The organism is Pseudoalteromonas shioyasakiensis (assembly GCF_019134595.1).
GTDB lineage: Bacteria > Pseudomonadota > Gammaproteobacteria > Enterobacterales > Alteromonadaceae > Pseudoalteromonas > Pseudoalteromonas shioyasakiensis_A.
Genome location: NZ_CP077770.1, coordinates 1,598,771 through 1,714,113, shown reverse-complemented (window position 1 = coordinate 1,714,113; position 115,343 = coordinate 1,598,771). Strand labels below are relative to the sequence as shown.

General features: G+C 40.6%; 93 protein-coding genes and 1 riboswitch (2 of these 94 running past the window's edge). Of the genes, 38 read left to right on the top strand and 55 right to left on the bottom strand.

Annotation, left to right across the window (positions count from 1 at the left end):
- Both KQP93_RS07930 and fghA read left to right on the top strand, forming a co-directional pair.
- On the top strand, positions 1-898 hold the 3' portion of the coding sequence (locus tag KQP93_RS07930) for an S-(hydroxymethyl)glutathione dehydrogenase/class III alcohol dehydrogenase (RefSeq protein WP_054561612.1). Its footprint begins 224 nt before the window's first position; only the last 898 of its 1,122 coding nucleotides appear in the window; its start codon lies off the left edge, out of view; it ends in the stop codon at positions 896-898.
- A 55-nt stretch (positions 899-953) separates the two neighbouring features.
- A complete protein-coding gene (gene fghA / locus KQP93_RS07925) occupies positions 954-1,790 on the top strand; it encodes an S-formylglutathione hydrolase (protein ID WP_217876583.1) in 837 nt (278 codons plus the stop codon).
- 14 nt (positions 1,791-1,804) lie between these two features.
- Here fghA and KQP93_RS07920 read toward each other — a convergent pair whose 3' ends face one another.
- The 3 genes from KQP93_RS07920 to KQP93_RS07910 all read right to left on the bottom strand — a co-directional run bounded on the left by KQP93_RS07920 (position 1,805) and on the right by KQP93_RS07910 (position 3,968).
- Entirely contained in the window at positions 1,805-2,050 is a 246-nt protein-coding gene (locus tag KQP93_RS07920; RefSeq protein WP_217876582.1) for a hypothetical protein, read from the bottom strand.
- A gap of 52 nt (positions 2,051-2,102) precedes the next feature.
- A complete protein-coding gene (locus KQP93_RS07915; protein WP_217876581.1) occupies positions 2,103-2,447 on the bottom strand; it encodes a hypothetical protein in 345 nt (114 codons plus the stop codon).
- A 75-nt stretch (positions 2,448-2,522) separates the two neighbouring features.
- Positions 2,523-3,968, bottom strand: a complete 1,446-nt coding sequence (locus KQP93_RS07910) for a BCCT family transporter (RefSeq protein ID WP_217876580.1) — start codon at positions 3,966-3,968, stop codon at positions 2,523-2,525.
- Positions 3,969-4,243: 275 nt separating this feature from the next.
- Here KQP93_RS07910 and KQP93_RS07905 point away from each other — a divergent pair, with 275 nt between their 5' ends.
- The gene (locus KQP93_RS07905; protein WP_209326732.1) at positions 4,244-4,660 is read left to right on the top strand and encodes an MgtC/SapB family protein; all 417 of its coding nucleotides are present in this window, start codon (positions 4,244-4,246) and stop codon (positions 4,658-4,660) included.
- A gap of 4 nt (positions 4,661-4,664) precedes the next feature.
- Here the strand turns inward: KQP93_RS07905 and KQP93_RS07900 are convergent, their stop codons facing one another.
- The gene (locus KQP93_RS07900) at positions 4,665-5,741 is read right to left on the bottom strand and encodes an energy transducer TonB (protein WP_217876579.1); all 1,077 of its coding nucleotides are present in this window, start codon (positions 5,739-5,741) and stop codon (positions 4,665-4,667) included.
- Between the two features lie 101 nt (positions 5,742-5,842).
- Positions 5,843-7,741, bottom strand: a complete 1,899-nt coding sequence (locus KQP93_RS07895; protein WP_217876578.1) for a beta-ketoacyl synthase — start codon at positions 7,739-7,741, stop codon at positions 5,843-5,845.
- A gap of 127 nt (positions 7,742-7,868) precedes the next feature.
- Between KQP93_RS07895 and KQP93_RS07890 the strand changes: the two genes are divergently transcribed.
- Together KQP93_RS07890 and KQP93_RS07885 are read left to right on the top strand one after the other, a co-directional pair.
- Positions 7,869-8,879: a GlxA family transcriptional regulator gene (locus KQP93_RS07890; RefSeq protein WP_217876577.1), complete on the top strand. Its 1,011-nt coding sequence runs from the start codon at positions 7,869-7,871 to the stop codon at positions 8,877-8,879.
- Between the two features lie 119 nt (positions 8,880-8,998).
- Positions 8,999-10,198 carry a GAF domain-containing sensor histidine kinase gene (locus tag KQP93_RS07885; protein WP_217876576.1) on the top strand — a complete coding sequence of 400 codons (1,200 nt, stop codon included), beginning with the start codon at positions 8,999-9,001 and terminating at the stop codon, positions 10,196-10,198.
- Position 10,199: 1 nt separating this feature from the next.
- Here the strand turns inward: KQP93_RS07885 and KQP93_RS07880 are convergent, their stop codons facing one another.
- The 9 genes from KQP93_RS07880 to KQP93_RS07840 all read right to left on the bottom strand — a co-directional run bounded on the left by KQP93_RS07880 (position 10,200) and on the right by KQP93_RS07840 (position 18,910).
- Positions 10,200-10,649: a GNAT family N-acetyltransferase gene (locus KQP93_RS07880; protein WP_217876575.1), complete on the bottom strand. Its 450-nt coding sequence runs from the start codon at positions 10,647-10,649 to the stop codon at positions 10,200-10,202.
- Positions 10,650-10,675: 26 nt separating this feature from the next.
- Positions 10,676-11,170 carry an MgtC/SapB family protein gene (locus KQP93_RS07875; RefSeq protein ID WP_054551426.1) on the bottom strand — a complete coding sequence of 165 codons (495 nt, stop codon included), beginning with the start codon at positions 11,168-11,170 and terminating at the stop codon, positions 10,676-10,678.
- Between the two features lie 30 nt (positions 11,171-11,200).
- A complete protein-coding gene (locus KQP93_RS07870) occupies positions 11,201-12,304 on the bottom strand; it encodes a GNAT family N-acetyltransferase/peptidase C39 family protein (RefSeq protein WP_217876574.1) in 1,104 nt (367 codons plus the stop codon).
- Positions 12,304-13,698 (bottom strand): RimK family protein, encoded by a 1,395-nt coding sequence (locus KQP93_RS07865; protein WP_217876573.1) that lies wholly within the window; start codon positions 13,696-13,698, stop codon positions 12,304-12,306. Before KQP93_RS07865 ends, KQP93_RS07870 begins: the two co-directional genes overlap by 1 nt.
- 239 nt (positions 13,699-13,937) lie before the next feature.
- A complete protein-coding gene (locus tag KQP93_RS07860) occupies positions 13,938-14,414 on the bottom strand; it encodes a GreA/GreB family elongation factor (RefSeq protein ID WP_217876572.1) in 477 nt (158 codons plus the stop codon).
- 76 nt (positions 14,415-14,490) lie between these two features.
- Entirely contained in the window at positions 14,491-15,411 is a 921-nt protein-coding gene (secF, locus tag KQP93_RS07855; RefSeq protein ID WP_217876571.1) for a protein translocase subunit SecF, read from the bottom strand.
- Positions 15,408-17,219, bottom strand: coding sequence for a protein translocase subunit SecD (secD, locus tag KQP93_RS07850; protein WP_217876570.1), 1,812 nt, complete (start codon positions 17,217-17,219; stop codon positions 15,408-15,410). Before secD ends, secF begins: the two co-directional genes overlap by 4 nt.
- Before the next feature lie 74 nt (positions 17,220-17,293).
- On the bottom strand, positions 17,294-17,665 hold the full coding sequence (locus tag KQP93_RS07845) for a hypothetical protein (RefSeq protein WP_217876569.1): 372 nt from the start codon (positions 17,663-17,665) through the stop codon (positions 17,294-17,296).
- Between the two features lie 198 nt (positions 17,666-17,863).
- Positions 17,864-18,910 carry an NAD(P)-dependent alcohol dehydrogenase gene (locus KQP93_RS07840; protein ID WP_217876568.1) on the bottom strand — a complete coding sequence of 349 codons (1,047 nt, stop codon included), beginning with the start codon at positions 18,908-18,910 and terminating at the stop codon, positions 17,864-17,866.
- Positions 18,911-19,120: 210 nt separating this feature from the next.
- Between KQP93_RS07840 and KQP93_RS07835 the strand changes: the two genes are divergently transcribed.
- The 3 genes from KQP93_RS07835 (at position 19,121) to KQP93_RS07825 (ending at position 22,979) form a co-directional block, all read left to right on the top strand.
- On the top strand, positions 19,121-20,863 hold the full coding sequence (locus tag KQP93_RS07835; protein ID WP_217876760.1) for an ABCB family ABC transporter ATP-binding protein/permease: 1,743 nt from the start codon (positions 19,121-19,123) through the stop codon (positions 20,861-20,863).
- 74 nt (positions 20,864-20,937) lie between these two features.
- Positions 20,938-21,651 (top strand): YebC/PmpR family DNA-binding transcriptional regulator, encoded by a 714-nt coding sequence (locus KQP93_RS07830; RefSeq protein ID WP_217876567.1) that lies wholly within the window; start codon positions 20,938-20,940, stop codon positions 21,649-21,651.
- Between the two features lie 53 nt (positions 21,652-21,704).
- Positions 21,705-22,979: a protein kinase gene (locus KQP93_RS07825; RefSeq protein WP_217876566.1), complete on the top strand. Its 1,275-nt coding sequence runs from the start codon at positions 21,705-21,707 to the stop codon at positions 22,977-22,979.
- Positions 22,980-23,014: 35 nt separating this feature from the next.
- Here KQP93_RS07825 and KQP93_RS07820 read toward each other — a convergent pair whose 3' ends face one another.
- The 7 genes from KQP93_RS07820 to glk form a co-directional block, all read right to left on the bottom strand.
- Positions 23,015-24,151, bottom strand: a complete 1,137-nt coding sequence (locus tag KQP93_RS07820; protein WP_254907727.1) for a sterol desaturase family protein — start codon at positions 24,149-24,151, stop codon at positions 23,015-23,017.
- A gap of 168 nt (positions 24,152-24,319) precedes the next feature.
- A complete protein-coding gene (locus KQP93_RS07815; RefSeq protein WP_217876565.1) occupies positions 24,320-24,763 on the bottom strand; it encodes a hypothetical protein in 444 nt (147 codons plus the stop codon).
- Positions 24,764-24,888: 125 nt separating this feature from the next.
- A complete protein-coding gene (gene gap / locus KQP93_RS07810) occupies positions 24,889-25,893 on the bottom strand; it encodes a type I glyceraldehyde-3-phosphate dehydrogenase (RefSeq protein WP_054551438.1) in 1,005 nt (334 codons plus the stop codon).
- Between the two features lie 18 nt (positions 25,894-25,911).
- Positions 25,912-26,532: a bifunctional 4-hydroxy-2-oxoglutarate aldolase/2-dehydro-3-deoxy-phosphogluconate aldolase gene (locus tag KQP93_RS07805; RefSeq protein WP_217876564.1), complete on the bottom strand. Its 621-nt coding sequence runs from the start codon at positions 26,530-26,532 to the stop codon at positions 25,912-25,914.
- Positions 26,533-26,566: 34 nt separating this feature from the next.
- A complete protein-coding gene (edd, locus tag KQP93_RS07800; protein ID WP_217876563.1) occupies positions 26,567-28,417 on the bottom strand; it encodes a phosphogluconate dehydratase in 1,851 nt (616 codons plus the stop codon).
- A 593-nt stretch (positions 28,418-29,010) separates the two neighbouring features.
- Complete coding sequence (locus KQP93_RS07795) at positions 29,011-30,024, bottom strand: LacI family DNA-binding transcriptional regulator (RefSeq protein ID WP_054561637.1); 1,014 nt, start codon at positions 30,022-30,024, stop codon at positions 29,011-29,013.
- 22 nt (positions 30,025-30,046) lie between these two features.
- Positions 30,047-31,045, bottom strand: a complete 999-nt coding sequence (gene glk / locus KQP93_RS07790; protein ID WP_217876562.1) for a glucokinase — start codon at positions 31,043-31,045, stop codon at positions 30,047-30,049.
- Positions 31,046-31,460: 415 nt separating this feature from the next.
- Between glk and KQP93_RS07785 the strand changes: the two genes are divergently transcribed.
- Both KQP93_RS07785 and KQP93_RS07780 read left to right on the top strand, forming a co-directional pair.
- On the top strand, positions 31,461-32,480 hold the full coding sequence (locus tag KQP93_RS07785) for a LacI family DNA-binding transcriptional regulator (protein WP_055198756.1): 1,020 nt from the start codon (positions 31,461-31,463) through the stop codon (positions 32,478-32,480).
- Positions 32,481-32,673: 193 nt separating this feature from the next.
- Positions 32,674-34,860 carry an OsmC domain/YcaO domain-containing protein gene (locus KQP93_RS07780; protein ID WP_217876561.1) on the top strand — a complete coding sequence of 729 codons (2,187 nt, stop codon included), beginning with the start codon at positions 32,674-32,676 and terminating at the stop codon, positions 34,858-34,860.
- A 65-nt stretch (positions 34,861-34,925) separates the two neighbouring features.
- On the opposite strand, the gene KQP93_RS07775 is transcribed toward KQP93_RS07780, so the two are convergent.
- The gene (locus KQP93_RS07775) at positions 34,926-35,846 is read right to left on the bottom strand and encodes a hypothetical protein (protein WP_217876560.1); all 921 of its coding nucleotides are present in this window, start codon (positions 35,844-35,846) and stop codon (positions 34,926-34,928) included.
- A gap of 100 nt (positions 35,847-35,946) precedes the next feature.
- A complete protein-coding gene (locus KQP93_RS07770; protein WP_254907740.1) occupies positions 35,947-36,021 on the bottom strand; it encodes a DUF1287 domain-containing protein in 75 nt (24 codons plus the stop codon).
- A gap of 252 nt (positions 36,022-36,273) precedes the next feature.
- Here KQP93_RS07770 and KQP93_RS07765 point away from each other — a divergent pair, with 252 nt between their 5' ends.
- The gene (locus tag KQP93_RS07765; protein WP_217876559.1) at positions 36,274-36,993 is read left to right on the top strand and encodes a hypothetical protein; all 720 of its coding nucleotides are present in this window, start codon (positions 36,274-36,276) and stop codon (positions 36,991-36,993) included.
- A gap of 7 nt (positions 36,994-37,000) precedes the next feature.
- Here KQP93_RS07765 and KQP93_RS07760 read toward each other — a convergent pair whose 3' ends face one another.
- The 9 genes from KQP93_RS07760 to KQP93_RS07720 all read right to left on the bottom strand — a co-directional run bounded on the left by KQP93_RS07760 (position 37,001) and on the right by KQP93_RS07720 (position 51,678).
- Complete coding sequence (locus KQP93_RS07760) at positions 37,001-37,438, bottom strand: hypothetical protein (protein WP_440590126.1); 438 nt, start codon at positions 37,436-37,438, stop codon at positions 37,001-37,003.
- Positions 37,439-37,533: 95 nt separating this feature from the next.
- Positions 37,534-38,427, bottom strand: a complete 894-nt coding sequence (locus KQP93_RS07755) for a sialate O-acetylesterase (protein WP_217876558.1) — start codon at positions 38,425-38,427, stop codon at positions 37,534-37,536.
- A 149-nt stretch (positions 38,428-38,576) separates the two neighbouring features.
- A complete protein-coding gene (locus KQP93_RS07750) occupies positions 38,577-39,515 on the bottom strand; it encodes an alpha/beta hydrolase (protein ID WP_217876557.1) in 939 nt (312 codons plus the stop codon).
- Between the two features lie 60 nt (positions 39,516-39,575).
- Positions 39,576-41,975, bottom strand: coding sequence for a glucan 1,4-alpha-glucosidase (locus KQP93_RS07745; RefSeq protein WP_217876556.1), 2,400 nt, complete (start codon positions 41,973-41,975; stop codon positions 39,576-39,578).
- Positions 41,976-41,987: 12 nt separating this feature from the next.
- Positions 41,988-43,472, bottom strand: coding sequence for an MFS transporter (locus tag KQP93_RS07740; RefSeq protein ID WP_217876555.1), 1,485 nt, complete (start codon positions 43,470-43,472; stop codon positions 41,988-41,990).
- A complete protein-coding gene (locus KQP93_RS07735) occupies positions 43,465-45,339 on the bottom strand; it encodes an alpha-amylase family glycosyl hydrolase (protein ID WP_440590125.1) in 1,875 nt (624 codons plus the stop codon). The genes KQP93_RS07740 and KQP93_RS07735 overlap by 8 nt, the downstream gene beginning before the upstream one ends.
- A gap of 94 nt (positions 45,340-45,433) precedes the next feature.
- Positions 45,434-47,284, bottom strand: a complete 1,851-nt coding sequence (locus tag KQP93_RS07730; protein WP_217876553.1) for a glycoside hydrolase family 13 protein — start codon at positions 47,282-47,284, stop codon at positions 45,434-45,436.
- A 2-nt stretch (positions 47,285-47,286) separates the two neighbouring features.
- Positions 47,287-48,783: a tryptophan halogenase family protein gene (locus KQP93_RS07725; RefSeq protein ID WP_217876552.1), complete on the bottom strand. Its 1,497-nt coding sequence runs from the start codon at positions 48,781-48,783 to the stop codon at positions 47,287-47,289.
- A 105-nt stretch (positions 48,784-48,888) separates the two neighbouring features.
- Positions 48,889-51,678, bottom strand: coding sequence for a TonB-dependent receptor (locus KQP93_RS07720; protein WP_217876551.1), 2,790 nt, complete (start codon positions 51,676-51,678; stop codon positions 48,889-48,891).
- A 683-nt stretch (positions 51,679-52,361) separates the two neighbouring features.
- On the opposite strand from KQP93_RS07720, the gene KQP93_RS07715 reads away from it, so the two are divergent.
- Positions 52,362-53,987, top strand: coding sequence for an alpha-glucosidase family protein (locus KQP93_RS07715; RefSeq protein WP_217876550.1), 1,626 nt, complete (start codon positions 52,362-52,364; stop codon positions 53,985-53,987).
- A 61-nt stretch (positions 53,988-54,048) separates the two neighbouring features.
- Here the strand turns inward: KQP93_RS07715 and KQP93_RS07710 are convergent, their stop codons facing one another.
- Entirely contained in the window at positions 54,049-54,597 is a 549-nt protein-coding gene (locus tag KQP93_RS07710) for a TIGR00645 family protein (RefSeq protein WP_055198746.1), read from the bottom strand.
- Positions 54,598-54,836: 239 nt separating this feature from the next.
- Between KQP93_RS07710 and KQP93_RS07705 the strand changes: the two genes are divergently transcribed.
- Positions 54,837-55,079: a hypothetical protein gene (locus tag KQP93_RS07705; protein WP_054551458.1), complete on the top strand. Its 243-nt coding sequence runs from the start codon at positions 54,837-54,839 to the stop codon at positions 55,077-55,079.
- Positions 55,080-55,146: 67 nt separating this feature from the next.
- On the opposite strand, the gene KQP93_RS07700 is transcribed toward KQP93_RS07705, so the two are convergent.
- From KQP93_RS07700 to KQP93_RS07685, 4 genes are all read right to left on the bottom strand, one after another.
- Complete coding sequence (locus KQP93_RS07700; RefSeq protein ID WP_217876549.1) at positions 55,147-55,332, bottom strand: YrhK family protein; 186 nt, start codon at positions 55,330-55,332, stop codon at positions 55,147-55,149.
- A gap of 9 nt (positions 55,333-55,341) precedes the next feature.
- Positions 55,342-55,797, bottom strand: coding sequence for a carboxymuconolactone decarboxylase family protein (locus KQP93_RS07695; RefSeq protein WP_217876548.1), 456 nt, complete (start codon positions 55,795-55,797; stop codon positions 55,342-55,344).
- Between the two features lie 145 nt (positions 55,798-55,942).
- Positions 55,943-58,603 carry a type I DNA topoisomerase gene (gene topA / locus KQP93_RS07690; RefSeq protein WP_217876547.1) on the bottom strand — a complete coding sequence of 887 codons (2,661 nt, stop codon included), beginning with the start codon at positions 58,601-58,603 and terminating at the stop codon, positions 55,943-55,945.
- Between the two features lie 308 nt (positions 58,604-58,911).
- Complete coding sequence (locus KQP93_RS07685; RefSeq protein ID WP_217876546.1) at positions 58,912-62,340, bottom strand: hypothetical protein; 3,429 nt, start codon at positions 62,338-62,340, stop codon at positions 58,912-58,914.
- 192 nt (positions 62,341-62,532) lie between these two features.
- Here KQP93_RS07685 and KQP93_RS07680 point away from each other — a divergent pair, with 192 nt between their 5' ends.
- Complete coding sequence (locus KQP93_RS07680; protein ID WP_217876545.1) at positions 62,533-63,864, top strand: dicarboxylate/amino acid:cation symporter; 1,332 nt, start codon at positions 62,533-62,535, stop codon at positions 63,862-63,864.
- A gap of 63 nt (positions 63,865-63,927) precedes the next feature.
- On the opposite strand, the gene sohB is transcribed toward KQP93_RS07680, so the two are convergent.
- A complete protein-coding gene (sohB, locus tag KQP93_RS07675) occupies positions 63,928-64,944 on the bottom strand; it encodes a protease SohB (RefSeq protein WP_217876544.1) in 1,017 nt (338 codons plus the stop codon).
- Positions 64,945-65,059: 115 nt separating this feature from the next.
- On the bottom strand, positions 65,060-67,492 hold the full coding sequence (locus KQP93_RS07670) for a VolA/Pla-1 family phospholipase (protein ID WP_217876543.1): 2,433 nt from the start codon (positions 67,490-67,492) through the stop codon (positions 65,060-65,062).
- A 228-nt stretch (positions 67,493-67,720) separates the two neighbouring features.
- Between KQP93_RS07670 and KQP93_RS07665 the strand changes: the two genes are divergently transcribed.
- Complete coding sequence (locus tag KQP93_RS07665) at positions 67,721-68,464, top strand: YciK family oxidoreductase (RefSeq protein WP_217876757.1); 744 nt, start codon at positions 67,721-67,723, stop codon at positions 68,462-68,464.
- 58 nt (positions 68,465-68,522) lie between these two features.
- Here KQP93_RS07665 and pssA read toward each other — a convergent pair whose 3' ends face one another.
- Positions 68,523-69,848 (bottom strand): CDP-diacylglycerol--serine O-phosphatidyltransferase, encoded by a 1,326-nt coding sequence (pssA, locus tag KQP93_RS07660; protein WP_217876542.1) that lies wholly within the window; start codon positions 69,846-69,848, stop codon positions 68,523-68,525.
- 288 nt (positions 69,849-70,136) lie between these two features.
- Between pssA and trxB the strand changes: the two genes are divergently transcribed.
- The 4 genes from trxB (at position 70,137) to infA (ending at position 72,915) form a co-directional block, all read left to right on the top strand.
- Positions 70,137-71,087, top strand: coding sequence for a thioredoxin-disulfide reductase (gene trxB, locus KQP93_RS07655; protein ID WP_054551466.1), 951 nt, complete (start codon positions 70,137-70,139; stop codon positions 71,085-71,087).
- Positions 71,088-71,192: 105 nt separating this feature from the next.
- Positions 71,193-71,909 (top strand): leucyl/phenylalanyl-tRNA--protein transferase, encoded by a 717-nt coding sequence (aat, locus tag KQP93_RS07650; RefSeq protein WP_217876541.1) that lies wholly within the window; start codon positions 71,193-71,195, stop codon positions 71,907-71,909.
- Positions 71,902-72,606 carry an arginyltransferase gene (locus tag KQP93_RS07645; RefSeq protein ID WP_217876540.1) on the top strand — a complete coding sequence of 235 codons (705 nt, stop codon included), beginning with the start codon at positions 71,902-71,904 and terminating at the stop codon, positions 72,604-72,606. The genes aat and KQP93_RS07645 overlap by 8 nt, the downstream gene beginning before the upstream one ends.
- A 90-nt stretch (positions 72,607-72,696) precedes the next feature.
- The gene (gene infA, locus KQP93_RS07640; RefSeq protein ID WP_002962494.1) at positions 72,697-72,915 is read left to right on the top strand and encodes a translation initiation factor IF-1; all 219 of its coding nucleotides are present in this window, start codon (positions 72,697-72,699) and stop codon (positions 72,913-72,915) included.
- A gap of 172 nt (positions 72,916-73,087) precedes the next feature.
- On the opposite strand, the gene clpA is transcribed toward infA, so the two are convergent.
- A complete protein-coding gene (clpA, locus tag KQP93_RS07635) occupies positions 73,088-75,352 on the bottom strand; it encodes an ATP-dependent Clp protease ATP-binding subunit ClpA (protein ID WP_217876539.1) in 2,265 nt (754 codons plus the stop codon).
- A 71-nt stretch (positions 75,353-75,423) separates the two neighbouring features.
- Complete coding sequence (gene clpS, locus KQP93_RS07630; protein WP_161804337.1) at positions 75,424-75,732, bottom strand: ATP-dependent Clp protease adapter ClpS; 309 nt, start codon at positions 75,730-75,732, stop codon at positions 75,424-75,426.
- Between the two features lie 209 nt (positions 75,733-75,941).
- Here clpS and cspD point away from each other — a divergent pair, with 209 nt between their 5' ends.
- A complete protein-coding gene (cspD, locus tag KQP93_RS07625; RefSeq protein ID WP_036968098.1) occupies positions 75,942-76,157 on the top strand; it encodes a cold shock domain-containing protein CspD in 216 nt (71 codons plus the stop codon).
- Between the two features lie 432 nt (positions 76,158-76,589).
- A complete protein-coding gene (locus tag KQP93_RS07620) occupies positions 76,590-78,812 on the top strand; it encodes an NADP-dependent isocitrate dehydrogenase (RefSeq protein WP_217876538.1) in 2,223 nt (740 codons plus the stop codon).
- A gap of 261 nt (positions 78,813-79,073) precedes the next feature.
- Here KQP93_RS07620 and KQP93_RS07615 read toward each other — a convergent pair whose 3' ends face one another.
- From KQP93_RS07615 to KQP93_RS07605, 3 genes are all read right to left on the bottom strand, one after another.
- Positions 79,074-81,362: a hybrid sensor histidine kinase/response regulator gene (locus KQP93_RS07615; protein ID WP_217876537.1), complete on the bottom strand. Its 2,289-nt coding sequence runs from the start codon at positions 81,360-81,362 to the stop codon at positions 79,074-79,076.
- A 9-nt stretch (positions 81,363-81,371) separates the two neighbouring features.
- Entirely contained in the window at positions 81,372-82,640 is a 1,269-nt protein-coding gene (locus tag KQP93_RS07610) for an ABC transporter substrate-binding protein (protein WP_217876536.1), read from the bottom strand.
- A gap of 122 nt (positions 82,641-82,762) precedes the next feature.
- Positions 82,763-84,781: a hybrid sensor histidine kinase/response regulator gene (locus tag KQP93_RS07605; protein ID WP_217876535.1), complete on the bottom strand. Its 2,019-nt coding sequence runs from the start codon at positions 84,779-84,781 to the stop codon at positions 82,763-82,765.
- A gap of 216 nt (positions 84,782-84,997) precedes the next feature.
- Here KQP93_RS07605 and KQP93_RS07600 point away from each other — a divergent pair, with 216 nt between their 5' ends.
- The 3 genes from KQP93_RS07600 (at position 84,998) to KQP93_RS07590 (ending at position 88,503) form a co-directional block, all read left to right on the top strand.
- Positions 84,998-86,287 carry a diguanylate cyclase domain-containing protein gene (locus KQP93_RS07600; RefSeq protein WP_217876534.1) on the top strand — a complete coding sequence of 430 codons (1,290 nt, stop codon included), beginning with the start codon at positions 84,998-85,000 and terminating at the stop codon, positions 86,285-86,287.
- Between the two features lie 98 nt (positions 86,288-86,385).
- On the top strand, positions 86,386-87,279 hold the full coding sequence (locus KQP93_RS07595; RefSeq protein ID WP_217876533.1) for a TIGR01777 family oxidoreductase: 894 nt from the start codon (positions 86,386-86,388) through the stop codon (positions 87,277-87,279).
- 81 nt (positions 87,280-87,360) lie between these two features.
- Positions 87,361-88,503, top strand: a complete 1,143-nt coding sequence (locus KQP93_RS07590) for a GGDEF domain-containing protein (protein ID WP_217876532.1) — start codon at positions 87,361-87,363, stop codon at positions 88,501-88,503.
- Between the two features lie 17 nt (positions 88,504-88,520).
- On the opposite strand, the gene KQP93_RS07585 is transcribed toward KQP93_RS07590, so the two are convergent.
- A complete protein-coding gene (locus KQP93_RS07585) occupies positions 88,521-89,471 on the bottom strand; it encodes a LysR family transcriptional regulator (protein ID WP_217876531.1) in 951 nt (316 codons plus the stop codon).
- 109 nt (positions 89,472-89,580) lie between these two features.
- On the opposite strand from KQP93_RS07585, the gene KQP93_RS07580 reads away from it, so the two are divergent.
- Together KQP93_RS07580 and KQP93_RS07575 are read left to right on the top strand one after the other, a co-directional pair.
- The gene (locus KQP93_RS07580; protein ID WP_217876530.1) at positions 89,581-90,522 is read left to right on the top strand and encodes a sodium-dependent bicarbonate transport family permease; all 942 of its coding nucleotides are present in this window, start codon (positions 89,581-89,583) and stop codon (positions 90,520-90,522) included.
- An 83-nt stretch (positions 90,523-90,605) separates the two neighbouring features.
- Positions 90,606-91,025, top strand: a complete 420-nt coding sequence (locus KQP93_RS07575; protein WP_217876529.1) for a hypothetical protein — start codon at positions 90,606-90,608, stop codon at positions 91,023-91,025.
- Between the two features lie 12 nt (positions 91,026-91,037).
- Here the strand turns inward: KQP93_RS07575 and KQP93_RS07570 are convergent, their stop codons facing one another.
- The 3 genes from KQP93_RS07570 to KQP93_RS07560 form a co-directional block, all read right to left on the bottom strand.
- The gene (locus KQP93_RS07570) at positions 91,038-91,418 is read right to left on the bottom strand and encodes a hypothetical protein (protein ID WP_217876528.1); all 381 of its coding nucleotides are present in this window, start codon (positions 91,416-91,418) and stop codon (positions 91,038-91,040) included.
- Between the two features lie 112 nt (positions 91,419-91,530).
- Positions 91,531-92,118 (bottom strand): hypothetical protein, encoded by a 588-nt coding sequence (locus KQP93_RS07565; protein WP_217876527.1) that lies wholly within the window; start codon positions 92,116-92,118, stop codon positions 91,531-91,533.
- A gap of 88 nt (positions 92,119-92,206) precedes the next feature.
- Positions 92,207-92,383: a hypothetical protein gene (locus tag KQP93_RS07560; protein ID WP_217876526.1), complete on the bottom strand. Its 177-nt coding sequence runs from the start codon at positions 92,381-92,383 to the stop codon at positions 92,207-92,209.
- A 265-nt stretch (positions 92,384-92,648) separates the two neighbouring features.
- On the opposite strand from KQP93_RS07560, the gene sbcB reads away from it, so the two are divergent.
- Positions 92,649-94,094, top strand: coding sequence for an exodeoxyribonuclease I (sbcB, locus tag KQP93_RS07555; RefSeq protein WP_217876525.1), 1,446 nt, complete (start codon positions 92,649-92,651; stop codon positions 94,092-94,094).
- Positions 94,095-94,133: 39 nt separating this feature from the next.
- Here the strand turns inward: sbcB and KQP93_RS07550 are convergent, their stop codons facing one another.
- Positions 94,134-95,015 (bottom strand): NAD(P)-dependent oxidoreductase, encoded by an 882-nt coding sequence (locus KQP93_RS07550; RefSeq protein ID WP_217876524.1) that lies wholly within the window; start codon positions 95,013-95,015, stop codon positions 94,134-94,136.
- 114 nt (positions 95,016-95,129) lie between these two features.
- Between KQP93_RS07550 and KQP93_RS07545 the strand changes: the two genes are divergently transcribed.
- Positions 95,130-95,645: a glutathione peroxidase gene (locus KQP93_RS07545; RefSeq protein ID WP_217876523.1), complete on the top strand. Its 516-nt coding sequence runs from the start codon at positions 95,130-95,132 to the stop codon at positions 95,643-95,645.
- On the top strand, positions 95,611-96,594 hold the full coding sequence (locus tag KQP93_RS07540; protein ID WP_130167186.1) for a 2-hydroxyacid dehydrogenase: 984 nt from the start codon (positions 95,611-95,613) through the stop codon (positions 96,592-96,594). The genes KQP93_RS07545 and KQP93_RS07540 overlap by 35 nt, the downstream gene beginning before the upstream one ends.
- A gap of 113 nt (positions 96,595-96,707) precedes the next feature.
- Here the strand turns inward: KQP93_RS07540 and KQP93_RS07535 are convergent, their stop codons facing one another.
- Positions 96,708-98,033, bottom strand: coding sequence for a sodium-dependent transporter (locus tag KQP93_RS07535; RefSeq protein WP_217876522.1), 1,326 nt, complete (start codon positions 98,031-98,033; stop codon positions 96,708-96,710).
- 148 nt (positions 98,034-98,181) lie between these two features.
- Between KQP93_RS07535 and KQP93_RS07530 the strand changes: the two genes are divergently transcribed.
- A complete protein-coding gene (locus KQP93_RS07530) occupies positions 98,182-98,919 on the top strand; it encodes a 4'-phosphopantetheinyl transferase family protein (protein WP_217876521.1) in 738 nt (245 codons plus the stop codon).
- Here the strand turns inward: KQP93_RS07530 and lysC are convergent.
- Both lysC and nhaD read right to left on the bottom strand, forming a co-directional pair.
- A complete protein-coding gene (gene lysC / locus KQP93_RS07525) occupies positions 98,896-100,275 on the bottom strand; it encodes a lysine-sensitive aspartokinase 3 (RefSeq protein WP_217876520.1) in 1,380 nt (459 codons plus the stop codon). The genes KQP93_RS07530 and lysC overlap by 24 nt on opposite strands.
- An 81-nt stretch (positions 100,276-100,356) precedes the next feature.
- Positions 100,357-100,529, bottom strand: a riboswitch (Lysine riboswitch).
- An 88-nt stretch (positions 100,530-100,617) separates the two neighbouring features.
- Complete coding sequence (nhaD, locus tag KQP93_RS07520) at positions 100,618-101,868, bottom strand: sodium:proton antiporter NhaD (RefSeq protein WP_054551492.1); 1,251 nt, start codon at positions 101,866-101,868, stop codon at positions 100,618-100,620.
- 148 nt (positions 101,869-102,016) lie between these two features.
- Between nhaD and KQP93_RS07515 the strand changes: the two genes are divergently transcribed.
- The 5 genes from KQP93_RS07515 (at position 102,017) to KQP93_RS07495 (ending at position 109,345) form a co-directional block, all read left to right on the top strand.
- The gene (locus KQP93_RS07515; protein ID WP_217876519.1) at positions 102,017-103,291 is read left to right on the top strand and encodes a hypothetical protein; all 1,275 of its coding nucleotides are present in this window, start codon (positions 102,017-102,019) and stop codon (positions 103,289-103,291) included.
- Between the two features lie 2 nt (positions 103,292-103,293).
- Entirely contained in the window at positions 103,294-103,839 is a 546-nt protein-coding gene (locus tag KQP93_RS07510; protein WP_058585203.1) for a condensin complex protein MksE, read from the top strand.
- Positions 103,839-106,625 (top strand): ATPase, encoded by a 2,787-nt coding sequence (locus KQP93_RS07505; RefSeq protein WP_217876518.1) that lies wholly within the window; start codon positions 103,839-103,841, stop codon positions 106,623-106,625. Before KQP93_RS07510 ends, KQP93_RS07505 begins: the two co-directional genes overlap by 1 nt.
- Positions 106,626-106,788: 163 nt before the next feature.
- Positions 106,789-107,343 carry a DUF4136 domain-containing protein gene (locus KQP93_RS07500; protein WP_209326448.1) on the top strand — a complete coding sequence of 185 codons (555 nt, stop codon included), beginning with the start codon at positions 106,789-106,791 and terminating at the stop codon, positions 107,341-107,343.
- A gap of 163 nt (positions 107,344-107,506) precedes the next feature.
- A complete protein-coding gene (locus KQP93_RS07495; RefSeq protein WP_217876517.1) occupies positions 107,507-109,345 on the top strand; it encodes a TonB-dependent receptor plug domain-containing protein in 1,839 nt (612 codons plus the stop codon).
- Between the two features lie 55 nt (positions 109,346-109,400).
- Here the strand turns inward: KQP93_RS07495 and KQP93_RS07490 are convergent, their stop codons facing one another.
- Both KQP93_RS07490 and KQP93_RS07485 read right to left on the bottom strand, forming a co-directional pair.
- On the bottom strand, positions 109,401-110,075 hold the full coding sequence (locus KQP93_RS07490; protein ID WP_217876516.1) for an ankyrin repeat domain-containing protein: 675 nt from the start codon (positions 110,073-110,075) through the stop codon (positions 109,401-109,403).
- A 70-nt stretch (positions 110,076-110,145) separates the two neighbouring features.
- Positions 110,146-110,394: a YkgJ family cysteine cluster protein gene (locus KQP93_RS07485; RefSeq protein ID WP_054562006.1), complete on the bottom strand. Its 249-nt coding sequence runs from the start codon at positions 110,392-110,394 to the stop codon at positions 110,146-110,148.
- 158 nt (positions 110,395-110,552) lie between these two features.
- Between KQP93_RS07485 and KQP93_RS07480 the strand changes: the two genes are divergently transcribed.
- The 3 genes from KQP93_RS07480 to KQP93_RS07470 all read left to right on the top strand — a co-directional run.
- Positions 110,553-111,725, top strand: a complete 1,173-nt coding sequence (locus KQP93_RS07480; RefSeq protein ID WP_217876515.1) for an efflux RND transporter periplasmic adaptor subunit — start codon at positions 110,553-110,555, stop codon at positions 111,723-111,725.
- Between the two features lie 3 nt (positions 111,726-111,728).
- Positions 111,729-114,881, top strand: coding sequence for an efflux RND transporter permease subunit (locus tag KQP93_RS07475; protein ID WP_217876514.1), 3,153 nt, complete (start codon positions 111,729-111,731; stop codon positions 114,879-114,881).
- Positions 114,882-115,037: 156 nt separating this feature from the next.
- On the top strand, positions 115,038-115,343 hold the beginning of the coding sequence (locus tag KQP93_RS07470; RefSeq protein WP_217876513.1) for a L,D-transpeptidase family protein. 1,311 nt of this gene lie beyond the right edge of the window; 306 of the gene's 1,617 nt are visible here — the first part of the coding sequence; its start codon is at positions 115,038-115,040; its stop codon lies beyond the right edge, outside the window.

The following is a 115,343-nucleotide window of genomic DNA, read 5'->3' as shown; positions in this document are numbered from 1 at the left end:
AGGTGAAGGTGTAACACATGTTGAAGTAGGCGATCATGTTATTCCTCTTTACACTGCTGAATGTGGCGAGTGTAAGATGTGTAAATCGGGCAAAACAAACTTATGCTCTGCGGTACGTGAAACGCAAGGTAAAGGTTTAATGCCTGATGGCACAACGCGCTTCTATAAAGATGGTCAACCAATTTATCACTATATGGGTTGCTCTACCTTCTCTGAGTACACTGTATTACCAGAGATTTCTCTTGCTAAAGTAAGCAAAGAAGCGCCTCTTGAAGAAATTTGTTTACTTGGTTGTGGTGTAACAACCGGCATGGGTGCTGTTACTAAAACAGCAAAAGTTCAAAAAGGCGATACAGTGGCTATTTTTGGCTTAGGTGGTATCGGTTTATCGGCGATTATCGGTGCAAAAATGGCGGGCGCTGGCCGTATCATTGGTGTTGATATCAACACTAGTAAGTTTGATCTTGCTACTAAACTAGGTGCAACTGATTTAATCAATCCAAATGACTTCGACAAACCAATCCAAGAAGTTATCGTTGAAATGACTGACGGTGGTGTTGATTTCTCATTTGAATGTATCGGTAACGTTAATGTAATGCGCTCTGCTCTTGAGTGTTGTCACAAAGGTTGGGGTGAATCAGTAATTATTGGTGTTGCAGGTGCAGGCCAAGAGATCTCTACTCGTCCATTCCAATTAGTAACAGGTCGTGTATGGCGCGGTAGTGCATTTGGTGGCGTTAAAGGTCGCTCTGAATTACCAGAGATTGTTGAGCGCTATATGAATGGTGAGTTTGCGTTAAACGATTTCATCACACACACCATGAAACTTGAAGATATCAATGAAGCTTTCGACTTAATGCACGAAGGTAAGAGCATCCGTTCAGTTATTCATTATTAATCTTTTAATTTGGCGCTAGGTTGATACCTAGCGCCTATGTTTCAAGGATTTGGTTATGCTAGAAAACATAAGCTCAACAAAAGTCAGCGGTGGCTGGCATAAACAATATACCCACCAAGCTAGCAGCACACATTGTGCTATGCGCTTTGCGATTTTTTTACCGCCAGGTGCCAGCGAAACGAACAAAGTGCCAGTGATGTATTGGTTGTCAGGTTTAACCTGTACTGATGAAAACTTTATGCAAAAAGCCGGGGCATTTAAAAAAGCGGCTGAACTGGGTATTGCGATTGTCGCTCCAGATACTAGCCCGCGCGGTGAAAATGTTCCTGACGATGAAAACTACGACTTTGGTCAAGGTGCTGGCTTTTATGTCAATGCGACTCAAGCACCTTACAATGTGCACTACAATATGTACGACTATGTTGTTACTGAGTTACCTGCACTTATCGAAGCACACTTCCCTGTGACGACTAAAAAAGCCATTGCTGGTCATTCTATGGGTGGTCACGGCGCATTGATGATTGCACTTAAAAACCCTAAACAATACGTCAGTGCCAGTGCTTTTAGCCCGATTGTGAACCCGATTAATTGCCCTTGGGGTGAAAAAGCATTTAGTAATTACCTAGGTAGTGATAAAGCAAGTTGGCTTGAATACGACAGCTGTGAATTAATGAAAAAAGCCGTCTCTGAAGATTATTTACCAATGCGTATTGATCAAGGTGAGGCCGATAACTTCTTAACTGAGCAACTCAAAACTGAGAACTTATTTGCTGTCGTAAACGAGAAAGATTACCCAGCCGAAATTAACATGCACGCGGGTTATGATCATAGTTACTTCTTTATCAGCAGCTTTATTGACGAACACCTAATGTTTCATCAAAAGTATCTGTAATTAATATCACATTTTTAGTGTGAGGGCTTAACTTCCTCACACTCTTTAATACTGCTGGTGATTTGCCTGCAAACTAATTGCGGTTCTTCCTCTTTTGGTTTGAGTAAACCAATTACAGCGCTATCAATTTCAAAGCCTAACTTTGCAAATGAAAAGCCTTCAGAGTCCGTTACTGTGCTGTTAGTTTGATTTGCATTTGTAGTTGCAAGGTTTGTTGGTTGTGAGTTTTTTGCATAGCCATCTACTATTGACCCCGCCACTGTACACCCCACCAATTGGTAGCTAACTAAGCAAATAACAAGTTTTGAAAAGTTAATCTTCATTGTTAAAACTATCCATTAATGTGGGTCTTTTTTTCGGCTCAGCTTGAACTTCAACACATTCTTTTATTGCGCGACTTATTTGACGACATTTAAGCTCAACGTCTTTGTCTTTGCTACCATTCTCTAGGCCTTCAATAATCGCTTTGTCGATTTCGTAACCTAGCATCGTCATGGTCATACCATAGTTAACTCGGTCATTATCTTTTTTATCTGCATAGGCGCTTGCAGGCTGTGCTTGGCTAGCTCGCCCGCCAATTCCATCTGCAACTAGGCCAATTGCAGTACAACCACTGAGTAAACTAACAGAAAGTATAAGATACAGAGATTTAAGCATCGGTCCTCCAATACACTTAAGCTTATTTTCTAAGCATAATAACAAACGCGTACTTTAACTGTAAAAAACTGTAGATTAATCACAAATATCGCGAATAAATTCTTTTAAAAACCCAGCTAACTGTAAGAGGAATATTAACAAGAAAGGTAAAGCACCTAAAATTGCAACGCTACGATTTAATGGCTCATCTTGTAGCAGTAATAATGCAAAGCTACATATGAATAATGCTAAACACCATGCGTAAAGAGTTACGCGGTTATTTTGCCCAGAGCCAACCAGCTCTCTTATGACTAAAATTGCAGAGTCAGCGGATGTAGCAACAAATATCAACAGTAGTAATAAGCTGGTCCAAATAAACACCGTTCCTTGCCAGTCTAGTTGATTAAAAAATACAAATAAGCCTTGGCTGTAATCATGTTTTATTGCGACTAAAATGCCTGCTTGATTAAGTCTATCCCATTCAATTGCAGCCCCCGAAAAGGTCGCAAACCAAATAATAGTCACTAAAGTTGGAATACACACAACCGCCAAAATAAATTGCCAAACTTTACGCCCCTGGCTAATTTTAGCTAGGAACACACCAACAAATGGCCCCCACGCTAACCACCAAAAGTAATAGTTATATGTCCAATGAGTAGCCCAGTCCGGCGTTTTTAACTGGCTATCAAATTGCCAAGTGCCGGTCGCAAGTAACTGTAAATAGTAGCCGGTCCCATCTAATGCAATTTTAATAATGGGCGCAATCGGCACAACAGTTAATAACCAGGTTAGTAAAGTAAAGGCCAAGACCACATTGAATATACTCAGTGACTGTACCCCGCGTCGTAATCCAAATTTAACCGACAGCGAATAAATAACTGCTAACAAACAAACGATTAATGACCCCACTAATACAGTAGAAGTAACCCCCAACTCTATTTCTACGCCTTTACTGATCAATAAAGTCGAGTTTGCTATGGTGCCGACCACACCAAAAAAAATAGCGATTACCGCAATTAACTTCACAATAAACGACACAGTAAATTTTGCAGACTTATCAAAGCGGTGACCAAGCGCCGTTAAAACAGGGGCACAAATGTCTCCTGACTTACCACTGTATTGCGTTAACCCCCCAAGCACTAGGGCAAATACGGCATAAAGCGACCAAGCATGGGCGCCCCAGTTAACCAAGGTTAAAGCGAGACTACTAGCTAGTCTATCTGGGTATAAGCTTTGTTTAAGTGGTGGGTCGAGAGAATGTAATGCAGGCTCAGCTACGCCCCAAAAAACCAAGCCTGAGCCCATTCCCGCTGCAAACAACATGGCAAACCAGCCAAAATTTGAATACTCGACAACAGCGTGCTCGCCACCCACTTTTCGGCTACCGAGTGGGCTAATAGCTAAAATAATGATGGCAAACAATAAAAAGTTCACCAATAAGAAAAAACTGCTACCTGTCCATCTTAACAGCATTTGTACAAACGGCTGAACTTGCTCAGTGATAACATCAGGCAAAATCACAGCAATCAGTGCACCAAACATACACAGTGCTAGCGCGGTCTTTTCTAGGGAGGAGATGGAATGTTTCAATGTGAGGCCTATTTAGTCAGCGTGTTTAGCATACTGTTAGCATCGCTGAAATTCAAACAGCCAAAAGGCTGAAAAAATGACATAGCACTGCGTAAAAATCGCAAATTATAGCAAGGCATACATTTAAAAACCCGGCTACATGTCCCTAGTTTCCTCATTTTATTTAATTTGTTGATCGGGTATTGAAATTGCAACGCTATCATAATCTAGATAGCAAGGAGCAAAGCATGGACTTTAATTTTGATTGGCATGAAATTCTCGATAATTTAATTCACTTAGGTATTGCCTATTTACTTGCCCTTCCTATGGCTTTTGATCGAGAAAAAACCAGTAATGGTGCAGGTCTTCGAACATTTCCATTAGTCGCCGTTGCATCATGTGGTTATGCATTAGTGGGCATGTCTGTATTAACAAGTTCAGAGGCAGAATCAAAAGTACTCGAAGGGATTATCACGGGTATTGGCTTTATTGGCGGTGGTGCCATTTTGAAGAACAAAAATTCTACTTATGGAACAGCCACAGCAGCCAGTATTTGGAACATGGGACTTATTGGCATTGCTGTGGCATTTAGTCGCTACGAAATCGCCTTTTTAATGGCATTGATTAATTTCGTAACGTTAAGATATGTAAAGCGTTTAAAGTAAACAATTAGCTGGCGTTATATTTTGAGTTAACAATCGCATAGCCAGTTTGTTTTACTTTTATCTCAGCTGATTTTGCAGATTTAACTAATAAACCGCAGCGCCTGCTTTGCTCATCAATGACATAATTAACCGATTCACTCGCTTCAAGGTCAATGACTTGATCTGCACAGCGGATCTGTAATTTAGACACATCGCTCGCGCCTTCAATTTTGATAGAACCGCGAGATAAAGATAAATATGACAGCTTATCTTTTGAAACAGTAATTTGTGAATTAATCTGCGGTGTGCGCGCCAATAGGTCATCAATTTGCTTGATGGTGGCAAGTTTGTTTTCTTCTGAAAACTCTTTTCCTTCGATATTATCTAACGCATAAATAGCATTGTAAGCAAGATTAAAATCGCCCTTAAAGCTGTACCATTGTAGAGCGCTTTTAGCGACTAAATATTGTATATCTGTTGGCAACTTAGTTCGCAGTAAATAGGCTACAGATAACTGCTCATCAAAGCCAAACCATTGTTGTTGATGGTAATAATATTGACTTTTCAACCATGCAAATAATGCCTGCTCAGAAGTGTTTTTAGTATGATCTTTGTATAACTCAGCCAATGCTTGCTCAGCTTTTTTGAATTCTTTCGCTTGCAGCATTTTATCGATTTCATCGTATTCATTAATAAAACCACGGCTCGCTTTATCATTCGAGTAACCATTAAAATACTTACCTACTTCAAATGAAAACAGGTAACCCCCTTCTACGGTTTTGCCTTCTTTTGTGGCGGGTGCAAACTCCAAGTTGGTTAAGTATTTCTCTGCATTTTCTTCACTACCGCGAGTATCAGATGCCATGATCACTTCAATATCTTTTGCCTTACCTTGTGTATCAACCACATAAGACATTAATGCCCACCCCTCTAAACGAGAGCCATTGTAACTTCCCGGGTAACGTTTGTTTGAATTTTTAACAATATAAGCCGATGTAACAGCCTGTACATCAACTCCTAAGTCGTTGACGTCTCGTGCTAAAGCCTGTGTTGGTAATGCGATAAGTGAACAAAGTGCTGCGAGTTTTGTGAATTTAATCATGGTAATGGCTCCAATTCCCTTTGATAGGAACATTTATAGCACTAAAAAAGGCGCTTTAAAAGCGCCTTGCTGTCAAGAATGTGCTTAAACATGCCTTGATCTTAAAACATATCCTGATAAGGGTTTGGTTTTGATAATAAAACTTTTTTATCAAAACCTGGGATTGTCATTGAATCTTCACTAATTTCAATGCCATTTTCATCAATTAGGCCATCACCAAAACGATAAATTAGCTCATATTGACCTAAATCAGCGTGTTGTTGATAGTCAGCTTGCGCTTTGGCTACCTGAGTATGACGGTCTTGATATTGCGCCATAACCTCATCACCATGACGCTTTGCTAGCATCTTTAATGTAATTGCCGGTGATAACACAGTCGCCGTTGCGTTATTACCACCAAAGCCTTTTGAGTTAATGAAGGCAATATCCATTGCATCACATTGATAGTGTTGAGTGCGAATGTCTAAATGCTCGCTATAAACATCATCTGCCACTTTATCGATAGTCGTAATACCCGGCATAATATTGTGACTAAACACACCTAATGCCATGGCTAATTGATCACCACTGGCAGGAGCGATGGTATGACCAACATACGCTTTAGGCGCAGCAACCTTCCAATTATCAATGGCAAATGTTTCTGCCACTTTATGATAGATCAGCGATTCTGTAACGCGGTTTTGCGGTGTACTTGAGCCGTGAGCTAAAATGAAACTACGCTTTTGTACCGCTTCTTGACCAACAATACTGCTGGCTAGCGCAACAGATTTGGCCATCGTGATGTAGTTACCTGGGCCCGGGGCTGTAATTGATTTTTTAATACCATCGGCATTAACGAACACATCTGCAACGCTGCCTAACACATCAGCACCTAACTCTAATGCCAATGCATCATCCATTAATATAGCAACTTGTGCGCCTTCACCAATTGTAAAACCACAGTTTTCACCAAATGGACGGCTTGTACGGCGATGATCAACCACATCTGTATTATCAAGACGTTTTAGGCCTTCTTCATTAGCAAGTGCGCTCATATTACCAAAACCTTCAACGATTTCGGGTGTAATTGCACATTCAACAGATGCCACAATAGCTACACGCGTACGACCCGCTTGAATATCGTTTACTGCAGCGCGTAGGTTATATAAAAACGTTGCACATGCACCTGATGTAGTAAAGGTTGTACCCACATTGCCTGTTACATAAGCATTGATAAAGTCAGTAGACATAGTGTTTAAGCCAAGTGCAAGCTGTTTTGTACTCACACGGTCGCCCTGCTGACGCGCACGAATAAGTCCACCAAATCCTTCATCATCAACTTGACCCGCCACAGAAGCTGAGTAAGTGCCAATTTGATCAGGCTCAACACTATTCATCACCTGCTGCCATGGCAGACCTGTCGAGCGAATCGCATCAGTTGCTGCAAAGATAGTCGCTTGCAGGCCTCTTGGTTGATAACGGCTGTTATACATAGCCGAAGGTTCAAAACCTGTTGGTAATTGACCGGCCGCTTTAATTGGATTATCGCGCGTACTGTCATGTTTAATAGCAAGATCAGCACTAATTGTAACTTTCACTTTTTTATCAGTTAATTCTTCAACCTGCCAAGCACTTGGTACTGGGGTTGGTAAATCACGGCGGCGCGTTTCAAAAACAATCTGCTGTTCATCAGACGCTGTTAACGTCATTTTTTGTTGCCATGGAGTCGCATCCACATCGAAGTGATTTTTTTCAATTTTACGAATAAGTGTGCCAGCTAAAATTTGTTCACCGAACTTAGCTTCGATGTCTGATTCGGCAATGGTATTGCCTTGGGCATCTATAAGTACACCTTCAGTAAGAGTGACTAAGTTCATTAATGTCGCTAAGCCTAAAAATGTCTCCTGACGGGCTTTAGCGTCCAAGCTGTCTAACACGATACGACGATAACCTTGATGAAAAGAAGTGCGGCCAGCGGCATTAATACCACCCATACCAACAATAACGGGTAATGCTGTCATAAAAAACCTTGAGAAAACGTGTTATGAGAATTAAGCCAAGTTTAAATGGATTAATTAACACACTTTATGCTTAAATAGCCAAATAACATGCATAACAGGCCAAAAACAACTGGTCGGAGCAATTTGAGTGACGAGACTTCAACAAATAAAAGCCATTGAAATTAGTATTTTGGTTTATCCCCATCTATTAATAACCAGTTTAACCTTGCCTATTGAAATGCTCAGAGCTGGCGAGGCCTTTGCAAAAAGTCATCGTCAGCAAAACGAATTTAAACCTCTAAACATCAATTTAGTGGCAAGTAGCCTAAAGGCAATCCCCAATCGTACCGGGCTGGCAATTATGCCCGACTGCGAAACCGTTACAGCGCCTGTTAGTGACTTGATTATTGTGCCTGGGATTTGGCGAAACCCGCGGCCAGTAGTGAGCAAACAGCAAAGTTTGGTGAACTGGCTCGGTGAATCTTGGCATCAAGGCAGTCATATCATTGGGGTAGGTACCGGCAATTGCTTAGTTGCAGAAGCGGGGTTATTGGATGGCCACCCTGCTACCACTCACTGGCATTACGCAGAACAATTTAAACGTGACTACCCTAAAGTGCAGCTTAAGCCTGATTTTTTCATCACACAATCTGAGCGCATGTATACAGTTGCGAGTTTAAATGCCCTTGCCGATGTTATTGTGCATATTATTAGTCAATATTACGGGCGAGAAGCGGCACAACATGTAGAGCGTAATTTTTCCCATGAAATTCGCAAACCTTATGAAGACCAACGCTACCTTGAAGGTGCCGTTGATAAACACCCAGATGAACTCATTGCACAAATTCAATTTTGGCTAAAAAACAATTTAACCTCCGAACTGACCCTGCAAGAAATTGCAGCGCAATTTAGTTTAAGCTACCGCACCTTTACACGCCGTTTTCGTCAAGCAACCAGCCAAACGCCCGTTGAGTATTGGCAACAACTGCGTGTACAAACTGCAAAAGAGTTATTAGCGTCTTCAAATTTATCTATTCAAGAAGTTGCCCTAGAAGTGGGTTATAACGATCAAGGCCACTTAACACGCGTATTCAAGAAAGTGCTTTCACAAACACCCAGTGAATATCGCACAGTCGTTAGACGAAAACTATTTGGCTAAAGCTAAAATGCCGGAAATGTTCTAAGCCAAGGTCAGATTAATCATATTTAAGTTGCTGAATTAAAAATTATTACTAAGCTTTTAGTTAGTAGTATTTAGTATTTTTTTGAGTCTAAAAAATGTATCAGCTTGATTATGATGAATTAGTGCAAAGTTGGAATAAAACGCTCGAAGTTTTAGCTCTTTTTGCTGATGTGCCCGTGGCCTTAGTAATGAAAGTAGAGAACAATATTATTAGTGTGTTTTCAAAAAACGATAACCAAGATAATCCTTATGAAATAGGTGACAGTGAAGGTTTAGAAGATTCAGGCCTTTATTGTGAGCATGTCGTAAAAACTCAAAAATTACTGAATATACCCAATGCACTCATTGATGAGGACTGGAAAGAAAACCCAGATATCAAGCTTAATATGATTTCTTATTTAGGTTTACCAATATGTGCTGGAGACACCACCCCATTTGGCACAATTTGTATCCTTGATAGCAAACCCCATGAATATAACGAGCCTGTGATAAAGCTACTCGAAACCATTAAGCAAAGCTTCGAAACCCAACTCAAATTATTGCATCAGCAAAAACAAGCGTTCGAACAACAACAATTTGCTGAACTGGCCACTTTAATTAGAGGGATTGCCCACGAACTCAACACACCTCTTGGTAACTGTATTACAGCAGTTGATGTCACCCAGCTTACTGTCAAAGAAACTCAAACTAGATTACTAAAAAAACGACTTAGCCAACAAGCACTGCAAAATACTTTAGAGACATTGATAAATACCAATGAACTACTAGACAGAAACTTAACTTCATGTGCTTATAAGGTACGTATTTTACAAGATTTGCTGTATACCAAATCACAATCAAGTAAAACAATCATGACGTTAGAGCAACTTTCTGAGTCATTGTATAAGCACTTAGAAGAGCAAATAAAACATCGCGGTATCAAATTAGATATTAATTATCAAAACCCTCATAGCCAATTTGAAGTTGATATAGAATTACTCAAGCAAGTGCTGTTTATTTTAGTGCAAAACTCAATTGAGCATGCATTCAACAATATTGCAGACCCTCTAATAGAGATTGATATTTTTGATTTTGATGGGGTGTTAAAAATTCACTACACCGATAACGGCACCGGTATCAGCAGCACTGAACTAAGCTCAATTTTCACCCCCTTTTACAAAGGTAAAAACAACCAATCAGGTATAGGGCTTGGCCTCAGCATAGCGAAGAAAATAGTTAGCCAACAACTGCAAGGCGATATTTGTGTACAAGAAAGTGATCTAGGCGCGCACTTTTTAATTAGCTTACCTAGGTAAGCTAATTCCATGGCATTTCTTTAGCAAATAAAATCTTACTAGTCTGTGGGCAGCCTCTGTCTTCATAACCCACTATTGCATAGTCATTTTTGATAAGCAGACTCAGCATTGCAGGAAAACGGTTCATCGACTTAACTTTTATAGCTCGGTAGCTGTGGGCTTTAACCCATGCTTCTTGCGCGTTTAATAAAGCCTGTGCAATGCCCTGCCCTCTACATTCTGGCGCAACCGCGCCAAGCCAACTATAGAAAGTGCTTGAATCTAACTCATAACCCAGTTTGTAGGCCACAGGCTTATTATCGATATAAGCCACTAAAGCTAGGTGCTCAATATCTGCACACCGTGCTTGTAATTTACTAAGGGTATTTCGGCCATCAAACTCAGGAATTTGACTATCAACAAGTAACAAATCGTCTAAACTAGCTGACTTTATTGTGTAAGGAGGCTCCATGAATCACTCTAATCGGATATCTATCTTCACTTTTCTTTTCGATAATACAACTTTGAGTAGCGTTTTACACGGGCATGTACACCGCGCCCTAAGCTCTTAAATTTAGCTTCAAGTACATCTACACCATATAAAATACCTACCACCAGCACCGATAGTTTTATTGCAGCTAGTAAGTTGTCAGTGGCAATGACAACACCAATTGAAGCTAACACCCAAATTGTCGCAGCGGATGTTACGCCAACAACCGCGCCATCTTTTGCAAGCATCACCCCGGCACCTAAAAAGCCGATACCAGTAATGATCTGGCCAACTACACGAGAATGATCAATATCTTCACCATGCAACATAAACGCTGTTGATAGAAACAAATAAGTACCCAACACAATAAGCGCTGAAGTACGAATACCCACAGGTTTACCGCGTAATTGACGCTCCATACCAATAATCGCGCCGCAAAATGCGGCGCTACCTATTGCTGACCAAGAATAAGGGGCAATATCAAATAAACTACTCAGTGTCACTGCACTTCCAAATCAAACTAACAATTAAAATTATAAATAAAAGGCCATCGCAGTACTGAGACGCGATGAACCAAAACTAGCCATTTTGCTAAAATCGGCTTTGGCTATAGGCACGTGCTGACAATCAATCGCCAATTGTTTTTCATTTTCACAAAACGGGTCATGCACGTACAAGCAATGCTCATCAATATGCGTTACACACACCCAATGGGGTGACTTTTTACCATCAAACCGATAAGTGCTGATCAATAACACCACCGCTTTATCCTCAGCAAGCCAATCTTCAATAGTCTTCAAGCTTAACTCTTGATAGCGTACTGGCAGTTTTGCAGCTATTGCTTCAGCCACAAATTGATTGTGTACGGTATGCAAAATGGCTTTTTTCTTTTCGCTTCTTACCCCGTCAATAAACAAAGTATCGCGGGTATTTAAAACAACATCGGCTTTAAAGCCACGTTTCATTGCTGCAAGTGCTAACCCTAGAGGGTGACAACCGCCATGCCCTGAAGTCATGAAAATAGTCGTGGCTTCACGCCATATATCCAACTCTTTCAGTTGGCTCATTGCGGTATCATTCAATGATGACATTGCCATTAATAATGCCGCTGGGCCACAGGTAAACTCGGTTGTTTGCTGGTACCAAGGCGTGTGTTTATCGGCATTAAATTCGATATTACGACGAATGTTTTTTTGCATTCGATGGGCATCACTATGATCATCATAATAATCACTGTAATGACCAAACACCTGGTAACCCAGTTTTTCATATAAACGAATTGCTGATTGGTTGTTTACCGCAACTTCTAAACGCATGTATAAACGGCCCCGTTTAGCCGTTTCATTTTCAAGCGCAAGTAGTAACTTTGAAGCAATACCTTTACCTTGCTGAGATTGCAAAACCGCCAGTGAATATAACCGAGCAAGGCGCGTCCCTTTGTGGCACCACACTAAACCATAACCAACCAGTTGATTATCTACCTCAGCCACCATCAATAAGCCGTGGCTTGCGCTGATCCAGCGTTTTAAACTACGGCTACTTAATCTATCTTGGCTAAAGCTTTGCTCTTCAATGGCGACAAGAGCCGTCAAATCCGTTGCATTGGCAAAGCGTATTTGACAAAAAGATGCGTTCATTAACCGCGGCCTCGTGCTTCTAGGCGTTGTTTAAACTCATCCATAATGATCATATAAAGCTCATCACCTAAATAGGCATCTTCGACTTTATGGTCGATACTCGGGTTGTCATTCACTTCTAACACGTATGCTTTACCTTGATGCTCTTTAACATCAACACCATACAAACCTTTACCCACCGTTTTACAGGCTTTTAACGCCGCATCAAGTACCACTTTAGGTAGCTCAAACGTTGGCAAGGTTTCAAAACCACCTGAGAAAAAGCGTTTTGCATCATGGTTGTAAATTTGCCAGTGATTACGCGCCATTAAATAACGACACGCATATATTGCACGGCCATTTAACACCCCGACACGCCAGTCGTATTCGGTGTACATGTACTCTTGTGCAAGCACAAGTGCACTGAACTCAAACAGCTCTGTTAACTTAGCAACTAACTCATCACGATTAGCAACTTTAAATACACCTTTTGAGAAAGAGCCTTCCGGCATTTTTAATACCAGCGGATAGCTGAAGTTTGCTTCTAAACTTTCAATTGTCTCTTCACTTGTATCAGCCACAACGTGAGTTTTTAAACTTGGCACTTTTTGATAATTAAAGGCATCGTGCAAATACACTTTATTACAGCAGCGCAGTATCGACTCTGCATCATCTATGACCACTAACCCTAAGCTTTGCGCTTTACTCGCTAAACGATAGGTTGGATGGTCGATGGCTGTGGTTTGACGAATAAACAACGCATCAAATTGTGCAATATTGGTAATTTCATCAAATGTCAGTGCTTGAGCATAAATACCGTGCTTAGCGGCTGCTTTAATAAATTTAGCAATGGCATCTTTATCACTTGGCGGCACTTTTTCTTGGTGATCAACTAAAATAGCCATATCCCAACGGTAACGACGTTTTTTATCGTGAATGCGCCACACTGACTCGGTAAAGCTACTGAGTTGTTTTACAAACTCTGTAAAGCCAGTGTCATCTAATGATGCAATTGTGCCTTGCTTTACAACACCTTGCTCATCACACACCAAAATAGGCGCTGGATATTGCGAGAATAATGCTTTGGTTGCCTTACTTTGCTGCTCTTTATCTGTGTGACCAAAAAATACAGTGCCACCAGCAAGCGCTTTATGACGCGTGCTGTGCTCATCGCTACGTAGCGCATTAATTGTTTTTACACTAGGTAATACCTGATGCTTTCTTGCTTCAGCAAGCAAAGAACAATAATAGCCTTTACTTAAATACTGCCCAGTATCACACAAGTTTAAAATGCGTGTTTTTGGCTCATTATGTTTTGGGTAATCACGTAAGTAGGTATCAAAGGTAATGACATTTTCGAAATTTTGAGCAATACGTTGCTCATTGTTATCAACCACAATCAAGGTTTTAAACACGACTTTTCCTAAATTAAGCCATAAATAAAATGAAAAACACCCAACCAATTAAGTGAACGCATGAGGCTAAACTTCACTTAACTAGATGGGTGCTTGAAATACCAATACGCAATAATTGGGAATTAAGCGTATTGGTACAAGCCTTAAGCTTGATGTGATTTATAGAGGTTTTTTTGCTTTGTGACCAACGAGATATTTTTTACTTGAAGATGAAATTTACTGATTAAAAATACCATTAATTAAATTAACTGATCTATGGTGTACAACTGTTTATTGCCAGCAATAGAGAGTTCAACTTCATCATCAAGGCTCTTTCCAATCAATTGCTTACCTAACGGCGCTTCTCGGGTCACAACATAAATAGGCTGCTCTTTTACGGTGACCACTAAGCCACCTGCACTTGGGCCAATAAAAAACCACTTTGCGTTATCTTGCTCATCGATAAGACACACTAATGCACCTTCACGAACCTTTTTAAATTCGCTTTCTTTAAACACTGTATCGAATGACTGAATATCACGGTAGCATTCATTAACTCGTTCAGCTTGCCCTTGCGCTAAGTATGCGGCCTCTAAACCCAAGGTATCGTATTGAGTTTCAGCAACACTTTCTTCGTGGGTTGCAGCGTCATGAGCCGCTTTTGCAGCTGCTTTGGCGTTTTGCAGTTGTGCCTCTAGCGCAAAGCGTAAATGTTCAATTACGTGTGTTTTATTCATATCAAAGCAGTTAAAACAGAAAAGCCGCTATTCTATGGAAAAATAGCGGCTGATGAAAGTAAGTTATAAAACTGACTTACGGCATATCCATATAGGCTTTGGTTTTATCATCCAGTGTTTGGGTGTAATTTTCTGAACTTAACCCCAATAACTGCGGCAAGGTAGCGGCGATACAAACCGATGAGAAGGTTCCCACCACAATGCCTGCAAATAACGCAATAGCAAAGCCCGTTAATGCAGCGCCAGCAAGCAACCAAATACAGGCAATGGTCGCAAGTGTTGTGCCTGAGGTGATCAACGTACGCGTTAAGGTAGAACCAATTGCATCGTTAATCACAACATGGGTGTTAATGCGTTGGTTGTCTGGCTGAATACGTAAAAGCTCTCTGACTCTGTCGCCAACAATAATTGAGTCATTTAATGAATAACCAATAATCGCCAGTAAACTCGCCAGCACGGTTAAATTAAACTCAAGCCCTAGCAAGGAAAACAAGCCAAGCACTAAAGTTAAATCATGTAACAGTGCAACCACTGAACCTACCGCGAGTCGCCATTCAAAGCGCACGGCAAGATAAACCATAATTGCAATTAGCGCCGCAAATAAAGCTAAACAACCTTGTTCAAAAAGCTCATCACCCACTTGTGAGCCCAAAAATGAGCTAGATAATACGGTGTAGTCTACACCTTGCTCATTCAGCTCGGCTTGCCAAGTACTGGCTTTGCTAGCCTCTGGTGCTTCTCTTAAAACAAAGTGATATTCACCCGCTTTAGTGATGGTTAATTTGCTCGCAACCTCGGGGCTTAACTTTGTTTTTAAATCAGCAATTGTGGTGACTGACGTTGTGTTAATTTCAGTGATGTAGCCACCTGTAAAATCAAGGCCAAAGTTTAGCCCTTTTACAGATAAAACACTTAAGCTCGCGATGACTAAAACACAACTTAGCAATAACCCTAAAACACGCGCTTTACTCGCCGCAGTTAATGTTGACCAACTCATGCTTTAGCCCCCGTTAAATTAGTTAGTTTAATGTAGAGTGTTTGGCTAAGCGCTTTCGAAATATAAACGCCAGTAAAAACGCTGGTTAATAGCCCAAGTGCTAACGTGATTGCAAAGCCTTTCACCGGCCCATAACCAATGGCGTATAAAATAACTGCCGTGATCATCGTAGTTACATTGGCATCAAAAATGGTTGTAAATGCTTGGTTATACCCTTGCTCAATCGCTTGATATGTAGGTCGACCTTTACGTTTCTCTTCTTTTATTCGTTCAAAGATAATCACATTGGTATCAACTGCCATACCTATCGTCAGAACAAGCCCTGCAATCCCCGGTAAGGTCAGCACAACACCCGGCAATAACGACATTAAACCGACTAAAGCCGTTAAATTAAGGAGTAAAGCCATATTGGCAATCAGGCCTAAACGACGATACCAAAGCGCCATAAACGCAAGGGTAATACCAATACCCAGCATTAACGCAGCTAAGCCGTGTTCAATGTTTTCACTGCCTAAACTTGGGCCTATGGTTTGCTCTTGAACGATTGTCACTGGCGCTGTGAGTGAACCTGCACGTAGTAAAAGCGCTAAATCGTAGGCTGCTTGCGGGCTTTTCATATTCGTAATGCTAAAAGGAGAACTTAAATGCTGGGCAATGTTTGCCACATTGATCACTTCGCTTTTTTTCACAACTTCGCCATTTGCATCTCGTGAGTATTCAGAATACACAGTGGCCATTGGCTTACCTATGTTGTGCTTAGAAAAAGCAGACATAGCATCGCCACCTTGCGAATCTAAACTTAGCTGAACTAAAGGCTTGCCCCATTCATCTTTGCCAACACTGGCATTATTAATGTGATCACCTGAAAAAATCGCCATCGGATTTAAATTAACAACGCCACCGCCTTGTAAATTAAACGCTTTACCACCTACTTCGACAACCTGATAAAAATCGAGGGTCGCTGTTGCACCAATAATGCGTTTAGCCTCTGCTGGGTCTTGCACACCGGGTAACTCAATGCGAATGCGCTGCTTACCTTGTCTTTGCGTTACCGCTTCTGTGATACCAAGCTCTTCAATACGACCACGCAGCGTTGTTAAGCTTTGCGCCATAACTTGTTTATTGAATTCGCTTTGGCTTTGCTCATTAAAATGCAGTAAAACGGTGGTTAGGTTATTCGTTGTTGATTTAGTTTGTATCAAGCCTTTGAATTGACCTTGTAACGTTGAAACGAGCCCTGTGAGTTGCTCCTCACCGCTTGGTAAAATTTGTAGCTCAACCCCTTCTTTTACAACACTTGCCCGAATCCCACGGATTTTGTCTTTACGAAGCGTCAATTTAGTTTGTTGATACACACTGTTGAAGTGCTCTTGCATTGCTTTATCTAGGTCAACATCAAGCACAAATAACACGCCACCATTTAAGTCGAGTCCTAACTTAATTGGTGAAAGACCAAGCTGCTGAAGCCACTGTGGGCTTGTCGCATGCTCAACAATTTTAGCCTCTAGCTGTGGGTATTGCGTTTTTATAAAACTCAGCGCATTGGCACTTTGGGTCGGCTCAGCTAATAAAATAGCCAGTTGTGCTTGGCTATCATTGGCTTCAGTGATTTCAAAACCATGTAGATTAAGTGACGTTGTCACACTTTGCAGCGTCACAGTTTGATCTTGCAAGCTAATATGCAACCAAGATTTGTTGGGGTAAAGGTTAGGTAGAGCACTAACCGCTAGTAAAATACACGCCGCTATCATCGCGACATAACTCATTTTTATACGACGCCATAGCGCCGGCTTTGATTTATGTGACATACATGACTTCCTTCCGGCATTGTCCGCCGGTAAAAATTTAATTCCAAAAAATAAAAAGTAACGAAGGAAGTCGTTTAGCTATGGTAGGTCGTATTGGCTTTGTACAAGAGGTTGGCGTCTTTCCAGCCACTAATGCGGGATTTACGTTGGGTTGCTAAGGCAAACCATGGGATCACACGCACAGCACCTGGCGGCGCTAAAAAGTGCTCTTTTCTCCAGTCTTCAGCAAAGAATTCAATCAATAGCTCGTAATCAGGATCAACCTGACTATGGTAAAGAAATAATGATGAATTACTCGCAGTTAAACGCGGCACGAGGGAATCAAACCCCGATTTTTCTACCGGCTTAGGATGTTCAACTGTGTGAGTTTGAGAAATAACTGGTGTTTTAGTCAGTTCGACTTGGAACAATTTCGTCGCAGAAAAGTGTGAGTGAGTGTCAGGCATAGCCATGCTCTGTGCACTAAAGAACACAGTAAATAGCAAGATAATGACTGAGAAAAACCGTAACAAGAACAGACCAATAAATTAAGTGGATAACATGGCTATAGTGAGGGTAAAAAAATAAAACACAAGGTATTAGTTAAATAAAAGTGACTAAAACAAAAGCGGGCCTAATTAGGCCCGCTTAGTCATTTAACTTTGTTAAACTTCTAATGATGTCATGTCGATAACAAAGCGTGAGGCCATATCACCTTGCTTTAACTTATCGAATGCGTCATTAATTTGGTCCATTTTGATCATTTCAACTTCTGGCAAAATATTATGTAACGCACAGAAATCGAGGATTTCTTGAGTTTGCGCAATACCACCAATCAATGAGCCAGCAACTCGGCGACGTCCCATTAATAATGGCACTGAGTTAGTCTCTTCTAGCTCACCTACTTGACCAACCAATACTTGCGTACCATCAATATCTAAAAGCGGAATATACGGCGTAAAGTCGTGTTTTACCGGAATAGTGTTAATGATCACATCAAATTGATTTGCATGCGCTTGCATGGCAGCTTCATCACTCGATACCAATAGATCTTTTGCGCCATAAGATAAAACCTGCTGTTTTTTCTTATCACTACGGCTAATTGCCGTAACATGTGCACCCATTGCAGCTGCGATTTTAATTGCCATATGACCTAAACCACCTAGCCCAATCACACCAACACGGCTACCTGGGCCGACATTCCATGTACGTAATGGCGAATACGTTGTGATACCCGCACATAAAATTGGTGCACACTTAGCAAGGTCTAAGCCTTCTGGCACATTAAGTACAAACTCTTCACGCACCACAATGTGTTTTGAATAACCACCTTGAGTGAGTTCACCACTGATACGGTCTTGTCCTGAGTAGGTCCCTACCATACCTTCGCGACAAAATTGTTCTTCACCGTTATGACACTGGTCACAGCTTAAACAACTATCAACCATACACCCTACAGCAACATTATCGCCCACTTTATATTTAGTAACTCCGCTGCCTACTTCAAGAACACGACCAACAATTTCATGACCAGGTACAACAGGGTACTGAGTCCAGCCCCAGTCGTTTTCTGCTGTGTGTAAGTCAGAATGACACACGCCACAATAAAGAATTTCAATTGATACATCTTCATCACGAAGTGCACGGCGTTCAAAATGATACGGCTCTAATGGTTTTTCAGAATCATGTGCTGCATAACCGACGGTTTTCATGCTTACTCCTTAGTTTTCTTCGTGTTTTACTCATGCATTTAACAAATTTGCTAATGCGCTGGTGTATAATGCATTCAGTATAGAGGTAAATTTACAAATTACACTTGCCTAAAACACGAAAGCTTTTGCCTATTTTTATCAAATTGATTTTAAGAGACCCTCATGCGTGGAATGAGCCGCAAAGAACAGGTGACGAGATCGCCTGATGCAATGAACCTATCACAAAGCATCAAAACACTCTGGCCCTATTTAATGAGCTTTAAAGGTCGGGTTATTTTAGCTGTCTTAGCGCTTATTGCTGCAAAAGGCGCCACATTGCTGATGCCTTGGGCACTAAAAGAAATAATTGACGCGGTTGATGCGAGTATCAACCCGCTATTAAGTGTCCCTATTGCCTTGCTGATCGCCTATGGTTTGCTGCGCTTTGCCAGTGTGTTTTTTGGTGAAGTACGCGATGCATTATTTGGCCGTGTAACAGAGCACGCAATGCGCCATATTGGCTTAAAAGTATTTAAACACTTGCATAGTTTAGAGCTTGCCTTTCACCTTGATAGGCAAACAGGTGGTATAAGTCGCGATATAGAGCGTGGCACAAGTGGCCTTAGCTTTTTAATGCGCTTTTTGATGTTTAATATCGTACCAACGCTATTTGAAATAATCACAGTAGCGATTATTTTTGCAACCTTGTTTTCACCTTGGTTTGCATTAGTCACATTAATTGCAGTCGCTACTTACATTACTTTTACTGTGATAGTAACTCAGTGGCGTAACCGATTTATTCGTGAAGCAAATGCTGCCGATAACAACTCAAACACCCGTGCTATCGACAGTTTACTAAATTACGAAACCGTTAAGTATTTCAACAATGAACACTATGAAGCGAGCACCTACGACAGCTTTTTAGCTAAATGGGAGCAAGCAAGGCTAAAAAATCGTTTATCGTTACTGGCGCTTAATTCAGGGCAAGCACTTATTATCGCCGCGGCTATTACAGCGCTAATGTGGCTAGGTGCCAGCTCAGTGGTCAATAAAGAGCTGACAATAGGTGAGCTTGTGATGATCAATGCTTATATGATCCAGTTATTTTTACCACTTAACTTTTTAGGTTTTGTTTATCGTGAGATACGCCGTGCGCTGACTGACCTTGAAAATATGCTGGGGCTGCTAAATCGAAAAGCCGCCATTAGCGATGACATAGATGCAAAACCATTAAAAGCAACCAAAGCAGCTATTCGATTTGAAAATGTGTCGTTTAGTTACGACAAACAAAGGCCAATTTTAAATAACTTAAGCTTTGAGGTTACTTCTGGCAGCAAAGTGGCGATTGTGGGTGCCAGTGGCGCAGGTAAAAGTACTCTAAGCCGCCTGCTCTACCGTTTTTATGATGTTGATGCAGGTAAAATTTATATCGATGAGCAAGCAATCAACACAGTGACACTTGAAAGTTTGCGCCAAGCAATTGCCATCGTACCGCAGGATACCGTGCTATTTAATACCAGCATTCGCGAAAACATCGCTTACGGAAATCCAACGGCAAGCGAAGATGAAATTGATAAAGCCATAAGCCTTGCCCATTTAGATGGATTTATTGCCAGCCTAGATAAAGGCGATAAAACCCTTGTTGGTGAGCGCGGTTTAAAGGTGTCGGGTGGTGAAAAACAACGCATTGCAATTGCCAGAGCCATTTTAAAAGGTTCACCGATTTTATTATTTGATGAGGCAACGTCGGCGCTAGATTCGCATTCAGAGCAAGCCATTCTCAGCGCGATGCGTGAAGTCGCACAAAGACATACCAGCTTAGTTATTGCTCATCGTTTATCAACAATTACTGACGCAGACAAAATTATTGTGATGAAACAAGGACAGGTTGTTGAACAAGGTCAGCACCATCAACTGCTTTTAGCGAATGGTGAATACGCCCGAATGTGGCAGTTACAGCAAAGCGATGAATAAACACTGTTAACTAGTAGGTTAAATGATTAGAATAACCGCTTTATTTTTATCTATAACAAAAAGGCAACACGCAGATGGGCAGAGCTTATCAAAACAAAAAAGACTCAATGGCAAAAACTGCGGGTGCAAAAACCAAAGTTTATTCAAAGTACGGAAAAGAAATTTATATCTGCGCTAAGAATGGTGGTGTTGATCCCGATGGCAACTTAGCGCTGCGTCGCTTAATCGATCGTGCTAAAAAAGACCAAGTACCTACGCATGTAATCGAGCGTGCAATCGATAAAGCCAAAGGCGGTGGCGGCGAAGATTACGTAGCAACTCGCTACGAAGGTTATGGCCCGGGTAACTGTATGATCATTGTTGACTGTTTAACCGACAACAACAAACGTACATTCGCTGACGTACGTGTTTGTTTTACTAAGGCAAATGCAAAAATTGGTGCGCAGAACTCAGTATCACACTTATTTGATCACCTCGCTATTTTTGTATTTGATGGTGATGATGACGAGGCTGTTTTAGAAGCACTAATGATGGCTGATGTTGATGTAACCGATGTAGAAGTTGAAGACGGTAAAGTGACTGTATTCGCTCCACACACTGAATACAACAACACGCGTACAGCACTTGAAGAAATGGGAATTAATGATTTCCACGAAGATCTCATTGCCTTTGTGCCGCAAGTAGAAGCACCGATTGAAGGTGAAGACGTTGAAGTCATGGAACGCTTTTTAGCCATGCTAGAAGACTGTGATGACGTACAAAACGTTTACCACAACGCACAGTTTTAATTAAAAAGGCCAACCAAGTTGGCCTTTTACCTTTTAGCCCAAAGGAATCAACATTGAATACCCTCGAAGAGTTAAAAGCCGGTTCTCTACAAGGTTGTACACGGCTTCAGCTTGTTGCAGAACTAACCGAATTCCCAAAAGAGATTTATACCCTAGCCGATACGTTAGAAATCCTCGATTTATCTAATAATCAGCTAAGTGAATTACCTGACGATTTTTACAAATTAAAAAAGCTCAAACGGCTGTTTTTATCATTTAATCAGTTTAAACATATTCCAGACGTGCTAAGACAATGCCCAAACTTAATCATGGTGGCATTTAAAGGTAATCAAATTACTGAATTTAAAGCGCACTGCTTATCAACGAAGATTGAATGGCTGATCTTAACTGATAATCAAATTCCAGCTTTACCTGATACATTTGGTGAGTACAGCAAACTTAAAAAGATCGCACTGGCAGGTAATCAGTTAACACATTTGCCAGCTTCAATGGCTAATTGTAAAGAGCTTGAGCTAATACGTTTAAGTGCCAATAAACTTACAAAAGTTGAAGATTGGCTTTTAGCTTTACCGAAACTTGCTTGGCTTGCCTTCTCTGGTAACGATTTAAATCGCTCAACTAGCTTACATTGTGAGCAGTTTAGCAAAATCGCACTGAATGAAATCGATATTAAAAAGCAGATTGGCCAAGGTGCGTCTGGGGTTATTCATTTGGCCAATTGGCATCAACGTCCTGTTGCCCTTAAGTTATTTAAAGGCGAGATCACCAGTGATGGCTATCCACTTGATGAGCTAAATTGTTGTTTAAAAGCAAGTGAGCATCCAAATCTCATAAAAGCATTAGGCTATGTCGAAGAAAAATCACAACTTGGTTTAGTGATGGAGCTTATCAGTAAAGAGTTCACAAATCTTGGTTTGCCGCCCTCCCTTGCAACTTGTACCCGAGACACATTCGAAGACAACTGCCAGTACGCGCCAGAAATGGTGCTAAAAATCGTCAAGCAAATGGCAAGTACCCTCGCCCATTTGCATCAAAAACAAGTAAGCCATGGTGACATTTATGCCCATAACAGCATGATCAATTCACAGGGCGAGTTATTATTTGGTGACTTTGGTGCTGCAACTGACTTATCAATGCTGCCGCCTAATCAACAGCGGCTATTAGAAGGCATTGAAGTACGTGCCCTTGGTTATTTTATCGATGATTTACTGACTGTAGTCACTGAACAAAACGACATTACCAAGATGCTTGCTGACATAGCTCAAGAGTGCTTAGTACTCAACTCTGACAAACGCCCTCGCCTTTCTGAGCTAGTTTCGCGATTATGATTTAGGGTCATTATTAATAAAGCCTCAGTGAGGCTTTATTTTTGCTTTTTAAACGGAAACACCTGCTGCTTTAACATACCTTCTGGCATGTAATCGCCAACCACACCATATTTATCAGGCCACTCTGCTTGGCCTTTGACAGCTGTGCCAAATAGATAATCTAAAAAAGAAAAATGCGCAGCATAGTTACGGTCAATGGCCGCTTTATCAGATGAATGATGCCAATGATGAAACTGAGGCGTAACCAGCAAATACTTCAGCCAACCAAACTTCACCCGAACATTAGCGTGGTTAAATACTGCCTGAAAGCCAACAATAATGACATAAAGGCTAATAACATCCGATGGAAAGCCGAGCACAAAAATAGGCGTGAGCACTAAGCTGCGCGTCACGAGTATTTCTAAAATATGCTGACGAGAGCCTGCAAGCCAATCCATCTCTTTTGCACTGTGATGCACGGCATGAAAACGCCAAAGCAGTGGCACTTCGTGATAAGCCCTATGCACAAAGTACTGCATTAAATCGGCCACTAAAATGATTAAAAATAGCTGCAGTAAAAATGGCAGTTGAATAATAAAGCTTTGCAATGTATCAGACACAGCCCAGCCAAATGCATGATGCACAAACTGATTGGTTGCCAGCAACACAAAACCAATAATTAAGTGATTAACAAAGAAATGATTTAAATCACCCTGCCACTCAGAGCGGAGGACTTTTTGCTCTTTACGGTGCGGCAGTAGCTTCTCAATTAGAATAAAAATCAGTGTGGAGCCAAGTAAGTCAAGAATGAACCAATCCAGCCCCAAGTACGGCGTATTATCTTTAAAGTCGCCCACTTCAACATTCGGACCGCCAAATGCAATTGCCACAACTATAAATACCCAAGCCGTTGCACCCAGCCGTTTATTAGTATTACGAACAAAATTCAAAAGCCCTAAACTGCCCGAAATAATTAATGCCACAAACATTAGCTGACGTAAAAACTCAACACTGTAGTTTTGCCTGAGCTCTGGGGTCGTTAAGTACTCTGGAAAATGAAAAGCTAATACCCCTAAACAGGATAACACCGCTAAGAAACAAGCAATATAACCGCTAATATTGCCTTCACCCACTTGAAACTGCTCAGCTCTAAATAGCCGATGATAAAGACGTGTCATGATATAAAAATCCATTTATCAATTTTTTGCAGCATAGCACAGAAGAATTTAGGAACAAATATACGCTAAACCATCACTATTATGTGTACATAGCAAATTATTAGAGAATAACTGCCTAATAATATTGAACATCCATATCCCTATGAAGCGATTTAGGCTTATAAAAGAATAAGCCTTTAACTATTACTGAAATGCTTTATCAAACTTATCTTGATCAAGGTATTTATCGAATGCACCTAAAGCATTACCAACACTTGGCTCAGCCATTAATTCTTGCATTGCAACTTCACCGACAATACCGAATGCATTTTCCATTGCCCCCTGACCGCCGACTTCAATCGCCGCCTTTGCTTGCTTTGGACAGTCTTCTGTTAATAAACGCGTAACTAATGCACCAACATAGCGATTAGTTTCATCCATATCTTGCTCTGTAACGTTCGCGAAAGGTTTAATTATACTGTGCGTCGACATTCCTAGATAAATCCACTTAGCGAGGTTCTTTCGTTCTTTGCCATTTAGTGAATCAGTTAAACATACTGCAAGTTGCTGTGCTTCTTCTGATGCTGAAACATAACTAGGCAGTAGCGACATTATAAAGAGTGAGGTAGTTAATAATATTTTTTTCATTATCTTTCCTTGAAAACAATTACGCACAATAAAGTAATGTGAATCCAAATTAATTTCCAGCAAAAACCAAAAAAGCCACGATAAACGTGGCTTTGTTGGATAAAGCTTAAACTTTTACTGTTCTATTATAAGAACTGACCTAGCGCTTTAACTTGGTCTAACATGCGGTTTGAGAAACCCCACTCGTTATCGTACCAAGCCATTACTTTAACAAGCTTACCATCTACTTTAGTTTGTGTAGAATCGAAGATTGAAGACGCTGGGTTGTGATTAAAGTCGATAGAAACAAGCGGTAGTTCGTTGTATTCAAGAATACCTTGCATTGCACCTTCTGATGCAGCTTTAACTACTTCGTTGATTTCTGCTGCAGTCGTTTCACGCTTAGCAACGAACGTTAAGTCTACTAAAGAAACGTTGATTGTTGGTACACGTACTGCCATGCCGTCAAGTTTACCCGCAAGTTCAGGTAGTACTAAACCAACCGCTTTTGCTGCACCTGTCTTCGTTGGGATCATAGACTGAGTTGCGCTACGTGCACGGTATAAGTCTGGGTGATAAACGTCAGATAAGTTTTGATCGTTTGTGTAAGCATGAATTGTCGTCATGCTACCTTGCTCGATACCTACTGTGTCGTTGATTGCTTTTGCAATTGGCGCTAAACAGTTTGTTGTACATGATGCGTTTGAAATGATGTTGCTGTCAGCGTTTAATACTTCGCTGTTAACACCGTGAACAACTGTTGCATCCATGTCAGTACCAGGCGCAGAAACAATAACTTTTTTAGCACCCGCTTCAATGTGTTTAGCCGCTGCGTCACGTGACGTGAATAAACCCGTACATTCTAAAACGATATCTACGTTTAGAGCTTTCCAAGGAAGGTTTGCTGGATCACGCTCTTGTGTAAGGGTAATTTCATCATTACCAATTAGCATGGTGTTTTCAGCAAGTGTTACTTTTTGAGAAAATTGACCGTGTACTGAGTCAAATTGAGTTAAATGCGCGTTAACATTTGCTGGTGCTAAATCGTTGATTGCAACGATTTTGATTTCGTTGTTTTGAGCTGACTCATAAAGGGCACGTAATACGTTACGACCGATACGTCCATAGCCATTAATTGCAACATTAATCATTCTAATATCTCCCGTTAATTATTTTACTTCACTTGCTTGGCGAGCAAGCGCTTCAATGGCTTGCCAGTCTTTGTTTTCAATAAGTTGTTTATCTAGCATCCAAGTACCACCTACACAGATTACGTTTTTAAGTGCCAGGTAATTAGGTGCTGTTTCAAGGCTAATACCGCCTGTAGGACAAAAAGTTACTTGTGGTAAAGGGCCACCAATTGATTTCAGCATTGCAGTGCCACCTGCCGCTTCTGCAGGAAAGAACTTTAAGAACTTAAAGCCATGGCTTGCTAATTTCATTACTTCACTTGGTGTTGCTGCACCTGGTAAAAATGGAATATCAGAGTCTTTAGCTAGTGCTAATAATTCGTCGTTTACACCTGGGCTCACCATAAAGTCAGCACCGGCTTCAACAGATGCATTAAATGTCGCTTTATCAACCACGGTACCTGTGCCAACGTATGCTTCTGGAACGGCTTCTTTCATTAGCTTTACAGCTTCAGCCGCAATTGGCGTACGTAAAGTAATTTCTAGTGCTTTTAAGCCACCGTTATAAAGCGCACGTGCAAGGGGTGCTGCATCTTCAAGTTTTTCGATAACAACAACCGGTACCACAGGTGCCGATGATAAAATTTTCTCAATGCTCATTGTTTGTTCCTCATAGCCCAGTAACGGCGTATTATTATTCTAAACCAAAGGCACTTGCGCCAAGGTCTGCACTACTTACTATATTTCTGAAACCTGCGAATAACTCTCGACCTGTACCATATGTTTGGCTTGGTTGGCTAAGTTGTAATTCACGTTTTGCTAATTCTTCATCGCTTACGTGTACTTTCAATACACCTGCTGGTGCATCAAGCGTCACTAAATCACCTTCGTGAATTTTTGCGATTACACCACCTTCAACCGCTTCTGGTGCTAAGTGGATAGCAGCAGGAACTTTACCTGATGCACCCGACATACGGCCGTCTGTCACAATCGCCACTTTGTAGCCTTGATCTTGCAGTGTTGCCATTACTGGCGTTAATTTGTGAAGCTCAGGCATGCCTTTCGCTTTTGGACCTTGCTCTTTAATTACAGCAATAAAGTCTGTGTTTAATTCACCACGGCTATACGCTTCTTGTAACTCACCTTGTGAGCTAAATACTTTAGCTGGTGCAGAAACAACTTGGTGTGATTCAGCCACTGCAGATACTTTAATAACAGCTTTGCCAAGGTTACCTGTAAGAAGCTGTAAACCACCCTGCTTGCTAAACGGGTTATCAATCGGACGTAACACTTCTTCATCATGTGATTTTTCAGGACACTCTACCCATTTAACTTTGCTTGGGCCTGTGCTGTTTGTCATGATCACTGATGAATCTTTATCGAGCATTGGCTCTGTTGTATATGCTTCAAGGCCATCACCTACAATTGTTTTCACGTCGTTATGTAAGTAACCTTTGCTAAGTAGTTGCTTCATTAAGAAGCCCATACCGCCGGCTGCTTGAAAGTGGTTCACATCTGCTGAGCCGTTCGGGTAAATACGAGTAAGAAGTGGCACAACTTCTGATAAGTCAGCCATGTCTTTCCAAGTAAGGATTACACCCGCAGCTTTTGCGATTGCTACTAGGTGGATTGCGTGGTTCGTTGAGCCGCCTGTTGATAACAAGCCAACTAAACCATTAATAATTGTTTTTTCACTCACTACGTCTGCAAGGCAGTTAGCATCTTTTGTTTCGATTAACTGCTTTAACATGGTTTCGACAGCATGACCTGTTAAACCATCGCGTAGTTCTGTGTAAGGATTAATGAAAGAGCTACCTGGTAAATGTAGACCCATGATTTCCATTAACATTTGATTCGAGTTTGCAGTACCGTAAAAAGTACAGGTACCGGCACTATGATACGATGCGCTTTCTGCTTCTAATAGCTCTTCGCGACTCACTAAGCCTTGTGCAAATTTTTGACGAACACGGGCTTTTTCTTTATTCGGGATACCCGATTGCATTGGACCAGCTGGTAAGAAATACGTTGGTAAATGACCAAATGATAAGGCACCAATTAGAAGTCCAGGGACAATCTTGTCACATACACCTAAACAGAAAACACCGTCGAACACGTCATGCGATAAAGAAACCGCAGTAGACATTGCAATCACATCACGCGAGAACAATGACAGCTCCATACCATCTCGGCCTTGTGTAACACCGTCACACATAGCAGGTACGCCACCAGCAACCTGTGCTGTAGCATCAAACTTAGTGGCAAGGCTTTTGATGATTTCTGGATAGTCTTTATAAGGAACATGCGCAGAAAGCATGTCGTTATATGAATTGATAATCGCTAGATTTGGTTGCTCGTCTGCTTTTAAACGAGCTTTGTCATCGCTGCTACAAGCAGCCATAACGTGTGCAATATTACCACAGCCTAAACCTGCACGAACTCTTGTTTGTTTTTTTGCGTGCGCGATTCGCTCTAAATAAGCTTGGCGGGTCTCTTTACTGCGTTCGATAACGCGTTCGGTGACTTCTTGGATACGAGGATGCAACATATAAATTCGACTCATCTCTATAGTTAGAGGATAAAGGCTCAGTAACAATTAAAGACTCCACGAAAATAATTGTACTGAGCAACTTTGATTTACCCGTTCAAAGGTACGATGACAGGCTGTCTCTCACAACCAACCTGACACCGGTGTCACTGTATTAACTCATGACTGTGACACCGGTGTCAACCTTATCTGTTAAATTTAGTTTAATTTTTTTAAATGACCAAATAATGAACAATTAAATTTTAGCTGAATATGAGTAGAATTCATGTGAAGTACCACTACCAAAGGGCTATAGACAAGACAAGCTTTGGGGTTTGTTTTAATTAATACCAACCCGCAATAATACTTAATCATTTTGAGGGATTAAACCTGTCGCTAACTGCGTTAAAAATTTCTCATTTAGAACAACTAAATAACGAAATTTTTGCCTTGTTATCAACGAGGTTTTATTGCCTCAAAATAGACTACTTAATTAAGCGGATTGGTATAAAAACAGCTACTTATAGCGTTTTTATGAAATTTTAAGCCTGAAATAAAAAAGCCCGAGAACGCGTCACTCATTCTCGGGCTACTGTGAAAAAACAAGATGAAATTTATTTTATTGCTGCTGTCGACTCACGAGTAATGAGTTTTGCTTCAAGGGTTACTTGATAAGGCGACTCTTGTGGATCGCCAATATGAGTGATCAATTGTTTGACTGCTTGCTGCGTCATCTCTTCAACCGGTTGTGCAATGGTCGTTAACCCTGGCCAAATATGGCGTGCAATTGGTGCGTTATCAAACCCAGCAATAGAAATATCATCTGGCACTCTTAACTGCATTTGCGTAGCAAGCTTTAATACCGCCGCTGCCATGTAATCATTTGAAGCAAATACCGCTGTTGGGCGAGGGTTTAAATCTAAAATTGTACGGGCACTATCAACACCAGAGTGATAACTGAAGTTACCTTCTTCAACTAAACGTTCATCAAACTCAATACCATTTGACGCAAGCGCTCTTCGATAACCTTTAAAACGCTGCTCTGTCGCACTGTGATCAGGGTGACCTTTAATGAAGGCAATTTCTTTATGACCCAGCTTAATAAGATGCTCTGTTATTTCAAAAGCCCCCTGCTCGTCGTTACTTCTTACCGAAATAGAGTCGTCTTCAAGTACCGCAGATGCGACGCGAGCATACGGGATCTTTTTCGACTTTAAAAAGCTTACAAGTTCAGGAAAATCAGAAAATGGTGGGGTCAGTACAATGCCGTCTAGACGAGAGGTTTGAATTAATTGCTCAATATTACTAATTAATTCTTCGCCGCGTAATTCACATGGGTGAATCAATAAATTGTAGTTAAGCTCATGACACGCCGCTAAAGCACCTGTTTGCACACGGGTAATATAGCTTTTACTCGGATTGTCGTACAAGCAACCAATAATAAAACTACGGTTTTGTGCCAAACCACGAGCGATTGGGTTTGGTGTGTAATCAAGCTCTTTAAATACTTTAAGTACTTTTTCGCGCGTTGCATCACTCACGTTTGGCTCATTGTTGAGCACGCGAGATACTGTTTTTTTTGATACACCGGCATAGCTGGCGACACTGTTGATGGTTACTTTCTTCATCCGCTCTACATCCAACTGCTAATTACGCGTTACTTTTAACATGTATACACGCAGCAGCACCAATGAATGGAATGTTGTCTTGTGTTACAAGCGTAACGGGGATCTGTGAAGTATATTGCGACATAATGCCTTTGTCTGCAAAACGCTCAACAAATCGACTAGATAATAGACGTTGTTGCATGCGAGGTAAAATACCACCGCCAATAAATACGCCACCTAATGCGCCAAATGTCAGGGCTAAGTCCCCTGCTACGCTGCCAATCCAATCACAAAATTGATTGAGTGTTGCATCACAGACTTCACACTGACCAGTGGTTGCAAGCTCGCTGATTTGTGCAGCATCTAAATTTTTCGCTTCAACACCTTTTACCGCGGCCATAGCGCGGTATAAATGAGCAATACCTGGGCCTGAAAAAACGGTCTCTACAGATACATGATTTAACTGCTTTTTAAGTTCACTGATTAACTGGCGGTCTAACTCTGTCACTGCCGCAAGGGTAATGTGCCCTGCTTCGCAGCTAAGTACAGCGCTGCCCTGTGATGTGCGAACTAAACACGCAGCACCAAAACCTGTACCTGGCCCCATAACTGCGATATTCGCATTTTCATCAGCCTGACCTGCTTTAACAGCCATATTTTGCGAATCATCTAAATAAGGCGCTGCATAAGCAAATGCTGCAAAATCATTGATTACTTCAAGTTGCTCAAATGAAAACTCTGCTTTTAAATCCGCAACGTTAAAGTGCCAGCCAAGGTTTGTTAAGTGAACTTGGCCTGCTTTAATCGGGCCTGCTACCGCTAAACATGCACGGCTTGGCTTAGGAAACGAAATTTGGCTAAAGTACTGGTTTATCGCACTTTCTAAAGAGCCAAAATCTGCACTAGGGAATGTTAAATTGTGCTCGATAACAAACTGGTTAGTTTGTGCATTAAAGTCAGTGATTAAAGCGAAACGAGCGTTAGTGCCGCCGATATCGGCAACAAGAATAGGAGCGAATTCTGTAGTTGTCTGTGTGTTCATGATGTTTTCTCTATTTGTCTAAGCTAGTTGCCGCTTATTGTTCTAGTTTTCAATGGCAAAGCCACTGTGTCTGCTAAACTTTGGGTCATTGCCTCAAAGAAGCTATCTTTTGTATTAAAAAAATGCTGCCCAAATGAATGGGCAGCCAAATACGTTTTGACAACAAAATGATAAAACAGTGACATTATGACACCGGTGTCAGATTAGGATCAATAAAAATTTTCATTATTTGTGCATGCATACGTATTTATTGATAAAACCTGCGTATTAAGTATCGAAAAAGCATTTATATACGCATAAAAAATACCTAGCTGTGTACAGAACAGCCACACACATGCCGCTTGTCACAAATAGCTTGAAAAAAATATTAAATAGCCGAAAATGGCAATTACTACTTCTGTTATTTGGTAACCATATGAAAGGTAAGGCGACATCTTTTGACATTGCACATTATGCGGGTGTGTCGCAGTCAACCGTGTCTCGCGCGCTGCGAAATAGCCCTTTGGTCAACGAAGAAACGCGTCGACGTGTTCATGAGGTAGCAAAACAGCTCAACTATAAAGTTGATAAAAATGCCAGTAACTTAAGAACTCAACAAAGTAGCACCCTCGCTCTGTTATTATTTGAAGATCCCACTTCGGATGAATCACAAATAAACCCTTTCTTTTTGGCGATGCTGGGCAGTATTACGAGAGCCTGTGCAAAAGAAGGCTACGACTTACTGGTATCGTTTCAGTCGAGCAGCTCTGATTGGCAAGCCGATTATGAAGACAGCCACCGTGCAGATGGCCTAATCTTGCTCGGTTATGGTGATTACCTCGATTATCAACCTAAATTTAAAACCTTAATTGACCAACACACTAAGTTTGTCTGTTGGGGTGCAAGCGTAGATAACCGTCCAGATTTAACGGTCAGCTGCGATAACTACGGCGGTGGTAAATTAGCAGCTGAGCATTTACTTGCAACCGGTAGAACTGATTGTGCATTTATTGGTGATGCTTCTGATCATAGCCCTGAGTTTTTTGCTCGCTACCAAGGCTTTAAAGATGCGTTCTTAGCCAAAGGCGTGGCTTTAAACGAACGTAAGATGGCAAATGCTATTTCTACAGAAGAATCAGGCTATCACGCGACTCGTTCCCTCATAGCAAATAACATTCGTTTTAACTCATTGTTTGCCGCCAGTGATCTTATTGCTATTGGTGCTATTCGCGCACTGAAAGAAGCAAAAATCAAGGTTCCTGATGATGTACATGTTGTTGGTTTTGATAACATTGCGGTTGCCAGCTTTGTAAACCCACCACTTACCACCGTACAACAAGACACCACCCTCGCCGGTCAAATGTTGGTCGATAACCTGCTCAAACTCATTCGTGGTGAAGATGTAGAGAATACCCTTTTACCACCGCGGTTAATTATTCGCGGTTCGAGTGTTTAATTTTTAGCGATAACAGCTTTGTTATCGCCTACTCCCTACCCAACCAAAAACTTATTGCATTAAAATTAGTTTTTTTTTGATTTACCCAAGACTATTACTTCGAAAAAGCAGATAATTACGCCTATTATGTTGAAAACGCTTATCTGGCAAACAAAGCTTTAGATAACAACGCGCACAAAGGTGGAATTTTTTAATGGAAATTAAAGTTAATTTTCTCGACAACCTCAGACTTGAAGCCAAGTTTGATGATTTCTCTGTCATTGCAGACCAACCTATTCGCTATAAAGGTGATGGCACTGCACCAAGTCCATTCGATTACTTCTTAGCATCTTCTGCATTGTGTGCGGCTTACTTTATTAAAGTGTATTGTAATTCACGCGATATCCCGACAGATGGTATTCGTGTTGCACAAAACAATATCGTTGATCCAGAAGACCGCTATAACCAAATTTTTCAAATTCAGGTTGAGTTACCAGAAAGCCTTTCTGAGAAAGACCGCACGGGTATTTTACGTTCTGTTGAGCGTTGTACAGTAAAACGTGTTATTCAAACTGGCCCAGAATTTAAAATCGATACTGTTGAAAGCATCGAAGCAGACGCGCAAGCAATGTTGATGGCAAAACCAGGTGGTGACAGTAATACCTTTATTTTAGGTAAAGACTTACCCCTTGAAGAAACCATCGCAAATATGACGGCCATCCTTGCAGAGTTAGGGATGAAAATCGAAATTTCTTCTTGGCGTAATATTGTGCCAAATGTATGGTCACTTCATATTCGTGATGCAGCTTCGCCTATGTGTTTTACCAACGGTAAAGGTGCAACTAAAGAAAGCGCGCTATGCTCAGCTTTGGGCGAGTTTATTGAGCGCTTAAACTGTAACTTCTTCTATAACGATCAGTTCTTAGGCGAAGACATTGCCAATAGCGAGTTTGTTCATTACCCAAATGAAAAGTGGTTTGCTCTGACTGATGATGACTCTCTACCAGAGGGCATATTAGATGATTATACCCGTGAAATTTATAATCCAGAGGGGGAGCTATGTGGCTCACACTTAATCGATACTAACTCTGGTAATAAAGAACGTGGTATTTGCTCTATTCCTTATGTTCGCCAGTCAGACGGTGAAACGGTTTATTTCCCTTCAAACCTAATTGAAAACTTATTCTTAAGTAATGGTATGAGTGCTGGTAACAACTTTGCCGAAGCAAAAGTACAGTGTTTATCTGAAATTTTTGAGCGTGCAGTTAAGCGCCAAATCATTGAGCAAGAAATTGTTTTACCAGACGTACCAGAGGACGTTTTAAACAAGTACCCAGGTATTGTTGCGGGTATTAATGGTCTTGAAGAACAAGGTTTCCCTGTTGTAGTAAAAGATGCCTCGCTAGGTGGTCAGTTCCCAGTGATGTGCGTAACACTCATGAACCCTAAAACAGGCGGTGTATTTGCTTCTTTTGGTGCGCACCCAAGCTTTGAAGTGGCGTTAGAGCGCAGCTTAACTGAGTTATTACAAGGCAGAAGCTTCGAAGGCTTAAACGATGTACCTAAGCCAACGTTCAATAGTATGGCAGTTTCTGAGCCTGAAAACTTTGTAGAACACTTCATTGACTCAACGGGCGTGATCTCATGGCGCTTCTTCAGTTCTAAACACGATTATGAGTTTGTTGAATGGGATTTCTCTGGTAGCAATGAGGAAGAAACAGCGAGCTTATTCGGTATATTAGAAAGCTTAGGAAAAGAAGCTTACATTGCTGAGTTCTCAGATCTTGGTACAGCATGCCGTATTTTAGTGCCTGATTACTCAGAAGTGTATCCTGTGGAAGACTTGATTTGGGATAATACCAATAAAGCACTTAACTTCCGCGAAGATATCTTAAATCTACATCGTTTATCAGAAGATCAACTTGCTGATTTAGTTGAGCGCCTAGAAGAAAGTGAACTAGATAACTACATAGATATCATCACGTTAATTGGCATTGAGTTTGATGAAAACACAGTGTGGGGTCAGTTAACTATTCTTGAGCTAAAACTACTTATATACCTAGCACTTGGTGATTTAGAAGCAGCAATGGAGCTTGTTGAAGCATTCTTACAGTATAACGACAACACCATTGTTGAACGCGGCTTATTCTACCAGGCAATGCACGCAACGTTAGAAGTTGCACTGAGCGATGACCTTGAGATTGAAGATTACATTCATAGCTTCACCCGTATGTTTGGTCAAGAAACGATGGATGCCGTCGTTGGCTCAATCAACGGCGATGTAATGTTCTATGGTTTAACAGAAACCAGCATGAAGCTTGAGGGCTTAGACAGACACCTTCGTTTAATCGAAAGTTACAAAAAGCTACACACTGCTCGCGCTAAAAAAGCAGGGCTATAACGAAGAGATATCAAAGCCGCACGTTTTCGTAACCTGCGGCTTTTCAACTTTACTTAACCCGTTACTTAACGAAAACGAACACCTGTAATGTCGTATTCAGCAATAAAGCGGCCACCATAAGTATCTACAAACATAAACTCCATCTCTATTTTTTCTCGTCGGCCTTTGTGCTCAAGCAATTCAACAATAAAGTATTTATTTGAATTAAGGTCATAAGAGCGACCTTGTGTTTCTCGGGTAATATTAAACTTTGTAGGGTTACCAATTTTATCAAAGTACTCAAACAGCACGTTTAAACCGCGCGCATAAATTCCCGAGTCTCGCTGTGAGGAATTAGGTCTTTGCTGTGCCAGCAACCATGTTTTGTCTTTTTGATTTACAGCTTTAATAAAGTCACTCATTAATTGTTGGTGTTCAATAAGAGGCGGTATATTTATTTCTTTTAGTGATTCTGTGAGTTTATCGCCCGCTCCCCCGGTTCTTGCTATGTAATTCTCAAAACCGGCGTCTATCGACATATAATTTAAATAGTCAGCAAGGCCATTATTATAAACCTGTTCAAATGTGCCGTATTCTTCAAAAAGGATACTTTCAAGACTATTATATAAAGAAAAAGCATGCGCTGAGTCTAATTTCTTTAGTTCAGAAGTGTCTATAAATTGACCAAAGAGTAGTGCATTTAAGTCAATTACATTCGTTTTACCATCAAACGTAATGATTTCCTTGGCCCATTCTTTATCTGCTGTGGCAATTTGCAAATAGTAACGTTGAAAAGGCGCACCATGCTCATCATTGATGGTTAGTTTCTTTGTCGAAAAGTCATAAATTTTGGCATTTTTTGTAGGGCCAGTCCTAACACTTATCTTTAAGCCTTTTGACAGCTCGGTAAATTTATCTGACTTTTCAATCACAACTTCTTGAGAAGCAAAAATAGTCGTCGGAAGTAGCAACAAAATACTGGCAATGCATTTACTAACATTTTTCATATAAATCCCTTTAAGTTAAAATCAGACCAAACCCAATACAGGTACAGCAATACCTTAAATGTATACTAAAGTGGTAACTAATTGAAGCTTAGTGTGAATGTTAGGGTTTATATCGGTAATGCCCTGTAATTTTGTAAGTGAATAACATATCTTCCATTTTAGGGCCCCAGCCTATGTTATGAACAATCAGAGGTCTTAATTTATCTTTCGATAGTTCATCTGTAAGCTACAAAATGCTACATGATTTTAGCAGCGGTAGTTTCAGCTTAACTGAGCAAAATCTCTTTATTTCATTGTTTTAAAGTAAGAAATAGTCAGCAAGCTGATATGGAAAATTAATCACACTGCTTTGGCTCCAGCAACCATATTGTATTTATGAGTAGCCATTGCTAAATTACTCACCTCTTACCACATGATGTTTTTATAAATGGACTTATTACGTTTTTTAATCGCCTTATTTGTTCTAATGAGTTTCTCACTTAGCCAATCAATTTCCGCTAAAGTAATGATTGGTGTATCAAGTGAAAATGGCGAGTCATTAAAGTACTCACGCAAACAATTTCACGGTGAATTAAAATCAGCCTATAGCTGCGTTATCAATCAACTTGATAGCAACTACGACGTAATCACTGTTCCGCAAGCACGGCTTATTAAAATGCTGCAAAATAATGAAGTTGATATTGCCATGCCACTTTTATTGTTACCACAGAGAGATCTATTTGCGACTCGCTCAGCAACAATTTATCAAGTTGGATATGAGCTGATCAGCCACAGTACTAACCCAGATTTGAGTATCGAGAATTTACGCAGACAGGCAAACTTGAATGGTATCGTCTATAAACGCGGAACTGGGGCACGTACCTTAATGCTTAAATACTTAGGCATTGATAAAAATGAATCGATAAGCCATGAACATCAAGTCAGTACATGGCAACAAGCCGTTGATTTTGTGGCTAAGAACAGAGCTGGTATAACAGCCCTTCCTGCTGTGATTGCAAAAGATATTGAGCCTCACCACTTTAATGGCGTCACACGCATTAAAATGCCGGACTACCAATTAGGTCTTTACATGTCATCACGTTTTGCCAAAAGCGCTGTCGCAACTGTGATCAAGGATGCATCTAAAACCTGTAAAGAATTTAGGTAGCGATAGGTTATTTAATTTGATCAGTTTTAAGCTCAGCTAGACGACTTTCAACTTGTAAGCGCTCTTGCTCTGTTAGTTCACCATAAAGCTTAGGGTATGGCCAGCCATAACCCCAGCGAAAGCTGGTTGGTAAAAAAGGTGTACCCCCCACTCTGACACCAGCAAGCATCAATACTGCAATCTCTTGCTCACCCACTTTAGCAACACACTCTTTTAAATCTATATCAGCTTGCTCACGTTGCTTAAAGGTACCGCCTTGCCAATATGCAAGGTCATGGGCTGTACAGCACGCCAACCACAGTTGTTTGTGAGCCAACGTTCCATCAGGAAATGAACTACAACCATCCGTTGTAAATGGCCTAAGTTCAGCTGCCTCAGCTTTAATTAAGCACACAGGTAAAGCAATGAGAATAAATATAAAAAGAATAAAATTTCGCTTATTCACGGTAAATTCCATTTTAAATTTGGCCCTATTATAAACAAAAAACCGCCGAAATTAATTCGACGGTTTAATTATTTAAGTAGTTATTTAAAAGAAGCTTACTTAGCTAATGTTTCGGCTGCTTTTTCTGCAAAAAGGTTACCTAGTTTTATATAGTAATTACTTTTATAGTGCCATTTATCTTCAATGAATTCGACAGGCTCATCAAAGGCGACTAAATGAGCATTAGCATTTGATTTAACAAACTTTTTTTGAGCATCCCATACACTCTCTATATATGGCATCATGCGTGTTTGAGGTGTTTTACCAGAGTCTTCGATTCTGCCGAGGATAATTGGTAACGCCTTATCGCCAAATGTCATTTTCATATCATTCATTAGGCTTGTTAAATTAGCTAAATAAACCTTAGATGCTTGCTCATGATAGGCATCTGCCTCACCCTGCATCCAAATGATCCCTGCCGGGACTAAAGTATCTGCTACACCATCACCATCTATATCATTGTTAGCTAGTGCAGCTCTTACTGTAGTTTGAAAGTTATCCCATTGGTTAATCTTGGTGTTGTCAGCATAGTTCTGCCCCCATGTACCAAAGCCTGAAGCCCCAAGCGCAATAGATGAGCCTCCACGTGCATATTTGATAATGGCTATTTTCTTATCAGTGAGCTCAGATAAACGTTTACCAAAACTCAATTCAGGACCAAACCTGTCAGATAAAATAATTGAATGATCTGTCGATCTTGCGCCTGTTCCAAAACCAGGCATTAAATTGGTCCAAACACCTTTGCCACCATTTAATGCATCATCAGCAACAGGGTTACCAAAAAAGAATAAGGTATTTTCAACTGGCTTTTTATACTGCGCAGGTAAGTCTTTATTAAAGCCAAAACCTTCCATATTTGATTGGCCCCCCATAAAGTAAAGTAAATAGTCATCCGCTTTACTTTGCGTGCTTATCGCTAACAAACCACATAAGGCTAGTTTTTTTAACATTATTTTTCCTTTTACCAAAAGCCATGCCCAATAAATATTTGGTATGCAATTAAGTTTTTACTTCATAGTTATAGCTTCGTGCTATGAATACCTCTAATACAGGCATTTACCCTATCAGAAGCAGTTCGATTCTTTTAATCAATCAATTATTACAGTGCTTGCGCGTTTGCTCTGAACATAAACTCAAGTGGGATTTGCAATCGCTTAGCCCAATCAACTTCTGCATGCGTCGCACCTGGGAAATATTGACTCTGCCATAACGAAGCTGGATAACCGTGTTGCATAAATACATTATCAATTTGTTTTTGAAGATCAGGATACATTGAGTCTAATGTGCCGTCTCCATAATCGAAGTAAACTTTTTGTGTTGTTAATTTGCCAATATTGTCAGAAATATACTGCTTGAAAGCAGTAAATACTTGTTCGTCATAGGTAAAAATTCCTGGCCAATGCGTAGACATACAAATTGCACCAGCAAACTCATTAGGATATTGAAGTAGTGTATACCAAGAAATAAGCCCTCCCATGCTTGATCCTGCAATATACCGGTGCTCAAAACCTTTATTTACTGAATAGTTTTTCTCAATAAAAGGAATGACTTCTTCAACGACAAAGCGAGCATAGTTATCTGAATATACCTTAGAGTAAAACAGCTTTTGCCCTGGATACCTCTCTAACTCATATAAATTTGCTTGTTTTTGCTTTGCTAAACTTTCAAATACTTTTTGTGGAAAATACTCACTATGACGATTTTCTAGCGCATTTGGAATGCCAACAACTATAAATGGCTTAACTTTACCGCTTTGAATTAACTTAGCGGCAACTTCATCAACTTGCCACTCTTGTTTATTCCATGTTGTTTTGGCATCAAACAACATTCGACCATCATGCATATATAAAACATCATACTTACGTGTGTTGCTATAACCTGGTGGTAACCAGATATTTAAAAAACGGCTCTCAACATACTTTGAACTAAAGTTTTTCTTAACATCAAGATGCCCTTCTGACACCTCAGGGATTATCACATTTGCAAAAGTGACACCTGAAAATAGCATCAAGGTTAAACAAATTAATTTCTTAAACATAATGTCTACTCAAATTTAAACTAAAAAGCCGCAAATGAATTGCGGCTTATTAATAAGGTATTACTTGAGGGCTTTTTCAACCACTGGGTAATGATCCCATACATGTTTATCACTCACTGAGCGGAGTAACTTAATGTATTCAGCGTGAGTCCAAGCCAGTGGTGTGGCTGAGTTTGTACCCTCACCTAACTGATAGCCTGCTTTATTATTGCCTACGCCATCCCAAACTTGTTCAGGTAACATCATGCCTTCATTGGCAAATGCTTCCATACCTTTTACATAGGTGTCTTTAATCGCTTGTTGCTTCATCGCATCAAGGCTATTAGTTGCGTTTGCTGCAGCGATTTCATAGTGACCGCGTTCACCTGTGAAAAACGGCCATACACGACCACGTTGACCAGGGGTGTTATTGCCACCTTCGGCATAGTTGTTACCTGTCACTTCATCTTCACCGTAACCATCGTTACCATAGCGGCGGTAGCCTGGGAATGAACCCGAGCCATCAGCAAAATTAAAGGTGTAACGCACTTGCAGATTATCGACTAAGGTTTCGTCATCGTATTCTGGTAATGTTTTTACAATGCTTGCAGCAAGTGCATCACGAACACCATAACGTACAAGCTCTAAGAAACCACCATCAAGGATTTGCTTTTTATCAAAGCCTTCACGCCCGTTATTAGCATTAAGTGTGGTTGATGAGTTTGGATCTTTGTCTTGACCGATACGAATGAAATATTCACCATCGCTGTTTTCAGACTTAAGGTTACCTTTAGTCGTAAACATGGTGCTTTCAATTTCACTGTTGTAGGTTTTAGCCGTTGATATGTAACGCTCTGCATTTTTAGTGTCACCTGCTTTTTTAGCAATATCAGCAGCTGTCACAAGGCCTGCAACAACCGCTGCAGTTGTTGATGGAGAGAAACCATTTTGTTCTTCCCAACGCTCTTGTTGCGTTGCTGGCGGTGTAATTTGTGTGTCGTTCCAAAGAATTTTCGCAAGGCCACCATCAACTAAGAAATCAGCAGCTGGTTTTAACATTTTGCCATACCAATCTGTCAGCTCTTGATCGCTAAGTACGTCAGCTTGATGTAGTTTCCACGCTAACATAATTGGCATTGCTGTTTGGTCAAGCTGAACACCTACCCACTCAAGCTCACCATCAACGTGAGTCTTTTGTAAGAACCAACCCGTGTCACCACCATTGCCTGGTGTGTTATCTGTTACTTGTACTTTTTCTAAATATTCAAACGCCGTTTTAGCAGTGCGTGTATCACCCATGGCCATAAATGCCATTGCTACTTGATAGAAATCACGTACCCAAACCGCTTTATAACCGGTAGAACCTGTTTTGGCTGATACTGTTTCACCCCAAGGGTTAGACAGTGACGCAATTAAAGCACCAGCATGAGTTTTATCTTCTTGCGCTTTTAACACCATGGCGCTGGTATAAAGCAACTTACCATTATCTGCGGTGCTGTTAGTTAATGTGCTCAAAGGTTCAAGGCTCGTTAAGTAGTCTTGCCAACCAATTGCAGCACCCTCACCGTTATATGCAGCAAGTACTTTTTGGTAGCCTTGGTTTAAACTTGCTTGACCTTCTTTTAAGCTTGCAGCTTCAGAGTTACCAAAGCTTAAAGCTAAATCAAAAGTGGTGTTTTTTGATACTTCACCAAGCTCTGCAAGTAAGCTCACATTACCCGACTTATCACCAGTACTTTGGTAAGTCGTTGATAATGATTGCGATGCTTTTAACTCTTTTAAGCCATCACTTACACCGGTAAAGCCAACGCTTGCCTTTTTAAATGGTTGAGCGGCTTGTAAAGATAAAAAGCTATCATCTTGCCAAGCAACTAGACCCTCATCAGTCACTTTTGCAAAGTCATCTAAACCGTTATTATCAATGTAAGGATTCACATTAACGTAGGCTTTTACACCTTCAAGGTCAGTATTAAACACGCTACGAACAAACAATGTTTGGCCGTTTGGATCTGTAAAAATATGTTTTTCTAAGGTGAAACGACCTTGCTTATCTTTACTTACTACTTTGTAAGCAAGCGATAATGGGCGCCCTGCGTCGTCTTTGTATAAATAATCAATGCTTACATCGAGATCATCGTTCTCTGTAACGGTAAAGTCTTTACCAACTACAACAAACTGCATATCTTTGATTTGTGCTTGGTGAATTAAACCAAACATGGTTTCGGTGATCATGCCTTTCGCGATTGAAAACCAAACTTTTGATACTTTGCCAGTAGCAGCTGCGTCGCTATAGTGGCCGTCTTGGTATTGCTCGTAAGATGTACCAATACCTGTTTTACCAGAGTATGCCCAAAAAGGCTCAACACCCGGTGCTCCTGGCGCAGACACCTGCTCAACTGCTGTATTAACTGATTGCTCTGAACTACAAGCTGTTAAACCTAACGCTAACAAGCTTGCTGTAATGAGATTAAATTTTTTCATGGTGTGTCCTTATTATTGTTGCTTAACGCGCAGTACAGCGACCGCTGCTAGTACGAATGACACTGCACCTAGCACTAACGCATAAATCGGTTGATTATCAAAAAAGTGACGTAAAATTAGGCCTAATACGCTTGCCGCTAAAAGCTGCGGAATAACAATAAAGAAGTTAAAGATACCCATGTACACACCCATTTTTTTACTTGGTACTGAGGTACTTAACATTGCGTATGGTAAAGATAGAATTGACGCCCAAGCAAACCCTACTCCAATCATTGGCCAGATCAGTAAACTTGGATCTTTGATAATAATGAAGCTGACCAGACCCAATGCACCTAGCACTAGGTTGATAGCGTGAGCCATTTTTAGCCCTACTTTTTTAACGATAACCGGAATACACAGTGCTGCAATGGCAGCAAAACCATTGTAAGCGGCAAACAATACACCAACCCAATCCGCACCGTTATTGTAGGCAAGAGAGCTTGTATCACTGCTGCCGTAGTGGAAGCTAGTTACTGCCGATGTGGTGTAAATCCACATTGCAAATAATGAGAACCAGCTAAAAAATTGTACCCAAGCCAATTGTTTCATCGTTTCTGGCATAGTGAATACATCATTCACAACCTGATAAAAGCCACCACTGGTTGCGTTTTTAGCCTTTAAAGCACCAGCAATAAATTGAATAACACCAAAGCTAATCAAACCACCAGCAAGTAAATAAAGCTCTTTTTCAAGCGATAACCCCGTAACAACACCAAGTACCACAAGACCAAGAACCGTAAAGATTGCAGCGCCTTTGTTAAAGTTTACATCACTTTGAACCTCGCCCGAGTCATCGCTTTGCTCTTGTTCGTGAAAGCTTTCAAGTTCTTCTGGTGAATATTCTTTAGTAGTAAATACGGTCCAAAACACAGCAATAATTAAAACTACTGCGCCAAAGTAAAACGAGAATTTTACAGAATCTGGAATTTGCCCTGCAGGTGCTGTATTGGCAATATCAAACCAGTTAGTCATCATCCAAGGTAATGCAGACGCGACAACCGCACCGATACCAATGAAGAAGCTCTGCATTGCATAACCAGTTGCACGTTGTTTTTTAGGCAGGTTATCACTGACAAGGGCACGGAATGGCTCCATAGTCACGTTAATTGACGCATCCATGATCCATAACATACCCGCCGCAATCCACAGGCTTGGTGAGTTAGGCATAATGAATAACGATAACGTCGTTAAAATAGCCCCATAGAAAAAGAACGGACGACGACGACCTAACTTATTCCATGTTTTATCACTCCAATAACCAATAATAGGTTGTACGATAAGACCTGTGAGTGGCGCTGCAACCCAAAGAATAGGAATATCATCAACATTGGCACCTAATGTTTGAAAAATACGGCTTACATTACCGTTTTGTAATGCAAAGCCAAATTGGATTCCAAGGAATCCAAAACACATATTCCATATTTGCCAAAAGCTTAGCGTTGGTTTGTTATTATTCATAGTCAGCCTTTAAGGTAAATACTGCACTGCTTAAGCCGTTCAGTTGTAATTGAATTGGCGCCTTCGTAGATGCGTCAGGAATCACAATGTCGGCATGATTTTCTAGGTTATCAGTTAACGTTAAACCGCTGTGGTTAAGCTTAGGTAACAACGTTTGGTTAAGTGTTAGCTCAACATTTTGCGGGTTCTCTGAAAAGTTACTTACTACAAGCACTAGTTGTTGACCTAGCTTACGTGTGAACGCAATGACTTGCTCTGAGCCTGTCAGTTCAACCGCTTGCATGTCACCACCAACAATGGCAGGAAGTGTGTTTAACGACATTAACTTCGTGTAGTAAGCGCGAAGATCAGCTTGCTGCTTTGAAAGCGCACCGCCATCGAATTTACCATTATTCATCCACGCTTGATGCGCAGGCACACCCATATAATCGAAAATACTGGTACGTGTTGGGTCGCCAAAACCACCGTCCTCAGAGCCATCTTCACCGACAGCCTGACCAAAATAAAGTAAGGTTGGTGAGCGTGTCATCAGGGTAGATACCACCATCGCTGGCTTACCTTTTTCACTGCTACCCGCGAAATCTGGGCTAGCAATGCGTTGTTCATCATGATTTTCTAAAAAGTGCAGCATATGCTCTTCGATATCCGCCACTTGGCTTTGAATATCGAAAATAGTATCCGCTGATTGCTTGCCTTGCATCACAGCTTTAACCGTGTCGTAAAAACCGACTTTGTCGTAAAGGTAATCCATTTTACCTTGCTGGATATAAGGGCGATAAAGCGTTGGGTTATATACCTCAGCCAAAATAAAGGCATCGCTTTTTTGCATCTTGATTGATGAATTTAAAAAGCTCCAAAACTCAACAGGCACCATCTCGGCCATATCATAACGGAAACCATCAACACCTTTATCTAACCAATAAAGCGCGATATCGCGGAATTTATACCAGCTATTTGGTAGATCTTTATCTTGCCAAAAGGCATAGTGCGCACGGTAATCTTTATCTGCGTAATCAGCTGGTAGTGTTGGGAAGTCGTAGCTACCATCTGGTTTCACACCGTAATTGATTTTAACTGTTTCGTACCAATCATTAATGTCAGGTTTAGCGGCACGTGCCCCATTACCCGTCCACTTTGCTGGGGTTTCAGCAAACTGATTATCAGCAAGAGGATGCAGGTTACCACCTAACACTTGGTAGTTATCGCTTGTTGGCACTTGAAATGACTGCCCTGTTACATAATAAAAATTATTATCGCGAGCATAGGTTTTCGTCGTGTCATCTTCAGCACCAAAATCTTTTACGCCTTCAGGCTTGGCGACTGACTCGTAATTCCGCGCTACGTGGTTTGGCACAATATCAATAACAACTTTCATACCGTGCTCATGAGTACGATTGATTAGCTCAACAAACTCTTCTAAGCGGCGCTCAGGGTTAATTGCTAAATCAGGATTAACATCGTAATAGTCTTTCACTGCATAAGGTGAGCCTGCACGGCCTTTTACAACATCAGGGTCATCTTGTGACAAACCGTATTCGGTATAATCAGTTACTAAAGCATGACGTGGTACACCAGTGTACCAAACATGTGTTGTACCTAGCTCTTTAATACCTTGTAATGCAGCATCATTAAAATCAGCAAATTTACCTACTCCATTTTCTTCTAATGTGCCCCACGGTTTATTGGTGGTGTTAGTGTTACCAAATAATCGAGTGAATACTTGGTATACCACAGGCTTAGAGATAGCTGCTTGGCTAGATTCTGATTGCTGCTGTTGCGTGTTCTGCTGTACTGGCGCATCGTTACCACAGGCAGTTAAACCTAAAACCGAAGCCACTACTAACGCAGTTAGTTTGTATGTTGTCATCATTACTTCATTTTTCTGTAAATATCAGTTCATACTAATGTTAAGGGCTGCATACGGACAGTAAATGCATACGTATTCAGCCTATTAGTTGCAATTATTCAAGCTCGATTAAGCGTGCTTGCATAGCTTTTAAGCGGATTGGCGCCGCAAGATCAACGCGTTTTTCGCTGATTAAATCACGTCCTTTATTATTGCCTTTCAGCACTTCTTGCATGTAGCTTAAATCCCAATCAATGGCTTGTTGGTTTTTGTTAAGAATAACCAATACAGTTTGGCCATTGTGCTCTCTCACATAGCTGTAAACGCCTTGTTTTGGTGAAAAATGCATTAAACGGCCTTCGCTCAGTGCTGGTTTTTCTTGGCGCAGCTTAAGCAGTTTTTTCATGCTAGCTAACATCTCTTGCTGATCAGCTGAAAGCCCCTTACCTGTGAAGGCATTCGCTTTTTGGCCTTTAAAACCACCTGGGAAGTCAATACGAATATCACCGTGATCATTACTAGGCGTGTTATCGAGCAGCAGCTCTGTACCGTAATAGATTTGTGGAATACCGCGAGTTGTTAACAGCAGTGTCATGGCTAATTTAGTTTTTGCTAGGTCTTGACCCAGCTCAGTGTAAACACGGCTCATATCATGGTTATCTGCAAACACTAAAATGTTATCAGTATCAGCATATAAAAAGTCATTCGCGAGCGATTGATACACTTTTACCCACCCAGTATTCCAGCTTTCATCTTCGTTAAGTGCTTGGATCAGCGCTTCTTGTAATGAAAAGTCCATCACACTTGGTAAATCAGAGGTATAACCATCTTGATTTACTTTGCCGCGCTGCCAATAAGAAGCAATCGCTGGGTTAGTTGTCCACTCCTCACCGACAATATTAAAGTTTGGATACTCGGTCATAATCGCTTTAGTCCAATCAGCTAAAAATGCTTTATCTGAGTATGAATAGGTATCAACACGAATGCCGCTTAAGTTGGCGTATTCAATCCACCAAATGGCATTTTGAATCAAGTACGTTGATAGTAACGGCTGGCGCTGATTTAAATCAGGCATCGACTCAACAAACCAACCATCATTAAATTGACGTTTGTCGTATTGGCTCGCATGAGGGTCTTGGATTGTTTGTCTGGCGTGACTAGTGGCATTTTTACCGTTTTCAAACTTGCCATCAAAGTTAACCCAATCAGCTGTTGGCATGTCACTCATCCACTGATGCGATGAACCAAAGTGGTTAAGTACCATGTCCATCACTAAACCGATACCATGCTCTTTCGCCTCTACAGATAAGGTTTTATAAAGCGCATTACTGCCCATACGCGGATCAACTTTGTAAAAGTCAGTAATGGCATAACCATGATAAGAATAACTTGGCATGTTATTTTCAAGCACAGGTGTTAACCAAAGTTGAGTCACGCCGAGGTCCTCAAGATAATCTAAGCTATTAATAACACCTTGAATATCACCACCATGTCGACCACCTTTAAAGCTTGGGTTTGCAGCCTCCTGCATACCTGCAACGGTGTCATTGCTTGGGTCACCATTTACAAAGCGATCAGGATTGATTAAATAAAGGGTGTCTTTATTTGTAAAGCCATGACGATTGGCACTTTGCTTATCACGGGTATTTAATGGGTAAGTAAATTCTGTGCCATCTTTAGCTTTAAAGGTTAGTGTTCCCGCCTTTGCATTATCGCTGATGGTTAAATCTAAAAACGCGTAATTAGGGTTATTCGTTGTTGTCACCCCTTTAAACTCAACGCCTTTGTAAGGCATCATTTGCCACGCTTTGTTAGCAATATTGTTATCGTAAAGCATGACTTGTAACGAGTCATTTTGCATGCCCACCCACCAGTTTTCTGGTGACGCGGTAATAGCAAAACTGGCTGTCGAGTTGAAAAGCGTAAATGCGGTCGTTAGCGCTAAAAATGATTGTGTTTTTTTCATAGTTAATTTTGTACTTTTTCTAAGAATTGACTGTGGGTCGGCAGCTGCTCGACAGTGCTATTAATCAAGGTTTTTAGATTGCTAAATAACTCATTTAATTGCTCGTCTGATAACGCATCAGTTAATGGATGGTGATCCTCTGCAATTAGCCCTTGCCCTATCATCACTTGCTGCCACGCAACTTCGGCAAATAGTTCATCGTCTTCTCGGACAATTTTGCCGCTGGTTTTAAATAGCTCAATTTTCTTTTTAAGACTGCTTGGAATATCCATGCCTTTACAAAAACGCCAAAACGCACTGTCTTCACGCTCAGTAAGCTTGTAATGAAGAATAATAAAGTCACGAATTCGCTCAAATTCTGTTTTACTTTGTTGATTAAATTCATCCACAAGGCATTGCTTAATACCTTGATGAGGAAAAAACTTAATTAAACGAATGGCTGCACTTTGAATTAAATGAATACTGGTCGATTCTAATGGCTCTAAAAATCCGCTTGATAAGCCAACCGATACCACATTTTTATGCCACTGCTTTAAACGGCGGCCTGTTTTAAATTTAATAACGCGTGGCTCTGTCAGTGGTTTAGCCGGTAAGTTATCCAAAAGCTGTTGCTTTGCCGCTTCGTCTGATAAGAAACGAGAAGAATATACAATGCCGTTTCCTACACGATGCTGTAATGGTATTTGCCACTGCCAGCCTGAGCCTCTTGCAATTGAACGTGTATAAGGAATTGCATCTGAAGCTGATTCACTTTGCACCGCAATTGCACTATCACATGGTAACCAATGTGACCAATCTTCAAAGCCAGTATTAAGAGTTTGTTCTATCAATAAAGCACGTAAACCGGTGCAATCAATAAATAAGTCGCCGTCTATTTGCTCGCCACTTTTAAGTAGCAAAGAGCGAATATACCCGCTTTCATGGCATTGATTTACCGATTCAATTTTGCCTTCAATGCGTTTTACGCCCCGTGATTGCGCTAATTCCTTTAAGAATTCGCCATATCGAGTGGCATCAAAATGGTAGGCATAATGTAAGCCCGCCAACTGAGTGTTAGGAATGTGCTTAAGGTGAGCAAATTTATCCGCTTTGGCAGCTTGATAATTAAGTGAAAAATCCCAAAAATCAGGCGCATTATTAGCTTGATTTGCTTTTAACCAAAAATGATAAAACTCACAAAACGGAAAATCCTTACCTATCTCACCAAAGGCATGCATATAGCTGTGGCCTTGGCTGCGCCAATTTTCAAACTCAATACCAAGCTTAATCGTGGCTCCAGTAGCCTTAATAAATTCTTTTTCAGAAATGCCTAACGCACCATTTAGATGCAAAATAGGTGGAATACTCGCTTCGCCTACACCAACAGTGCCGATCTCTGCTGACTCTACCAAGGTGATATCGAGCACTTTGCCTAACACTTTATTAAGTAAAGCAGCCGTTATCCACCCTGCTGTGCCACCACCGGCAATCACGACCTTGGTTATTTTTTTTGTTTCCATAGTACACCTAACGCCAATTTCAATTCATTGAGTGTAGCTCACTGATATAAAAAAGCCCTTGTAAAACAAATCACAAGGGCAATTTTCTATCGCTGTTTTAGCTCATTACAGCTTGTAGCTGAAGCCTAACAGGAATGTACGACCGTAGTCTTGGTAGTCACGTACTTGAAGTGAATTATCACCTTGTAGTGATGTGAACGGCTCTTCTGTGATGTTCTGTACTTGGAATGTTACAGATAAACCGTCAAGGCTCTCTACACCGCCTTCGCTAAAGTCATAACCAACTTGAGCATCCCAAATTGTTTCGCCTTTAATGTCAACTTGTGTAGTCGCAAAACCTAAACCGTAAACGTCACCTTTAAAGTCGCTACGCTTACGCATGCTAGTACGCGCTTGGAAACCGTTACGCTCAAAGTAAACTGTTAAGCTATCAATTTGGTCAGATAGACCAGGTAGCTCATAATCATTACCATTTTGGTCAGTTAAGTCTTGCTCAACACCTGTATGGCTTGCGATTAAACCAAAACCATCAAGTGATTCGCTAAACATAGTGAATGGTAGTGTTAATGAAAGCTCGTAACCCCATAAGTCACCAGAACCACCGTTCACTTTACCTGAACCTGTACCTGTTGAAGTTTCAGGGATTTCACCAGTAGACGGGTCAGCTACACCGCTCATGTCGATTTCATAAGTACCATCGAAAATCCACTGAGTGATATCTTTATAGAACACAGCTGCCGCGAAGTAACCTTCTTCATGGAAGTAGTTTTCGTAGCTTAAATCAAAACCAGTTGCTTCTTTTGGCTCAAGCTCTGGGTTACCACCTGATACACTCCAGTAGTTACCGTTTTCATCAGGTTGTTGATTGTAAGAAGCGTTAACTGATGAGTTCATTTCGTCTAAGCGAGCACGAGAAATCGTTTTCGCAGCACCAAAACGTACAGTTTGCTCTTCATCAATTGCAAAAGATAAGTTGATGCTTGGCAAGAAGTGGCTGTAGTCATGGCTTACATCTGTTGGTGATACAACAACTAAACCATCCACAGTGTTAGCAGCGAAGCCTTGTGAAGACTGTTCAGTTTTCACATAACGCACACCAACGTTACCTGTTACAGGAATTGAACCAATTTCAGCATTAATGTCAGCTTGCGCGAAAAACGCAGTTACTTCTTCTTGAACTGTCCAAGACTGTGTCTTGTGTTTTGAATCAGTTAAGCTTTCTTGAAGCAGGCTATAGTAACCATCATTCACTAGACCGTTGGTATCGTAAGCAACCATGTTGCCCATACCAATGAAATCAAGGCTAGCTGACCCTAAGCGGTATTGTTCTGGGATAGATAACATACCAGGGTTTGATAAAGAGAAGTCTTTTAGTGTCATGAAGTAACCTTCAGACAACTTGCTCTTTTCACGGTCACGGTATGACATACCAAATGACACACGGCTAATATATTCATTATCAAGTACTTTGCTTGCAGCAAGCTTTAATGTACTTAATTCATCATTGATTTCTGGTGCGTTGATGAAACCATCTTGCGCAGTATTTTGATAAGCAGTATCAGTAAGGCCGTACTTATCGTTAAGTGCAGCACTTGCACCCCATGATAATGGGCCGCCAAGTTGAATTAAATCATAATCGCTGTAATCAAGGTTATGGCTGAATTGCGCGCCAGTGTTACCACCGTCAAACTCATAACCAATCGTATCAGCTACACCATTTGCATCACCACGGCCTGTACCTGAGTAACTTTCGATACTCCAGATTTGACGCTCAACTTCAGAGCGGCTTACGTCAAATTCTACTGACCAGTCATCACTGATGTCGTATTTTGCATTAAAACCAAACTGAGTTAGCTCAGCGTTACGCTCTTCGTAGTCGTTACGAACAACAACACGTTGACCCTCAGTTACTGCACTTGTGATGAAACCAGAGTCAGCATCAATTACAGCTGAGCTTGGGTCGATTGAACCTTGGCCCCAAGCAAATGGCACTTCAATACCACGTAAGATTTTTTCATCAGAAAAATCAACGTATAAGGCATCGAATGTCATGTTTAGGCGATCAGTCGGCGCAGCTTCAATAACAAGCATGGCTGTGTCACGTTCAAGAGTCGATGAACGTACGAATGGCTTAGCACCACCTAAAATTGAGTACGTATTACCATCTTCACCTGTATATTCAGGGTAACCCCAAGAGTTCCAACGTTTTTCTTGGTTTGGAGAGCTCATCGTGTTGTAAGCGAATGCAACACCGATTGTGTCATCTGCAAATTGGTCAATGTAAGAAACCGTACCACGGAAACCTTTATCGTCACCGTCTGGGTTTAATTTATCAAAACCAGTTTGCTCGTATTGGCCGTTGAACATGATAACTTGCTCACCTTTGCTTAAAGGTTTAACAGTTTGCATGTCGATTACGCCAGCAATACCTTCTGCTTCAATACCAGCGCTTGGTGTTTTATATACCGTTACGCCACTCATAATTTCTGATGGGTAAAGGTCAAATTCTACGCCACGGTTGTCACCAATTGAAACTTGCTCACGACCGTTGAATGTTGTTGCGCTTTCGTTTTCACTGAAACCACGAACACTTACACGGCTAGCTCGACCGTCTAGACGTTGTGCTGTTAAACCAGGAAGGCGTGCGATTGATTCTGCAATTGATGAATCAGGTAATTTACCGATATCTTCTGCTGAGATTGACTCAACTACTTCAGGAGAGAAGCGTTTAGTATTAATAGATTCTACAACACTGCCACGAAAACCTTTTACTTCGATAACTTCAACGTTATCGTTTTTTGCTTTTTGGTCTTCTTCTGCAGCATACGCTACAAAGCTATTTAAACCTGCGGCTGTTAAAGCCAGAGTTAATATACTTGGTTTGAACATAGACATGATGTTTTCCCATTACCCAAATTGTAATGCCAACGTGTTGCAGTTATTGATGAACATAATAGCTGTTATTCGCTGACTGATTTTGTTGTCGAATTGAATATTAACGCTCTGATTATTTTCTTAACAAATTTATGCATACGTATTCAGCGTAGTCGAACATCACAAATTTTAACAACATCTTTACAATGCACCCACCTAAGCAATTGAATATAAATGATTTATCAATTTTACTGTGTAAATTAATAGTAATGAAACATTTTCGCTATATTTTCGCCCCCAATTTGGTTACAAAAATAGGTACTAAGCCATTTATCTCGGTTAGATGGTGACTTAACGCAATTATAATGGGTACCAGTCCATACCAATGATAATTGGTCTTACCAATACTGTTATTGCACCATCGTGGTGTAAGCCAGATATATTATGCACCAAGCTGGTATTCGCGATCATAATTAAAGCGCAGCAGTCCTAATTGGTAAATTTCATTAGTAGATATTCGAGTTGTTTACTTTTAAATCAAGTTAATAAATTTTACTAAGATCAATGATGAATTTGGCGTGCATACGTATGCAGAGTTTTTACAGTATCTCACCCTTCACGTATGCTTTTGACATTCCGGCAACATATTGCATTAACGGTTGCCTAACAGTTTACATACACTGAGTGTCACGATGGAGAAAAACATGGCTCAAAAGCAGTGGTATAAAGGTGCGGTTATTTATCAAGTTTACCCGCGCAGTTTCCAAGACACCAATGGCGATGGCATTGGTGATATCAAAGGTATCATTGATCGCATTGATTATATTAAAAGCCTAGGTGTTGATGCTATTTGGGTTTCACCATTCTTTAAATCGCCAATGAAAGACTTTGGTTATGACATCAGTGACTATCGTGATATCGACCCATTGTTTGGTAACCTTGACGATTTTGATGAACTCATCGCACAAGCTCATCAACGTGATATTAAGATCATTATTGATCAGGTATTGAGCCATACCTCAGATCAACATCAATGGTTCCTTGATAGCCGTGAAGATAAAACCAACGACAAATCAGATTGGTACGTTTGGGCTGATGCAAAGCCTGATGGCACACAACCAAATAACTGGTTATCAATTTTTGGTGGCCCTGCATGGCAATGGGAACCGCGTCGTGGTCAATATTACTTACATAACTTCTTTGCTGAACAGCCAGATTTAAACTTTCATAACCCTGAAGTTCGTAAAGCCGTATTAGATAATGTTGAGTTTTGGCTGAAGAAAGGCGTTGATGGCTTCCGTTTAGATGCAATCAACTTTTGCTATCACGATGCTCAATTACGTGATAATCCAGCTAAGCCACCAGAGAAGCGTCAAGGCCGAGGCTTTAGCGAAGACAACCCTTATGCGTTCCAGTATCACTACTACAATAATACGCAACCTGAAAACCTTAGTTTTATGCAGGACATTCGTGCCCTACTAAACAAGTACCCTGGTACAGTTGCATTAGGTGAAATCTCATCTGAAGATTCACTGGCAACCATGGCTGAGTACACATCAGGTGGTGACAAACTTCATATGGGTTATAGCTTTGAGCTACTTACTAACGACTATAGCGCAGAATATATTCGTACCACAGTGAGCACTTTAGAGCAGCGCATGACTGAAGGCTGGCCGTGCTGGGCATTTAGTAACCACGACGTAGAGCGTGTTGCTAGCCGCTGGAGTCAAGGTGAAGAAATTGAGCCTCAGCAATGTAAGATGCTAACAGCCCTACTTGCTTCGTTACGTGGTAGCGTATGTATGTACCAAGGTGAAGAACTTGGTTTAGGTGAAGCAGAAGTCGCATTTGAAGACTTACAAGACCCATATGGCATTACATTCTGGCCAAACTTTAAAGGCCGTGACGGTTGTCGTACACCAATGCCATGGGATGCCGCAGATGCTGAACAAGCTGGCTTCTCAACAGTAAAACCTTGGCTACCTGTGGGCGATGCGCACAAACCAGTTGCGGTAAATACGCAAGATCAAGATAAAGATTCTATTTTGAATGCCTACCGTGAATTTATGGCATGGCGTAAAGATAAGGATGTACTGTTAGAAGGCGACATTGAATTTATCGATACGCAAGAGCCAGTGCTTGCTTTTTATAGAACGCTTAACGGCACTAAAATGCTTTGTGCATTCAACTTAGGTGCACAAAGTAGTGAACTGACAATTTCTGATTCTGTGACCTCACAGCATACTGAGATCTCTCATCACACAGCTGAATTAAACAATAATACAGTCACTCTGCCCGGGTTCGGTTGCTTTTACGCAACCCTGAATTAATAATCAGTTGTTAAAAACCAAGCCCTGCAATTGCAGGGCTTTTTTATTCCTAATCGTGGGATTAGTGGTTCATGGTTTTACTATTAATGTAATCTGTGAGCGCAAACAACACCCCCGACACCACAAACGTGACATGAATTAACACCTTCCAGAGTAGCTCATCTGTTGAATGGTTGTTCGAGCTAATAAATACCTTCAAAAGCTCCACAGCCGATATAGCGACAATAGCGCTTATCAGTTTCATCTTCAGACCCGAGAAACCAACTTTACCCATCCACACGGGCCTGTCTTCATGGTTGTCTATATTCAACTTTGACACAAAGTTTTCGTAGCCACTGAAAATGATGATAAGCAAAAGCCCTGCTAGTAGTGCAGTGTCAACTAAAGTCAAAATGCCTACCAGAAGCTCTTGGTTTGAAGCAGTGAACGTATTTAAGGCCATACTGTATAAATATTTAAAGAACTTTAGCAGCAGTAATACCACAGCGACTAATAAGCCAATAAAGAATGGTGCTAATAACCAACGCGAGCGAAAGATAAAAGTCTCCACAACTTGCTCTAGTTTGGTTGGTACTTTCTTTATTTTTGAATGAGTCACTTGTTCAGACATAAGTTAGTTCACTTTTCTTTTAAAATTAGCGCGATAATACGTGTTTTGACCTGACGATTACCAGCATTAGAAGCAAAAAGAATGGTTATTTTTTGCTTATCTTTACGATAAAAATTTTTCGTTATCTTTTTTTGAAATTTAGTTTATAAATTCACTCAAGCAAAGTGAGATACACATTGCGCACCATTACTGTGCAATTGAGCCGGTAATAATTACTTTTGTTGATTAGGAATAATTAAATGAAAAAAGCATTGCTAGCACTAATTTTGGCACCTGTTTTAAGCGTGTCAGCAACGAATGCAATCGCTAACGAAGCACCTGAAGCATCAGCTGAAATGATCAAAGAATACACTGAAATGTGTTTAAACTGGGCAAAAGATGATGACATCAGCAACGAAGAATTAAAGCCATACGTATTAAAATGTGTAAACGATGAGCTTGAAGCTGAAGGCTATAAAAAAGTAAAAGACGTACAAATCTAATTTTACGCCTACTTAGAATATAGAAAAACCGGAATGACACAATGATGTGCGCTCCGGTTTTTTGTTTTTAATGGCTGTAAAAATCTGCTAATGCACTTAATAAAAACAATAACGAACCTACCATGAATAACACCACCCCCACTGTGGCATATTCTATAAATGAAGGTAAAAATAAAGTACTACCAAAGAAAAAAGCACATGCTGATAAGATATTCACTAGCGCATTAACTTTAGGTGCGAGTGTAAATTTCATAACCATTCCTTATTCTGTTAATTCAGGGATAAAGTGAAATGCTTTAACTATGCGGTTCCAGCTGTTTATCTCCAGTACTACCGCCGTTATGGTCACGATATCTTTTTCGTTAAAGATAGCAAACACTTGGTTGTAAACATCGTCTTCAACATGTTTATCAATGACATTTGTTAAGGCTTCAGCCCAAGCGAGTGCTGCCGTTTCTTGTTCTGAAAACACAGGGACTTCACGCCAAGCGGCCAGTACATCGAGTCGCTGTTGACGCTCACCATGGCTTCTCAGCTCTGCGGAATGCATATGCTGACAAAACCCACAGCCATTAATTTGCGATACTCTTAGTCTTACTAAATCAGCGAGCTTAGTGGTTATGTTTGTATCTTCTGGCAGTGCGCTAAGCCCAGTTAAATGTTTAACAAGCCCTGGGTTGAGTGAATAAACTTGCTGTTGTGATAAACGTGTTTGCATTTTAAATCTCCTGTCTTGATGTTGTTGACAGAATAACAACAGCCTAAAAGCAAAGATTGGTAAAAATCGACATTTGCAATGCCATACAAGCATAAAAAAAGGGTTGCAACTGCAACCCCTTTTTATAATCTAGATAGATGTAAACTTACTTTTTAGCCGCCGCTTTTTTCTTAGCTGGCGCTTTCTTTTTACTCTCTTCTACCCACTTGCCATTTTGGTAGTGAGCAGTCCAGCCTGTGGCTTTACCATCTACTTCACTCATTACATACTGCTCTTTATTTTTACGGCTGTATCGAACGACAGAAGGATTACCATCAGGGTCTTTTGCAGGTGCGTCTGCAAGGTAATAGAACTTTTCAGAAATACGATCTCTAAAACGTTTTAACTCTTCAACTTTCGGCGCACGCGTTTCACGCGATTTAGGGAAAGTATTTGCAGCTAAGAAGATACCCGATGCACCATCACGTAGTACAAAGTAAGCTTCTGATTTTTCACACTCAAGTTCAGGTAAATGAACTGGGTCTTCTTTTGGTGGCGCGGCTTCACCGTTTTTAAGCAACTTACGTGTATTTTTACACTCTTCATTACTACAACCGAAGTACTTACCAAAACGACCCGATTTTAACTGCATGTCTGAGCCGCATTTATCACATTCGATAATAGGGCCGTCGTAACCTTTAATTTTAAAGGTACCTTGTTCAACGATATGCCCTTTACATGCTGGGTTGTTACCACACACATGTAATTTACGTGTTTCGTCGATCAGGTATGAATCCATTGCCGTTTCACAGATTGGGCAACGCTTCATTTGCATCAATGATTCAGTTTCTACGTCTTCCACATCTGCAGCAATAGCTTCATCGCCTGACACCAAGTTCATAGTTGTAGTACAACGCTCTTTTGGTGGCAGGTTGTAACCTGTACAACCTAAGAATACACCGGTTGATGCAGTACGAATACCCATCTTACGACCACAAGTCGGACAATCGATATCAGTCTCGACCATTTGGTTTTGACGCATACCACCCCGCTCTTCATCGCCTGAGGCAATTTCAAGCTGAGTTGAAAAGTCCGCGTAGAATTTATCAAGAACTTGTGTCCAAACACGTTCGCCTTCAGCAATATCATCCAGACGACCTTCCATCTTAGCGGTAAAATCAAAGTTCATCAGGTCTTCGAAGTTCTCGACTAAGCGGTCTGTAACAATCTCACCCATTTTTTCGGCGAAGAAACGGCGGTTTTCAACACGTACGTAACCACGGTCTTGAATCGTTGAGATAATAGATGCATACGTAGAAGGACGGCCGATGCCGCGCTTTTCTAATTCTTTAACTAAGCTTGCTTCACTAAAACGTGCAGGTGGCTTTGTAAAATGTTGTTTAGGGTCTAACTCAACAAGCGAGAGTACATCACCTTCTTTAACCGCAGGTAGTGATTGATCTTCTTCATTCTTTTTACGAACAGCCGGCTGAACTTTAGTCCAACCATCAAAGCGAAGCACGCGGCCTTTTGCTTTTAACTGATAATCACCAGCACCAACTGTTAAGGTTGTTAAATCGTATTCTGCAGGAACCATCTGGCAGGCAACAAATTGACGCCAAATTAATTCATACAGTTTTTTCGCATCCGCTTCAACACCGTCTAAGTGACCAGACAACACAGTAACACTAGAAGGACGAATCGCTTCGTGCGCCTCTTGTGCATTACCTTTAGAGCTATAACTAATCGGTGCTTTCGGTAAATACTTCTCACCAAACTGCTCTGTCACGTAATCACGACACATTTCAACCGCATCTTTCGATAAGTTAGTTGAATCGGTACGCATATAAGTAATGTGACCTGCTTCATATAAGCGTTGAGCCAGCATCATGGTCTTCTTAACACCATAACCTAGGCGTGTACTTGCTGCCTGTTGCATGGTTGAAGTAATAAATGGTGCACTCGGTTTACTCTTACTAGGCTTTTCTTCAACGCTAATGACCTTGTAGTCAGCTTTTTCAAGTTGACTAACGGCTGACATCGCCTGCTCTTCATTAACTGGCTTAAAAGGCTTGTCAGCGTGTTTGGTTACTTCTAGACGTAAAGCTGCTTCAGTATTTTTAACATCTGCGTGGATATCCCAGAACTCTTCAGGAATAAATGCTTTGATTTCGCGTTCACGCTCAACAAGTAAACGCACTGCGACAGATTGCACACGACCGGCTGACAAGCCACGTGCAACTTTAGCCCACAATAATGGCGACACCATAAAGCCCACTACACGGTCAAGGAAACGACGCGCTTGTTGCGCGTAAACCATGTCAGTGTTTAATTCACCAGGTGTTTCGAATGCCTGTTGAATAGCATTTTTAGTGATTTCGTTAAAAACAACTCTTTTATACTTTTCAGGCTCTCCACCGATAATCTGTTCGAGGTGCCATGCAATGGCTTCCCCTTCTCTATCCAAATCGGTTGCGAGATAGATTTTATCGGCGTTTTCAGCAAGTTTTTTTAATTCTTGAACAACTTTCTCTTTGCCCGGTAAGACTTCGTAATGTGGTTCCCAGCCTTTTTCAGGATCAATACCCATGCGAGCAACAAGATTTTTATAATCGCGTTGCTTTTTATAGGCAGCTTTTTCTTCTGGTGACATTTTTCGCACTTCAGCAGGGGTTTTCGTCGCTGCAGTCTTCGTTTTGCCTGAACCTGAAGTTGGTAGATCACGCACATGTCCAACGCTGGACTTTACGATGAAATCGTTACCTAAGTATTTATTAATTGTTTTAGCCTTTGCTGGAGACTCTACAATTACAAGTGATTTGCCCATAGCTGCCTATTTCTGACCGAGTATTTTTAAAAGTTTTTTGCCCTTATAAATGTATATCCATCACATTAAAAAAATAAGTATGATTTTTAACATTGGAGCACGAATATTTATAGGTATATCTACAAACACCAATTGTTACAAGCTTTTAATAGAAACTTTTCTTCATTGAGTGAATAATTAAACAATTTTTGTTGCTAATTTAGTCAATGTGGTGTTTTGCGGTAATTTCAAGGGGAATATATAGAACAGCAACAAAAATGCCAACCTTCTGGTTGGCATTTTTTTAAATTTAAACAATTAACTACTGGCTAGCCATCGTCACTAATTGCAATTCGAGCAGTTGAAATGTTGCCTTTCCCTGTTGTAAATTCAACAGTTAAAAAGCCTTCTGTTTTATCATTCCCTTCTGTTTCACGACTGATTGATAAAGTCTCCCCAAATGCTGCTGTTGCTGATGAATTTCGAAGTTCAAAACCATCGGTCCCACTGTACTCACCATTATCAGTAGTTACAGATACACTCGTTCCTGCAGGCATTGGATTATTAAAAATATCAGAGTAATAGACTGCGAAAGTTAACGCGGCTAATTCAGTTCCAGAATCAGCAGTTGTAATGTTGATATTTCTCACATCGCAATAATTAGTATCAGCTGTTTCCTCTAAATCGAGAACAAACGCACCTTTTACATCAGCTGCAGGAAAACGTCGGATTGGATTACATTCCTCAATATCCCTAGCAAGTTGCATTGCATTATCGGTGAAAACTGTAGGATCATCCTCAGTTGTTTCAGCAAGAGCAGCTGCAAATCGACTACGCAATTCATTTTTTGTCACTACAAACCGAGAATAAGCTGTACTACCTGACATAATGATTTCAAACGAATCTCGAATATCAACTAACTCTTTAGTGCACAGGCTTTCAAAAGTATCACTATCTGAAGGCGTTGTTGCTTCTTCTCGGCACACTAAACCATTATATTTTCCATCAGCGAGTGTATGCATTCCATTAAGATCAATATCCCAATTTTCTTCAAAATGACCCGCATTCGTATTTTCTGGACTACACGGATCATCAGTAGCACCTTCTTGACAATTTTCAGCGGCCTTTGTCACTGATGCAGTAACTGGGTCGTAAATTGCTGCTAAACCATCATAATAACCATTTTCATTATGATCGATAAATGCTTCTGTCAGGTCATAGCCGCTATAATATTCGTTGGTGTCAAAGCGGCCATTGCCATTAATGTCGATAAATGACTCTTGACCTTTTGCCGTTACAAGAACTGTGGCACGGCCACCTAATGGCACACCATCCTCATCAAACGCCGCATTTAAAATACCTGCCATACAAGGCGCTGCGGCTCCAAAATAAAGATCACAGTTAATTGCATCAGTTTTTGGATTAACGCTGTTGATTCTGTTACCCCATTTAGCTTCTGTAAATGGTTTTGGATTTTGAGAGCGCCATTGGGTAACACATTGCCCATCGACTGTATTACATTCCAGCTGAGGGTTAAACTCTGTGCCATCAATTGTTCCTATAGCACCGCCTTCTGTTGTTAAATATACAGATGTGCCATCAGGAACAGGGTTATTAAAGTGGTCGGCTAGATAAACGTTAATTTCTTCAAGATCACCATTATAATTTAATGCTTCGATATTAAAATTCGTTGGTGCAGCCGTGAAACTATTACCATCAGGTAAACCTGAGCTGATTGAAACAAGATCAGATACAGTTGTGACTTGCTGGTCTAAAGAAACTAACGAAAGCTCACCAGTTGGACATGATACATTGCTATCTCGGTCTGCTTCATCAAGGAGGCATTCGTCATAAAGCTCTTTCCAACAAGTCACATTATCATTTTGATCTTCAGGGATAAATTCATCCGGTATGTAGCATGCTTGCACGCGAACAGCTTGAGGTACAAAACCAGAATTAACTTGAATTCGTGCCAAACCTTCTGAATCTGTAGATACACTAGCATGAGAATAACCAGTTGCATCTGTTACCTCAGAAAGTGAAATACCCCCATTCGTTGAGCTTAAACGAAAATCTAAGCGCTTTTGTTTAGCCGTATTACCAATTTCGTCTGTTAACTTAAATGTAAGTTGGCTAATTTCTTTTCGAGATACGCCACCGGTACCTTTTAGCGCAATTACATTCTCGGTTGCTTCAACAAATTCAATCGAACTTACAGCAGCGGCTGATACAGGGACATTCACTGAAACAACTTTTGGGGTTCCACCGGTAAGGACTGTTGCTGTAACCGTATCACCTTGTGTTGTGTTGCAGCCGTTACTTCTGTATGTCGCAGTTGCAATACCGCTAATGCTTGTCGCGGTTTCATCCATAACAGCAAGATCTGACTCAACGCAACCAGATGTAAACTCAACATCTAATGGCGTTACAAACAGCGCGCCGTCAGCATCATAAATACTGACTGTAATAACCGTTGTTGCGCCAGCTGCAAGTGGTACAAATTCGTCATCAATAACATTGCCAGTATCGTCTACTTTGTTATATAAGCCATTGGAAATTTCTACACTTAACTCTGCAGTTGCAATTTCAAATGCTTTTGATGCTGTCACCGATTTTGCAGTAACAGACACTTCACCTGCACCACTATTTGCGCCAGGTTGTAATTTTAAAATTGCAAAACCGAAGTTGTCAGTAAGCGCTTTTCCTGATTCTGGTAATAAAGCGCCAAGATCAGTCGAAAGCTCAGCGATAATACCGTCGATACCATCACCCGAACTTGTATCAGTTACTTTTACCATTACGTCGATGAGTTCGTCAGATGAAAACTGATTTACGACACGACACCCTGAAGCTAGGTAAGTTGTTTCAAGTGATGTTGTATTACGATTAGCCTCCCAGTTAGTTGCGCACCCTTGCAACAGCTTGATATCAAGTTCCGCTTCGGCACTTTCAACAGGAGCATCATCACCATTTGAGATAAAGCCTGCAATTTTAGTTATAGTGTTACCGCTTTCATCCGTGTATGTAGCAACAACTTGACCAGCCCCTTTAGAATCCCCACTGCTTAACGTTACTGAAGCTTCACCATTTGCATCAGTTAATGCAGTGCCTAATACAGGAGTGATTTTGCCTGTATAATTTGTTGTAAAAGAAATTAGCTGCCCCTGTAAAGGCTGATCTTCTTCTAATAAAGTTGCAGTAACTGTCCCTTTATTATCTTTGCTAACAGGGTTATCAACTGTAAATGGGGAGCCAGCGCTGTCTAAAATTGACACATCAAGAGTAATACTGCCACTAACACTCGAGTCATCTGTTTCAGAACCATCTGATGTAAAGCCAAAAGTGTCAGTAAAAGTCTCTTCGCCATTAGCGTATGTGGCAGTAATTATGCCAGCCCCTGCAGTATTGCCTGCAGTCAACGTAATCGATGCCACACCGTCCGCATTCGTCAATACCGTACCAGATACAGGGTCCAGCAAGCCAATATCGCCATTAAGGCTAAAACTGACTACTTCGCCAACAACTGCTACACCGCTATTTGTCAGCGTTGCCGAAATAGTTAGAGGTGAATCAGCTGTAACAGTATTCGCTTCTTCTGATGAAGATTGGTTGTAGCCTTGAACAGATACTACATAGTTTGGCTCTTCTGTTGTGCCGTCACCGCCATCAGATGAATCACTGTCTAATGATCCACCACCGCCACAGGCGGCTAACAATGAGCTGAAAAACAAAATACTTAGCCATCGTAATAAAGGCATCGCCCTCTCCCTAGTTAGCTATTTCTTATTTATATGTATGTTTACCTAATATTAACCTAAAAATTAAACGAAGATCATAATTTTTTTCCTCTAATGGAAGCGAAATTCTTTAACTATTTATCGAATTTTTCTGTATAAAAATCTTCATGCTGGTAGTCTATGGCCAAATTTATAAAAAAATAGACTGGGTGTATGTCAAAAGTACGATCTTTAAGCCTTACATCTCGTATCATGTTAGGTATGGTACTGGGTGTAATCGTTGGTTTTATCTTCCAAGCCATTTTAGCGGGTGAAGACGATTTCCTTATTCCACTAGGGTTATTCTCTTTACCAATTAAAGCATTTTTTGTTGATGGTATTTTCCATGTTGGTGGCCAAATTTTCATCGCAAGCTTAAAGATGCTTGTGGTGCCACTGGTTTTTGTATCATTAGTCTGTGGTACTTGCAGCTTAAGCGATCCTAAAAAGTTAGGCCGTTTAGGTGGTAAGTCTATCTTGCTTTATTTAGCAACGACCGCAATCGCGATTACTGTTGCTATTACCTTGGCCTTATTAGTAAACCCAGGTGAAGGAATCAACTTACCTTCGGATGCTAACTACAGTGCAAAAGAAGCACCTACCCTTGCGCAAGTCATTATTGGTATGTTTCCAACAAACCCTATAGATGCCATGGCAAGTGGTAACATGCTTCAGGTTATTGTTTTTGCATTATTATTCGGTGTTGCTATGGCCCTTAGCGGTAAAGCAGGCCAACGTGTTGCAAATGTTTTTGAAGACTTAAACACTGTTATTTTAAAGCTAGTTACCTTACTTATGAACATTGCACCTTATGGTGTGTTCTTCTTAATGGCAAAACTCTTTACAACCATCGACTTAAAGCTAATTAAGAGCCTTGCTTTATACTTCGGTGTGGTTGTATTTGCACTTCTGTTCCATGGTTTAGTTAACTACAGTGTCTTGTTAAAGTTATTTACTGGCCTTAACCCAATTACGTTTTTAAAGAAGATGAAAAACGCCTGCCTATTTGCATTTAGTACATCTAGCTCAAGTGCAACTATGCCTATTACCCTTGAAACTGCGAGCAAGAAATTAGGTGCTCACAATTCAGTTGCTTCATTTACTGTACCTCTAGGCGCAACCATTAACATGGACGGCACAGCAATTATGCAGGGTGTTGCGACCGTGTTCATCGCACAGGTATTTTCTGTTGATTTAACAATTTCTGATTACTTAATGGTAATTTTAACTGCAACACTTGCTTCTGTAGGTACTGCGGGTGTACCTGGTGTTGGTCTTATTATGTTAGCCATGGTACTAAACCAAGTAGGCTTACCTGTAGAAGGTATTGCTATCATCATTGGTGTTGACCGTTTACTCGATATGACACGTACCGCTGTCAACGTAACCGGTGACTGTATGGTTACCTGTGTGGTTGCAAAATCTGAAGGTGAATTTGATGAGGACGTATTTAACGACCCAAATGCCGCTAAAGATTTAGAAGACTATCATAAGTCAATTAAGTAAAGACTTATTCGCAGCCCATAAAAAACCCGCTAAGTTAGCGGGTTTTTTATTGATAGTGCTTGATTATGGATTTAAGCCTTTAAAACGTGACATTAAACTAACACCCGCTTTACTTACTCCAGAACTTAAACCAACGGCTAGCTTATCGCTTAAATTCTTTTTAATACGGTATTTCACTTTATAAATTTGACGCTCTTTAGCTTGGCTCAATAAGATATCATCACTTGTGTCAATCTTATCAACTAAGCCTTTATCATATGCTTGAGTGGCAAACCAATGCTCACCGGTTGCAACATTATCAATATCTAGTGATGGACGCTGCTCACTTACAAAAGTTTTGAATAAACCATGAGTCTGTTCAATCTCTTCTTTGAACTTTTCACGGCCTTTATCGGTGTTTTCACCAAAAATAGTTAATGTACGCTTGTATTCACCAGCGGTGATTTGCTCAAAATCAACATCATTCTTTTTCAAGATTTTATTAAAGTTAGGAATTTGTGCAATAACGCCAATCGAGCCAACAATTGCAAAGGGTGCTGCAACAATCTCATTGGCCACACAAGCCATCATATAGCCACCACTTGCTGCTACTTTATCAATCGCAACCGTTAAATGAATTCCAGCATTACGTAAGCGTTGCAATTGAGAAGCGGCAAGCCCATAGCCGTGCACCACACCACCACCACTTTCAAGGCGTACCAGCACGCGATCTTTTTCTTTGTCGGCAATGGTTAAAATAGCGGTAATTTCTTCTCGTAGGCTTTCTACTTCGTGGGCATCAACACTGCCATTAAAGTCAATTACATATAAACGTGATTTAGGCTCGTCGTTTTGCTGTTTTTTAGTCTCAGCTTTTTGCTGTTTTTGGTGAGCCTTGAGCTCTTTTTTTGAAAGAGTATTTTCGATAAAGCTTTGTTTAAGATCATCAAGTTGCTCACTCAAATCATCAATCGTTATCTCACCTTTCTTCGCTTTAGGTTTCACTGCAGCGCCCATGATAATGGCAACAATCACAGCAATTGCGATGACAAATGTCAGGGTTTTTGCAAAAAATAACCCATATTCATATAAAAATTCCAATCAAACTCTCCATTTATTAATGCATCGGCACAATTTACCACGCTTTAAAGCAAAAAAAAGCCACATGATGTGGCTTTTTACTTAATTGGTGTTTACTTAATTAGTAAGGTTTCGATTATTCAGTAACAACTTCTGGATTAGTCACCTGAAGATACTGACCACGGGTTGCTAGGAAAGTCGCGATTTGCAATTGCATTTCTGCAGTTGCCGCTGCACTTTCTTCAGCTGTTGCACCTGAATCTGCCGTTGCAGCAGGTGTTAACACTGAGCTGTGGTGCCCTTTAGTGAATTTAACCACATAACTCATTGCATCAGCTGTTGGGCCTTGTGTTTCAGCCACGGTTGATAAACCCATTAGGTTAGCAAGAGGTAAGCTACCAGCAATTGGGTTACTCGCTACCATAGGTGGAATAACCATATCAGCATTGTTGTTAGCACCATCGCCAACCACTACACTCATGTACACTGGCGTGCCAAGTGCTGCAACAGATGCTGCATAGTTAGAAGGGTCGCCGCTATCAAGTGCTGTTTGCGCAGCAAAAGCAAATTGAGTGATCACACTTTGAATATTTGCTAGTTTTGCAGTTTCACCAGCAACCGTTAGTGAACCAATATATTCTTTATAAGCACACGTAACGAAAGCAGTTTGATTCGAGGCAAGTGAACCACAGTTTGATAACGCTTCATTTTGAGCATACGCACCAAACTCAGCTGACTCTTCAATACCAGCAGCAAGTAATACCGAGCCTTGTACAAATGGGCCAAATGTATTTGACTCAATTAAGAAACTTGCGATACCGCCACCACCACTGGCAAGTGCTACGCTTTTAACGTTGAACATTGGATCAACTTGGTCAGCTAGCGGTGCATTAGTCACAGCAACAAATGCTGGAGCAACTACCGAGCCTAATGAATGACCTAAGAATGATACATCTTGCGCATTTAAATCAGCAGAACCGGTAAAGTTAAGACCTAAGCGTAAGCCAAGTAAATCAGCAACTGATTGACGTAAGCTATCACGCGCTACTAATAATGACTGTAAGTTCATATAGCTTAATACAGAACCTGTAGAGGCATTGAAATCATCAGTGCCATCACCGTCTACGTCTACACCACGCTCACCATGCATAGGATGATCGATTGCAGCTGTTGCAAAGCCTTGCATTGTTAGCTGTGCGGTAATAGCAAGCATATCTTCTTTTTTAGAAGTAATACCGTGCTGAAGGATAACGACAGGCCAACCACCTTCAGGCATTGCTAACTCATCCATACCTAACTGACCACGTATTGCATTGATCACAGGTAAAATTGGTTTAGTAATTTGTACTGGCACGTTCGCAATGCTTTGTGTCTTTGGAATTGTGTTGTACTTAGTTAAGTGTTTAGTTTGGTCTAAGCCTAAATCACGTAACTTGCCTTCACTTAACGCCATACAAAGGCCATCAGTTTCGCTAATAGGATCTGTTGGGAATGAGTCACCCGCAGCGGCCGCATAACCTAACACAGCAACACCACTATCACATAAACCTTGCCAGTAAGTCGCTGATAAATCATCAACCGATGTGCCTGTAGGCGTAGCTAAATACATAGGTAACATCACGCTACCTTTTTGATATTGCACACCACCAAATACAGGTGATAAACCAGTAACACCCTGTGATGCAAATACTTGCTCAACTGTAATAACTGGTTGGTCAGGAATCTGCACCATCGGCGTTGGCAAGGCTGGTTGCGAAAGACTAGCCGCTAAAAGCTGTTTTACTGTACCAAGCACTTGACCTGCTGATTGCATTGTCATCGCAGCAGAGTAGATAATTTCATCTTTTGTGATGGCACCGCCCGATGTCACTGCATTTTCGTAGCTATTGATAACCGCTTGAAGTGACTTTTGTGAATCAGTAATAAGAGTAGTCTCTTCACTCACTAACGCATAAGTTGAAGATGGCTCAATTGAACGCCCTTCTGAGTCCATTAATGACGTTGTCAAAACATTAATGTAAGTGCTGCCAGCTTTAAATGGCTTAAGTGGGATCACAGCAACCGCATCACCAGAACCTTGAGTGATGAAGTCTACGCCAAAGGTTAACTCAGAGACTAATTTACAAGCGATACCTGCTGGCACTTGCGAGCAAGTTTCATCTGTTTGGCTTGCACCCATTACAACTTCAAAAATACGCACAGCTCCTGGTGAAGCAGCAGATGTCATATCAAGAGAGATACCCGCAGGAAAAGTTAAATCGATTTTAAACGGAGTTTGTGTTGACCAGCCATCAAGGGCACCAAGTGCAAGCTGAGGATCAGCATAAGCTGCACGTTCAACACTGACATTGTTGTCGTCTAATTCACCCGGCATGTTTAAAGTACCATCAAGGGTACCACTCATCAGTAAATCATTCGGTACTGAGATTACACTATTCGCTGGGTCAAATTTTACTGTCGCGGTTGGGAGAACAGGAGGGTTATCATTTTTTACATCTTCTAATGTTTCTCCTCCACCACAGCCAGTAATGGCTGACGCAATGGCTAGTGAGAGTAGCAGTTTTTTCATAATTTCGCTCCGCGCAAATCTTATTGTTATTGTGTGTTCAAGGTTAAAAGTAGTTATTCTACTACCTTCATTCTAAGTTAATTTAATGTAATTAGGTTATTAATGAGACATTAGACCAGTTAAAGTTAACGTAAAGTTTCAATTTTCGCCACCTTAATTTGCAATAAATTCGATAACTTGGCTTTTTGCTATGGTAAAATGATGAAAAATCTAATCGATGGTACGTTTATGCATACTTATAAAGCCGCAGATAATGCGCTAAAAGACAAAGTAATTTTAATAACAGGTGCTGGTGACGGCATTGGTCGTGTTGCCGCATTAACTTATGCTAAGCATGGTGCCACTGTTATTTTACTAGGAAAAACAACCAATAAACTTGAATGTGTTTACGATGAAATTGTAAATGCAGGCTACCCACAACCGGCTATTGTGCCAATGGATTTAAAAGGTGCCACAAAACAAAACTACCGTGACTTAGCTGCAACCATCGAAATGCAGTTCGGTAAGTTAGATGGTTTACTCAATAACGCAGGTATTTTAGGTTCATTAGGTCCCCTTGAGCATTTCTGTGTTTCTACCTTTGAAAACATCATGAAAGTGAATGTAACTGCACAAGCTATGATCACTAAATTCATGTTCCCTCTGCTTCGCAAATCTGATAGTGCATCTGTTATTTTTACTTCATCAGGTGTTGGTCGCCAAGGCCGTGAACACTGGGGTGCGTATGCAATCTCAAAATTTGCTGTTGAAGGTATGATGCAAACTTGGGCTTGTGAAGTGGGTAAAACCAATATTCGCGTAAACTGTATTAACCCAGGTGCTACCCGCACATCGATGCGTGCATCAGCGTACCCTGGTGAAGATAGAGATAAGTTAGCAACACCCGAAGATTTAATGCCAACATATTTATACTTGATGAGCGACGAGTCTAAAGAGGTGAACGGCCAGTCTTTAGATGCTCAACAAAAATAAGCCCGATAACTAATATCTAACACAAAAAAGCAGCTTTCGCTGCTTTTTTAATTTTCGATTAAATAAAACGTTTGATAATAAAATCAACTTTTACACGTTTAGCCTGCCCCAACAGTTTTTTAACCGGTGCAGGATAGTCATCCATCGTCTCTAAATCCTGTGGACCTGTCAAACGACGACAGTGCTGCAAAATAGCTTGTTTTTCATTTTCTATTTGCTCAAGAATGTGCTGCTTAGGGTCGTCAATTAAAATACCGTTTTCGATATCTAAGCCCCATGCGCGCGGATTTAAATTATGTCCACTTAATAAATGTAAGCGCTTATCTGAGCAAATCCCTTTTAAGTGAAAAGAGTTACTTTCGTGCTTCCAAAGGTAAACATTCAAATTACCATTACTGATGTGGCGTTTTTGTGACTTTAAAAACTTATACAAAATGGTTTCGTATAAATAAGGTAATGCACCAATTTTACTGAACGGCTCACTTGGCGGCAGATAAAAATCGTTTGCGGTTTTATCCCCTACCACAATAGTTACCTGCTTGCCTTGCTTTAATAAGCGGCGTAATGAGCGCATTAAAGGTGCAGGAAAGTTAAAGTAAGGAGTATAAAGAACAAGTTCTTGCTCTGTGGTATCGAATAACGATTTAATTAATCGATTCAGTTTATTACTTCTACGCCCTAAACCTAAAAATAAGCGTACACCCAGCTCACCTGCACTGGCTTCTGCAGCGCTTTCGTAACTTGCGGATTTAAGTTCACGCATCAATTGTTTTTGCGCAACTTTAATATCATTAAATTTTACCAGTGGACGCATATCAATACGCGGTACTGCAGCTGAGCTTAAAAGATGTGTTTCTATAAATTCGATGACCGAATTACATAAACCAGCTTGGCGAACTAAAAAGTAGCGGTCTAAACGATAACGTTCGTCTTGCTGCAGATACACATTATTTAAGCTTGCTCCGCTATATAACAATTTGTCGTCAATCACAAAGCCTTTCAAATGCAGTACCCCGAAAAGCTCTTTGGCTTTTACAGGAACACCATGAACTTTTACATTTGATTGATACTGCTCTTGAAAATCACAATACATGCTGGCATTGCCATCAGACTTAGCCGCACCAATTAAACCACGTTGAGCTCGGTGAAAATCAACGAGTACTTTTACTTCTAACTCAGGGTTAGCAAGTGATGCCTCATGTAACGCCGTTAATATTTCTCGCCCAGCTTCATCGTCTTGCAAATATAAAGCAGTAATATAAATTCTTTTTTTCGCTGCACCAATTAAACGCAATAGTTCAGTGCGATACTCTTTTGCATTGGTTAAGACCTGTACGTCTTCTGTAGTCAGCCCAAAAGCGGGCTTTTCCTGCCAAAATACCATAATTGCCTGTTCGTTTAGTTAGCTCATACCAAGAGCTAATATCAAAATTAGCTAAAACATACCAAAAAAATATTGCTTGGTCATGAATTACCGTACTTTGATCACAGAACAATTTGTAATTAGCCTGTTTTATGAGCAAAAAGAGTTATTTAAATTATAATAAGTAAGGATTATTTGACAGCTTAGCGATTTGACTAAAAAAATAATCAGGGCTTTTGTTTACATCCGCCTTGTTTTTCTTAGAATCGGGCGCATAGACATCGTATTGAAACGTTTTTAGGAAAAACCATGAGTGACGCAAAACACTGTAAACTATTAATCTTAGGTTCTGGCCCAGCTGGTTACACGGCAGCGGTATACGCAGCACGTGCCAACCTTAACCCTGTTCTTATCACTGGTATTCAGCAAGGTGGTCAGTTAACGACAACCACAGAAGTTGAAAACTGGCCAGGCGATGCACACGGCTTAACAGGCCCAGCATTAATGGACCGTATGAAAGAGCATGCTGAACGTTTCGAAACTGAAATTGTTTTTGATCACATTAATAAAGTTGATGTTTCAAAGCGCCCTTTCACTTTAACTGGTGACTCAGGCACATATACGTGTGATGCATTAATTATCGCAACAGGCGCGTCGGCTAAATACTTAGGTTTAGAATCAGAGACTAACTTCCAAGGTCGTGGTGTTTCTGCTTGTGCAACCTGTGATGGTTTCTTCTACCGTGGTCAAAAAGTAGCGGTTGTGGGCGGTGGTAACACTGCTGTTGAAGAAGCACTTTACTTATCAAATATCGCTGATGAAGTTCACGTTATCCACCGTCGTGACAGCTTCCGTAGTGAAAAAATCTTAGCCGATCGTTTAAAAGAAAAAGCTGAAAACGGTAACGTTGTTTTACATTACAACCGTACTTTGGATGAAGTACTTGGTGATGAAATGGGCGTAACTGGCATTCGCATTAAAGCAACTGATTCTGAAGAAACAGAAAACTTAGATCTTGCCGGTGTATTCATTGCAATTGGCCACAAGCCAAACACTGACATGTTTGAAGGTCAGCTAGAGATGAAAGACGGCTATTTAGTCGTTCAGTCTGGTTTAAACGGTAACGCAACACAAACAAGCGTACCAGGTGTATTTGCTGCAGGTGATGTGTCTGATCACATTTATCGCCAAGCAATCACATCAGCAGGTACGGGTTGTATGGCTGCACTTGATGCTGAACGCTTCTTAGATAACCTATAAAATAGTTGATCTAAAGTACTAAATACTAGGGGCTGTTGTGAAACAGCCCCTTTTTTATAGCTAATTTTTTGTTAAAATCAGAGCAAATAATAACGATACGCTGATATGATCAAGCAACTGTACCAACTCTCGCCAGAGACTGTTGAATTTCCAAATCCAGAACTCGCCCTTGATGAGCCCGACGGCCTGCTAGCAATTGGCGGGGATTTGTCAGTTGAGCGCATTAAAAATGCCTACAACACAGGGATTTTCCCTTGGTTTAGTGACTATGAGCCCATTATGTGGTGGTCACCGAGCATGCGCGGTGTTATTGAGCTTAATGAATTTCATATTAGTCGCAGCTTAAAAAAGCATTTAAAGCGTTTTCCTGTGCGTGTAACCATAAATCACGCATTTGCTCACGTTATCAATGCCTGTCGAGAGCAACGTATCGATGCAGAAGGTACCTGGATCACTGAGCAAATGATGCATGCCTACATTGAAGCGCACCATCAGGCTCTAGCACACAGCCTTGAAATATGGCACGAAGATGAACTCGTAGCTGGTCTCTATGGCATTATGCAAAACGGCATATTTTGTGGAGAATCAATGTTTCATCAAGTCAGTAATGGCTCAAAACTGGCGATGTGGGCATTAGTTAATTGGCTTAAGAAGCACCAAGCCCATTTTATTGATTGCCAACTAGAAAACCCTTATTTAATCACTTTAGGTGCAAAAGTTATCCCACGCAGAGAATTTTTAACTAGACTTAAATTAGCGCACAGTTATGTGCCTAAAAAAGATATGTGGCAACCACAAGAGTTGATTAATATTTATGACTGAGCACTTACCCGCTAGGCTTGGTTTAAGCCAGCAATTTGATTGCAGTTATTTACCCGACCGTCAGGAACAACTACTTGTTATACTTGATCCAAGTTGTTATTGCCCTGATAAATTTGAACAGTTATTAGCATTGGGTTTTAGACGCAGTGGCGACCAAATCTATCGTCCACATTGCCCTATTTGTAATGCTTGTAATTCAGTGCGCGTTTTGGCCCAACAATTTACCCCTTCAAAATCACAAAAGCGCAAATTAAATAAAGCAAATAAGGTTTTCACGGTCAGTTATAGTGAATACGAACGCGCAGAATATTACCCGTTATATTGCAAATACATCACGCATAGGCATCAAGATGGTTCAATGTTTCCGCCTGACCAAAGTCAGTACGAAAGCTTTTTGTTTTGCCAATGGCTACCCGTTACGTTTATAGAGTTAAGAGATGGCGATAAATTAGTTGCGGTCGCGGTAACCGATTGCATGACCAATGCCCTATCAGCAATTTATACCTTTTTTGACCCAGATTATGAGCAATACAGTATTGGTAGCATCATGATCATGGAACAAATTAAATTTGCAAAACAACAAGCAAAACAATTCGTCTATTTAGGTTACCAAATCGACGAATGCACTAAAATGAAATATAAAACCCAATTTTTGCCTGCACAAAAGCACATTGGCGACGAGTGGTTGGCGATTTAATTGACAAAAATGAGCCCTGTAGCTTTACTTATTGCCGTATTTTCGGCAAAATCTGCAGCGTTTAACTATTAAAGAGGTGTTACGCTAAACATGGCGAAAGAAGACGTAATCGAAATGCAAGGTACGGTCCTTGATACTTTACCAAATACAATGTTCCGAGTTGAGCTAGAAAATGGTCACGTTGTTGTGGCTCATATCTCTGGTAAAATGCGCAAAAACTACATCCGCATCTTAACCGGCGACAAAGTAACCGTAGAAATGACTCCTTACGATTTATCGAAAGGTCGCATCGTATTCCGTGCTCGCTAAGTTAGTGCGTTAACGAGAGATTTAGCTTTTTGCTGCTTTGAATGAGCAGGTGTGTTTATTACAAAGAGCTAAAAGCGTTTGTTAAATGGTGTTAAAACTAACTTAGTTTTAATTCCATTTAATAAACAAAAAGCCCAGCAATTGCTGGGCTTTTTGTTTTAAGCTTAATAAATTAAGCTGTTTCTAGGCTAGTCTCAAAGTCAAAATGGATTTTCTTGTCTTTAACCGATACCTTAACTGAACCACCATCGGCTAGCTCACCAAACAAGATTGCATTTGCAAGCGGCTTTTTAAGCTCATCTTGGATAACACGCGACATCGGGCGTGCACCCATCGCTTTATCGTAGCCTTTATCTGCCAACCACTCTCTTGCTTTTGATGTAAGTTCAAGGTTAACCGACTTCTTATCAAGTTGCGCTTGTAACTCAACAATAAACTTATCAACCACTTGCAAGATAATCTCTTTCTCAAGGTGATTAAACCAAATGATATTATCTAAGCGGTTTCTAAACTCAGGTGAAAACACTTTGTTGATTTCACTCATCGCATCATGAGAATGGTCTTGTTCGGTAAAGCCAATTGACTTACGTACAGTCTCTTGTACACCCGCATTCGTGGTCATCACCACTACCACATTTCTGAAATCGGCTTTACGACCGTTGTTATCAGTAAGCGTACCGTGATCCATTACTTGCAGTAGAATGTTGTAAATATCTGAATGTGCTTTTTCAATTTCGTCCAGTAGTACAACTGCATGCGGGTTTTTAATTACCGCTTCAGTTAATAAACCACCTTGCTCAAAACCGACATAACCAGGAGGCGCACCAATTAGACGACTCACCGCATGACGTTCAACGTATTCAGACATATCAAAACGAATAAACTCAACACCCATACACTTAGCAAGCTGCTTAGTAACTTCTGTTTTACCAACCCCTGTTGGGCCTGCAAATAAGAACGAACCCACAGGTTTATCTTCGTTAGCAAGGCCAGAGCGCGATAAACGAATTGCTGAAGTCAACGCATCGATTGATTGGTCTTGACCAAACACCAGCATCTTCAAATTACGGTCAAGGTTTTTAAGTGTCTCTTTATCGCTTGATGAAACGCTTTGCTGAGGAATACGCGCCATCTTAGATACAATTAGCTCGATATCCGCCACACCAATGGTTTTCTTACGCTTAGAAACTGGCTGTAAACGCTGATTAGCACCTGCTTCATCAATAACATCAATAGCCTTGTCTGGTAAGTGACGTTCATTAATGTATTTAGCACTAAGTTCTGCAGCTGCTTTCAATGCTTTTTGTGTATAACGAATACCATGGTGCTCTTCATAACGCTCTTTTAAGCCGTTAAGAATTTTTGTGGTATCAGCCACACTTGGCTCAAGTACATCAATTTTTTGGAAACGACGTACTAACGCACGGTCTTTTTCAAAGATATTCTTGAACTCATTGTAAGTAGTTGAGCCCATGCAGCGTAGCTTACCACTTGATAGTAGCGGTTTAATTAGGTTCGATGCATCCATAACCCCACCCGATGCAGCTCCTGCGCCAATGATGGTATGAATTTCATCAATAAATAAAATTGAACCTGGTTTAGCTTGTAGCTCTTTAAGTAGCGATTTAAAACGTTTTTCAAAATCACCACGATATTTAGTACCGGCTAATAATGCGCCCATGTCGAGTGAGTAGACCACTGCATCGGCAATCACATCAGGTACTTCTTTGTTTACAATGCGATAAGCGAGGCCTTCAGCAATGGCTGTTTTACCCACCCCAGCTTCACCAACCAAGAGCGGGTTGTTCTTCTTACGACGACATAACACTTGTACAGTGCGTTCAACTTCGTTATCACGACCCACTAATGGATCAATATTGCCATCAATTGCCTGTTGATTCAGGTTAGTCGTAAAGTTTTCAAGCTTAGTCGGCTCTTCACCTTGCACTTCTTGCACTTCTTCATGAATGTCATCGTGGTCTTCACCGCCGATATCATCATCTGTTTTAGAGATACCATGCGAAATGAAGTTAACAATATCTAAACGATTAACATCTGATTTTTTGAGTAAATATACTGCTTGGCTTTCTTGCTCAGAAAAAATTGCCACTAGCACATTAACGCCAGTTACTTCGTTTTTGCCTGATGATTGCACGTGAAATACAGCGCGCTGCAATACACGCTGAAAACCTAACGTAGGTTGTGTTTCTCTGTCTTCTTCAAGATCAGGAATAACCGGCGTTGTTTCGTCAATAAAATCTGATAATTCGACTTTTAATGCGCTCATGTCTACGCCGCAGGCGTTTAGCGCTTCTCCAGCAGAAGGGTTATCGAGCAGTGCAAGTAAAAGATGCTCGACGGTCATAAATTCATGACGGCGTGTTCTCGCTTCGCGAAACGCCGCATTCAAGGTTAGTTCTAAGTCTTTGTTTAGCATTGGCAACCCCTTACTGAGATAATATTTATATACCGTTGTGACGGGCTAATTAGTTCACCCTACCTTGGTATTTATTCCTGCTCACAACTACATAGCAGTGGATGCTCGTTGTCTCGTGCGTAACGATTAACTTGTTCAGCTTTGGTATGAGCTACATCAGCGCTGTAAACACCGCATATTGCTTTACCGTTATGATGAACTTGAAGCATCACATCTGTTGCTCTATCGCTATCCATATTAAAAAACGTCATTAGTACTTCTATCACAAAGTCCATAGGCGTGTAATCATCATTATTTAAAATGACTTTATATTTTCGCGGTGGTTGCAATTTTTGCTTTTCACTATCGCGAACTGTTTCAATAACACCAGAATCTTTCATGCCACTCATAATTAAATATAGTCTTGTCTTTAGAACTCAAGCAAACTTGAATAAAAAAATAAATAAATTGTTAAAAAATAGTCTAAAACACTTGACTGACTGGCTAAATAAACTACAGTCAAATATAGATTGATTAATCATTAGTCAGTCTAGCAAATTACACGGTTTAGAATAACTAAATTAGTCAACTTATAGAAGGATGTAGAAGTATGGCTTGTGGAAAAGTCAAATGGTTCAACAATGCCAAAGGTTTTGGCTTCATCGTAGAAGACGGCAGCGAGACTGATATATTCGCTCATTACTCAACGATTGTAATGGACGGTTATAAAACACTTAAAGCTGGTCAAGATGTAACATTCGAATTGCAACAAGGTCCAAAAGGGTTACACGCAACGAATATTGCGCCTAACGATGAAATCTCTTAGGTAAAACCTATTCGAGTATCAAGCGAGCGACCTTGTTAAGATCCTCGCTTACTCTTCTCATTTAAATATATCTTTCACTTCCCTTGAAATTCCATTTCTTTACCCCAATTGTTTAATTGTTATTAGCCCTTTAGAGCCAAGCTTGTTACACTCTTGTTGCTTAAATTTAGCTTTTTCGTCATTTTGACGTAAGGCTTTTGGCTAATTTCATAATTTGCTTATTTGAGCTATAAGAATTTTACAGTCTGTCAGCTGTGGTTATTTTAGTACTATGTATTGAGTTGCAACAGCTAACAGACTGCTTGCTGTTGTTTTATCAAGGCACTTAAGCTTGGTAATTCAAGGCTATCTATTGCATTGTTGAATATGGCTAATTAAGGGTTACTGCTAGCAGTCTTTACCAAACATTACGCCAACTATCTAGGAATGATGATGACATCAAAAATTATCTATACTAAAACAGATGAAGCGCCAGCTCTTGCGACGTATTCATTGTTACCAATCATCCAAGCATATACTAACGCTGCGGGTGTTGAAGTTGAAACTCGCGATATTTCATTAGCGGGTCGTGTAATTGCAAACTTCCCTGAGTACTTAACTGAAGATCAACGTATTGATGATGCACTTGCAGAATTAGGTGAAATGGCTAAAACACCTGAAGCTAACATTATCAAGTTACCTAATATCAGTGCTTCTATCCCTCAGCTACGTGCAGTAATTAAAGAGTTACAAGAAAAAGGTTACGCATTACCTGACTACCCTTCAGAGCCAAAAACTGATGAAGAAAAGAAAGTTAAAGCAACTTACGACAAAATCAAAGGTTCTGCTGTAAACCCGGTACTTCGTGAAGGTAACTCAGACCGTCGTGCTCCAGGTTCAGTAAAAGAGTACGCACGTAACAATCCACACTCAATGGGTGCATGGAGCAAAGATTCTGAGTCTTATGTTGCTAGCATGGAAGACGGTGACTTCTTCGGTTCTGAGCAGTCAGTCACTGTTGCAGAAGCAACTGACGTACGTATCGAGCATGTTGCTGAAAATGGTGACATCACAGTTCTTAAAGCAAGCACACCATTACTAGCAGGTGAAGTAATTGACGCTTCTCGCATGAGTGCTGCTAAGCTTCAAGCTTTCCTTGCAAAAGAAATTCAAGCAGCAAAAGACAAAGGCGTGTTGTTCTCATTACACATGAAAGCAACTATGATGAAAGTGTCTGACCCAATCATCTTCGGTCACGCTGTAAAAGTTTTCTTCAAAGATGTATTCACAAAGCACGCTGATCTTTTCAAAGAGCTAGATGTTGACGTAAACAACGGCTTTGGTGATGTATTCTCAAAAATCGAAAGCCTAGATGCAGCTAAGAAAGCTGAAATCGAAGCTGATATCCAAGCGGTATACGACAACAACCCTGCTATTGCAATGGTTGATTCTGACCGTGGTATCACTAACCTTCACGTACCAAGTGATGTGATCATCGATGCATCAATGCCTGCTGCAATCCGTTCTAGCGGCCAAATGTGGAATAGCGAAGGTAAATTACAAGACACTAGCTTTGTAATTCCAGATCGTTGTTACTCAGGTGTTTACCAAGCAACTATCGATTTCTGTAAAGAAAATGGCGCATTCGATCCAACAACTATGGGTAGCGTACCTAACGTTGGTCTTATGGCTCAAAAAGCTGAAGAGTACGGTTCACACGACAAAACGTTTGAAGTAGCTGCTGCTGGTACAATCCGTGTAGTTGACACAGCTGGTACAACTTTACTTGAGCATGCTGTTGAGCAAGGTGATATCTGGCGTATGTGTCAGGTGAAAGACGCACCAATCCAAGATTGGGTTAAACTTGCTGTTAATCGCGCTCGCGCAACTAACACGCCAGCAGTTTTCTGGTTAGACGAAAACCGTGCACACGATGCTGAGCTAATCAAAAAGGTAAACGCGTATTTACCACAACATGATACTGATGGTCTTGAGATCCACATCTTAGCACCAATTGAAGCGACTAAGTTCTCATTAGAGCGCATCAAAGAAGGTAAAGACACTATTTCAGTAACTGGTAACGTATTACGTGACTACCTAACTGACTTATTCCCAATTCTTGAGCTTGGTACAAGTGCTAAAATGCTTTCAATCGTACCACTTATGAATGGTGGTGGCTTATTCGAAACAGGTGCAGGTGGTTCAGCGCCTAAGCACGTTCAACAGTTCGAAAAAGAAAACCACTTACGTTGGGATTCATTAGGTGAGTTCTTAGCGCTAGCGGCTTCTTTAGAGCATTTAGCAGTTAATACTGGTAATAAGAAAGCACAAGTTCTTGCTGATACGCTTGATAAAGCGACAGGTACTTTCCTAGCTGAAAACAAATCACCTTCACGTAAAGTGAAAGAGATTGATAACCGTGGTTCGCACTTCTTCCTTTCACTATTCTGGGCACAAGAACTTGCTGCACAAAATGATGATGCGGAATTAAAAGCACAGTTCACACAAATCGCTGCTGATCTTGAGTCTCAAAAAGACCAAATCGTTACTGAATTAAACGATGCACAAGGTCCAGCAATGAGTGTTGGCGGTTACTTCCAACCAAATGATGAGTTAGCATTCAAAGCAATGCGTCCAAGCTCAACATTTAATGACATCCTAGCTAAACTGGTTTAATTCATTTAAACCTAATTAATTAGCTATAAAAGAGTTACCTCAGTGTGTGTTTACCACCAAAGAGGTAACTCTTTTTTTAGCGACTTATACCAATCAGCAATAATACTTAATCATTTTGAGGGATTAAACCTGTCGCTACCTGCGTTAAAAATTTCTCATTTAGAACAACTAAATAACGAAATTTTTGCCTTGTTATCAACAAGGTTTTCTTGCCTCAAAATTAGACTACTTAATTAAGAAAATTGGTATTAAAATCAATTTTTAACAGTCACTCGTAGCGCTCACTTCACTTTTAGACCACTTTAGTAAAGCCGTTTTAAAACATTGGTAGTCAATCGGCTTGGCAACAAAATCATTCATTCCTGCGGCAAAACATCGTTGCTTATCTGTTTCAAGCACATTGGCCGTTAAGGCAATAATAGGAGTCGCTTTATACTCTGGCATTTCTCGTATGCGTATTGTTGCTTGCGGGCCATCAAGTACAGGCATCTGCATATCCATAAATATAATATCAAAGCTGTTTTGCCGATTTTTTTCTCCACTATGTTCCTTACATAGCGCAACAGCCTGCTCGCCATCTCCTGCTATTTTTATTGAGCTGATTCCAAACTCATTTAACATAGCTTCGATAACAACCTGATTAATGTCATTGTCTTCGACTACAAGTACATGTAGTGATGAAAAGTCGACTTGTTCCTCTTCGCTTTCTTGGTTAGTTTCGGCTTCAAACTCAGAGTGCTCAATAACCTGTGTTGTTTTTAACTCAAAATAAAAGCAAGAACCCTGCCCTAGATCACTTTCTACCTGCAAAGGCGCATTCATCAAATTTAGTAACTTACTTGAGATAGCAAGGCCAAGTCCTGTACCTCCGAAGCGCCGTGTAATTGAGGTATCAGCTTGAGAAAACGCTTCAAATAGCTTACCGAGATTTTCTTTTGCGATACCAATTCCCGTATCAATCACACTAAATTTGATACTCAGATTATCGCTACCATGCTCGTTAATTTTTACGTTAAGCGTCACACTGCCTTTCTCGGTGAATTTAATTGCGTTCCCTAACAGATTTATCAACACTTGTTTTAGACGGGCTTCATCAGCAAAGAAAACACAATGTTGATACTCTTCAGCAACAGAAATATTCAACTTGATATGCTTACTTTGGGCTTGCTCTTTAAATAAATGCAGTAGCTCATCTAGTAGCAAATTTAAATGTATAGGCACAGACTCTAGCTCAATTTTAGAGGCTTCAATCTTACTTATATCTAAAATGTCGTTGATAATTACCAATAAACCTGCCCCTGAAGATTGTATAATATTAAGCATCTTCATTTGTTCATGAGACAAACTGGTACGACTCAACTGCCGCGCCATTCCTAAAATGCCATTCATAGGGGTTCTAATTTCATGGCTCATATTTGCCAAAAACTCTGATTTCACCTTGGTGGTGTGTTCTGCCGTTTTCTTGGCTTGGGTAAGGTCTTGGCTTAACACCCGAAATCTATCTGCCGCAGTTGCAAGCACACCAATTTCATCGTTACGCTTTAAATCATAAATAGGAGCTGATAAATCACCAGCTAAGAAGTATTGAAAACTTGTGGTTAAACGTGTAATTGCACGCGATATATGCAGGTGGAAATAGATTGCAAGCACGATAATGTAGATAACTACACCAACAGCAAGAAAACGCAGAGTTTGATCTGTTTTTATTACTGTTTCTTGCGCTTCACTTTTAATCTTTTGCAATTTTTCTAGGGATTGCTCTCTTAGTTTATCTGCAAGGGTACCGAACTCTATAGCATCGCCAGCCATAACAACATTAACCAAGCTTAAATAGTTTCGGTTAGCCTGCACACCTCTCGAAAAAGCCTGTTTATATGTTTTCGCATGTTCACGGTTATTACTTAGATCAGTGTTGGTTTGTGACTGATTTGATAAAATAGCCAGCGCCTTATTAACCGCTGCTCTTTTAGAATAATCTTTTTTGGCAAGAAACAAAGAGGCATCACGATGTAATTCATGCCATACATTAAGATGTTCAGTAATAGCCAACTTCTCTTCATTGGTAGTCGCAGTTAATTTGAGGTTGGTTAATTCATTAATAGCTGCTAAATAGATTTGCGGTAACTCAACGTCAGTGAGCTCTGTTTTTATTTCATAACGCTTGGCAAGCACATCTAGATTTTCACCGTACCGTGAAATCAGCTGTGTCATTGAATTTAAATAAACTTGGCTTTCAAGTTCATCACTTTTCAAATCAACACTTTCTAAACGTGCTTTTATACTTTCAAAGTTCTCTATTATTTTACTAAATACGGTTTTACTGCCTGAGAATCCATAAACTGAAATATCACGCTGCATTTCAACAATATCTTTATTTATACGAAGTATACCCACGGCATAATTACTAATGCGGCTTATATCGTTAAAAGATGTTTCAATTCTTTGCAATCGCTTGTTCAAGACAAAGTAACTCGCCCCCATTACAAGTAAAACGAGTGTCAATGCCAATAACACCTTGGCTGCTAAAGACCTAGAAAAAATGGTTAGCAATGTAACTCCTTATGAGTTCAACAACTCATACCATTTATCTAAACTATAATCATAATTCGGCATAACCGTATTCCACACAGCTATATTCGAAAATCGCTTGATATAGCTTCCTCCATCGCGAGCTTGACCCGCTTGAACAGATATTTTTCCGTCTGTTCCGCGTAAATCTATGGGTGCTTCTTGCCCTTCATACCAATATTGCCATTCTGCTTTTGACATAAGAGGCTGACTCCGCTCAGGATTAGAAATGTAATAACCTTGTCTTGCGATAAATGCGCCTGGATAGCCAGAAAGCCACCAATTCATGTATTCATAGGCTGCATCTTTAACATGTCCCTGTGTATTAGCTGATAAGCACATAACCCCGTGCCAAGCACGATAACCTTCTTTGGGTGAAGCATAAACAACCGGGATACCTTGCCCTTTGCAGGCACTAACACCGGGCGAAAACATACTTTGAATAGTGACGCGTTTCATTTTCATAAAGTCGACCGACTGCGGTACCGAAGTCCAAAAGCCAGCAAAATGACCTTGCCTTTTCTTTTGCAGTAAAATTGCAAATAGCTGGTCAATTTCGCTAATACTCATATTGCCCATATCTCTAAACTTCATCAGCCCCTGCGCTTCGGCAGCCAGAGCAGCATCAAAAATACCGATTGTTGGCGCATTAACAAGCGCAACCTTACCTTTATTCTTTTCATCGAGTAACCAAGACCAAGACTCAGTTTCGTAAGGAGTGCCCTGCTCTATAAATTGTGTGTTGTAGCCAAACGAGTCAACATTATGCACGTAAGGCAAGAAACTAATTGCATCGCTTGGTGTAGTCGCAAGCGTTCCATCTGCTTGCACGTAAAGAAGTTTGTTGGGTGAGTCACCAGCGCCTAACTTGGCATCAGGCACAATTTTACCTGTTTTAGAGAGTGGATTGATTTCATCCCAATAGGTAAGGCGCTCTGTTTCGATAGGTTGAATGGCACCTGCTTGCCAAAGAATATTAATTGAATCTGACCATTGCTCATATAAGTCAAAGCTACTAGGATCTGCCGCAGCTTTTTGCAACACCGCAGCACTGCCCATCGGGGTAAATTCAATATTAATACCCAGCTCAAGCATGGCTTTTTGCCTGAGTTCTTCTTGCAAAGTAACATGTGTGCCCATTACCCTAATTGTGGGAGTATTCTTAGCGAATACATAGGGAGCTTTAAAGGCAAGTGTTGAAGCCACAGCACCAACACCTAATGTTTTTAAAAAGTCTCGGCGGTTATCTGAGTAGCCCATTTAGTATTTCCAACATATTAAACCCGTTAAAAGTATAGGTTAAATTTGAAAATTGCCTAAAATAACTACTCATTTAGCCAGCAATGATTTTTCTAAGCCGAGTATTCACAAACTACTATTTCTTACATTAAAAAATGTTCTTTAGCTGACACAATTGCTTGCTCAATAGCCGTATTTTTTACAGGCTTTGAAACAAATAAATCCATTCCAGCTTGTTTGCAAGCTGCTTTATCATCTGCAGAAGTATTTGCTGTTAAAGCAATAATATAAGTTGTATCAGTTGGGCAAATTTGCTCATCTCTTAAAATACGTGTTGCTTCAATGCCATCCATTTCTGGCATTACGCAATCCATAAAAATCAGATTGTATTTGTTTTGCTTGCACTTATTTATCGCATCAATACCATCGCAGGCATAATCGGCCGTTAAGCCTAACTTTTCTAGGTGTGCTTTTAACACAAAGCGGTTAATTTGGTTATCATCAACAACCAGTATCGATAAAGGCAATGTTGAAAAGTCGATATCAGAGGCATGTAGCGTATCATGTGATTGTGGCTGCCCTAGCTTCAGAGGTAGTTGAATATCAAAACAACTGCCTTTTTGGAATTCGCTACTAACCTTTATTGTTCCACCCATGTAGTCAATAAGCTCTTTCACTATTGCAAGGCCAAGCCCAGTTCCCCCCTTTTTTCGGTCTTTAGTTTGCTCTTGGGTAAATGGTGAAAACAATGACTTCATGAAGGTTTCTGTCATGCCTATGCCCGTATCAGAAACCTTTAAATTCAGTATGACATCGTCATTTTGAACCCTCGCAGATACGTATAACTTAATAGTGCCTTGCTCGGTAAACTTTAAAGCATTACTCAGTAAGTTAGACGCAATTTGAGTGAGTCGGGTGTTATCACAGTAAGTCCAACACTCTTCACTTATATCAATATCGACGTCAAAATTAAGATTCTTTTCTTGATATAAAGGTAAATATAACGACGCTAAGTCAACAAAAACTGTTTTTAGTAAAAAGTGACTAGGCTCTAATTTCAGTTCACCATGATTTATTTTAGAAAAATCGAGCACTTCATTTATTATATTTAATAAGATATCAGCACTGCGAAGGGCAACTTTGAGTTTTTCTTCTCGCTTTTGCTCTGACTTTTCATAAAGTAAAGTCGTTAGCATGCCTGTAATGCCATTTAATGGTGTGCGTAGTTCATGGCTAATCTTAGCCAGCAAGATACTTCGGTCTTCAAGTGTACGCTCAGCATCCGCTTTTTGCTTTTTAAGCTCTTCACGAAGTAACACCTCTTTAGTTACATCTTGAAAAGTACCTATTAAACGAACGCATTGCCCGTTTTCACACTCGGCTTCACCATAAGTAGATACCCAAATACTATTGCCCTTTGCTGTAACTAGCTCTACTTCTATATTCCAATTCTTGCCTTGCTCAATTGCTTCTTGAACAACTTGTTGTATTGCACCTCGACTTTCACCTTCTTTATAAAACTCAATGGCGGTTTCAATGTTTGGAGAATAATCGACGGGCACTTCATGGATTGCTTTAGTTTGCTTGCTCCAGTACAGCTTATTTTCTAGCAAGTCGAACTCCCAAGAACCTATTCGAGCAACTTCTTCAACTTGCGCCAGCATGTAGTTCTTTTTTATTAACCGTTCTGAAGAAGCATTGCGTGCTATTTCGTTGCCTAACCACTGAGCAAATAACTCTACATAATCGTGAGACTCTTCACTAAAAGGTTTTGATACATTCGGCGCTGAGAAGTTAACTGTGCCGAAAACCTTTTTGCCAACAAAAATAGGCGCGCCAATGTAAGACTCGAGTTGAAAATTTACATAACAAGGGTGCTGTGCAATCCGACTATTTGAGGCATGATGAAATGAAAGCGCCTTATTAGCTTTAAGGGTGTGAGCACAATAGGTTCCTTCCACATCGAATTGCGTACCAACAGGGATTGCATCATCAGGCGCCACCACATGAATGACCGTATAGAGCTTGTCATCAACGCGGCTCACAATCGCGAAATCGAGATTAAATACATCTAAACCAAATTCTAGTAACTTGATTACTTTATCTGAAAAATCAATTTCTTGATTAGATACAATATCGTGGAATTGGCGCAGAAAGTTCACAGTCACTCCTTGTCACTTAAAACTGCTTCTAGTTCAAGTTAGCATATCAATAAATTACTGAGCGCACACTTAAAACAGCCTAAAGAAGCAAATTCCATTAAAAACATCATGAGATATCATTAAAACAGCCGTTTCTTGTTGATATATTGGCAAAGTTCGATGATTGGTCAATACTTTAATCCTACAAGTTAATGATTATAGGCTATCTCTATTTCAATGTCGCTGAGAGCTAAATTTATCCTTCTACTTTCCACTATTTTTTTAGTGGTAGTTGCCAATACCTTCATTATCTATGTATTAGATAAGCAAGGTCAGGCTAAGCTTGAGGCGGTGATCCATACTCATGATGTGCTCGATGAATCTGAAAAACTCTACAATCAAATAACGAACGCAGAAACTGGGCAACGTGGTTATTTATTAACTCAAGACCTCAACTATTTAGAACCCTACTACGTAGCACTTGAACAAGTTAAACAACATTTTTTGACTATCAATAAGCTAACGCTAAGTAACCCCGAACAACAAAACACTCTTACTGAAATTGATGAGCTGGTCGACAAAAAATTAGCAGAGTTAGCGTTAACTGTCACACTTGTAATGCAAGGCACGCCATATGCCCTCGAAGAAGCTAAAGCGATTGTGTTAACTAATGAGGGTAAACAGTATATGGACCAAATCCGCGAGCATATTTTACTGTTTCAAAATACTGAGCTTGCCAAGTTAGAACAACAAAATGCTGACTACCAAAAAAACAAACTATTTATAACTCGCTTCGTAACTTTGCAAATACCATTAATGGTCATCTTGTTATTCTTTTGCGCTTTTTATATAAACTCAAAGCTTTTTAAACCTCTCAAGTTGCTAATTGAAAACACTAAACAACTAGAAAAAGGCGAAAAACCAAAAACGTTGACGATTAATAGCCATGATGAAATTGGCTATGTGTTAAAACGCTTTGCACGCATGAGTGACATCATTTATAAGCGAACGAGTAAGTTAAATTTTCAAGCCTGTCATGATCATCTAACAGGTGTTTTGAATCGTACAGAGTTAAAACCTGCATTAAAACAAGCCATTACTACTTGCTCTGAAGACAATAAACTGGCTGTTATATTTATAGATATAAATAAATTTAAGCAACTCAATGTTGAATACGGCCATTTAATTGGTGACCAAGTTCTTATTGAAACCGCAAAACGGATTACGTCATCAGTTAGAGCCGATGATGATGTGTATCGTTATGGGGGAGATGAATTCGTCATAATTACACATAATATCGCTAAATACAGATACGTGAATGCGATGATAGCGCATTTATTGGCATGTTTTGATAATCCATTTGTACTCGAACAACTCACATTAGATATTTCATTAAGTATTGGGGTAGCCCTTGCTCCAGATCACAGCCTAGATCATCAACATCTAATCAAACTTGCTGATCAAGCAATGTACAAAGCAAAACATGAGTCAAAAAATGGCTTTCACATCTACCAAAATAGTCATTAAGAATGACTAATCTAAATTACTGCTTTATACGTATAAATTTGCAAAAACACTCATCGCTATGTATAAAAAATACACAACATATAAATTAAGGTAGCACTATGCATATTTTATTAACTGGTGGAACAGGCCTCATTGGTAGACATTTGTGCCCTTTTTTATTGAATCACCACAAGGTTACTGTGCTAACACGCAACCCTATTCAAGCCGCGGTCATACTGACTCATCAAGTACACACAGTTAAATCACTCGATGAAGTTAATTTTGAAGAGATTGACGCTGTTATTAATTTAGCAGGTGAACCAATAGTCAATAAACGCTGGAGCGAGTCGCAAAAACGTACTTTACTGAATAGCCGAATTAACCTTACTTTACAGATCACTAAAGCCATTGATCGTTGTGAATCCCCCCCTCATACATTCATTTCTGGCAGTGCAATTGGCTTTTATGGCCGCCAAGAAAACCAGCCAATTGATGAAAGCTTTAATGATATTTATCCTGAATTTAGCCATGTTCTTTGCCGTGACTGGGAGCATGCAGCAACAAAAGCACACTCTGACAAAACCCGAGTATGCTTGCTTCGAACAGGTATTGTATTGGCAAAACAAGGTGGTGCTTTAGGTAAAATGCTGCCAGCATTTAAATTTGGCTTAGGTGGTCCATTAGGCCATGGTAAACAAGGAATGTCGTGGATCCACATTGACGACATGATCCAACTAATCCTATTTGTGCTTTCACATCAAGAGATTCACGGTCCAATCAACGCCACTGCGCCAAACCCTGTTGATAATAATGAATTTAGTCAAACATTAGCGAGTGTGATTTCACGTCCTGCCATGTTGCGTATGCCTAGCTGGGTATTAAAGCTGATGATGGGAGAGATGTCTGATCTTCTGCTTCATGGTCAATTTGTACTCCCTAATAAACTACTTAGCCATAATTACCGCTTCCATTACCCAACATTAAAACCAGCATTAGAGAGTTTAAAATTATAGTTACATTGTATGGGTTGCTAATACCTAACTAATACATAATAATTAAACAGATTTTAGTCGAGTGATTCTTCAGGGAAAGTCATGATGCATTTACCCACCATAATCAGCATTTCAATTTTATTGAATGTGATTATTGGGGCGTTCTTATTGTCTTTGTATTTTTTAAGACAACAATCAAGTTATTTATATTGGGGTAGCTCGTGTCTCATATTTGTATGCGCACAAATAGCAGCTTCTCTGCGTATTTTTATCGACTTTCCTCTAATTACACATTATCTAGCTGATTTACTTATAATTTCAGCTCCCTTAGCAGCCATACTAGGTATTCATGCTTACAGCCAATCAGACAAAATGTGTCAAAATATATGTGCATATGTCTTAGTTTTAGCTGCTGTAATATTACTTCTTGTTTTTGATTCACCATTTAGCCAGTTAATCACAACAGCCATAATTGCAGCTTGTTTTAGCTATGCAGCTTTCGCGCTAAGGAAGTTGCATGTTAACCGCATCATGCATTTAGTATTACTCAAGTTGTGCTTCGTCATTCACGCTTTGATTATGGTGATCCAGTTTTCACTACTGCTTAGTGATTACCTAGGTTTATTGCAAACAGACTTGAAACAAGTATTAGCTGTTATTCTCATCAGCCATATTGTTATTACCACACTAACCGCCATGATCTGGCCATTAATGATGTTCTTAGAGCATGAGCAGGTACTGAGTGACCTTGCAAACCGTGATTCGCTAACCGGTTTATTGAATCGTCGAGCGTTTATTAGTGTTAGTAACAATTATTTAGAACAAGCAAATAACAATCTAACAAAACTTTGCGCTTTGATGATAGATATCGATTTCTTCAAGAGAGTTAATGATCAGCATGGTCACGAAACGGGTGATGAAGCACTAAAGTGGGTTGCTAAAAAGATTAAAAGCCAGCTACGTGAGCACGATTTAGTGGCTAGGATTGGCGGTGAAGAGTTTGCAGTGATACTACCCAACACAAGCCAAGCTCAAGGAGAAATCTTATCAGAGCGAATTCGTTTAGCCATTCATAATGATAGCTTTGTGCACAATGACCATGAAATAAACCTGTCTATCAGTATCGGTATTATCACCCATAAATCAGGCACAAATAATGTTAACGAGTTACTGGCTGAGGCCGACAAAGGCTTATACAAAGCGAAGTTAAATGGCCGTAATCAGGTTGTGACCATGGCATTTTAACGCAACAACTTGTTAGTTTAATTTAAGCTCTCATTTAGCTGGCTTAGCTCATTGGTCACCCACTGTTTATCTAAGCATTGCTCTAAGTTCAGTTGGGCAAATTTTAAAAAGTTGCGCGCTGCATGTGATAAATGGCGATCGGTGCGCACCACAAAATACCAATGGCTGGCCAAATTCACATCTTCAACATCTAGCATGCAAAAACTCGTATCGTGAGGTGGCAATACATGGCGCGAAACAACACCCAGCCCCATTCCTGAGCCAACAGCAACACGAATAGCCTCGTTACTCGCCATTTGTACTGTGTTGCTTAGGACAAAACCTCGGCTTTGTAGTTCACTCTCAAACAGCATTCGCGTAGCTGAACCTGGCTCGCGAAGTAAAAAACGTTCACTCACTAAGTCATGTAAAGTTACATGACTTTTACTCGCAAGCTTATGGTTATTTGCCGCAATAAATACCAAAGGATTTTGTAAAAACCGCCCCGCTTTTGCGTGTTCTAACGAAGGGGGGTGACTAAATACATAAATATCGTCTTCGCCTCTTTCAAATCGGGCAAGCACCTCAGCACGATTGCCTATCTCGAGTGGCAATTCAACGTGCGGATGTAAATTACTATACGGGCCGAGTAACTTAGGCAAAATATATTGTGCGGTGTTAACCATGGCTATTTTACAGCGTCCACGCTCACCGCCTCTAAGCTCAGCTAAGTAATCTTGATAATCATCAAAATGACCAAACACCTGCTGACAAGTTTGAAACAACGCAAAGCCTGCTTCAGTAACATGAATGCGCTGCTGGTTAACCATCACTAATGGCTCATTAACTGTTTCTTGCAAGCGTTTAATTTGTTGCGATACAGTTGGTTGCGTTAAGTGTAACTGCCTTGCTGTTTCACTGATAGAGCGCGTTTTTACCACACACATAAACACTTCTAGTAAGCGAAAAGAAATATGTCTTAAGTCCATAAAACCCGACCTATAGATGATTATCTATAAGATGCTATCACTTATTTAATTATTTACTATGTGAATTTTTATCTAGAATAGCAGCGCTTTTAACCTAGAGGAGAACAAAGTGCCTGATATTGTTGTAATGTTTTTTGTTTTAGGACTGACAGCCGGATTACTTCGCTCTGACTTAAAAATTCCGCAAGCAACCTATGAAACCCTTAGCCTATTGCTAATGCTCACCATTGGCTTAAAAGGTGGTATGGTGCTGCATGGCAATTTACATTGGCAACTCTTACCCGAAATGGGCGCTGTGTTACTGCTTGGGGGCTTAATACCATTAATGCTGTACCCTGTTTTAAACAAATTGCTAAAACTCTCTGTTGCTAATAGCGCAAGTATTGCCGCCCATTACGGCTCAGTAAGCGCGGGGACATTTGCCGTTGCTTTAGCTTATGCCGAATCGAACTCTCTAAATGTTGGTGCTGAAGTTACGCTTTATTTAGTAATGCTTGAATTACCGGCCATCATCGTTGGTTTATTACTATTCCGTCGTCTTGGAAATGGTTCTGGGCAAAACCTATCACTAAAAGCGCTGTGGCATGAAACACTCACTAACAAAAGCGTGATCCTGCTTGTAGGTGGTGTGATTATTGGCATGATGTACGGCACACAACAAGGCAGCCAAGTAACTAGCCTGTTAACAAACAGCTTTAAAGTTGTATTAGCGTTATTCTTGCTCGAAATGGGTTTAATGGCCGCACAAACACTACGCCCTATTCCATGGCATCATTGGCGTTTAGCATTATTTGCACTTATAACACCTAACCTATTAGGAGCCATCGGCGTCTGTGTGGGTACAGCCCTTCAACTAGAGCTGGGCTCGGTAGTGATATTAGCAAGCCTAGTTGCAAGTGCCTCTTATATTGCAGCTCCAGCCGCTATAAAAGCAGCTATTCCTGATGCTGATATAGGCTTAGCCATGTTATGTTCTTTAGGCATTACCTTTCCTTTCAATGTATTACTAGGAATTGGCTTGTATCATCAAATAGCATTGTATATGAGTTAAAAAATTCGATAACTATCACTTTATGCATGAGATTTTTAAAAAAGTCGTTTAATATAAATAAAAAAGCAGTGCAAGGACATGCTATGTTCAATCAAACGCTCAGCACTGAGCAACAGCATGTAAGTGATATTTTTATGCGCTTATGTACGCTTTGCCAGGTGCGAAATAATTTAGAATTAGAGCAACATTTATCATTACAACTTGGCTTTTGTGAGCAAAGTATTGAGCTTGCAGCTGTGCCTTATGAGTTAATTGATAAAGTGGCTAAAGCTTCTGAGGTTAGCTTTGATTCACTACTTAATGGTAATAACCAAACCACAGCTACACTCGATGGGCCGGTATTAGAAGCAGTGAGTAACGGTATTATCAAGAGTATAAAAAAGCTATCAATGGCAGGGATAATTAAGGGTGAAAACCAAACACAAGAAGCGCTTAAGCAACTTGCTGACATTCAGCTAAAACAAATAGAAAATGAGCTACAAATACAAAGTCAGGTTAAATAACCTGGCTTTTTACTAATTCTTACCTTTGTACATTTTATTGTAAATGTCAGATATGTTGTTTTGCTTATCGTAGTATCGCTGCAGCTCCCCAAGCGATAACTCCTTTATTTTATCGCTATCAAGCCCGCTCGGTTCTGCTAATTTAAAATGTGCAGCGTGCGGTGAATTGCCCATTAAAGTGGCTATTTCGCTCTTTAGTTGTTCAGCTTTATTGAATAGTTTAATTGCTTTGCTGATATCTGGTTCATGCTCGGCTTGTAACGTGCACCAAACAACCTCAACAGATTTAGACCTGATTTGATCTTCGAAGATATTTTTTCGCGCTATTAGCCATGTACTTGCAATCAGCAAGACAGCTAAAACGGCAATGGCTATGTAAATTAGTTCAAGCATTACGATCCCTCGGTAAACTAAATGTTACTATACACCCAAACTTGGTCCGTAATACATCAGGAAAAAGCATTATAAATGATGGTATGAGACTGAAAAGCATCATAAATTCATGTTAATTTTTTGTTCCAAACGGCCAGCTTGGACTAAGCAAAAGTTTTAATTTCGTTTTCAAAAGGCCTGGGAACAACATCACTACAGCAAGCACAATACTTATATAGAGCACAATAAAGCTATACATGTAGTGTATGTAGGCGTGTTCAGCTTGTATGTCTAACACAACAAACTTAAACCAAAGAATAAAGTGAGCTATTGAAAGAACTACTGTTAGCTTAATTACGCAAAAGAATAGCAAGCCAAACTTATAACTAAACTTTTCATGGAGCTTTGCAAGCACATACATACTAAACAATGAAGTAGCGCTTAAACCAAGATAAACATTCTGAACATTATCAACTGCATGATTTTCTTGAATATAAGTCAATGCATATTCCATTAATAATGTTGTAAGCATGTATTTCGTGACGACAACAGCTATTGTTAAAAAGTCACTAAATAACTCTTTATCTTTTACTGCTCGTATCATTGAAAATATGAGGGCTAAGAGGTAAGACAATGATATGAGTACTTGATATGAAAACACTTCTCTGTTTTCACTGACCAATAATGCCTTGTTGTATAATTCTGCTAAGTATTCAAACATAGTTTACCCTTCACACCAAGCATAAGGATATTACTATGTAGCAAAAAAAACCAGCTGTTTGAGCTGGTTATTTTGAATAGTCTATTGTTTAGTTAGGTTTTTTTTCTTTAATAATCACTATTCCACCAGAACCTTGTAGCTCTTCCTTTTTCTTTTCTTTAATGATTACGATTCCACCAGAGCCTTGAAGTTTTGTAGTATCAAAGCTAGGAGCTGGTGCTGCGTCGAATGCTAAAGTAGATAGTAATAAAGCTGATAAAGTCATTTTTTTGTTCCTTCATTGTTAAAGATAGTTTTCGTTAGCAAATACCGAGCCACTAAAATACAAATTTGGGTAAAAACTAACGACTAGACCCTATATAAGCATAAAATTAAATCGTTAGGCCATTTTTTATACTAACCGTGTATGCAAAACGTACGCTGAACAGTATCAAACCGTTTAGCTCTATAAACTAGCTAGGCTCTATGCCATAATTCTGTTAATTCAAAAAATAAGTCAAAGCGGCCCGACGCTTAGCAAGGTTTAATGCATGGCATATCCAGAACAACAGCAACCAACAATTTATTGGCACGACTACGAAACATTTGGCGCAAGCCCGCAAAAGGACCGCCCGAGTCAATTTGCAGGTATTCGTACCGATCTCGATTTGAATATTATTGGTGAGCCGTTAATTGAGTATTGCAAGCCAGCTGCCGATTACTTGCCCCACCCTGAAGCGTGTTTAATAACGGGTATTACCCCGCAAGTTGCGATGCAAAAAGGCTTAGTTGAAGCTGAGTTTATGGCAAAGATCCATGCTGAATTTAGCCAACCTAATACCTGTGTTGCGGGCTATAACAGTATTCGTTTTGATGATGAAGTCACACGTTACAGCTTATATCGTAACTTTTATGACCCATACGAGCGTGAATACAAAAACAATAATAGCCGCTGGGATATTATTGATTTAGTGCGTGCCTGTTATGCACTACGCCCAGAAGGCATTGAGTGGCCGCTTAAAGAAGACGGTACACCAAGCTTTAAGCTCGAGCACTTAACCGTTGCCAATGGCATTGAACACGCTGCCGCTCACGATGCTTTAAGTGATGTAACAGCAACCATAGCGCTGGCAAAATTAATAAAAGAAAAACAACCAAAGTTGTATCAGTTTTTCTTTAGCTTACGCTCTAAAAAAGCACTGGCCGATTTAGTTGATGTATTTAACATGACACCACTGGTACACACCTCGTCACGAATTCCGGCAAGCCAAGGCTGCACCAGCTGGATTGCACCAATGAGCTTTCACCCAGTCAATAAAAACGCCATTATTTGCTTTAATTTAACTGAAGATCCGCAAGTTTTATTAGATTTATCAGTTGAAGATCTACGCACTCGCCTTTACACAAAACACAGCGACCTTGGCGAAGACGAAGCACCGGTAGGCTTAAAACTCGTGCATTTAAATAAGTGCCCTATTCTTGCACCAGCAAAAACCTTGTTGCCAGAGAACGCATCGCGTTTAGGTATTGACCGCGAAAAATGCTTACAAAATCTCGCTATTTTAAAAGCCAACTCAGAACTTCGCGACAAAGTCACCGAAGTGTTTAACGAACAGCGTGATTATGGCGAAACCACTAACCCTGATTATCAACTTTATGATGGCTTTACCAGCCATGCCGATAAAGCTAAATTTGCCATAATTCGAGATGCAAGCCCTGAGCAATTAGCCTCAATGCAGCTTGATTTTGATGATAATAAGTTTGCTACCTTGTTATTTAGATACCGCGCTCGAAACTGGCCAGACACCCTTAGCCAAGATGAATTAGCAAAATGGCGCCAGTATTGCCAAAACAAGCTAATGCACGGTGAAGATGGCCCGTCGATCAGTGGCCAAGATTTCATGATCACCCTTGAAAATCTGGCTCATGAAAATGATGATAACGAGAAAAATCTGCATATATTAAAAGCCTTGTACAATTACGCACAAAGCATGTAATAAAAAACGCGACAATCATTGTCGCGTTTTTTATGGATATTACTTTTTATGTAACGCTTCGATACGTGCTAATAAACTAGATGTGTCGTAGCGACCGCCACCTAACGCTTGCACATCGGCGTAATATTGATCAACTGTTGCCGTCATCGGCAAAGTTGCGCCGTTTGCCTTTGCCTCATCCAAAGCGATGCCTAAATCTTTACGCATCCAATCAACAGCGAAACCAAACTCGTATTCGCCAGCCCACATTGTTTTGTAGCGGTTTTCCATCTGCCATGAGCCTGCTGCGCCTTTAGAGATGGTTTCAATTACTTTTTCACCATCAAGGCCAGCTTGTTTTGCAAAGTGTAAACCCTCAGCCAAGCCTTGTACCACACCAGCAATACAAATTTGATTTACCATTTTACAAAGTTGACCAGAACCTACTTCACCTAATAATTGGCTAAAACGGCTAAAAGCAGCCATAACAGGTTGAACAACATTAAAATCAGCTTCGTCGCCACCAGCCATCACGGTTAATACACCATTTTCTGCCCCTGCTTGACCGCCAGAAACCGGCGCATCTAAAAATGCGATACCTTGTAGTTTCGCTTGAGCACCCACTTCACGTGCCACTTCAGCCGACGTTGTAGTGTGGTCAACTAAATAGCTGCCCTCATGCATGCTTGCCAGCACACCATTTTCACCATAAACAACTGAACGTAAATCATCATCATTGCCTACGCACATGAAAACGATATCAGCCCCTTTTGCTGCTTCACTTGGTGTTTCAGCGTATTCACCTTGATACTCTGATACCCACTTTTGCGCTTTAGCCGTTGTGCGGTTGTAAACTGTCACGGTGTGACCTGCGTTGGCAAGGTGACCCGCCATTGGGTAACCCATTACACCTAATCCGATGAAGGCGACTTTCATTGACATAAAACTGACCTATTTGAGTGATAAATTAGTAACAATTTCATTATCTCAACCGAATAACTAAAAAGCGAATGAAAAAAAGTTCATTTAAACCGTTTAAAAACACACAGGTAAAACATGGATAGTATATATCGTTTCAATGCCCAACTAGCTTCTGGTGAAAACTTTAGCCTTGAATCGTTACAAGGAAAAACAGCGCTTATCGTCAATATTGCCAGCAAATGTAATTTTTCAGTGCAAATGGCAAGCCTTGAAAAGCTGTATCAAGAATATAAACAGCAAGGTTTTACCATACTCGGTTTTGCCTGCAATCAATTTGGCCACAATGAGCCACTTGATGGCAATGAGCTTAATGCCTTTTATCAGCAACACTTTGATGTCAGCTTTCCTATTTTTAACAAGGTGTTAGTCAACGGCCCAGACGCCCACCCGTTATTTAATTATTTAAAGTGTCATACCCGTGGAATTGCACAAAACCGCGCAATTAAATGGAATTTCACCAAATTTCTTATAAACTCAGAGGGTCAACTCGTTGCGCGATATGCCCCGCGCACCAAACCCGAAACCCTCAAAATGGTGATAGAGAGTAATTTAAATGATGAAACTGGCCTTATTCAGTGCGCAAAAGTATGAGCAACCGTTTTTTGAAAGGAATCTAACTGAATACGCTGAGTCTGTTTCGCTCAGTTATTTTGAGCAATCCTTAAACAGCAATACCACGCCCCTCTGCCAAGGTTTCGATGCAGTGTGCGTGTTTGTAAACGATACGGTCGACAAACACGTCATTGCCGATATGGCGGCTGTTGGCATTAAAGCAATTTTATTACGCTGTGCAGGCTTCAATAATGTAGACCTTGATGCTGCCAAAGAGCATAACATCAAGGTTTGCCGCGTCCCTGCATATAGCCCAGAAGCAGTAGCAGAGCATTGTATTGCACTCATGCTAACGCTCAACCGAAAAACCCATAAAGCCTTTAACCGCGTACGTGAAGGTAACTTTGATTTAAACGGTTTACTTGGTTTTAATCTGTTTAAAAAAACTATTGGGATTATAGGCTGCGGCAAAATCGGTTTAGCGCTGGTTAATATCTTAAATGGCTTTGGAGCTAAGGTACTCGTGTGCGACCCTATGGCTGGTGAAGGCCCTTACACCCTATGCGATTTAGACACATTGCTTACCCAAAGTGATGTCATTTCATTGCATTGTCCGCTCAACGAGCACACCCATCATTTAATTGATGCTAGCGCATTTGAGAAAATGAAAGATGGTGTCATGCTGATTAATACCTCTCGTGGTGCACTTCTTGATACTCAAGCATGTATTCAAGCGCTTAAGTCTAAAAAGCTCGGACACCTAGGCCTTGATGTGTACGAGCAAGAGTCAGAGTTATTCTTTAAAGATCATCGTGAAGAAATCATGCAAGACGATATATTTTCACGCCTTATTAGCTTTCCGAATGTTTTAGTAACAGGTCACCAAGGCTTCTTCACCCAAGAAGCACTTAGCGAAATCGCCTGCACCACATTACAAAGTGCCAATGAAATAAGCCAAGGCTTACCACTAACTAACGAAGTTATTTAAAGCAAGCGCACGTTAAATTAAAAAAGGCGTGAGGTTTAAACCCCACGCCTTTTACTTTTTGTCTTTTCACTTAAAACTAGCAACTCGCAACTCGCAACTCGCAACTCGAGTTTCTATTTCAACAACGCCACATTGACAAATACCGCCGTCATTAATAACGGGCACACAAAGCGAATGTACTGGGCAAACCAATAATGAGGGCCGCTCGATACTTGATGCAATTTATTACCGCGCTGCCATAACCAGCCAACAGTAATGAAATAGAACAGTCCCATCAAAGGTAATTGGTACTGTGTAAGCACCATAATAACTAAACCAAATAACCAGTCAAAGTTTAAGATAATAAGTGATGAGGCAATAAACACGATCAGCGTTACAAATATGGTCGCTTTTTTACGCTCTACACTGTGATTCTCAACTAAAAATGCCACTGGAATTTCGGTCGATGAGATGGTTGATGTCACTGAGGCAATCGACATTAAAACAAAGAATAATAAGCCAACGAGTAAACCCACTTGGCCCATCGTGCTAAACAGTTCAGGTAAAATCGCAAAAATTAACTGCCCTTCACCAACCAATTTACCGCCGCTAAATACCTCTACACCGTTATGTTGGGCAACAAAAATAGCCGGAATAATCAATAAACCCGCTAAAAAGGCTACACCGGTATCAAGCAGTGCCACAGTACCGGTTAGTTTAGGCAGGTTGGCATCTGGTTTTAAATAAGAGCCGTAAACCATCATACAACCAACACCTAACGACAATGAAAAGAACGCTTGTCCCATTGCCGCAATAATTAAGTTTGCATCAAGAATTTGACTAAAATCTGGCACTAAGTAGGCTGCGAAACCATCCATCGCACCGTCTAAGGTAGCGATATAAGCAATTAACGCCACTAATAACACTAGCAATAATGGCATTAAGCGACGTGACCAAGTTTCGATACCTGATTTAACGCCTTTTAAAATAATACTCGCAGTAAGAATAAGCATCAGCGGTGTAAACACAAAATTGCGCGCCATGGAGTCACTGTGGAAAAAATTACTTAACTCAGTAAAACCAAAGAAGCTTGCGACTGGCTCAAGCGCATAAGCCAGCATCCACCCTGCAACTATCGAATAAAAGCTTAACATCACAACCGCACCAAATAGGCCAATATAGCCTGCTGCGGCTCCCACTTTAGGTGCTGTGTCTTGCCATGCATTAGATAATGCTTTTACTGGATTCGCTTGCGCTTGGTGGCCTAAATACAGCTCAGTATAAAGAGCCGGAAGCGCTAATAAGAAGATAACAATGAAGTAAACGAGTAAAAATGCACCGCCGCCATGGTTTGCCGCTTGTGTTGGAAAGCCCCAAATATTACCTAAACCTACCGCTGCACCAGAAGCTGCTAAAACGAAACCTAATCGACTTTGAAAGCCGTCACGAACTTGTGCCATACATCTACAAATCTGTTATTATTTTTCCTCATTAAACCATAATTACAGTCAACTGCGTAAACTATTTGCGTTTGTTCGTGCCTATAAATGTGCATCTGCTGTAAAAATAAACAAAACTAAATACGAGCCTTCGTGTAAGCGTTAAACCATGAGCAGTCACTACTTTTCGAACACTCTTATCATCGAGCAGCAAAGCCAAACAACGGCCAAAAAAATTATGCTTATGGATGCGGCACGTATTGATGTTGCAAGTTTACCCGTTGATAAATTACTCAGTGAGTTTGAATTAAGTGTGCTTGAAAAACGAAAAGTTCCTAGCGCCAAGCAAGAGTACTTAGCGACTCGCCTAACGTTAAAGTATTTGTATCAACATGCTTACCCTAGTGATGATTTAGCCCTCAATGAAATATCGAGCCAGTTTGATGACAAAGACAGTAAACTCAAGTTACATACAAAACGCAGAGAACCTGTGTGGGCTTGTTTATCACATTCAAATGGTTTAATTGGCGCAGCCCTTAACCCTGAACAGCAGCTATTTGGTTTTGATATTGAACAAAGCAGTAAGCCTCGCCCTTTTCTCAAACTCGCTAAGCATTTTTATCATCAAGATGAAGTTGACTTAATTAGCCGTTTTGACGCTCCCGATGAACAGGCACAGTGCTTTTTTAGAATTTGGACATTAAAAGAAGCGCTTGCCAAAGCAAGTGCTCAGCCGATAGCGAAACTACTTGCTCCTAATGTATTTGAAGAATTGAGCAAACATAATTTCAGCGCGCGTAGTAACTCTGTTGAAGGCTTTGATATAAGTGTTGTGGCACAAAAAAGCACTGACTGGCAGTGCTCTTTTATTAATTTTAACGACTTACGCCGCGACTTGGCTTTCTAATAGTCGGCTGTGAATAGCCTGCACGACTTCATCTGACTCACTTTGCTCAACTAAGAAGCACAGGTTATGTTTACTTGCACCGTGGCAAATTAAACGAATATTAAAATCACTCAATACCTGCATTAAGTTCATTTCTTGCTGACGTAATTGAATTTCAGAACCAATTAAAGCCACCAGCGTTAAGTTATTCTCAACCGACACATGACAAAACTCAGAAAGCTTATCTAAACAAGCTTGATCAAGCTCAGGGCGTGATGCATTTGGTGCGTTATCTAAAGTGATTGCAACACTGATCTCGGAGGTAGTAACCAAATCAACCGAAATATTAAACTCACTTAAAATGGTGAAAACACGCGCTAAGAAACCACTCGCTAGGAGCATTTCAGGGCTTTTAACCGTTAACAGAATTTGGTTTTTACGCTGTGTTACGGCACGAATACCTGGTTGCTGAGACTTTTCTTTTTCAATCCATGTACCGCCTAATTGTGGTTCACGGCTTGAACCAACAAACACACTAATATGGCTACGGCTTGCAGGTAAAATGGTTGCAGGGTGCAGTACTTTTGCTCCAAACGTGGCCATTTCTGCCGCTTCATCAAAGCTTAAGCGAGCAATTGGGCTTGCTTTAGCGCATAAACGCGGATCAGTACTGAAAATACCCACAACATCGGTCCAAATATGCACGCTTTTTGCGTTAATTGCTTCAGCGAGTAATGCAGCACTGTAATCTGAACCACCACGCCCTAAAGTCGTTGTTTGATTATGTTCATTGCTTCCAATAAAGCCTTGAGTTACCACAACTTGCTCATCAAGTAGCGGTACTAAATGCTCTTTAGCAGCCGCAGCGGTTGCTGCAACATTAGGTGTTGCTTTAGCAAATTGGCTATCTGTTTTTAGCACCTTACGTACATCAAAACGCACCGCATCAAGACCTTGACCACGTAAAACTTGAGTGAACAAATACGATGATAAACGCTCACCAAAGCTCAGTAGCTCATCTTGCTCAGCTGCTGACTTAACCCCTTCTGATGCCAAAGTTTGAAAAGCCTTAAGCGTTTCATTAAAGCCATGTGCTAGATCAGCATCAAGCGACAGCTCTGCCAAAATTGCTTCTTGAATGGCGACTACGCCGGTAATGTGCTCATCACGCTCAACCGCACTCAAATCAGCTTTACACAATGCAACTAAATGATTGGTCACGCCAGCACTGGCACTCACAGCAACAATACGCACTTGATTATCAGCACAAATAATTTCTGCACAGCGGCTCATAGCATCAAAGTTAGCTACACTGGTGCCACCAAATTTTGCAACAACGTAATCTGATTTTGTGTTGGCGGCTAATTGGGTATTCATGTCGTCTCCTTTTGTGGAAAACTATCCACAGTAATTCAAGAAGAACTCGGCAAGGGGGTGCTTTGAAAATAAAGAGTAGTCCATGCCAGAAGCTCTCCACCTAGTTTGGTGACAGTTTTGAGGATTCAGCCCCATAAACCGAAAAATAACCGTGACGTCCGGTTAATTTTCTCGGCGAGTACTTCCCTCATTAATGGTCATCGGCGTTCGTCACCTCACATTAATTACCTAAGTATCGCACCTCTTCTGAATGTTAAGTTAACACCTGGTTAAAATAACAAAGCCTGCTGTTAAAAGCAGGCTTCGAAAGTTAACGTTTAGACGTCTAGCTGTCAAGTTGTTTTATGAAATTAAACTGCCCGCTAAGTGCGAACCGTAATAACCAACGGTATAAGCAATTAGTAAATAAACCGACATTTTAAGATAGCTCATAAAGGTCAGTGCCTTAACCTTACTCATGGCAATAATACCTGCCGCAGAGCCGATAATAAGCATTGAACCACCGACCCCTGTTGCGTAAGTAAACGACAGCCATTGCTGAGGGCTCATCACAATATCAGCTTTTAAAAGTGCTGCAGTGAGAGGTACGTTATCTACCGCCGCTGATAATAGCCCCATCAAGTAGTTGGCATATTCCGGTGCCATCAACTCATATAAGTGAGTAAATTTAGCAAGCATGCCCACTTCTTTTAATGCACCAACCAGCAATAACACACCAACGAAGAACAATAAGGTGTCGTATTCAATTTCACGAATATAATCGATGATTTTTTTGTTGACGTCTTTTTTGCGCATTAAAAATTGTGCAACCAAAAACATCAGTGATAAACCAAATAAAAAGGTTAATAGCGGTGGTACACTGTAAAGTACGCTTAAAGTTAACGTGGCTATGATGGTAGAGAAGAAGATAACCGCAATGGTTATATCTGTTTTTTCGATACGACGAGCTGCTTGCTTTTCAAACACAACATTACCCGACATACCCACCGACAACATCGCCGCGAGCAGAGCAACACTTGTCAGTGCAGGGGCAATTAATAATAGTAGATTAGCAATAGTGACTTTTTCGTCTAAGAAAATCATAAGGGTTGTAACATCACCCGTGATCAACGACACCCCACCCGAGTTAACACTAAATACAATTAAGGTCGCATATTTTATTAATTTTTTAGGATCTAACTTAAGTGACATCACCACCGCAAGCGAGATAAGAGTAGCAGTTATGTTGTCTGATATTGATGAAAATAAAAACGCAAAACCACCAATCAGAAACATCAGCTTTCGTTCACTGATTTGATTTGGCATAATTTTATGAACAATATTCTGGATAAAACCTTTAGAGTTTAAATAGGCTACAAAGGTCATCGCAGCCATTAAAAACAGCCACAAAGTCGCGATTTCTAATATGTTGTGATCCAGTTGATGTTGTATGGTTTCTGGGCTTTGCCCATGAATTGGAGAGATAAATAAGATAATCCAGCATAAAGTGCCAAAAAAAAGCGTCGTTTTGGCCTTGTTTACATGGATAATATCCTCTATAACGATAAGCAAAAATGCCACCGCTATCAGGGTTAGGATAAGTGGGGTTACCATGGTGTTTGAACAACCTTTATAATAATGTAAAAATTGTAAGTCGAGTGTTTCGGCGCGGATTCTAGCAGCATAGAAAGCATAAAACTATTCTCAATTACATAATTTAATACTAATCGCTAACACCAAAGTCTGAATTTACTGGAGCCTTATGATCCCAGCTAAAAAGTTATTAAATACCCTTACTGAACATTGGGGGGTGTTAGAACTGCTATTTAAACGTTTTAAGATGGCTGATTTCAGCTTGAAAGACGTACAAAATGCGATAAAACAAAAACAACCTTCATGGTCAAATGAACGCATTTATAAAGAAACAAATCGTTTATTGAATCAAGATATTATCATTCCACTAGCAAAATCATCACAGTTAGAAATAAACCGCGCGATCGCCGATTTTGCGACTTTCTTGCTGCAAGAAGAACACTTAGGTCTTGCCCAAGAAATTAGCGTGCTCGTTGATGATTTAGCTCGCCTTGGTAATCGCCTTGCTAAAGCCGGTGAAATTGAAGATTACGACGAGCTTCGCCGCTTTAGCCGCATTATGGATGATCGGGTACGCAAAATAATGAAACTGTTTGCCCACAATGAAAACGCAATTTTAAATATTGTTGAGCAAGCGAAAGCAGACAACGCGGTGCAATCACTGCAAAAACGCTACCAGGCTGTAATTGAAGCGTTTGATGAATACATCGAGCCTATGCTTGAAATGGTGGATATTCGTGGTGACTTCCACGCTTGCTTTAATACCATCGAAGCGCAAATTAGCGCGCAAATAGAGCAAATTGACCGCCTTGGTAAATCATATCAAGACAAGCGCATGCTAGAGCAATTACGTACCCGTATTTTAGAAATGCATTTAGTTGGTCGTGAAAGTTTACGTAAAAGCGCCGATATGTTGATGCCACTACGTGAAGAGTTACGACGCAACAACCTAATTACTCGCCAAGCGGCTAAAGTGCTTGGTTTAGTGCGTAAAAATGGCGTCGATAACATGTTAAGTGCAGTACAGCCTAACTTTGTCTCAGACGCGCAACGCTTTTCACTTGGTCAGCAACGTCATATCGTTGCCTATATGGCAGGTTTAGTTGACTTTGAGCACGATGAATATCAACTACCAGAACATGATGATGTGCCCGCCTATCTAAGCCCGCATATTCCTGATTATAACGACGTTAAAACACAATTTAGAAAACGCTTTAAAAAAGCCAGCAAAAAAGCTCAGCCGCTTCTTAGTTTCTTAGATGAAAGCTACCCAGATCTAGAGGCTGACGAAATGCTGTTCTTGTATCAAAAATTAATTAGCGATGGCGACCTTGAAATCAGCCAAAGCCAAGAGAAAGTAAAAATAAAAATTGCCCAGCAACACTTCTCTCTTTACCCATTTAACTCATCGATTGCTGACGATAAAAAAGCAACAGAGCAATAACCATGACAGATATTAATTTAGATGATTTAACGCATCTGCAAGCTATTAATAAAAAGCTCACATCAGGCTACCACATTAGCGAACAAGACACGCTGATGTGGCAAGAGCTTGACCAACACATTGATGCTTATCGCGCGTTATTTAACGCCCTTGGCCATGACCTGCAACATGATAGCCGTGGCTATTACTATTTTGGCAGTGATGAAAGCACCCCAAATATGGGTAAAATTTCGCGTGCCATCGCACTGACTATCTACATCTTGATTGAGCACTATGCCAATACAGGTAAAGATCCAATGCGTGCTTTGTTTGACGAAGTAAACGACCTTGAACTAATGCAAACCTTAGTGCAAATCAACAAGCACCTGTTTGATCAATTAGAAATCTTCTCAGGCTCAGATTTACGCAAAGACGTCTACTTACGTATGGTGCGTTTAGGTCTGGCTCGCGAAGTAGAAAACGGCTTTATGCTGCAAGCACCTATTTATCGTTATATCGATGCATTAATGGAAGTAAACGAAGAAACCTACCTAGGAGATGACGACTAATGCAAAGCCAAAGCCTATACGGACTCAGCAAACTTGCGCTTTTAAATACCGCAGGCTATGCAAAATGCGTGATCCCACTGGATAAAAGTAGCTCTATTTGTGCACCAAATAATACCGGTAAAAGCTCGGTAATTAATGCCCTGCAATTTCCATTGATTAATGATTTACGTTTAACAGAATGGGATGGCCACGATTTAGATGAAACCAGAAAATTCTACTTTTCGTCAGATCAATCCTATATTTTACTCGAAGCTGACCTACCTAATGGCCCTGTGGTGATTGGTGTTGCCGGCCTTGGTAAAATTGCCGGATATGCGCATCAGTTTTTTTGCTACCAAGGTAAGTTGAACCTTGAACACTACACTCAAGGCAAAACCATTGTAAAATTTACCAAGCTTTTTAATCACTTAAAAGAGCAAGGTTTCAATCCTATTGAATTAAAAGCGCAAGAGCTAAACGCCCTACTCACTGGTGGCGCAACGCCGTTTGATGGCGATATCAACTTAAAGATGATCCCCCTCAATAACGTGCAAGATTCAGCAATTTACAAAGAAATTTTCCGCCGTATTCTTAACTTGCATAAGTTAGGTGCCAGTGATGTTAAACGCTTTATGCTACGTGTATTTGAGCGTCATATGTCAAACTCACGGGTCGACTTTTATGAAGTGTGGCGACGTTCATTCGATAAAGTGAATCGCGCTAAACGTGAATTAAAAGCCCTTGAGTCAATGCAAGAGCCTATCGCGGCCCTTGAATCTATGCTTGAAAACCAAACGGTTTTAAAAGGCAAACTTGCAGCCTATGCGCCAAAAATTGACCAAGCACTGATTGACTTTGAAACCTATCAACAAGAGCAACTCTCTGAGCTAAATATTGCCCTTGAGGATATCGAACACGAAAAGCACGAGTTCGACCAAAAGCAGCAGCTGTATATTCAGCAATCGCGCGATATTGAACGTAAACAAACTCAAATTGAACAGTGGTTTTTAGACTATCGAGCACTTAAATCTGAGTTTGAACTAGTTAACAAAGCCACTTTAAAAGTAAGCCTTACGCAACTTAAACAAGATTATGAATCGCTATCGCATTCATTAAGCAGTGCTCAAGGTCAAAGCTTGCACACGCTAGATTACCGTATTAGCGAAACACAAAAGCAAATTAAGAGCTTAAAACTGCAGTTAAAGAACCTCGAGTTCAACCTATTCACCCGTATGCGTGAAGATTTGTCTTTAAAAGAAGTTGAAGAAATTTCGCGTATTCTAAACCCAGATATCTTATCGTTTGCCACCACCAGCAATGGTGATGTTGAGATAACAGACGAAGATGCTTTTGGTGAGTTTTTAGAACAATTATCGGCTAACGTAAAAGGTGGTGTACTGACTCTTCCTGGCGCGACGATTAAACTTAAAAAGCTAAGCCCAGTGCAAATGCAAACGGGCGAAAATAAAGAGCAATTAACCGCGCAACTTGCTGCTCTTGAAAACTCACTGAAAGAGTTTAAACAGCAGCGCGAAGTCGCTGCTAATGTCGCCGAAAAGCAAAAAGAAAAAGACGCCTTATATGATGAGCTAATGGCCTCAGAAGAAGCATTAAAACGCTTTGAACAATTTGAAGTGATGCAGCAATCTGTCGATGCACAAACTCTGCTAAAAGAGCAATTAAATGCAGAGCGCGAACAAGTTGACGACTATCTGCAAGACATTCAAAAGAACAGTGGCTCAATTAGCGATCGTCGCTCAATTATCAAATCGAAAAAAGATTTGCTTGCCCGCCAAGCTGACCGTTTACGCCAAGTTAAATCAGAACGTATTGATCACACACTTGATTTTTACTCAGGCAAAGTCACTCCATATATGATTGAAATCAGTATTGATTTTGATAACTTGAGCGACCTCATTCATCACTTTAATAAAGACTGCCAAGAGCTACGTAACTTTGATATCAACGTACGTAACACCTACCTGCATATCTACAATGCGGGGATTACTAAATTTGATAACGAAAACGATGAGTTTACTAAATACGAAAAGCTTATTAGCGCGTTTCATAACATTGATAACGAGCGCGATGCCGTTGAGCGTCAAGGCCGAGTTGCATTAACCGAAGTGGCCGCCACCATTAAGGGCTTGCGTGAAGACTTAGACCGCCTACGCCGTGAAATGAACAGCTTTAATAAAGGCATTAGTCAGCATCGGATTTCTAACCTTCAAGCATTCAAAATTAATGTTATTCCGCGCAAGATGTTGGTTGATAGCATTGATACAATTATCAGTACCTCAAATCAGTTTGAGCAAGGCGATACCCTAGACCTATTAAGCCAAGAGCCTTATAGCGAGTCTGCGGTAAACGAAGCGAAAGATCATTTGATTAAGCTAGCCTCTGAAAAAGCGGGTTTAACTCTGACCGACTTATTTGATATTCGTTTTGAGGTAGTAAACCGTGCTGGCGAAACTGAACACTTCGAAAAAATCGATTCAGCCGGCTCTAACGGTACTCGTATTACCATTAAGCTACTGTGTGGCATGCTGTTTATTCGTTACTTATTAAGCGACCAAGAACAAAACTTGTATCGTATTCCGATTTATATCGATGAAGCAGCCGATATCGACCCACAAAACCAAAAAGCAATTATCGAAACCGCTCTTAGCTTTGGCTTTGTGCCGATTTTTGCCTCAGTTAAACCACAAGTTAGCTGTGATTACATTGTCCCTATTCGTACTGTTAAAGATGGTGCACAAAACTGGGTCGATGAAAAAGATTGGATAGAAGTGGAACACACTGCTTAATTACTAAAATTAATCATTGATTCAGTCAAGGATGACTATGTTTACAAACTATTACAGTACTTTTTTGTAAATGTGCCATAGTCTTTAAATAATCATTCAGTTGAGTATTATTTGTGTTATGTTATCAATCAAGTAGTGGAATTTTTGCCAAGGAGCAAACAATATGAAGAACTTATTAATCGCGACGGCTGTATTATTTTTAGCGGCTTGTGCTAAAACGCCTGATTGGGATTACGACAAATCAGCAGATTTTAGTAATTATAAAACCTTCTCTTGGGTACCTAATGCCAGCTTGACTAAAAACGTAGCGAACTACCAAATTAGTCCTTTAATGGAAAAACGCGTTCGTGAAGCTGTTAATGCTGAACTTGAAAAAAGCGGTATGAAGCTAGTTGATTTAGCACAAGCAGATGTACTGATTAACTATCATGCCTCAGTTGATACAAAAATTGATGTTGATACCTTTAACGTGGGTTACGGCGCACGCTGGAATTACTGGGGTATGGGTTACAACACGCAAACAACTGCTCGCGAATACGAAGTGGGTACGTTAATTCTAGACGTGGTAGACCGTGCTTCTAACCAATTAGTTTGGCGTGGCGCTAAAGAAGGTCGTTTGCAAAAGAACCAATCACCTGAAAAGCGCACTGAAGTTATCAAAGAGACTGTTGCTAACATTCTAAGTAACTTCCCACCGCAATCGATTAATCAAAACTAAACACCTTTTTAGTTAAAAGACCGCGCAATTAGCGCGGTTTTTTATTGCCTGCTTAAATCTGGTTGGAGTGGTATAACTCAGTGATTCAGATACAATACCCGCAGTTTTCAGTGCGCCTAACTAGCCCACTACCCCAGATTAAACAAAATCAAGAGAGTTTTAGATGGTACGCGCAGTACAGCTTACACTTCCCGCTTTATTCGTCACTTGCTCAGTGTTAGCAGAAGACACCAACAATATTGAACAAATCACCGTTGAAGTTTCAGCAACCGCAAATAAAGAACCTGTTGGTACCTTTGATGCGCCGGTATCAAACTTAGAATATGACCCACGTGTCGATTTGCAATCGCGTAATATGGCTGAAGCACAAGCTGATGTCACCATTCGTGGTGGTATCTTTGAAAATACTGGCTTTCGTGTTGGTAGCAGTACGTTATTTGACCCTCAATCTGGTCACTACTTTGCTGAAATTCCAATTGCGCCGCAGATGCTAACAGGCCCTTCAGTACTTACAGGTGCTGATAATGCCGTTTATGGAATGAATAGCTCGGTTGGTACGGTTTCATTTGGTTGGCGCCCTATCACGAGTACCGGTAGTGTTTCACTTGGCACAGGTACGAATGGCTTTAATTTGCAAAGTATTCATGCTGCTCATAGCCAAAAGCTTGATAGCAAACCTGATTTGCGATTAGGTTTTGAAGGGGAATACTCGCACTCAAAAAGTGATGGCTCAATTGATAATGGCGACCACGACTTTGAACGTGCCTCAGCGCGTATTCAACTTGCAAGCTCTACCTCACAAACTGATTTAATGTTCGGAAGCCAAGAGAAGTTTTTTGGTTGGCCAAATCTATACACGCCATTTAATTTTAATGAAACCGAAGACCTTGAAACCAAGCTTTTCATGCTTAACCACAAGCAAGTGTATGGTGAGAGCAATACCTTTGAAGTGACTGGCTATTATCGTAAACATAACGACCATTATGTTTTGTCTCGTGAAAACCCAGCTATTTTTGAAGCGTTTCACGAAACCACGGTTAAGTCATTGGCACTCTCTGGACATCACCGTTTAAATGACCACTATGCAATTAATTATGCTGGGCAATTTATTGCTGATGAAATTGAATCAACGTCTCTTGAAAACAACTTTACATCACGTAATTACACCAAGCTAAGTATCTTGCCTGAGTACAAAGCAGCCCTTACAGCGAACAAAGAGCTTACTTTACGTGTTGGTGCTACATTTGATGATACGAACCGTGATAGCTCTGATACCTCATTTATTGCCGATGCAAGCCTGAAAGTAGCTCATCAAAATGGCAGTGAACATACCTGGTATGCGTCATACGCCGAGGCAACACAAGTTCCCGGTTATACCGCCATCGGCGGCAGTGAAACGGGCGGATTATTCAGAAGTAACTACAGCCTTGAGCGCGAAACCACCGATAACCTTGAGCTAGGTTTACTGATTGAACAGTCTTCATGGCGTTTAGATTCAGCTATTTTCTACCGTAAAGATAAAAACCTGACAGATTGGACATATCGCTTTGATGCAACCTCAGCACGTTTTGCAAACCCGGTTGATATAGACACCTTAGGCGTTGAGTTTTTAGCGAATAAATCGTTTGAAAGCGCTGAGTTGATTGCCAGCTACACCTATTTAGAAAAATCAGAAGATTATGGTACAGAAGATATTGATGCGAGCTTTTATGCGCTTAACTACCCTGATCACCGTGTGACACTGGGTGCAGTATGGCAGCCAATGGATGTGCTTGAGCTGCGTATCGATAACGAATGGCGTAAGCAACATAGTAACCGCTTACGTAGCTCTGATGATGAAGCCTTCTTCACGCAGTTAACGCTAAAATTCACCCCAGCCCAGCTTGACAATGTGTTTGTAACCTTTGCAGCTGACAACATTTGGGATGAATCTTTCGAAGAAGTCCCGGGTACCCCTGGTCGCGGCGAACAATATACGCTAAGCGCTACCTATACGTGGTAAGCAAAAACAACAATGCCAGTCAATTGACTGGCATTTTTTCGTTGAGGACTATTAATTATTTCATAATAATCTGTTTCACTTCATTTAGTTGCGAGCACTCAGATTGATGACATTCTCGTGTCGCGTTATCTTCTAAAACCTTCAAAACATCATAGCCAAAATTATTTTTAAGAGACGTGTCTGCGCCTTTTTCAATTAGTAACTTCATCGCAGTGTAGTTACTCAATATAGCAGCATAAATTAATGGTGTTGAGCCTGTGCCATCCTTAACATCTAGTTTTGGAGAAAACTTAAGTAAAGTTCTTAGGTGCTCTATTCTATCTGGCCCTAATACTTCAAAAATTAAATGTCGTCTTGCAGACACTCTGAAACTGTTCGGGTTGCCGCCCTTTTGAAGTAACACATTTAAAAAGTCTGCCTCGAGATTAATTGCGGCTAGGCTAAGCACATTACTTGATTGATTAATTTGATAATTTGGATCAGCGCCAGCAGCTAACGCTTTTAAAAACTGATCTTTATTACCTGCTTTCAAAGCAGCAACGAGTTGTTGATTAGTATGCAATTGAGTTTCTGAGCTGTGATCAAGTTTGACTTGCAGTGGTATTGCATAAGTAAATGAGCTTGCTAAGAGTAAATAAATGATTACATGTATTTTCATAGTTAATTTCGCAAGTATTGTTGGTTGTATTCTAAAACAGACAAGTCGTTCTTTATTATTTTTAAATACCATGAAGAAAACTTAAGCTATAAAACACAACTGATCCCAGTAACCGTTAAAAAGTGTTAATGGTTTAATCTTTTTAAGTCATTTGCTCAAGTTCAGTAATTAAATAAAGTGCTTGTTCATTGGTGGTGCCACATACATCTATGGTAGCAGAAAAGTCACTACACACCTTAGGCCTTGATTCATCACCAAATAATTTACATAGGTTATTATCATCAAGTTGAATACAGCGCTCCCCCGCTGCTTTGCCGTTGGGCATTCCTGGGATCGGTGAGCTAATACTGGGTGCAATACAACAGGCGCCACAGCCTAATCTACATGCCATTTTATCTGTCATTGAGTACCTCTTATAGAACCTTTGTAGCGCCTTTGTAATATGTGTAATGGTTTGTTACATCTTCAAACGCCTTGTAAACACTTTATTGCGTATGCTTAGCCTATCAAATTTATTTTTAATTACCGTCAACCGTGAGGGACTATCCCGTGGCTAGTAAAAAACAAATCATTCTCCCTATCGCCGTATTAGTCGGCGGACTTGGAATGGCATTCGCATTTGCCTCTATGAAGCAACCGCCAGTCGAAAAACCAGAACAAGATCTGCGCCCGCTTGTATCAATCAAACCGTTAAGCTTTGACGCTATTACCCTTGATGTAAAATCATACGGTATCGTTAAACCTAAAAACCAAACTGAGCTTGTTGCGCAAGTGAGTGGTCAGGTTGTGTCGTTATCAGATCAATTCGTACAAGGTGGATTTGTTAAGCAAGGCGACATTCTAGCACGTATTGACCCAAATGATTACGAAGCGGCACTCATTGAAGCTGAAGCCGGTTTGGCACAAGCAAGCTCAGCGCTTGAGATAGAACGTGCACAGGTGTCAGTTGCGCAAGCTGAGTGGGACCGCATCAAAGGTGACTCAAACCAAGTTATTCCATCTGAGCTTTATTTACGTAAACCACAACTTGCTGAAAAACTTGCAAGTTACCGCGCTGCGCAAGCGAGTGTAAAACGCGCAAAACGTAATCTTGAGCGCACATACATTAAAGCGCCTTACGATGCGATTATTGACGAGCGACTAATTAGTTTAGGCAGTGTAGTAAACCCAGGTAACAGCTTTGGTAGTCTGAGCTCAACGTCATTGGCTGAAATTCGTTTACCTGTAGCAGATAAAGATCTGCAATACCTAAATAACCAAGGTATTGGCGCCAGCGTATCAATTAACGCTGAATTTGCAGGTAAACAAACAACCTGGCAAGCAACTATCGTACGTAGCGAAGGAGTTGTGGACCAACGTAGTCGCATGAATTACTTGGTAGCGCAAGTAGCAACGCCTTATGAGCAAAAGCAGCCATTACGTTTTGGCTCATACATTAATGCCACTATCGAAGGCCGAGCGCTGGATAATGCGATTGTTGTTCCGCACCATTTAGTTAAAGACAAAAAAGTCGCTGTTTTACAAGATGGCGAAACGCTTACCTTTAAAACACTTAACATCATTCGCGAACAAAATGGCATGGTGATCGCCGATAATGGCCTTGCTAACGGTGAGCAACTTATTACCTCGGCACTTGAATACCCAACTGAAGGCATGGCGGTTAAGCTAGATGACGCAACACTGAGTGTGCCAACAACGCAGTTAGCGTTAAAAGAGGAATAAGCCATGACCACGCACAGAGAAAAAGGGCTTATTGCCTGGTTTGCACGCAACCCAGTTGCAGCAAACTTACTTATGATTTTCATTTTAGTGGGTGGCTTATTGACAGCAATGTCGGTGCGTAAGCAAATGTTCCCACAATTTGAAAGTAACTGGATCAGTATTCAAGCTGTTTATCCGGGGGCTGCGCCGCAAGAGGTAGAAGAAGGCATCACCATTAAGGTCGAAGAGTCTTTAGAAGGTCTCGAAGGCATTAAACGTTTAATTACCTATTCGAACCGTGGTTTTTCACAAGCTTGGATAGAAATTGAAGAAAAGTACGACCCTCAAGAAGTACTCGATGAAATCAAAATGCAGGTTGATTCAATCAATACCTTCCCTGCTGAGATGGAACGCCCAATTGTTCGCCGTGAAAAGTTTGAGCAAGAAGTTATGATACTCGCGCTGTATGGCGATATGAGTAACTACCAGCTCAAAGAGCTTGGTAACGACATAAAAGATGAGCTACAAGCTTTACCACAAATTAACTTGGTCAACTTTTACAGTGGCTTAAACTACGAAATTGGCATTGAAATCAGCCCAGATAAACTACGTGAGTATGGTTTAACTTTCCGTGATATTGCCACAGCCGTTCGCAGTTTCTCTGCCAATATGTCAGCAGGCCAAATTCGCTCTGAAAATGGCTATATTTCGATGCGTGTTGAAAACCAAGCGTATCGTGGTAAAGAGTTCGAAAATCTGCCTTTATTACACTTACCAGATGGTGCACAAGTTTTCTTAGGTGATGTAGCAACAATTAACGACGGTTTTGAAGAAGGCTTACAATACTCTAAGTACAACGGTAAAAACTCACTGACTTTTGAAGTAAATGCGTCGAAAGATCAAGACATCACTAAAGTTGCTGCGGTATTAAAAAAATACCTTGCAGATAAAGCGCCACAGCTTCCTGCTGGTGTAAAACTATCACCGATTGTTGATTTAACTTACTACCTTGAAGGTCGTCTAAACATGATGATCGACAACATGGTGTGGGGTGGTATTTTAGTAATGGTGGTTCTAGCCCTATTCTTGCCACTACGCTTAGCGTTTTGGGTAATGATGGGCTTACCTGTGTCATTCCTAGGTGCATTTTTAATGATGCCACTGGGCTTTATAGATATTACTGTTAACTTAGCTTCTTTATTCGCGTTTATACTGGTGCTCGGGATAGTCGTTGATGATGCTATCGTCGTCGGTGAGTCTGCCAGTGCTGAAATTGAAAAGCATGGTCACAGCCTAGATAACGTAGTACGCGGCGTAAAACGCGTTGCGATTCCTGCAACCTTTGGGGTGTTAACCACGATTGCCGCATTTTTACCACAAACACTGGCATCAGGCCCTGGCTCTGCGTTTTCTAAAGCCATTGGTGGTGTAATTATCCTATGTTTAATTTTCTCACTAATTGAGTCAAAACTAATTTTACCGGCTCACTTAGCAGCCATGAAAAATAAACCTGCGAACCCTAAAAATCCATTACATCGCTTACGTTTAGGTATGGATAAAGGCCTCAAGAACTTTGTTGATAATTACTACACACCATTTATTGGTCGCTGTATTCATTACCGTTACACCGTAATTGTTGGCTTTATCTGTGTACTTATTGTTAGTGGCGGTATGTTCGCTGGTGGTTTAGTGAAATTTGTTGCGAACCCTAAAATTCCACATGATTTCCCACGTATCTCAGTTGAAATGAACTTATCTTCGTCTGAGCAAGCAACCCTTGAGACAGCGCAAACAATTGAAAAGCTGATTTTAGATGTCGATAAGCAACTTGAAGAGCAATATGGTCAAGCGATGATCCGCGATTTATCGGTTAGTTTACGCGGTCGTACAAGTGCACGCATTATGGCGATTTTGGTTGAACCAGACTTACGCCCTATTGATACCTTCCAATTAAGTGCAATGTGGCGCGAACAAATGCCACCATTGCCAGGTGTGAAAACGCTTAATATTGAAGACAGTATCATGAATGGCGGCCGTGATGACGGTGATGTTAGCTTTCGCTTAGAAGGCAAAGATATCAATAAGCTCAAAGAAGTTGCTGCTAAGTTAAAAGAAAAGCTAAATAGCATGCAAGGCGTAGGTGATGTAAATGACTCATTACAATCTGCAACTGACGAGGTTCAACTTGAACTTAAACCGCTTGCTTACAGCTTAGGTTTAACCCTATCGGATGTGGCATCACAAGTTAGCTTTAGCTACTACGGTTTAGAAGCACAACGTATTTTACGTGACGGTGAAGAGATCAAAGTAATGATCCGCTACCCTCGTGAATCACGAAACGCAGTAAGTGACATCACAGATGCACGTATCATTACGCCAACGGGTGTTGAAGTACCACTTGCTGAAGTTGCTAAAGTTAACATTGTTGATGGTGTAAACCGTATTCGCCGTGAAAACGCTAAACGTACTGTAAACGTTTGGGCTGCGGTTAATACTGACCAAGCTGAACCATTTGCCATTGCAAAAGAAATTCGTGACGAATACTTACCTAGCCTACTGAAAAGCTACCCAGGTGTAGAAAGTAATGTGGCAGGTCGTATTCAAGAAGAAATGGATAGTGTGGCAGAACAAGTACGTGATTTTGCTTTATCAATGATGATTATCTTTGCGTTACTTGCTATTCCACTACGCTCGTACTCACAGCCATTTATTATCATGTCGGTAATTCCATTCGGTGTAATTGGTGCAATGTTCGGTCATATGATTTTAGGTATGACAATGAGTAGCTTATCGGTATTTGGTATTATCGCGGTTGCAGGTGTGGTCGTAAACGACTCGCTAGTGATGGTCGACTTTGTCAATAAAGCTCGCGCTGAAGGTGTTGCAATCAAAGAGGCTGTAATGCAAGCCGGTGCCCGCCGTTTTAGAGCGATATTACTGACCTCAATAACGACCTTTATTGGTGTATTACCAATCATTATGGAAACAAGCTTACAAGCAAAAATCGTTATCCCAATGGCTGTATCTCTAGCATTCGGGGTGTTATTTGCAACGGTCATTACGCTTATTTTAATCCCTTGTCAGTACGTCGCGTTAGAAGACTTTAAACGCTTAATTAGCAAGCTAAGAGGTAAAAAAGCAGAGCCAGAAGCAAAATTACAAACAACCAGTAATTAAGCCCTCTCAAGATCCCAACCGAACGCTTGGCAATAAATTTGCCAAGCGTTTTTTATTTAAAAATATGTTCCTATAAATCGTATTGTTTTGCTAAGCTTAAATGAGCAAAAAAGAAACAATTCAAGAAATTACTAAATACGTTATAAGGACATAGCTATGAAAATTCTACGCTACACAGCTTTGGTTAGTTGTTTATCCATTTGTATGCCTGTGCTGGCCGAAAACCAATACTTACAACAACAGCTTGAGCCTATTCTGATTGGTGAGTCTCACAGTATAGAAAGACAACAAATCCACTCCCCTGAAATGACCGTTGCCACCTATAAAGCAAATAATTTTGAACGAGTATGGGACAACGCAAAATATGCCAAGCAAGCGCTCAACTTAATTGCGCAAGCAGAACTTGAAGGGCTATCTCCTAACGACTATCACTTTGATACATTAATGGCGCTGATCAACGAA

Excerpts from the sequence above, each read along its gene's own strand:
- fghA (WP_217876583.1), top strand. The coding sequence starts at position 954 with ATGCTAGAAAACATAAGCTCAACAAAAGTCAGCGGTGGCTGGCATAAA.
- KQP93_RS07915 (WP_217876581.1), bottom strand. The coding sequence starts at position 2,447 with ATGCTTAAATCTCTGTATCTTATACTTTCTGTTAGTTTACTCAGTGGT.
- KQP93_RS07910 (WP_217876580.1), bottom strand. The coding sequence starts at position 3,968 with ATGTTTGGTGCACTGATTGCTGTGATTTTGCCTGATGTTATCACTGAG.
- KQP93_RS07905 (WP_209326732.1), top strand. The coding sequence starts at position 4,244 with ATGGACTTTAATTTTGATTGGCATGAAATTCTCGATAATTTAATTCAC.
- KQP93_RS07900 (WP_217876579.1), bottom strand. The coding sequence starts at position 5,741 with ATGATTAAATTCACAAAACTCGCAGCACTTTGTTCACTTATCGCATTA.
- KQP93_RS07895 (WP_217876578.1), bottom strand. The coding sequence starts at position 7,741 with ATGACAGCATTACCCGTTATTGTTGGTATGGGTGGTATTAATGCCGCT.
- KQP93_RS07885 (WP_217876576.1), top strand. The coding sequence starts at position 8,999 with ATGTATCAGCTTGATTATGATGAATTAGTGCAAAGTTGGAATAAAACG.
- KQP93_RS07880 (WP_217876575.1), bottom strand. The coding sequence starts at position 10,649 with ATGGAGCCTCCTTACACAATAAAGTCAGCTAGTTTAGACGATTTGTTA.
- KQP93_RS07870 (WP_217876574.1), bottom strand. The coding sequence starts at position 12,304 with ATGAACGCATCTTTTTGTCAAATACGCTTTGCCAATGCAACGGATTTG.
- KQP93_RS07860 (WP_217876572.1), bottom strand. The coding sequence starts at position 14,414 with ATGAATAAAACACACGTAATTGAACATTTACGCTTTGCGCTAGAGGCA.
- secF (WP_217876571.1), bottom strand. The coding sequence starts at position 15,411 with ATGAGTTGGTCAACATTAACTGCGGCGAGTAAAGCGCGTGTTTTAGGG.
- secD (WP_217876570.1), bottom strand. The coding sequence starts at position 17,219 with ATGTCACATAAATCAAAGCCGGCGCTATGGCGTCGTATAAAAATGAGT.
- KQP93_RS07845 (WP_217876569.1), bottom strand. The coding sequence starts at position 17,665 with ATGCCTGACACTCACTCACACTTTTCTGCGACGAAATTGTTCCAAGTC.
- KQP93_RS07840 (WP_217876568.1), bottom strand. The coding sequence starts at position 18,910 with ATGAAAACCGTCGGTTATGCAGCACATGATTCTGAAAAACCATTAGAG.
- KQP93_RS07835 (WP_217876760.1), top strand. The coding sequence starts at position 19,121 with ATGAACCTATCACAAAGCATCAAAACACTCTGGCCCTATTTAATGAGC.
- KQP93_RS07830 (WP_217876567.1), top strand. The coding sequence starts at position 20,938 with ATGGGCAGAGCTTATCAAAACAAAAAAGACTCAATGGCAAAAACTGCG.
- KQP93_RS07820 (WP_254907727.1), bottom strand. The coding sequence starts at position 24,151 with ATGGATTTTTATATCATGACACGTCTTTATCATCGGCTATTTAGAGCT.
- KQP93_RS07815 (WP_217876565.1), bottom strand. The coding sequence starts at position 24,763 with ATGAAAAAAATATTATTAACTACCTCACTCTTTATAATGTCGCTACTG.
- gap (WP_054551438.1), bottom strand. The coding sequence starts at position 25,893 with ATGATTAATGTTGCAATTAATGGCTATGGACGTATCGGTCGTAACGTA.
- KQP93_RS07805 (WP_217876564.1), bottom strand. The coding sequence starts at position 26,532 with ATGAGCATTGAGAAAATTTTATCATCGGCACCTGTGGTACCGGTTGTT.
- edd (WP_217876563.1), bottom strand. The coding sequence starts at position 28,417 with ATGTTGCATCCTCGTATCCAAGAAGTCACCGAACGCGTTATCGAACGC.
- KQP93_RS07795 (WP_054561637.1), bottom strand. The coding sequence starts at position 30,024 with ATGAAGAAAGTAACCATCAACAGTGTCGCCAGCTATGCCGGTGTATCA.
- glk (WP_217876562.1), bottom strand. The coding sequence starts at position 31,045 with ATGAACACACAGACAACTACAGAATTCGCTCCTATTCTTGTTGCCGAT.
- KQP93_RS07785 (WP_055198756.1), top strand. The coding sequence starts at position 31,461 with ATGAAAGGTAAGGCGACATCTTTTGACATTGCACATTATGCGGGTGTG.
- KQP93_RS07780 (WP_217876561.1), top strand. The coding sequence starts at position 32,674 with ATGGAAATTAAAGTTAATTTTCTCGACAACCTCAGACTTGAAGCCAAG.
- KQP93_RS07775 (WP_217876560.1), bottom strand. The coding sequence starts at position 35,846 with ATGAAAAATGTTAGTAAATGCATTGCCAGTATTTTGTTGCTACTTCCG.
- KQP93_RS07765 (WP_217876559.1), top strand. The coding sequence starts at position 36,274 with ATGGACTTATTACGTTTTTTAATCGCCTTATTTGTTCTAATGAGTTTC.
- KQP93_RS07755 (WP_217876558.1), bottom strand. The coding sequence starts at position 38,427 with ATGTTAAAAAAACTAGCCTTATGTGGTTTGTTAGCGATAAGCACGCAA.
- KQP93_RS07750 (WP_217876557.1), bottom strand. The coding sequence starts at position 39,515 with ATGTTTAAGAAATTAATTTGTTTAACCTTGATGCTATTTTCAGGTGTC.
- KQP93_RS07745 (WP_217876556.1), bottom strand. The coding sequence starts at position 41,975 with ATGAAAAAATTTAATCTCATTACAGCAAGCTTGTTAGCGTTAGGTTTA.
- KQP93_RS07740 (WP_217876555.1), bottom strand. The coding sequence starts at position 43,472 with ATGAATAATAACAAACCAACGCTAAGCTTTTGGCAAATATGGAATATG.
- KQP93_RS07735 (WP_440590125.1), bottom strand. The coding sequence starts at position 45,339 with ATGACAACATACAAACTAACTGCGTTAGTAGTGGCTTCGGTTTTAGGT.
- KQP93_RS07730 (WP_217876553.1), bottom strand. The coding sequence starts at position 47,284 with ATGAAAAAAACACAATCATTTTTAGCGCTAACGACCGCATTTACGCTT.
- KQP93_RS07725 (WP_217876552.1), bottom strand. The coding sequence starts at position 48,783 with ATGGAAACAAAAAAAATAACCAAGGTCGTGATTGCCGGTGGTGGCACA.
- KQP93_RS07720 (WP_217876551.1), bottom strand. The coding sequence starts at position 51,678 with ATGTCTATGTTCAAACCAAGTATATTAACTCTGGCTTTAACAGCCGCA.
- KQP93_RS07715 (WP_217876550.1), top strand. The coding sequence starts at position 52,362 with ATGGCTCAAAAGCAGTGGTATAAAGGTGCGGTTATTTATCAAGTTTAC.
- KQP93_RS07710 (WP_055198746.1), bottom strand. The coding sequence starts at position 54,597 with ATGTCTGAACAAGTGACTCATTCAAAAATAAAGAAAGTACCAACCAAA.
- KQP93_RS07705 (WP_054551458.1), top strand. The coding sequence starts at position 54,837 with ATGAAAAAAGCATTGCTAGCACTAATTTTGGCACCTGTTTTAAGCGTG.
- KQP93_RS07700 (WP_217876549.1), bottom strand. The coding sequence starts at position 55,332 with ATGAAATTTACACTCGCACCTAAAGTTAATGCGCTAGTGAATATCTTA.
- KQP93_RS07695 (WP_217876548.1), bottom strand. The coding sequence starts at position 55,797 with ATGCAAACACGTTTATCACAACAGCAAGTTTATTCACTCAACCCAGGG.
- topA (WP_217876547.1), bottom strand. The coding sequence starts at position 58,603 with ATGGGCAAATCACTTGTAATTGTAGAGTCTCCAGCAAAGGCTAAAACA.
- KQP93_RS07685 (WP_217876546.1), bottom strand. The coding sequence starts at position 62,340 with ATGCCTTTATTACGATGGCTAAGTATTTTGTTTTTCAGCTCATTGTTA.
- KQP93_RS07680 (WP_217876545.1), top strand. The coding sequence starts at position 62,533 with ATGTCAAAAGTACGATCTTTAAGCCTTACATCTCGTATCATGTTAGGT.
- KQP93_RS07670 (WP_217876543.1), bottom strand. The coding sequence starts at position 67,492 with ATGAAAAAACTGCTACTCTCACTAGCCATTGCGTCAGCCATTACTGGC.
- KQP93_RS07665 (WP_217876757.1), top strand. The coding sequence starts at position 67,721 with ATGCATACTTATAAAGCCGCAGATAATGCGCTAAAAGACAAAGTAATT.
- pssA (WP_217876542.1), bottom strand. The coding sequence starts at position 69,848 with ATGGTATTTTGGCAGGAAAAGCCCGCTTTTGGGCTGACTACAGAAGAC.
- trxB (WP_054551466.1), top strand. The coding sequence starts at position 70,137 with ATGAGTGACGCAAAACACTGTAAACTATTAATCTTAGGTTCTGGCCCA.
- aat (WP_217876541.1), top strand. The coding sequence starts at position 71,193 with ATGATCAAGCAACTGTACCAACTCTCGCCAGAGACTGTTGAATTTCCA.
- KQP93_RS07645 (WP_217876540.1), top strand. The coding sequence starts at position 71,902 with ATGACTGAGCACTTACCCGCTAGGCTTGGTTTAAGCCAGCAATTTGAT.
- infA (WP_002962494.1), top strand. The coding sequence starts at position 72,697 with ATGGCGAAAGAAGACGTAATCGAAATGCAAGGTACGGTCCTTGATACT.
- clpA (WP_217876539.1), bottom strand. The coding sequence starts at position 75,352 with ATGCTAAACAAAGACTTAGAACTAACCTTGAATGCGGCGTTTCGCGAA.
- clpS (WP_161804337.1), bottom strand. The coding sequence starts at position 75,732 with ATGAAAGATTCTGGTGTTATTGAAACAGTTCGCGATAGTGAAAAGCAA.
- cspD (WP_036968098.1), top strand. The coding sequence starts at position 75,942 with ATGGCTTGTGGAAAAGTCAAATGGTTCAACAATGCCAAAGGTTTTGGC.
- KQP93_RS07620 (WP_217876538.1), top strand. The coding sequence starts at position 76,590 with ATGACATCAAAAATTATCTATACTAAAACAGATGAAGCGCCAGCTCTT.
- KQP93_RS07610 (WP_217876536.1), bottom strand. The coding sequence starts at position 82,640 with ATGGGCTACTCAGATAACCGCCGAGACTTTTTAAAAACATTAGGTGTT.
- KQP93_RS07600 (WP_217876534.1), top strand. The coding sequence starts at position 84,998 with ATGTCGCTGAGAGCTAAATTTATCCTTCTACTTTCCACTATTTTTTTA.
- KQP93_RS07595 (WP_217876533.1), top strand. The coding sequence starts at position 86,386 with ATGCATATTTTATTAACTGGTGGAACAGGCCTCATTGGTAGACATTTG.
- KQP93_RS07590 (WP_217876532.1), top strand. The coding sequence starts at position 87,361 with ATGATGCATTTACCCACCATAATCAGCATTTCAATTTTATTGAATGTG.
- KQP93_RS07585 (WP_217876531.1), bottom strand. The coding sequence starts at position 89,471 with ATGGACTTAAGACATATTTCTTTTCGCTTACTAGAAGTGTTTATGTGT.
- KQP93_RS07575 (WP_217876529.1), top strand. The coding sequence starts at position 90,606 with ATGTTCAATCAAACGCTCAGCACTGAGCAACAGCATGTAAGTGATATT.
- KQP93_RS07570 (WP_217876528.1), bottom strand. The coding sequence starts at position 91,418 with ATGCTTGAACTAATTTACATAGCCATTGCCGTTTTAGCTGTCTTGCTG.
- KQP93_RS07565 (WP_217876527.1), bottom strand. The coding sequence starts at position 92,118 with ATGTTTGAATACTTAGCAGAATTATACAACAAGGCATTATTGGTCAGT.
- KQP93_RS07560 (WP_217876526.1), bottom strand. The coding sequence starts at position 92,383 with ATGACTTTATCAGCTTTATTACTATCTACTTTAGCATTCGACGCAGCA.
- sbcB (WP_217876525.1), top strand. The coding sequence starts at position 92,649 with ATGGCATATCCAGAACAACAGCAACCAACAATTTATTGGCACGACTAC.
- KQP93_RS07550 (WP_217876524.1), bottom strand. The coding sequence starts at position 95,015 with ATGTCAATGAAAGTCGCCTTCATCGGATTAGGTGTAATGGGTTACCCA.
- KQP93_RS07545 (WP_217876523.1), top strand. The coding sequence starts at position 95,130 with ATGGATAGTATATATCGTTTCAATGCCCAACTAGCTTCTGGTGAAAAC.
- KQP93_RS07540 (WP_130167186.1), top strand. The coding sequence starts at position 95,611 with ATGAAACTGGCCTTATTCAGTGCGCAAAAGTATGAGCAACCGTTTTTT.
- KQP93_RS07535 (WP_217876522.1), bottom strand. The coding sequence starts at position 98,033 with ATGGCACAAGTTCGTGACGGCTTTCAAAGTCGATTAGGTTTCGTTTTA.
- KQP93_RS07530 (WP_217876521.1), top strand. The coding sequence starts at position 98,182 with ATGAGCAGTCACTACTTTTCGAACACTCTTATCATCGAGCAGCAAAGC.
- lysC (WP_217876520.1), bottom strand. The coding sequence starts at position 100,275 with ATGAATACCCAATTAGCCGCCAACACAAAATCAGATTACGTTGTTGCA.
- nhaD (WP_054551492.1), bottom strand. The coding sequence starts at position 101,868 with ATGGTAACCCCACTTATCCTAACCCTGATAGCGGTGGCATTTTTGCTT.
- KQP93_RS07515 (WP_217876519.1), top strand. The coding sequence starts at position 102,017 with ATGATCCCAGCTAAAAAGTTATTAAATACCCTTACTGAACATTGGGGG.
- KQP93_RS07510 (WP_058585203.1), top strand. The coding sequence starts at position 103,294 with ATGACAGATATTAATTTAGATGATTTAACGCATCTGCAAGCTATTAAT.
- KQP93_RS07505 (WP_217876518.1), top strand. The coding sequence starts at position 103,839 with ATGCAAAGCCAAAGCCTATACGGACTCAGCAAACTTGCGCTTTTAAAT.
- KQP93_RS07500 (WP_209326448.1), top strand. The coding sequence starts at position 106,789 with ATGAAGAACTTATTAATCGCGACGGCTGTATTATTTTTAGCGGCTTGT.
- KQP93_RS07495 (WP_217876517.1), top strand. The coding sequence starts at position 107,507 with ATGGTACGCGCAGTACAGCTTACACTTCCCGCTTTATTCGTCACTTGC.
- KQP93_RS07490 (WP_217876516.1), bottom strand. The coding sequence starts at position 110,075 with ATGGTATTTAAAAATAATAAAGAACGACTTGTCTGTTTTAGAATACAA.
- KQP93_RS07485 (WP_054562006.1), bottom strand. The coding sequence starts at position 110,394 with ATGGCATGTAGATTAGGCTGTGGCGCCTGTTGTATTGCACCCAGTATT.
- KQP93_RS07475 (WP_217876514.1), top strand. The coding sequence starts at position 111,729 with ATGACCACGCACAGAGAAAAAGGGCTTATTGCCTGGTTTGCACGCAAC.